General features: G+C 40.0%; 68 protein-coding genes, 3 tRNA genes and 1 pseudogene (1 of these 72 only partly in view). 48 read left to right on the top strand and 24 right to left on the bottom strand.

Going from position 1 to position 85,397, the window contains the following annotated elements:
* Positions 1-236 precede the first annotated feature (236 nt).
* Both AAC147_RS06605 and AAC147_RS06600 read right to left on the bottom strand, forming a co-directional pair.
* Positions 237-312: transfer RNA gene (locus tag AAC147_RS06605), tRNA-Thr, on the bottom strand.
* A 6-nt stretch (positions 313-318) separates the two neighbouring features.
* Positions 319-406: transfer RNA gene (locus tag AAC147_RS06600), tRNA-Ser, on the bottom strand.
* 212 nt (positions 407-618) lie between these two features.
* On the opposite strand from AAC147_RS06600, the gene rcsD reads away from it, so the two are divergent.
* Both rcsD and rcsB read left to right on the top strand, forming a co-directional pair.
* A complete protein-coding gene (gene rcsD, locus AAC147_RS06595; RefSeq protein ID WP_047679730.1) occupies positions 619-3,318 on the top strand; it encodes a phosphotransferase RcsD in 2,700 nt (899 codons plus the stop codon).
* Positions 3,319-3,326: 8 nt separating this feature from the next.
* Entirely contained in the window at positions 3,327-3,977 is a 651-nt protein-coding gene (gene rcsB / locus AAC147_RS06590) for a response regulator transcription factor RcsB (protein WP_047679728.1), read from the top strand.
* Positions 3,978-4,066: 89 nt separating this feature from the next.
* Here rcsB and rcsC read toward each other — a convergent pair whose 3' ends face one another.
* The gene (rcsC, locus tag AAC147_RS06585; protein ID WP_072032490.1) at positions 4,067-6,955 is read right to left on the bottom strand and encodes a two-component system sensor histidine kinase RcsC; all 2,889 of its coding nucleotides are present in this window, start codon (positions 6,953-6,955) and stop codon (positions 4,067-4,069) included.
* Positions 6,956-7,195: 240 nt separating this feature from the next.
* On the bottom strand, positions 7,196-9,835 hold the full coding sequence (gyrA, locus tag AAC147_RS06580) for a DNA topoisomerase (ATP-hydrolyzing) subunit A (protein ID WP_047679726.1): 2,640 nt from the start codon (positions 9,833-9,835) through the stop codon (positions 7,196-7,198).
* A 179-nt stretch (positions 9,836-10,014) separates the two neighbouring features.
* Between gyrA and ubiG the strand changes: the two genes are divergently transcribed.
* The 7 genes from ubiG to AAC147_RS06545 all read left to right on the top strand — a co-directional run bounded on the left by ubiG (position 10,015) and on the right by AAC147_RS06545 (position 18,424).
* A complete protein-coding gene (gene ubiG, locus AAC147_RS06575; RefSeq protein WP_047679725.1) occupies positions 10,015-10,749 on the top strand; it encodes a bifunctional 2-polyprenyl-6-hydroxyphenol methylase/3-demethylubiquinol 3-O-methyltransferase UbiG in 735 nt (244 codons plus the stop codon).
* A 359-nt stretch (positions 10,750-11,108) separates the two neighbouring features.
* Positions 11,109-13,400, top strand: a complete 2,292-nt coding sequence (gene nrdA / locus AAC147_RS06570; protein WP_047679723.1) for a class 1a ribonucleoside-diphosphate reductase subunit alpha — start codon at positions 11,109-11,111, stop codon at positions 13,398-13,400.
* A gap of 12 nt (positions 13,401-13,412) precedes the next feature.
* Positions 13,413-14,543 carry a class Ia ribonucleoside-diphosphate reductase subunit beta gene (nrdB, locus tag AAC147_RS06565; RefSeq protein WP_047679721.1) on the top strand — a complete coding sequence of 377 codons (1,131 nt, stop codon included), beginning with the start codon at positions 13,413-13,415 and terminating at the stop codon, positions 14,541-14,543.
* Position 14,544: 1 nt separating this feature from the next.
* Positions 14,545-14,811, top strand: coding sequence for a class I ribonucleotide reductase maintenance protein YfaE (yfaE, locus tag AAC147_RS06560; protein ID WP_047679719.1), 267 nt, complete (start codon positions 14,545-14,547; stop codon positions 14,809-14,811).
* A 472-nt stretch (positions 14,812-15,283) separates the two neighbouring features.
* On the top strand, positions 15,284-16,057 hold the full coding sequence (locus AAC147_RS06555; protein ID WP_047679717.1) for an N-acetylmuramoyl-L-alanine amidase: 774 nt from the start codon (positions 15,284-15,286) through the stop codon (positions 16,055-16,057).
* An 810-nt stretch (positions 16,058-16,867) separates the two neighbouring features.
* The gene (locus AAC147_RS06550) at positions 16,868-17,320 is read left to right on the top strand and encodes a hypothetical protein (protein ID WP_047679715.1); all 453 of its coding nucleotides are present in this window, start codon (positions 16,868-16,870) and stop codon (positions 17,318-17,320) included.
* Between the two features lie 669 nt (positions 17,321-17,989).
* Positions 17,990-18,424 (top strand): lysozyme, encoded by a 435-nt coding sequence (locus AAC147_RS06545; protein WP_047679714.1) that lies wholly within the window; start codon positions 17,990-17,992, stop codon positions 18,422-18,424.
* 162 nt (positions 18,425-18,586) lie between these two features.
* On the opposite strand, the gene AAC147_RS06540 is transcribed toward AAC147_RS06545, so the two are convergent.
* From AAC147_RS06540 to AAC147_RS06515, 6 genes are all read right to left on the bottom strand, one after another.
* On the bottom strand, positions 18,587-19,180 hold the full coding sequence (locus tag AAC147_RS06540) for a lytic polysaccharide monooxygenase (protein ID WP_047679712.1): 594 nt from the start codon (positions 19,178-19,180) through the stop codon (positions 18,587-18,589).
* 566 nt (positions 19,181-19,746) lie between these two features.
* Complete coding sequence (locus AAC147_RS06535; protein ID WP_052189403.1) at positions 19,747-20,496, bottom strand: glycosyltransferase family 25 protein; 750 nt, start codon at positions 20,494-20,496, stop codon at positions 19,747-19,749.
* Positions 20,497-20,547: 51 nt separating this feature from the next.
* Positions 20,548-21,630 carry a glycosyltransferase gene (locus AAC147_RS06530; protein WP_047679710.1) on the bottom strand — a complete coding sequence of 361 codons (1,083 nt, stop codon included), beginning with the start codon at positions 21,628-21,630 and terminating at the stop codon, positions 20,548-20,550.
* Positions 21,631-21,924: 294 nt separating this feature from the next.
* Positions 21,925-22,001: transfer RNA gene (locus AAC147_RS06525), tRNA-Pro, on the bottom strand.
* 75 nt (positions 22,002-22,076) lie between these two features.
* Positions 22,077-23,819, bottom strand: a complete 1,743-nt coding sequence (gene yejM / locus AAC147_RS06520) for an LPS biosynthesis-modulating metalloenzyme YejM (protein ID WP_047679708.1) — start codon at positions 23,817-23,819, stop codon at positions 22,077-22,079.
* Between the two features lie 31 nt (positions 23,820-23,850).
* Positions 23,851-24,078 (bottom strand): YejL family protein, encoded by a 228-nt coding sequence (locus AAC147_RS06515; protein WP_047679706.1) that lies wholly within the window; start codon positions 24,076-24,078, stop codon positions 23,851-23,853.
* A 278-nt stretch (positions 24,079-24,356) separates the two neighbouring features.
* Between AAC147_RS06515 and yejK the strand changes: the two genes are divergently transcribed.
* A complete protein-coding gene (yejK, locus tag AAC147_RS06510; protein ID WP_047679704.1) occupies positions 24,357-25,364 on the top strand; it encodes a nucleoid-associated protein YejK in 1,008 nt (335 codons plus the stop codon).
* A 112-nt stretch (positions 25,365-25,476) separates the two neighbouring features.
* Here yejK and rplY read toward each other — a convergent pair whose 3' ends face one another.
* Both rplY and AAC147_RS06500 read right to left on the bottom strand, forming a co-directional pair.
* Positions 25,477-25,758 carry a 50S ribosomal protein L25 gene (rplY, locus tag AAC147_RS06505; protein ID WP_047679702.1) on the bottom strand — a complete coding sequence of 94 codons (282 nt, stop codon included), beginning with the start codon at positions 25,756-25,758 and terminating at the stop codon, positions 25,477-25,479.
* Positions 25,759-25,922: 164 nt separating this feature from the next.
* Entirely contained in the window at positions 25,923-27,680 is a 1,758-nt protein-coding gene (locus AAC147_RS06500) for a DEAD/DEAH box helicase (protein ID WP_047679700.1), read from the bottom strand.
* 266 nt (positions 27,681-27,946) lie between these two features.
* On the opposite strand from AAC147_RS06500, the pseudogene rsuA reads away from it, so the two are divergent.
* From rsuA to AAC147_RS06485, 3 genes and pseudogenes are all read left to right on the top strand, one after another.
* Positions 27,947-28,653 (top strand): annotated as a pseudogene (gene rsuA / locus AAC147_RS06495) (16S rRNA pseudouridine(516) synthase RsuA).
* Positions 28,654-28,696: 43 nt separating this feature from the next.
* Positions 28,697-29,884, top strand: coding sequence for a Bcr/CflA family multidrug efflux MFS transporter (locus tag AAC147_RS06490; RefSeq protein WP_047679698.1), 1,188 nt, complete (start codon positions 28,697-28,699; stop codon positions 29,882-29,884).
* A gap of 672 nt (positions 29,885-30,556) precedes the next feature.
* Positions 30,557-30,901, top strand: a complete 345-nt coding sequence (locus tag AAC147_RS06485) for a YejG family protein (RefSeq protein ID WP_047679696.1) — start codon at positions 30,557-30,559, stop codon at positions 30,899-30,901.
* Between the two features lie 91 nt (positions 30,902-30,992).
* On the opposite strand, the gene mepS is transcribed toward AAC147_RS06485, so the two are convergent.
* Complete coding sequence (mepS, locus tag AAC147_RS06480; RefSeq protein ID WP_047679694.1) at positions 30,993-31,580, bottom strand: bifunctional murein DD-endopeptidase/murein LD-carboxypeptidase; 588 nt, start codon at positions 31,578-31,580, stop codon at positions 30,993-30,995.
* Positions 31,581-31,922: 342 nt separating this feature from the next.
* Complete coding sequence (locus tag AAC147_RS06475; protein WP_047679692.1) at positions 31,923-32,627, bottom strand: phosphatase PAP2 family protein; 705 nt, start codon at positions 32,625-32,627, stop codon at positions 31,923-31,925.
* A gap of 989 nt (positions 32,628-33,616) precedes the next feature.
* On the opposite strand from AAC147_RS06475, the gene AAC147_RS06470 reads away from it, so the two are divergent.
* Positions 33,617-33,934, top strand: a complete 318-nt coding sequence (locus tag AAC147_RS06470) for a type 1 fimbrial protein (protein ID WP_047679690.1) — start codon at positions 33,617-33,619, stop codon at positions 33,932-33,934.
* Between the two features lie 78 nt (positions 33,935-34,012).
* Here the strand turns inward: AAC147_RS06470 and yeiP are convergent, their stop codons facing one another.
* Positions 34,013-34,585 (bottom strand): elongation factor P-like protein YeiP, encoded by a 573-nt coding sequence (gene yeiP / locus AAC147_RS06465; RefSeq protein ID WP_047679688.1) that lies wholly within the window; start codon positions 34,583-34,585, stop codon positions 34,013-34,015.
* Positions 34,586-34,719: 134 nt separating this feature from the next.
* Positions 34,720-35,964, bottom strand: coding sequence for a tryptophan permease (mtr, locus tag AAC147_RS06460; RefSeq protein WP_047679686.1), 1,245 nt, complete (start codon positions 35,962-35,964; stop codon positions 34,720-34,722).
* 425 nt (positions 35,965-36,389) lie between these two features.
* On the opposite strand from mtr, the gene fruK reads away from it, so the two are divergent.
* Complete coding sequence (fruK, locus tag AAC147_RS06455) at positions 36,390-37,343, top strand: 1-phosphofructokinase (protein WP_047679684.1); 954 nt, start codon at positions 36,390-36,392, stop codon at positions 37,341-37,343.
* On the opposite strand, the gene nfo is transcribed toward fruK, so the two are convergent.
* Both nfo and AAC147_RS06445 read right to left on the bottom strand, forming a co-directional pair.
* Entirely contained in the window at positions 37,329-38,171 is an 843-nt protein-coding gene (gene nfo / locus AAC147_RS06450) for a deoxyribonuclease IV (protein WP_047679682.1), read from the bottom strand. The genes fruK and nfo overlap by 15 nt on opposite strands.
* Before the next feature lie 125 nt (positions 38,172-38,296).
* Positions 38,297-39,379 carry a YeiH family protein gene (locus AAC147_RS06445; protein ID WP_047679680.1) on the bottom strand — a complete coding sequence of 361 codons (1,083 nt, stop codon included), beginning with the start codon at positions 39,377-39,379 and terminating at the stop codon, positions 38,297-38,299.
* Between the two features lie 191 nt (positions 39,380-39,570).
* Between AAC147_RS06445 and yieE the strand changes: the two genes are divergently transcribed.
* The 8 genes from yieE (at position 39,571) to dld (ending at position 51,398) form a co-directional block, all read left to right on the top strand.
* A complete protein-coding gene (yieE, locus tag AAC147_RS06440; protein ID WP_047679678.1) occupies positions 39,571-40,434 on the top strand; it encodes a DNA-binding transcriptional regulator YeiE in 864 nt (287 codons plus the stop codon).
* A gap of 158 nt (positions 40,435-40,592) precedes the next feature.
* Positions 40,593-42,080: an amino acid permease gene (locus tag AAC147_RS06435; RefSeq protein ID WP_047679676.1), complete on the top strand. Its 1,488-nt coding sequence runs from the start codon at positions 40,593-40,595 to the stop codon at positions 42,078-42,080.
* A gap of 228 nt (positions 42,081-42,308) precedes the next feature.
* Positions 42,309-43,442 (top strand): ABC transporter substrate-binding protein, encoded by a 1,134-nt coding sequence (locus tag AAC147_RS06430; protein WP_047679674.1) that lies wholly within the window; start codon positions 42,309-42,311, stop codon positions 43,440-43,442.
* A gap of 19 nt (positions 43,443-43,461) precedes the next feature.
* A complete protein-coding gene (locus tag AAC147_RS06425) occupies positions 43,462-44,544 on the top strand; it encodes a FecCD family ABC transporter permease (protein ID WP_047679672.1) in 1,083 nt (360 codons plus the stop codon).
* A complete protein-coding gene (locus AAC147_RS06420) occupies positions 44,541-45,329 on the top strand; it encodes an ABC transporter ATP-binding protein (protein ID WP_047679670.1) in 789 nt (262 codons plus the stop codon). Before AAC147_RS06425 ends, AAC147_RS06420 begins: the two co-directional genes overlap by 4 nt.
* Positions 45,330-45,475: 146 nt before the next feature.
* The gene (locus tag AAC147_RS06415; RefSeq protein WP_047679668.1) at positions 45,476-47,458 is read left to right on the top strand and encodes a ligand-gated channel protein; all 1,983 of its coding nucleotides are present in this window, start codon (positions 45,476-45,478) and stop codon (positions 47,456-47,458) included.
* A gap of 659 nt (positions 47,459-48,117) precedes the next feature.
* Positions 48,118-49,500: an APC family permease gene (locus AAC147_RS06405; RefSeq protein ID WP_047679666.1), complete on the top strand. Its 1,383-nt coding sequence runs from the start codon at positions 48,118-48,120 to the stop codon at positions 49,498-49,500.
* A gap of 182 nt (positions 49,501-49,682) precedes the next feature.
* Positions 49,683-51,398, top strand: a complete 1,716-nt coding sequence (dld, locus tag AAC147_RS06400) for a D-lactate dehydrogenase (RefSeq protein WP_047679664.1) — start codon at positions 49,683-49,685, stop codon at positions 51,396-51,398.
* A 117-nt stretch (positions 51,399-51,515) separates the two neighbouring features.
* On the opposite strand, the gene sbcB is transcribed toward dld, so the two are convergent.
* Complete coding sequence (gene sbcB, locus AAC147_RS06395; RefSeq protein ID WP_047679662.1) at positions 51,516-52,943, bottom strand: exodeoxyribonuclease I; 1,428 nt, start codon at positions 52,941-52,943, stop codon at positions 51,516-51,518.
* A 260-nt stretch (positions 52,944-53,203) separates the two neighbouring features.
* Here sbcB and tmaR point away from each other — a divergent pair, with 260 nt between their 5' ends.
* The gene (gene tmaR, locus AAC147_RS06390; protein ID WP_047679660.1) at positions 53,204-53,524 is read left to right on the top strand and encodes a PTS system regulator TmaR; all 321 of its coding nucleotides are present in this window, start codon (positions 53,204-53,206) and stop codon (positions 53,522-53,524) included.
* Positions 53,525-53,558: 34 nt separating this feature from the next.
* On the opposite strand, the gene AAC147_RS06385 is transcribed toward tmaR, so the two are convergent.
* Both AAC147_RS06385 and rne read right to left on the bottom strand, forming a co-directional pair.
* Positions 53,559-54,203 (bottom strand): SDR family oxidoreductase, encoded by a 645-nt coding sequence (locus AAC147_RS06385; RefSeq protein WP_047679658.1) that lies wholly within the window; start codon positions 54,201-54,203, stop codon positions 53,559-53,561.
* A gap of 148 nt (positions 54,204-54,351) precedes the next feature.
* On the bottom strand, positions 54,352-57,585 hold the full coding sequence (gene rne, locus AAC147_RS06380) for a ribonuclease E (protein WP_047679656.1): 3,234 nt from the start codon (positions 57,583-57,585) through the stop codon (positions 54,352-54,354).
* Positions 57,586-58,156: 571 nt separating this feature from the next.
* On the opposite strand from rne, the gene rluC reads away from it, so the two are divergent.
* Positions 58,157-59,107, top strand: coding sequence for a 23S rRNA pseudouridine(955/2504/2580) synthase RluC (gene rluC / locus AAC147_RS06375; protein WP_047679654.1), 951 nt, complete (start codon positions 58,157-58,159; stop codon positions 59,105-59,107).
* A gap of 19 nt (positions 59,108-59,126) precedes the next feature.
* Here rluC and AAC147_RS06370 read toward each other — a convergent pair whose 3' ends face one another.
* Positions 59,127-59,720, bottom strand: coding sequence for a Maf family protein (locus AAC147_RS06370; RefSeq protein WP_047679652.1), 594 nt, complete (start codon positions 59,718-59,720; stop codon positions 59,127-59,129).
* A gap of 144 nt (positions 59,721-59,864) precedes the next feature.
* Between AAC147_RS06370 and yceD the strand changes: the two genes are divergently transcribed.
* The 19 genes from yceD to umoD all read left to right on the top strand — a co-directional run bounded on the left by yceD (position 59,865) and on the right by umoD (position 76,186).
* Positions 59,865-60,389, top strand: coding sequence for a 23S rRNA accumulation protein YceD (gene yceD, locus AAC147_RS06365; protein WP_047679650.1), 525 nt, complete (start codon positions 59,865-59,867; stop codon positions 60,387-60,389).
* 12 nt (positions 60,390-60,401) lie between these two features.
* On the top strand, positions 60,402-60,572 hold the full coding sequence (rpmF, locus tag AAC147_RS06360; RefSeq protein WP_038260337.1) for a 50S ribosomal protein L32: 171 nt from the start codon (positions 60,402-60,404) through the stop codon (positions 60,570-60,572).
* Between the two features lie 29 nt (positions 60,573-60,601).
* The gene (gene plsX, locus AAC147_RS06355; protein ID WP_072032488.1) at positions 60,602-61,639 is read left to right on the top strand and encodes a phosphate acyltransferase PlsX; all 1,038 of its coding nucleotides are present in this window, start codon (positions 60,602-60,604) and stop codon (positions 61,637-61,639) included.
* 6 nt (positions 61,640-61,645) lie between these two features.
* Positions 61,646-62,599: a beta-ketoacyl-ACP synthase III gene (locus AAC147_RS06350; RefSeq protein ID WP_047679646.1), complete on the top strand. Its 954-nt coding sequence runs from the start codon at positions 61,646-61,648 to the stop codon at positions 62,597-62,599.
* An 18-nt stretch (positions 62,600-62,617) separates the two neighbouring features.
* Positions 62,618-63,547 (top strand): ACP S-malonyltransferase, encoded by a 930-nt coding sequence (fabD, locus tag AAC147_RS06345; RefSeq protein WP_047679644.1) that lies wholly within the window; start codon positions 62,618-62,620, stop codon positions 63,545-63,547.
* 11 nt (positions 63,548-63,558) lie between these two features.
* Positions 63,559-64,293 carry a 3-oxoacyl-ACP reductase FabG gene (gene fabG / locus AAC147_RS06340; protein ID WP_047679642.1) on the top strand — a complete coding sequence of 245 codons (735 nt, stop codon included), beginning with the start codon at positions 63,559-63,561 and terminating at the stop codon, positions 64,291-64,293.
* A gap of 150 nt (positions 64,294-64,443) precedes the next feature.
* Positions 64,444-64,680, top strand: a complete 237-nt coding sequence (gene acpP / locus AAC147_RS06335) for an acyl carrier protein (RefSeq protein WP_012989255.1) — start codon at positions 64,444-64,446, stop codon at positions 64,678-64,680.
* A gap of 74 nt (positions 64,681-64,754) precedes the next feature.
* On the top strand, positions 64,755-65,996 hold the full coding sequence (gene fabF / locus AAC147_RS06330) for a beta-ketoacyl-ACP synthase II (RefSeq protein WP_047679638.1): 1,242 nt from the start codon (positions 64,755-64,757) through the stop codon (positions 65,994-65,996).
* A gap of 176 nt (positions 65,997-66,172) precedes the next feature.
* Positions 66,173-66,997 carry an aminodeoxychorismate lyase gene (gene pabC, locus AAC147_RS06325; RefSeq protein ID WP_047679636.1) on the top strand — a complete coding sequence of 275 codons (825 nt, stop codon included), beginning with the start codon at positions 66,173-66,175 and terminating at the stop codon, positions 66,995-66,997.
* Between the two features lie 72 nt (positions 66,998-67,069).
* Entirely contained in the window at positions 67,070-68,095 is a 1,026-nt protein-coding gene (gene mltG, locus AAC147_RS06320) for an endolytic transglycosylase MltG (RefSeq protein WP_047679634.1), read from the top strand.
* Positions 68,092-68,733, top strand: coding sequence for a dTMP kinase (gene tmk, locus AAC147_RS06315; RefSeq protein ID WP_047679632.1), 642 nt, complete (start codon positions 68,092-68,094; stop codon positions 68,731-68,733). Before mltG ends, tmk begins: the two co-directional genes overlap by 4 nt.
* On the top strand, positions 68,730-69,719 hold the full coding sequence (holB, locus tag AAC147_RS06310; protein ID WP_047679630.1) for a DNA polymerase III subunit delta': 990 nt from the start codon (positions 68,730-68,732) through the stop codon (positions 69,717-69,719). Before tmk ends, holB begins: the two co-directional genes overlap by 4 nt.
* Positions 69,720-69,741: 22 nt before the next feature.
* Complete coding sequence (locus AAC147_RS06305; RefSeq protein WP_047679628.1) at positions 69,742-70,518, top strand: metal-dependent hydrolase; 777 nt, start codon at positions 69,742-69,744, stop codon at positions 70,516-70,518.
* Positions 70,519-70,549: 31 nt separating this feature from the next.
* On the top strand, positions 70,550-70,900 hold the full coding sequence (gene hinT / locus AAC147_RS06300; RefSeq protein ID WP_047679626.1) for a purine nucleoside phosphoramidase: 351 nt from the start codon (positions 70,550-70,552) through the stop codon (positions 70,898-70,900).
* 118 nt (positions 70,901-71,018) lie between these two features.
* Positions 71,019-71,588: a penicillin-binding protein activator LpoB gene (gene lpoB, locus AAC147_RS06295; protein ID WP_047679624.1), complete on the top strand. Its 570-nt coding sequence runs from the start codon at positions 71,019-71,021 to the stop codon at positions 71,586-71,588.
* A complete protein-coding gene (locus AAC147_RS06290) occupies positions 71,575-72,438 on the top strand; it encodes a phosphotransferase (protein WP_047679622.1) in 864 nt (287 codons plus the stop codon). The genes lpoB and AAC147_RS06290 overlap by 14 nt, the downstream gene beginning before the upstream one ends.
* An 81-nt stretch (positions 72,439-72,519) precedes the next feature.
* Positions 72,520-73,539: a beta-N-acetylhexosaminidase gene (nagZ, locus tag AAC147_RS06285; protein WP_047679620.1), complete on the top strand. Its 1,020-nt coding sequence runs from the start codon at positions 72,520-72,522 to the stop codon at positions 73,537-73,539.
* Between the two features lie 408 nt (positions 73,540-73,947).
* On the top strand, positions 73,948-75,252 hold the full coding sequence (locus AAC147_RS06280) for an NAD(P)/FAD-dependent oxidoreductase (RefSeq protein ID WP_047679618.1): 1,305 nt from the start codon (positions 73,948-73,950) through the stop codon (positions 75,250-75,252).
* A gap of 466 nt (positions 75,253-75,718) precedes the next feature.
* A complete protein-coding gene (gene umoD, locus AAC147_RS06275; RefSeq protein WP_047679616.1) occupies positions 75,719-76,186 on the top strand; it encodes a UmoD family flagellar biogenesis regulator in 468 nt (155 codons plus the stop codon).
* Between the two features lie 115 nt (positions 76,187-76,301).
* Here umoD and mfd read toward each other — a convergent pair whose 3' ends face one another.
* Positions 76,302-79,742, bottom strand: a complete 3,441-nt coding sequence (mfd, locus tag AAC147_RS06270) for a transcription-repair coupling factor (RefSeq protein ID WP_047679614.1) — start codon at positions 79,740-79,742, stop codon at positions 76,302-76,304.
* Between the two features lie 445 nt (positions 79,743-80,187).
* Between mfd and lolC the strand changes: the two genes are divergently transcribed.
* From lolC to cobB, 4 genes are all read left to right on the top strand, one after another.
* Positions 80,188-81,390 carry a lipoprotein-releasing ABC transporter permease subunit LolC gene (lolC, locus tag AAC147_RS06265; RefSeq protein ID WP_047679612.1) on the top strand — a complete coding sequence of 401 codons (1,203 nt, stop codon included), beginning with the start codon at positions 80,188-80,190 and terminating at the stop codon, positions 81,388-81,390.
* On the top strand, positions 81,383-82,084 hold the full coding sequence (lolD, locus tag AAC147_RS06260) for a lipoprotein-releasing ABC transporter ATP-binding protein LolD (RefSeq protein ID WP_047679610.1): 702 nt from the start codon (positions 81,383-81,385) through the stop codon (positions 82,082-82,084). Before lolC ends, lolD begins: the two co-directional genes overlap by 8 nt.
* Positions 82,084-83,331, top strand: coding sequence for a lipoprotein-releasing ABC transporter permease subunit LolE (gene lolE, locus AAC147_RS06255; protein WP_047679608.1), 1,248 nt, complete (start codon positions 82,084-82,086; stop codon positions 83,329-83,331). Before lolD ends, lolE begins: the two co-directional genes overlap by 1 nt.
* A gap of 186 nt (positions 83,332-83,517) precedes the next feature.
* Positions 83,518-84,336: a Sir2 family NAD+-dependent deacetylase gene (gene cobB, locus AAC147_RS06250; RefSeq protein WP_047679606.1), complete on the top strand. Its 819-nt coding sequence runs from the start codon at positions 83,518-83,520 to the stop codon at positions 84,334-84,336.
* 148 nt (positions 84,337-84,484) lie between these two features.
* Here cobB and AAC147_RS06245 read toward each other — a convergent pair whose 3' ends face one another.
* A protein-coding gene (locus tag AAC147_RS06245) for a ribosomal protein uL16 3-hydroxylase (RefSeq protein WP_047679604.1) crosses the window boundary here: on the bottom strand, positions 84,485-85,397 show its 3' portion. 209 nt of this gene lie beyond the right edge of the window; 913 of the gene's 1,122 nt are visible here — the last part of the coding sequence; its start codon lies beyond the right edge, outside the window; it ends in the stop codon at positions 84,485-84,487.

Raw genomic sequence — 85,397 nt, 5'->3', positions numbered from 1 at the left:
GACATTGGAAGCGTGTTTTGCAAGGCTTAATTTTTAAGATCCTGTATATGACTGCTTTATATATCTGCTCGATAGCTCATCCCTGTTGCTAAAATAATTAGCACTGAGATACCCGTGTTTTTAGCCTTATGTTTGTATTTTGTCAGCGTCCGACTGAAAAATTGAACCTGATCAAGAAGTTAGAAAAAACAAAAAAGAAAAAACCCGTTATCCTGAGATAACGGGTTATTCTTGTATGGTGCCGGCTACCGGAGTCGAACTGGTGACCTACTGATTACAAGTCAGTTGCTCTACCAACTGAGCTAAGCCGGCGAAATTTGGCGGAAGGATAGAGATTCGAACTCTAGGATGGTTTCCCATCGGCGGTTTTCAAGACCGCTGCCTTCGACCGCTCGGCCATCCTTCCATGGCGCGAGATTATGCCTATATCTCTGGAATGTGTCTAGCCCTTAAAAAGAAAAAATTATGATTTTTTTACTGCTTGCTCAATCTTCGAACGCTAATGGCCTTTTTATCCTCTAACCTGCTAGTATTATCACAGTTCAATAAATTAGTTAACTTCGAGTTGATTCAAAATTAACCACAAATATATCCACATTAAAGGCAGCCATCCAAAGAATGTATAAACAAGCATCTATTAAGCCATCTGTCGTTCCCCGTTTTTACGCGCTGTTTATTATTTTGCTTTTTACTTCTCTATTTTTATTCGGGTATAACTATTTTGATAGTTGGCTGACGGAGAAAAAATATGCTATCAGTAGTGTAACGGCCAAGATGCGATTGCAGATCGAAGATTATCGTTATCATGCTGGTCGTATCTTCGAACAGTCTAATATTCAGCCATCCTCCTCACAGGAGGTTGCATCACCGTTAGAGTTGCGTCCCAATGTTTATTGGCTGGAAAGTCATAACAAAAATATCGATGCAATTGTTTTTGGTCGTTACAACGATTCTAGTGTTCAACTGGCTCAGAGGTTATCTAACTATCTTGAAATTCTCTGGGGATCACGTAATGAATATGAATCCATGTATTATCTCAATGGAAAGGATAACAACTTACTATTGGTAACTACACATCCTATTTTAAAACCGGAAATCAGGTTTAAAGAAAGTTATCTGACTCTAACTTCTGACATTAAACGTTCTGAAATGTTGGCACAATCAATAACATTGGATGAAAAGGAAAGTATTTCCCCCATTCACGTATTACGTGGTGAGAATGTTTATTACTATACTTATAAAGCTGTGTTCAATTCACCAGGGCAATTAACTACAGTTATTGCCTTTGATTTACCTATTAATAATCTTTTGTCGGTTGATATGTTACCAGCAAATTTTCGGTTGTATTCGAATAACGAATATGAGGTTGAGAAGACAGATAAAGTTGATGTTTCGTTAATCGGTTTTTGGCTGGAGTTTTCTCAACCACTTAATATTATGCAGTATAAATTGGTATATCAGGTTCCTCTAAAAGCACTTATTGTGGATTTCTTGATCAGAAATATTTGGTTATTACTCTCGATATTGGTTTTCTTACTATTTTCATTCAGTGGATTACTTTATATTCGTCGTCGATATATCACTCCTAATGCATCAATGGATCAAGAGCTAAAAATAAAAGACTCTCTGGGGAATGATATTATTTCTAATATTCCTATTGGATTATTGGTTTACGATTTTATATCAAATCGGTTGATCAGTAGTAATAAGATTGCAGAGAAACTGATGCCTTATCTTGATTTGGGCAAAGTTAAAATCATGGCAGAACAACATAATGGTGTCATTCAGACATCCATTGAAGATGCGGTTTACGAAGTAAAAATGTATAGCAGTAATTTATTGCCAGAGACTTATTTATTCTTATTGCAGGATAGAGATCAAGAAGTTATGGTGAGTAAGCGGTTACAACTTGCTCAACGAGAATATGATAAAAATGTATACGCCAGACGTTCAATGTTGCAGAATATTAATTCTGAAATAAAAAAGCCGATTCAGGAGTTGAATGATATAGCTATCCGATTGAAAAATATATCACAAGATGAAAATAAGTATAGTTTGCTGGATAAGTTACTGCTTAAATCAGAATTCATCACAGAGTGGATTGAAAATATTTCTTTGCTCAGTGAATTAGAATCTGGTGATTGGCAGCCAGCTAATGAAGTATTTTCTTTATCTTCACAATTGGAGAATATATTGAAATTATCGCTACCAACACTAAATTCTAAAGGATTGAGGATTTATTATTATTTTAATATTTCTCATGAGTCAGTATTTTCTGGCGATGGAATAGCATTAAATAAAATAGTTTTATTATTATTAAATTATGCTATCACAACAACCAGTTATGGTAAAATATCCCTTAGTGTCAATAGTTCTGGTAAATACGATAATCATATACAGATTGAGTTAATTGATAGTGGTTCAGGTCTAAGTAATAAAGAACTTGCCAGCTTAAATTATCCCTTCTTGAATAAATTGGCAGAAGATAAATATTATACAAATTCTGGGTTGGTTTTTTATTTATGTAATCAATTGTGCCAAAAAATGGGGGGGAGTTTTGAAATTAAAAGTAAGCAGGGATTGGGGACACATTATATCGTTAGTTTACCTCTTCCTCAATACGGTGAACATGTTGAACCCCCTCAGCTATTGGACGGTATTATAGCACTAATCGATATCAGTAACCCCGAAATTAAAAAAATAATCCATAATTATCTTGATAATTATGGAGCAATATATTTTGACAAGAGTACAGAGAGTGTTAAGGAAGAATACGATATCATTCTTACTGACAGACAGTACAAAGTAGAAAAGCCAACTATATTATTAGTAGGTAATTTGATAGGGTTTAAGAAGATGAGACCTGGTTTGGTTCAGTGTAATTACAATTTTGCTGGTGCTGTTATCAATGCGATATCGTTACTGATTGAAGAAGATTTCAGTTTAGTTGAATCCGAAGAAGTTTACGGGAGTCCGCAACAAGCATGGGATCTTGTTGATAATGTCGATAGTAATATTTGTAATACCCTCAAAAGTTATCAAACACAGTTAGTAGGCAGTAATTATAGGAAATTATTTGTAGAGACAGTACCGATGGATATTACTAAACTGTATACTGATATGGAACAATATGACTTGATATCACTTTCGCAAACGGTACACCGCCTTAAGGGTGCGTTTGCTATGTTAGACTTTAAATTGCTCAAATCATCATGTGAGGCGTTGGAACAACACATAGCAGACAATAATGAAGTAGAAATCAAAAGTAGCATCAGCCGTATTGATTCCTTTGTCACAAAGCTGTTGCAGCCAAGGTAACCAATAATATGAATAACCTTAATGTCATTATTGCTGATGACCATCCCATTGTTTTATTTGGCATCCGCAAGTCACTTGAACAAATTGAGTGGATTAATGTTGTCGGTGAGTTTGAAAATTCGACTACACTGATTAATAGTTTGCCACATATAGAAGCAGATGTTCTCATAACGGATTTGTCAATGCCCGGCGACAAATATGGTGATGGCATCACCTTGATAAAATATATTAAACGCCATTATCCGACACTGGCTATCATCGTTCTTACGATGAATAATAATCCGGCTATTTTAAGTGCAGTACTTGAACTTGATATTGAGGGGATTGTGTTAAAACAGGGAGCACCAACAGATTTACCTAAGGCACTTACTGCACTGCAAAAAGGGAAGAAATTTACTCCTGAAAGTGTTTCTAAATTGTTGGAGAAAGTTAATGCTAACGGTTATGGAGATAAACGTTTATCTCCGAAAGAGAGTGAAGTACTGCGTTTATTTGCTGAAGGCCTTCTCGTTACAGATATTGCTAAGAAACTTAATCGCAGTATAAAAACCATTAGTAGCCAGAAAAAATCAGCGATGATCAAACTGGGAGTTGATAACGATATTGCATTACTTAATTATTTATCTTCAGTCACTATTGATAATGATATGATTAAATAACCAATAGTTATCTTTTCTGAGTGTAAGATCGGTGATTAAGATTACCGATCTTATATTATAAAATAAGCACTATCATCTAATCCAATTGGTTATGCTTTTAGAGGCTTTTTTCCTTGTTGATGAACTACTGTCTGGTATCTTTCAGGTAAATATTCTATTAATGTATCCTTCAGTTTTGTTAGTGATACAGGTTTCAATAGACAATAATCCATACCGACATCCACACAACGTTGTCTTTCTTCTGCCATTGCATTAGCTGTGACACCAATAATTGGTTTATTATACCCTTTATTTCTTAAATATTTTGTGAATTCATATCCATCCATATTTGGCATATTAACATCTGTCAGGATAATATCGGTTGTATTATTTTCCAGATGTTCAATCGCATCTATACCATCGTTGGCCATTTCTGTCTTGAATCCTAGAGAATTTAATTGTTCGACCAATAAATGACGATTGATGGGATGATCATCAACAACTAAAACTTTAATTGAATTTAATCTATCATCTGTTTTGATAGAGTTTTCCGAAACGGGGGATTGGAGTGTATGACTATTATTGGATAACAAATCATCAATGAAATAAACAAAATCACTGATTTGGTAAGTGTTATGTAACCAGTAATTACTTTGAGTCTTTTCTGGTGAGCCAATATGGTTCTCTGATATTTCAATAAAATAACGAACGGCAATATCCAATTCAATAGGTTGATCACTGATTAATAATTCAGTACCGTCGATTTGACTTTCATTAAACGCAGTAATTTGAAAATGTGCTCTTGTCAAAAGATTATACAGATATTCTTCTAAATAATCATTTCGAACAGCCAATATAATTTTCTGTTGAATATGGTTTGGAGAAAATGTGTTAGCATGATATTTTTCCTTATCGTATTTTGCATTATATAGAGGAAGCCGGATAGAAAAAATGCTACCAACGTATTGTTGTGATACAAATTCAATATCACCATCCATCAGATTAATTAGTTTTTCACAAATCGCTAAACCTAGCCCTGTTCCTTGTGATGCATTCTCTTTATTGGCACTGGTCTGAAAAAATGGTTCGAACAATTGCTCTTGTAATTTATGTTCGATTCCTAATCCTGTATCTTTAATACTAATATACAAGTAGCCATATCTTACTGTAACGGATATGACAATACAGCCAATTTCTGTAAATTTAATGGCATTATTAAGTAGATTAGAAATAATTTGTTGCAATCTTACCGGATCGTTATTCATATAGTCAGGAACATCTGGGTTGATGTAACAGTAGAATCCCAGATTTTTTTTCGTTATAAGAGGAAGATAGTTTGAGATTACATGTGATATGACCTCTTTACAGCTAAATTCTTTAACATCAATTTTAAGTTGGTTAGATTCTATTTTAGAAAAATCGAGAATATCGCTAATGATTTTCAACAATAGTGATGAAGAGTTATTCATTGTTGATAATAACCGTGCAGCTTCTGATGCTAATGGATAAGATTGTAATAATTCCAGATTTCCAATGATGCCATATAGTGGTGTTCTCAATTCATGGCTAACGGTTGCCAGAAACATTGATTTCGCTTGGTTGGCTTGCTCTGCGGCTGAAGCCATCTCTTGTAATGATTTCTCCATCTTAGCCCGGGTACTGATATCAACCAGAACACAGATTGCCACTTCCTCATTGCGATAACGCGAATGTACGAAGCTAATTTGTAGATGATTATTATTACTAGTAACAATATCAATATAGCTGCTGGTTTTATCACAAATGATATCAATGATACGTTTTTGATCTTCGAGCGTCAGCATTCGAGTATAGTTATGCGCAAGTTCATTACTCAGTATATTAGCACCATCACTGATCCGTAAAATGCTAATGCCAACAGGAGCAGAGGCAACGATTTTATGATTGAACTGTTCGTGTTCTTCAAGGCGAAGAGCATTATTTTCAGCAGGGGAAAACATTTTACGTTCGAACAGCCAAATGAAAGAAAAGATCAGAATTGCAGAGATAGTATTTAAAATAAGGCTGTTAATGATTTTTAACTTGAAATCATCAAAAATATTTTTTAGAGGTAAGGAATATATAACACTGAATGATGATGGAGCCAAACGCCTCTTTAACACTAAGTGACTATAATCTTCATCATAGCCAAAGTAAGGGATCTGTATATTGTAATCTACGGGATAAGATTTATTATCCTTTTTTAAAGGATAATGTAATACAGGCTTATTATGCTGATTAAGTAATGTTATTGTTGCATCTGTATTAGGTCTTTGTAAAAAGGTTTCCAGCTTGAGCGTTTGTTCGACACCTATCATTGCGACCATTTTTCCATTGCTATAAATAGGGGAAAGAATATAAAAGCTACCGTTGTCTGGGGTTGTACCCACCGCAAGCCAATAGATATTCTGTTCTTTTCCCTGTTGTTGCAGGAATACTAACTGGCGGTAATTTTCATAAACCATCTTTTTTAGCGTATCAGGTTCTGTTATTGCACCACGAATTGGAAAATTCACCATGCACATACTTTGGACGTCTATCAAAAAAATTTGATTTACTCCCTGTGGCATCACAACATTATCTTTCCAGAAAAAAAACAGATCATTTAACGCATGTAAATAATTATAAGGTTCATTACGTAGTAGTTCACAATTTGAGTTCATATTCAGAGGCGTATACAAAAATTGTGAGTTATTATATGGTGGGTTAATAGTCAGAATTTTTTTATTCTCTTCTGATAAATATTTCTCTGCCATATATTGAAGGTCGTGTAAGGTATTAGTAGTTTCCCGCACATAAGAGAACATTATATCGTAATCAGAATTATATTCTTGACGGATGTCTGATTTAGCTTTATTAAAAAGATTTGCCAGATAAAAACTGGTTAATAAGGCACCTAATGCCCATAACATAACACCAAGCACCCGAAAAAGGTAGCGGGATATCTTTAGTGATGTTCGGAATGAAGATAGATATCTCAAGAGGTCGCCTGATAAAAAACGTGATTAATAATAACTGTTAACAGCATATACTAGTGTAGCAGGGAATACAAAGCAGCATTTTGTATCCGGCATTCTTTGAAAAAAATGGTACAAAAAAGCAGGCATTAAAATGCCTGCTTTTTTAATACTTTTGTGGGTCTTTCAGATTTGCAGCTTTATTGGCTGCAATCCGAAATTCATTGAGTATAATTTTATGGATGAATCAGGAAAAGGCGAATATTATTCCTGACCTTCTGATCCATTACTTCCTTCATCGACGGAAGAGGCTGCTGTATTGCCATCCTCTTCATCATCAGGTTCAGCAACACGTTGCAAACCAACGACTTTTTCATCATCTGCCGTGCGGATCAAAGTGACCCCTTGAGTATTACGTCCGACAGTACTGACTTCAGAAACACGAGTACGAACCAGTGTTCCCGCATCAGTAATCATCATGATCTGGTCAGTTGGTTCAACCTGAATTGCCCCAATCACGTTACCGTTACGTTCACTGACTTTGATAGAGATAACGCCTTGAGTTGCACGAGACTTCGTTGGGTACTCTTTTTGGGTAGTACGTTTTCCATAACCATTTTCAGTGACTGTCAGGATTTGACCTTCTCCACGAGGAATGATCAAGGAAACAACTTTATCTCCTTCCGCCAGTTTGATACCACGGACTCCGGTTGCAGTACGCCCCATGGCGCGAACGCCTTTCACCCGAACCGTACCATCTTCCAGTGTCTCTTCCTCTTCTTCAAGGAAGCGGACAACTTTACCCTGTGCAGAGAATAGCATAACTTCGTTGCTGCCATCAGTGAGGTCAACGCCGATCAGCTCATCTCCCTCATTCAGATTAACTGCAATGATACCGGCACTACGCGGACGACTGAACTCACTGAGTTTAGTCTTCTTGACAACTCCACTTGCTGTCGCCATGAATATGTTCAATCCTTCTTCATATTCACGGACAGGCAGAATGGCCGTAATACGTTCGTCTTGTTCTAATGGCAGCAGGTTAACTATAGGTCGGCCACGGGCACTACGGCTGGCTTCTGGCAGTTGATAAACTTTCAGCCAATACATCTTGCCTTTATTAGAGAAGCAAAGAATAGTATCGTGGGTATTGGCGACCAACAGACGTTCAATGAAATCCTCTTCTTTGATACGCGCTGCTGATTTACCTTTACCGCCACGGCGTTGTGCTTCGTAATCAGACAATGGCTGGTATTTCACGTAACCCTGATGGGATAGTGTTACCACAACATCTTCCTGATTGATCAGGTCTTCAATATTGATATCTGCAGAATTCTCAGTCAATTCAGTACGACGTTTATCTTTGTACTGTTCTTTGATCGCAAGTAACTCTTCCCGAATGACTTCCAGCAAACGTTCCGGGCTTTCCAGAATGAACAACAGTTCAGCAATGACTTTCAACAGTTCACGATATTCGTCGAGCAGTTTTTCATGCTCCAGACCTGTTAATTTCTGTAAACGCAGATCCAAAATGGCCTGTGCCTGCTGTTCGGTCAGGTAATACTTACCGTTATGAATACCAAATTCTGGCTCCAGCCATTCAGGACGTGCAGCATTATCGCCAGCCTGTGCCAGCATTGCTGCAACATTGCCTAATTCCCATGCTTGAGAAATGAGGCTTGCTTTAGCTTCAGCAGGCGTTGGAGCTTGGCGGATCAGTTCGATCACAGGATCGATATTTGCCAGTGCAATAGCCAGTGCCTCAAGGATATGAGCACGGTCACGAGCTTTGCGGAGTTCAAAAATTGTTCTGCGAGTGACAACTTCGCGGCGGTGGCTGACAAATGCAGAAAGAATATCTTTCAGGTTAAGTAGCTTAGGTTGTCCTTGATGTAGAGCAACCATATTGATACCGAATGAAACCTGCAATTGGGTGAGTGAATACAAGTTATTCAGGACAACCTCACCGACAGCATCGCGTTTTACTTCGATAACGATACGCATACCATCTTTATCGGATTCGTCGCGTAATGCACTGATCCCTTCAATACGCTTTTCCTTCACCAGTTCAGCGATTTTTTCGATCAGGCGTGCTTTATTTACTTGATAAGGGATTTCACTGACGATAATGGTTTCACGGCCATTTTTATCATCAGTCTCTATTTCGGCACGGGCACGGATATAAATTTTACCGCGACCGGTACGGTAGGCTTCCTGAATACCGCGACGCCCATTAATAATGGCCGCTGTTGGGAAATCAGGCCCTGGGATATATTCCATTAGGCCTTCAATACTGATGTTTTCATCATCAATATAGGCCAGACAGCCATCAATCACCTCAGATATATTATGAGGTGGGATGTTAGTCGCCATGCCGACCGCTATCCCTGATGAACCGTTCACAAGTAAGTTAGGAATACGGGTTGGCATTACATCGGGAATTTGCTCTGTACCATCGTAGTTAGGCACAAAATCAACAGTTTCTTTTTCTAAATCCGCCAGCAATTCATGGGCTACTTTTGCCATGCGTACTTCGGTATAACGCATCGCAGCCGCAGAATCGCCATCAACTGACCCGAAGTTCCCCTGGCCGTCAACCAGCATGTAACGCATGGAGAATGGCTGTGCCAGACGTACAATCGTGTCATAAACAGCGGTGTCGCCATGTGGATGGTATTTACCAATCACATCCCCAACAACGCGGGCAGATTTTTTATAGGGTTTATTCCAATCATTTCCCAATACATTCATCGCAAAAAGTACACGGCGATGTACTGGCTTCAGTCCATCTCGAACATCTGGCAGTGCACGTCCAACAATAACGGACATCGCATAATCCAGATATGAGCTTTTCAGCTCTTCTTCGATATTGACCGGGGTGATTTCTCTGGCAATGTCGCTCATGGAGCCACTGTCCCTCATACTCCGAATTCAAAGGCTTAGAATTATACCACAAATTGACAGTTTTATAAAAACCAGATGCGGGTATTTCAGGATTAAGATGTGTATAATAGTTTCTTATCACACATCCCCATAATACTGTTACATTTTCTGTGAACCAGCCCCTAGGAGCGATATTGCTGATGAACGCTAAAACCCCCGATTCACTCATTCAATCACACGCTAATGTGGATCAACAGGAAATCGAAAAATTTGAAGCTGTTGCTTCCCGATGGTGGGATCTTGATGGTGAATTTAAACCATTGCACCGCATTAATCCATTGCGTTTGAACTATATCCTGCAACGGGCTGAGGGTCTTTTCGATAAGAAAGTATTAGATGTTGGATGCGGTGGTGGGATCCTATCAGAAAGTATGGCTTATGAAGGAGCGGATGTGACCGGTCTGGATATGGGTTTTGAACCACTACAAGTTGCCCGGCTGCATGCATTGGAATCTGGTATATCAGTTAAATATGTGCAGGAAACGGTAGAAAGCCATGCTGAGCAACATCCACATTCCTATGATGTAGTAACCTGTATGGAAATGCTTGAACATGTACCAGATCCAGAATCTGTCGTTCGTGCGTGTGCCAAATTAGTTAAACCTGGTGGTCATGTCTTTTTTTCAACCATTAACCGCAATCGAAAAGCATGGTTAATTGCTGTCATCGGTGCAGAATATATTTTAAATATGGTGCCAAAAGGGACACACGATGCGAAAAAATTTATTCGCCCTTCAGAGTTAATTAGCTGGCTGGATAAAACCTCGCTGAAAGATCAACATATTATCGGTTTACATTACAATCCGTTAACAGATAAATTCCGGCTTGGACACAATGTGGATGTGAACTACATGCTTCATACCCGATCAGCCTAACAGAATCAATTAAGGGATTAATAAAGCAACAAATAGATCTTATTTTTAAGATTTTATTTTTGGGTTTTTGCCGATAGGTTTGCGAAAGTAACATCAAGTAACTACGCAGGTTATCGGCTTTTCGGCAAAATTAATCCTCAAGTTATCCACAAAACTTCCTGATCTTGTACACTTGATAAAACGCGAAATTAACATTATCTTGTTATTACAGTTTTATTTACCCCCTATATATTGTGTTTCTGGACGTTTCACTGCTACTAGCTCCCAACGGATTTTCAGTCATCTTGAGGGCATCGTGCTATCAACGATCAGGAAAGGCAATTATAGGTGAAATACGAAAAGAGAAGGTGTATTTCCTCATGAACCAGAGTCTGCTAGTAACCAAGCGTGATGGACATAAAGAACAAATTGATCTTGATAAAATTCACCGGGTTGTCACCTGGGCTGCTGAAGGTCTGAAAAATGTCTCAGTGTCACAAGTAGAACTGCGTTCCCAGATTCAATTTTATGATGGCATTAAGACATCTGATATCCATGAAACCATGATCAAAGCCGCGGCAGACCTGATTTCAAGTGATGCTCCGGATTATCAGTATCTGGCCGCTCGTTTAGCCATCTTTAACCTGCGCAAAAAGGCTTACGGTCAGTTTGAGCCGCCTGCGTTATATGACCATGTTGTACGTATGGTTGAGTTAGGTAAATATGACAAACATTTGCTCGCAGACTATTCCAAAGAAGAATTCGAGCAAATGAACAGTTTTATTGACCATCTGCGTGATATGGATTTTTCCTATGCAGCGGTTAAACAGCTTGAAGGAAAATATCTGGTACAAAACCGTGTCACTGGCGAAATTTATGAAAGCGCTCAGTTCCTATACATTTTAGTTGCGGCATGCCTGTTTTCCACTTATCCGAAAGAAACGCGCCTGGGTTATATTCGCCGTTTCTATGATGCGGTTTCTACTTTTAAAATTTCGTTGCCAACGCCAATCATGGCAGGAGTCCGTACACCAACCCGTCAATTTAGTTCCTGTGTTCTGATTGAATGTGGCGATAGCCTTGATTCTATCAATGCAACATCCAGTGCGATTGTCAAATATGTTTCTCAACGTGCGGGCATTGGTGTGAATGCTGGTCGTATTCGCGCAATGGGTAGTCCAATCCGTGGTGGTGAAGCTTTCCATACTGGCTGTATTCCATTTTATAAGCATTTCCAGACAGCAGTGAAATCCTGTTCTCAGGGGGGGGTACGTGGTGGTGCTGCGACGTTGTTCTATCCACTATGGCATCTGGAAGTAGAAAGCTTGTTGGTACTGAAAAACAACCGTGGTGTTGAAGGTAACCGTGTTCGCCATATGGATTATGGTGTGCAGATCAACAAACTCATGTATGAGCGTTTGATCAAAGGGCAGGAAATTTCTCTGTTTAGTCCGTCTGATGTGCCTGGCTTGTATGACGCTTTCTTTGCTGATCAGGATGAATTTGAGCGTCTGTATACTCTGTATGAAAATGACAGTGATATTCGTAAACAGCGTGTTAAAGCAGTAGATCTGTTCTCTTTGATGATGCAGGAACGTGCTTCAACTGGACGTATTTATATCCAAAACGTTGACCATTGTAATACACATAGCCCGTTTGATCCGGCTATTGCACCTGTTCGTCAATCTAACCTATGTTTGGAAATTGCACTGCCAACCAAGCCGTTGAACGATATTAACGATGAAAATGGCGAAATTGCGTTGTGTACGTTGTCTGCTTTCAACCTTGGTGCTATTAAAAATCTGGATGAGTTGGAAGGATTGGCAGATTTGGCTGTCCGTGCACTGGATTCTCTGCTGGATTATCAGGACTATCCGCTTGTTGCTGCCAAGCAGGGTTCAATGGGTCGTCGTACACTAGGCATTGGCGTAATTAATTTTGCTTACTATCTGGCGAAGAACGGTGTTCGTTATTCTGACGGTAGTGCCAATAACCTGACTCACAAAACATTTGAAGCCATTCAGTACTATTTGCTGAAAGCTTCTAATACGCTGGCTAAAGAGCAGGGAGCATGTCCGTGGTTTGGTGAAACTACTTATTCGCAGGGCATCCTGCCGATTGATACGTATAAAAAATCACTGGATGCGTTAACCAGCGAACCGTTGCATATGAATTGGGAAGCACTACGTAGCGATATTCTGCAATATGGTCTGCGTAACTCAACTTTATCAGCACTGATGCCTTCAGAAACATCCTCGCAGATTTCCAATGCGACTAATGGTATTGAACCACCGCGAGGCTACGTCAGTGTTAAAGCATCAAAAGACGGTATCTTGCGTCAGGTTGTACCGGAATATGATCGCCTGAAAAGGTCTTACGAATTACTGTGGCAAATGCCTAGCGTTGATGGCTATCTGCAATTGGTGGGGATCATGCAGAAATTTATCGATCAATCAATTTCTGCTAATACTAACTATGATCCGGCGCGTTTCCCTAATGGCAAAGTTCCGATGAACCAATTGCTGAAAGATTTACTGCTCGCCTACAAATATGGTGTGAAGACACTGTATTACCACAACACCCGTGATGGTGCGGAAGATGTTCAGGATGATTTGGAAGAAGTTGTTGAATCTGCTGATTCCGATTGTGAAGGCGGCGCGTGTAAAATTTGATTTGAGGAAACTATGTCCTATACCACTTTTTCACAAGTAAAAAATGATCAATTACAGGAGCCGATGTTTTTCGGCCAGTCTGTGAACGTAGCGCGTTATGATCAGCAAAAGTATCCTATTTTTGAAAAGCTGATCGAAAAACAGCTCTCGTTTTTCTGGCGTCCAGAAGAAGTTGATGTATCCCGTGACCGCATTGATTTCAATGGGTTGCCAGATCACGAAAAGCATATTTTTATCAGTAACCTGAAATACCAGACATTACTGGATTCTATCCAGGGGCGTAGCCCGAATGTAGCGTTTCTACCATTGATTTCGATTCCTGAATTAGAAACGTGGGTTGAAACATGGTCGTTTTCAGAGACAATCCATTCGCGCTCTTATACGCATATTATCCGTAATATTGTTAATGATCCTGCGGTTATATTTGACGATATTGTGGCAAATGAGCAGATCTTGAAGCGAGCGAAAGACATTTCGAAGTATTACGACGATCTGATTGAAATGACCAGCTACTATCATCAGTTAGGTGAAGGTATGCATAGCGTCGCTGGTCAAGAAATAACAGTTAGTCTGCGTGCGCTGAAAAAACAGCTTTATTTATGTTTGATGAGTGTTAACGCATTGGAAGCAATTCGTTTCTATGTCAGCTTTGCGTGTTCATTTGCTTTTGCTGAACGTGAATTGATGGAAGGAAATGCGAAGATAATTAAACTAATCGCCCGTGATGAAGCCTTGCATTTGACAGGTACTCAGCACATGTTGAACTTGCTGCGTTCTGGTCAAGATGATCCTGAAATGGCAGAAATTGCCCAAGAGTGTGAACAGCAATGTTATGACCTGTTTGTGCAGGCGGCAGAGCAGGAGAAAGAATGGGCGGATTATCTTTTCAAAGATGGCTCCATGATTGGTCTGAACAAAGATATTTTGTGCCAGTATGTTGAATATATTACCAATATTCGCATGCAGGCAGTGGGCTTGAAGTTGCCATTTGAAACACGTTCGAATCCAATTCCTTGGATAAATTCGTGGTTGGTTTCTGATAACGTTCAGGTGGCTCCACAGGAAGTTGAAGTCAGCTCTTACTTGGTCGGTCAGATTGATTCGGAAGTCAATACTGAGGATCTCAGCGGTTTCGAACTCTGATATGGCTGATTACAAAGTTACCCTGCCGTCCGGGCAGGGATTATCTCTCTATTATTCTTCCAGTTTGCACAGTAACTTGTTGGAAGCTTTAGAACAAGGCAACATTCAGACTGAGTATCAATGCCGTGAGGGGTATTGTGGTTCCTGCCGGGTAAGGTTAGTGAAAGGGAAGGTAGGGTATCCTTGTAAGCCGTTGGCATTTGTTAATGTTGGTGAAATTTTACCTTGCAGTTGCTACCCCCTTTCTGATATCGAAATTGAGCTGTAATTCATCGTTGGATGACAATTATTATCTAACCAGGATTATTAATCCTTTCTGCTTTGCAATATCAAGCCTGTTTTTAATTGTGAACATATCAGAATCATAAGTTGATATGTTCACTTATTTATTCTTTTATCTTTCTGATCTAATAAGAAAAAAATTGTGTGGTTACATACACAGAACATCAATTTTTTCATAATGTTAATTTAATTTGCTTCTTTATTGATTCTTCCTATCTGATCTGGTATCAAGTATATAATTATCTATATACCTTTGGGTTCATTCCTTTGCTGTTGTATTACCTCTTGAATCCCCTGTTGTATATATCAGAAAAGTGATTTTAGATATTTCAGTGAATATTGACTGAATATAAGTATGTTATAGATTTCAAATAACTATTTATAGAATTTCTGGAAAATAAAAGATAAATATAATTTAATCTATAGGATAAGCTAAGAAAAATGTAAGGAGCATAACCATGTATAAAATTGATTATAATTCGTACCGTTCAATTAAAAGTTTTAACCGACGTCCTCGATTTTTAGTGATACATTATACTGCCTTAAATTTCAAGAAATCTATTGAGGCATTAACAGGAGAATCAGTTAGTGTGCATTATTTAGTACCTAACCCAGATGATCAAACTTATAAGGAAGCTGGGTTCAAGGGAGTACGTATATTTAATTTGGTTGATGAAATTGAAAGAGCCTGGCATGCGGGAATCAGTAGCTGGTCAGGCCGAAACAATTTGAATGATACAGCAATTGGTATTGAAATTGTTAATGAAGCCAGTGATGATTGCGGCGTCATGACTTTCCCTCCGTATCATCCAGATCAGGTTAATGCAATTAAAGAGCTTGCAATTAATATACTGCAACGATATCCAGATATTACTCCAACTCACGTTATCGGGCATTCTGATATTGCTGTGGGTAGGAAAAGTGATCCAGGCCCTGCTTTTCCCTGGAAAGAATTGTATGAAGCTGGGGTTGGTGCATGGTATGACGAAGAGACTAAACAAAAATATATTGAAGAGTTTAAGCAATCTTTTCCTGAGAAAGATAAGATTTTAAAGAAATTCAGCCAGTATGGTTATGATATTTCTGGAGCAAATGAAAATAATGGATATCAAGGCTTGGTTAAAGCATTTCAAATGCACTTCCGTCAATCAAAGTATGATGGGAACCCAGATATAGAAACTATTGCAATTATATATGCTCTAGTTGAGAAATATTTCAATAAGGAATGGTAATACATATTATTATTCCAGGGGGATAAGACTATATCTAACTAGCTAAAATATAAATAATAACTATAATTAACACCCTGATAATTACCTCTTGTTAAACACATTCTTGATGAATTTTAAGATGCAGCTAATGGTAAAGGAATGGCTCTGAAGGAATATAGATAATTATATGACCGAGGAAGAGCGGTAAAGAATAGTGACACCAGTAAAGCGACAATCTGGAAGGTGGAGAGGATAAGTGTTTTGCAGTATATTATCAGGGGTTCTTTTTTGTTGACATTTATTAATTTAAATAGGTTGTATTTTTTCTATGAAATTAAATTAAGTGGTGACATTCAAGATGATAAATTTTTCATTTAGATTATAGAGTCTCGGTAAGTTTAATATTTTTATTAAAAAACGTGATGACTTGTAAAATAAGATTTATCTCAGGTGGAATTTTCTACTTGAATCACATATATTGCTGTATTTTATTGTGTAAAAGTAATGGTTGGAATATTTTAGAAGAGATAATCAATTGTATTATTGAAATTTTTGGTTGATTTTTTTAGTTTAATGACTGATTTCAATAGAAGGGAGATAATTTCACTATCTTTTTTCTTAGATAGTTTGTTTAAAGTAAAAATTATTTGTTTTAGTCTATTAAATTTTTCTGGTGATTTGGTTTCTACCTTGCTCTTTGATGAATGTTCATCTAGTCTAAATGTTTTCCTTTAGGTAACTTATATTTGATTAATAGTATAAGTTTTTTTATCTGTTTTTTTACTATTCATTGCAAAGGCTGTTTGGTTCAAAGATTGTCAGGAGCTTAAAATGGGGAGACTGTTGGCTGTCATTGTTGTGGTGATGGGGGTAATAGCGATGATATGTAATATTGCGGAAGCAAAATCACCTCATGATGGTGAGTACTTGTGTAAGGTAAATAAAGAATTAAATGATGCCACTGTCAAAAATGATGGGTTATACTTTTTTCCAACTAATCAGGATACTGTTAGAGTTTCCTATAAGAATGCAAGCTTTATTATTCATGAAATAAAACCAGAAATCTTTGTTAGCCCTACATTAATGCCTATAACCCAATTTGGAATATTAAATAAAAAAGAACTTTTAGAGATAGGTGAGAATACCTTAATATATGGTGGAAAAGGTCATGGATTAGGGTATTTTAGGCCAGGTAAAAATGAGTTTTTTATTTCAAAAATAAACATTCCTGGTATAAAGGGTGCTTATATTTTATCTTTAGAATATTGTGTCAAACAGTCATGAGAAATATTAAGAGGATTGTTTATACTGTAATGCTTCTTTAAAATATATTATCAAATCTATCAAGTTAATTATTTTTATTCTATATCAGTTGTACTGACTTGAGCAGGCTGAACAGTTATATTTCTTGAAGGAATATACTCATTTGTTGCTGTATGGTTCAGGATATTTAGGAATTACCAAATAACGAAAGCTCTGCGCAAGTTGGCTAATATCCGGACGAGGTTAAAATAAAAAAGCCAGTTATTGTGTTTGAACTGGCTTGCCTTCTCTGTGCTAACACAGCCTTTTACATAAAGCGTTTTGTTGACAGACGAATGACAACGCAATGTATATTGGAGAAGAAAGATTTTACAGATTTCATGATGATTTTCCTTGAGAATTATAAATTGTGATTTACTTCACGAAAATCTAGATTCTGTGAGGCATTTTATGCTCAAAATGAAAAGAGTCAAGGTATTTATTGAATTATTTTTTTAAAATTTTAAAAAAATTTGAAAATTAACTTATTTTATTGAAAAAAAGAGATTTTTATTAATTAGGGAAGAGGTATTCAGTCTATCTTACTGTTTTTTATTGTCCGTATTGTGATATGGACGTAGGAACTTTTTTTGCTGTCTATACTTTATCCATAGGGTGTGATGATAAGCTATACTATTGGAGAGATAGCTTATGGAGATAAGTGAAAATGGCATCAATAAGATAAAAAGTTATGAAGGTTTGAGATTAAAAGCATATCCTGATCCTGCTACTGGGGGTGAGCCTTGGACAATTGGGTATGGGCACACAGGAGGAGTAGAGCCAGGGCAAGTGATCACAAAACAACAAGCAGAGGCATTGTTGAGTGAAGATTTAAACCCTATTTATGATGTATTAGAACAATATGTTAAAGTGCCTTTAACACAAGGGCAATTTGATGCTTTATGTTCGCTTATTTTTAACGTGGGAATTGGAAACTTTATTCATTCGACATTATTGAAAAAATTGAATCAAGGTGATTATCAAGAAGCTGCACAGGAATTTCTGAAATGGGATAAAGCTAACGGGAATAAACTACCAGCTTTACTTGCTCGTAGAAAATCTGAACAAGAAATGTTTTTATCGTAAGTTTATTACCAACAATACCAGATATGATAAATAATGATGTGGACTTATCAGTAATAACATTTTATTAACCAACATAATTTATCGATGAATTAACCTGATACTCACTTCAGTCACTAGCATGTGCTGGCAAAATACCAGCACATAATTACTATATTACCAATATTATTTTATATCAGTATCAATAACTTGATAGAAAGCATTAGCTGTATCATCAATTGTCCAGATGCCAAGAATAACATGGTATCCTGAGCGTTTTGGTACTTCACACGTTATATTAACTTCTTTTGACGGGCGTTTTCCATTATCCTCTTGTGAGCAGAAAGGAGTGAGATCAAATTGTGCACGAGTAAGAGGCTTATTAGGATCCCAATTAGGTTTAGTAATAAAGAACTGCCATGAAGTTGTGCTATGCTGCGCAGTTAAATGCCATTTAAATACATTTTCGCCTTTGTTGATAGGGACATGATGCCAACGATTTTCACTTTGTTCATTGAGTTGTTTAAACTGCCCAACCCCTGCACTGGCAATTTGACCATCAGGTGGCCCGGCTTCAGGAAAACCTTTTGGACCTTCAACAGACTGTGGTTCATACATGACAGGCCCACAATTTTTATTGATACCTTTTTTACATAGAAGAGCCCTACTTGGAGGGCTCTCTATATATCCATGGCGACTTTGGGTTTCAGCATTAGCAGATAATGGGATTGTACATAAGGCCGTCAATCCCACTAAAAATAATGACTTTTTAATGTTCATGATTGAATTTCCTGTTTTTCCGTACTTGACTGTAAAATAAGTAAATTTACTAATATTTATTATATTAAGTAGATTTAATGAATTTAATTAACCTGACATAATGACATACAAATGTTTATAGTAAAATTATTAAGTTATAAATACTTAAATTATGATAGAAGTATAACAGAAAGAGACTCTAAGTAACTTTATAAGAATCATATGGGAAATGTTTTGATTTATCTATAATATATTTTAATGCGGATAGGTAGAATTCCTTTCTGAAACAAGGAGGGGGAAATAGCGAAATAAGAAGAAAATGAGAGTACGTGGGGAAATAAGTAATGATTTGATTAAAAATAATAAAATCGAAATAGCAAAACACACAATATAAAAAACTCTAGTATTTTCCAGAAATCAATTAAATATGAATTAAGTTGTAATAATAGTGTTGATTTTAGTGCTGATGGCAGGAAATACTTATTGCCAAAATTCGTCATGGTTAATGGGAAAGATCTGGATGAACGATTAATACATATGGAAGATATGAATATAATAGAAAGCCGGATTAGGCCTTCTATTTGTATTTAGATGATTTTTTCTATTTTGTAGAATAATTTTTTAAAAATCAAATCCCTTAACCTATTAATTCGATAATTAGGTTCTTTTTTCTTTAATAAGTGACGATAATTTTCTCTGAGCTTTTTTTGTTTAATTCTTTCTTTGTGTAAAGTTGAAGAAACACTGTTGGTATCTCCATTAAACACCATGGAAGGTAATAAACAGTACACGTTAACAATTCTTTGCATTCTAAAAACTCCCCACATATCACACTCCCATTTTAGTGGAGACATTCTTCTGATTAATTGTTTAGCTGATTTATTGTTTATTATATAACCATAAGCCCCAGATGCTTCATAAATAGAATAAATATCATATTTTCTTGATTTTAATTTAATATTCTTTATATAACTTTCTGGTGGTGATAGCAAAAAGACATTTGGTTTTCTCACACAGTCAATCAACTTTATTTCGTTTAATGCATTTATTAGATCTTGAGATAATATTGCATCATCTTCTAGTATTAGTGCATGTTGGATATTCTCATCTACTATTTTCTTATAAATAAGCAAATGACTTAGTGAGCAACCTATTTCTCCTTTGGTTAATTTGCATCCAGGATAATCATATACTATTTCAGAAAGATAAGTATCTGACAAGCCAGAACCGTATACCGCGTCTATAAACTCGATATTTAAATTCAGTCTGTCAGCCTGTTGTTGCATGGCTAATCTACGTTCTGATTCACTCTTTAGATTAATAACGAAAATCTTCATAGCTTATTATCACCATTGATAATATTATTGGTTACATGCATGATACTTTTTTTATACCTTATTTAATGCAGAGATAACTCTGTCATGATATTTATCATCATAAAATTCAGTTATGGATTCTTTTATGGTTGAATAATCAGGAAGTTGCTTTCCATTTACAATTGCCTGCAATTTATTAGATAAAGCATCTATATTATTTAAAGGATATAATTCTCCATTTATACCATCTTTAATTATATCAGATGGCCCTGTTTGACAATCAGAGCTAATCACATATATTCCATAGGATATTGCTTCGCATAGAACCATTCCAAAACCTTCATAAGATGAAGTTAGCAATAAACAGGTTACATTTTTAATATTTTCTATTATATATTTCCAGGGGGTTTGTTGCCATCCATGCCATTTAATTTTATCCTCAATTTTAAGATTATGTGCTAGCTCTTTTAGTTTGTCAATTTCTTGGGTATCTCCTGAACCAACAATATTTAATAACCAATTTCCTTTTATTCCAGAAAGTGAAAAAAATAATTCTTTTAAATTCTTTTGCCCATCGAAATTAATTCTGCCTAAATATAAAAAAGAATATTCATTTTCTGAACGACTGATTGTTTCATATTTTGGCGTGATAGGATTATAAATAGTATACACTGTATTGGGCTTGGCTCCCATATCGTAAAGCTGTTTGGAAATTCCTGAGCTTATGGATAAGTGTTTATCTGCTAATAATGTATATTCTATTTTATAGAGCCCATGCAATGTGAAATGGTGCCAAGAAAAAATTTTCGTATTTTTAAAACAAAATCTTCTGGCCCATAGTGATATGTAACATGTTAAAGAATCGTAAGAAATGATATGTTCCGGTTTATATTCTAATATTAACTTTGAAAATTCATATGCAAAATGTATTCTTCTTAATTTTGTGTTTCTAATATTCGATTTAATTCGAATGAATTTTTTCTCACCAAGCCATTGATCGTCAGGATTTTTAAAATTATCCTCAAAAAATACGAATAATATATCATAACCATCTTTAGATGATGACATTATTCTATGAAAACTATTAAAAACAGTTTCCATTTCACCGAACCCGCCTACATTATATCCGGCAATAAAAATTTTTTTCGGATTCATTTTCATCTCAACAAGTTAAACATGTACTATTGTAGGGAGTATACATTATTGCGTTTGTAGGTATCTATTCATATTCTGTCCAAACAGTCAAATTTGATGCTCCTACTCCATCAACAGAGTAGCTTGGTGTGCTTATCGCCTTCATCTTTCATTAACGGAGTCGGAGGTCACCTTATCTCTGATATTCTGTTATGGTATGAAAATTGGTTAGTAAAGGTGAATAATTAGATATTTTTTAATAAATTCCATCCATAAAAAAACCAACCGTAATAGGTTGGTTTTTCTAGGGAAATTTGGTCGGCATGATAGGATTTGAACCTACGACCCCCGACACCCCATGACGGTGCGCTACCAGGCTGCGCTACATGCCGATGACTTTGCTTATATTACCTTTTTTTATCCGCAAAGCAAGCCCCTTGTTTAGTGAGTGCTTGATTTTTAAACAATTAATTTGCTAAAAATCGTTTAATTTCAGTTAGTATTTGTAACAACTGAGTCAGATTGGGTTTGGTATCTTGGATCTCATTGCCATTTAGGTCGTACAGATGGTATTCGCCATTCTTGGAAAGGTAGATTGTGTTTTGAGATGTTGTCACAATTAATGAACCATTTTCACCAGTGATCAGCCAAGGAGTATCTCTTTGAGCTCTGAAAAGATCTTCTCCTTGCGAATAATCATCGGGGATATTACTGACATGCAGTAAACGTTGCATTAATGTTGTCATGATATCCTGATGGCTAGTCAGTTTGTTAATAGTTTGTGCTGGTGTGCCTGGCCAGTGGATAATCAGTGGAACGTGCATCTGTTGACGATTAAACTTATCGCCTGTAAACCATTTTGGTGGAGAGTTTGTAATGGTGCTGCCATGTTTAGCAGTAATAACAATGATGGTATTGTTTAAGGCACCTTTATGTATCAAGGTGTCCAGAACATTATTGATTTCAACATCCAGTGTTTTCTTGTCAACTTTATCTGATGAAGGTGGAATACCATTCAAGTTTAAGAATGAAAACCATGGTGTTGTGTTATTACGTAAATTTAGCCACTGTTGCCATTGTTCTAAAGTTAAGCTGTCATTGGGTTTGTCAACGTTGGGGAGTGAATAGTCAGTTAAAATAGCTTGGCGGTAAAGTGGGGTTTTGAATCCATCTGATGAGTATAAACCAAACTGATACCCTTGATGAGTCAAGGCATCTATAAGTGCCGAAGATTTTCTGCTGTAAAGAATACCATCCAGATAGCCAGATGATATGCCGTAGAATAATCCGAATAACGCAGTATCGTTCTGCATACCAGTGCTGAAATGCTGGGTAAACTGGATGTTATTTTTTGTGAATCGCTCAAGGAATGGCATCTCATTAGTGGTAATGTCATCATTATCCAAACCATCTACAACCAATAACAATAAATTATAACCGCGTCCGCTATCACGGTAAGATAACGTATTCAATGGATATTCAACTGTCAGAGCAGAAGGATTGCCTTGCTGGCTTATACGACGCTGGTACTCTTGCTTATCCAGCAGACCATGCTTTTCAAGAAACTTACGTGCTGTCATTGGGTATGAAAGTGGTAAGTTCGAACGTTGCATGGTAATAGGCCGATAGAAATTGGCATCTGCCCAGATATACATTATATGGGAAGCAACAAAAGCTGTGATAAATACAGCGGCTAATGGTTTGCCGAACTTTTGTCGACTCAGGCTACGTAATTTTTGCCAACTCCACGTACCGTATAGCATCTGTACCAAAAAAATAACTGGTATGCAGATGAACATCAGTTGCCATTCTCTTGCCCGTTCACCTTGTTCTGGGTTGGTTACCAGATCCCAAACCAGTGGTGTCAGGTGTAGGTGAAAACGCACATAGATGGAGGAATCAAGTATCAACAGTGTTAACCCTGCCGTTGCCACGGTGGCAGAAAGGAATCGTAGCAACCTCTGTGACATAACAATAAATGTCAGCGGGAATAACACCAATAAATAAATGGTGAAAACAATGAAGCTGAAATGACCGAGCCAACTGACCAGCGCATAGATGCGACCAAACAGTGAACCCGGCCAATCCGATGCAAATAAATAGCGACTGCCCAGCACAAGACTGAACATAATATTGAACAGAGCGAACCAGTGTCCCCAACTGATCATCTGAGAAACTTTTTCGCGGTAATGCTGGCGGCTAGTCACCATATTTTCTTACGTTAATGTCTTAATGGAAAAATTAATGCGCTTTATCTTCACTGATTGAAGATTGTAACGCGTGTGCAAACGAGTTTGCGATATGTCTGCGTTGAGCAGGAGCAATACTCGTGTTGATTAAATTTGTGACCATATTGCCTAAAACCATTAATGAAAGATCGGTAGGAATATGGTTTTTCTCGAAAACATTTACTAGTTCAGCTAGTAAATGTTCAACTTTTTCATCGCTGTAGCGAGAAGATTGTGGCATGACTCAAATATCCTGAATATACAAAGCCTCATATATTACCGTATAGAGGGGGTATTTTCTGCTTTTTTATGACAATTTAATTTCTTTATTGTGCAAATTATTGTCATGCTTTGTAGCTGTTGCATCATTTTAGTCTTTGAAATGAGTAACGTTAATAATTAAATTGTGAACGCTTTTCCATCATTGGGATTTTTGGTTGCAGCAGAGAGGTAACAGTGTTTGAATACGCCGCTAACTGCAAAGGCCAGAAGGTCAAAGCTGTAAAAGGAGTATAAATAATGAGTCTGGAAATTACCCAGATCGCGTTACATCAGTTGATTAAACGTGATGAACAAACACTGGAAGTGATTTTGCGGGATTCTCTGCTGGATACCAATGCGGTAGTGGAAGAGATGATGGCAGAATTGCATCGTGTGTATAGCGCTAAAAGCAAAGCTTATGGTGTGTTCAATGATGACAGTGAACTTGCAGAGTCACTCTGTCATCAACGTAAGGGGAATGAAGATTTTTTAGGTTTTAGCCGAGCTGCAACCGTTCGTCTGAAAGATGAACTGGCAAAATACCCGTTTGCAGAAGGTGGTACTGTGTTGTTTTGTCAGTACCGATATTTGGCTGTGGAGTATTTGTTAATTGCGGTTCTTAACAGTTGTAGTAGTACTTCTGTCAATGAAGAATTAGATGTAAATACAACGCAGTATCTTGATATTCCTCATGCTGATATTGTTGCCAGAATTGACTTAACTGAGTGGGAAACTAACCCTGGCTCCTGTCGCTATTTAACTTTCCTGAAAGGGCGGGTAGGGCGTAAGGTTTCTGACTTTTTCATGGATTTTCTGGCTGCCAGTGAAGGAATGAATACTAAGGTACAGAATAAAGGGTTATTGCAGGCAGTAGATGATTATTGCGAATCTGCTCAGCTAGATAAAAATGAGCGGCAAGCTTATCGCCAACAGGTTTATAGCTATTGTAATGAGCAACTACAGGCGGGCGAAGAGATTAAATTGCAGGAACTGTCTCAAGAATTACCACCATTAGGTGAGCATAACTTCCAGCAATTTTCACAAGATAAGGGATACGAGTTGGAAGAAAGTTTCCCGGCAGATCGCAGTACATTGCGTCAGTTGACTAAGTTTGCTGGCAGCGGTGGTGGATTGACAATTAATTTTGATGCTATGTTACTCGGAGAAAGGATTTTTTGGGATCCGGTAACGGATACATTAACGATTAAGGGTACACCTCCAAATCTGCGTGATCAGCTCCAACGCCGTGGCAGTGGTAATCACTAATCTATTCCGACTCTGAGTTTGAAACCTTCATAAACGAAATGATAAAGATAAATAACGCCGCAAATGCGGCGTTATTTACTCGGCGTCCCGATAAAAGCTCGATTGTGGCTAATTAAGCACGCAGGAAATCAATGTGCGTCAGTTTAGGCTTAAACGGATGACGCTGTACTGCCTGCACTTTAACTTTAGTTTCTTTACCATCAACAACCAGAGTCAGAACCTCGTAGAATTCTGGCTTGCTTTCGTGGTTGATAACTGCATCGTGATCCAGTTCGATAGAAACTGGCTCTTGGTTACCACCATAAATGATTGCTGGAAACTTGTTAGCTCTACGCAGGCGGCGGCTCGCACCCTTACCCTGCTCTTTACGTACTTCTGCATTAATAGTTAACATTATTTTTTCTCTATAAAAGAAGAAAATAAATCCTGCTACAGGCGACCCAGCAGCAGGTTCGATACTTGGCTTAACATTATGGGTTACGCTAAGCGGGCGGCATTTTAACGAAAAACCTATGTAACGGCAAATAGAAAGTATTTTGTTGTGAGTAATTACACCGCTTAATACAGGTCATTAGCCCGTCGGAAGCGGCCTTGATAATCAAAAATTTTTTCCCGGATCCGCCAGAATTGCCCTTTTTTCCGTGCAACAACAAAATCAGGATGTCGTAGTAAAGGAAGTTGATGGGCAATATCTCCAGCTGTTTTCCAATGTAAAGGAATTCCCGGTGCTCGCTGGTGATGGCGCATAAATTGCAGTTCAAATACTTTTTTTTGGCCAGGCGTTGTCAAACGGAATAATTCAGATACGTTTGCGCCATCTTCATCATAATAAGTGATTTTGAGCCATTCGCCTTTATTATCATTACCCGGAGTTAATTGCATTCCACCACAACGTAGTACAAGAGCATCTTTGAGTTTAAGGGCTGCTTTCAGCATATCATCAGGGTCGACCAGCACTTTTTGACAACGATGGCAATGTCGGGCTGCGATATCGTTTTCTGCTCCGCAATGCGGGCATGATTTGAAGCGAAAGCGAAAATCACATTGGTGTCTTTTTCCTGTTTCGTCTTCTTCCCATCCTTGGCAACGGCGTCCAAAGTGTTCAATGATGTCACCCTCTGCGGTGCATTTTCCCCAGAAGGTATTGGCAAACTGACAGATTGGGCAGAATACTTGTACAGGCTGATTTTGTGAACTGGGTTTGTGGCTGCCGACTTCAGGAGTATAAAGGTCGTGAGGGTTGCCCGCATAGTCTAAAATTAGGCACTCTTTCTTATCAGGAAACAGGCGTAATCCACGGCCAACAATCTGCTGATAGAGGCTTACGGACTCTGTTGGACGCAATATCGCAATGAGATCGACGTGAGGTGCATCAAACCCTGTTGTCAGAACAGCAACATTAACCATATAGCGTAGTTGCTGTTTTTTGAAGGCGCTGATCAGAAGATCCCGTTCAGTACTCGGTGTATCAGCGCTAACTAATGCTGCCTGTCCTGTGGGAAGTAACAGGAAAATTTCTTTTGCATGTTCAACTGTGGCAGCAAAAATCATTACACCTTTCCGATCTGCTGCATATTCAATGACCTGTCTGATAATATGTGGCGTAATACGTTTCTGCCGTTTAATTTCTCGACTCAAATCAGCTTCATTGAAAATGCCTTGTTGATTGGTACGTACTTGACTGAAATCATATTGCATTATGGGCATATCTAACCTTTCTGGAGGAACCAGAAAGTGGTGTTTAATCATATAACGTAATGGAAGTTCATAAATACAGTCATGAAAAAAGCAATTTTCGTCACCACGTATCATGCCATGATAGTGATACTGGTAAATCCAGCCAACACCTAAACGGTAAGGCGTCGCGGTTAAACCCAGTATCCTGATCTGGGGATTATTTTTCTGGAGTTGCTGGATAATTTGCTGATATTGACTGTTTTCATTATCACCAATGCGGTGGCATTCATCGATGATTAGCAGTGAGAAGTTGTGGTCAAAACGGTCTAAATTGCGGGTTACAGATTGAATGCTGCCAAAGACAACTTTTCCTTCACTCTTCTTTTGATGCAGCCCGGCAGAAAAGATATCTGCTTTCAGGTTATAAGAACAATATTTACTATGGTTTTGTGCAACCAGTTCTTTAACATGTGCCAGTACTAAAACCCGGCCGTGAGCTAGTTTAGCCAGTTCAGCAATGACAAGGCTTTTGCCTGCACCAGTAGGTAAAACAATAACTGCTGGTTTTTTATATTTGCGGAAATGACGAATGGTCGCATCTACCGCTTCTTGTTGATAAGGGCGTAAAGTAAAAGCCATTGTTATGTTACTGTCACGAAGATCGAGTAAAAGGTTATTGGTAGGGAGGATAACATTTTTCCTTCAACCTGCCGACGATAAAATATTATCAGGATCAGTATGCTATAACAGATAGTTTATGGTTATTATAGTTATTTGATCTACTATTATTCTGCAAATTATCTGCTTAATTTTGTATTCAAATTAGCTTTGAAATTGCCTGTAATATCAAAGGTATTTTCATATTTATTTTCTGTCAGATTATTTTTTGTTAGGTATAACTATTCATGCGATTGGATAAATTTTTATCACAACAATTGGGTATTAGCCGTAATGACGTTGGGCGTGAATTACGTGCTGAGCGAGTTACTGTTGATGACGAAATCATCAAAACAGGGGCATATAAGTTGAAACCTGAGCAGGTAGTTGCCTACGAAGGAACAATATGGAGCAATTGGACGGTCCACGTTATTTTATGTTGAATAAGCCACAAGGGTATGTGTGTTCGACTGATGATCCATCAAATCCAACTATTTTGTATTTTATTGATGAGCCTATTGCCCATAAACTGCATTCGGCAGGGCGATTAGATATTGATACTACGGGCTTGGTGTTATTGACGGATGATGGTCAGTGGTCACATCGTATTACTTCACCCAAACATCATTGTGAAAAAACTTACCTTGTAACACTGGAACACCCAATATCAGAGGATACTGAGGAAAAATTTCTTGCAGGTGTTCAACTGAATGGAGAAAAGACACTGACAAAACCGGCAAAATTAGAGATCATCGAATCTCAGTTCGTTCGTCTGACCATCAGTGAAGGACGGTATCACCAGGTAAAACGGATGTTTGCTGCTGTGGGGAATCATGTTATTGGGCTTCATCGTGAACGTATTGGCGAAATTTATTTGGACCCCAAATTAGCGCCAGGGGAATATCGAGCGTTGACGGAAAACGAAATTAAGAGCATACAAATGCCAGTAGCTTAATTTTTTATCTATTCATAGTTCATAGTTGTTTTGGGAAAAAAGCGTGCAACAACAACGATTATCCTATTTGGGATTAGTCCTTATTCTTGGGCTGCTCTCTATGTTAATGCCATTGGCAATTGATATGTATTTACCAAGTATGCCAACAATAGCCATTGATTTTGGTGTCAGTGATGGCAAAGTTCAAATGACATTGAACAGTTACATGCTAGGGTTTGCCATTGGTCAAATAGTTTATGGGCCAATGTCTGATAGCTTGGGACGTAAACCCGTTATTCTAGGTGGCGTGATTGTTTTTGCAATATCATCTGCTGCATGTGCTTTGGCACAAAATATAGGTACCTTTATTTCCATGCGGTTTTTGCATGGTTTTGCTGCTGCATCGGCCAGTGTTGTGATTAATGCTTTGATGCGTGATATGTTCACGAAAGATGATTTTTCACGCAGTATGTCGTTTGTGACACTGGTAATGATCATAGCTCCGCTATTAGCTCCCATGTTAGGTGGGATGGTGATGGTATGGTTCAACTGGCATGCTATCTTTTGGTCTATCACAATTGCTGCGGTAATCGCTGCATTTTTATTTGCTGTTCTTATCAGGGAAACACTACCTAAAGAGAAAAGGCTGCGCTTCAATCCAAAGGTCACTTTAGGGCAATTTGTTATGCTGTTCAGGCAGCGCCAAGTGTTGTGTTATATTTTGGCAAGTGGTTTTTCTTTTGCTGGAATGTTTTCTTTTCTTAATGCCGGGGCATTTGTTTATATCAAATTGAATGGTGTTCCTGCACAGCATTTCGGTTATTACTTCGGATTAAACATTATCTTTATGTTCATTATGACAACCATCAATAGTCAGTTTGTTCGCAAATATGGCGCATTGAATATGCTGAATTTTGGCATATTTGTTCAATTTGTCATGGGATTATGGCTGTTATTCAGCACTATGTTTGATTTGGGTTTTATTTCTTTGGTGTTGGGTGTTGCTATTTATATCAGCAGTATTTCTTTGATTACTTCCAATGCGATGGCCGTTGTGTTGGATGATTACCCTCATATGGCAGGAACAGTAGCTTCATTATCTGGAACCATACGTTTCAGTATTGCTGCCTTGGTTGGGGCAATTTTATCTTCTGCTCCTGAAAAAAGTGCCTGGCCAATGGTTGGTTCGATGGCCTTGTGTGTCATATTAGCGATGATATTGATTGTTTATGCACGTAAGGCTAAGACATAAAATAATCAAAGAAGCCATCTGTACTTTCAAGTGGCTTCTTACTCTTTTTCATGTCTATATCGTTGCTGGAGCTTATAGCGATATTAAGTGTACCAATGCCTCAGCTTTCTTTTCTTAGGAAACATTTTCCTCAGAAAACATAATTTCCATCCGTAAAAACCCAGAAGAATCTTCCTATAAATTAAGAACAGTTTGTTTATTGGATAAACAGGAAATATCGAACGATTAGCAGGAAAATATCGATGATTGTTAATTTGATGATATCAGTTGAATCCTCTGTGTTGGTTTTTTGTTAACTTTAAAATGTTAAATATATGAACCCAGAGGGTGAATACTGTGTTGATAATTAACATTTTGTAAAACAAGGATATTGTGAGAACGCTATTGTGTAGCACAATTCATGAAAACATAAATTTGTAAATAAAATTTGAACATAAAGTTGCTGTTTTGCATAAAAATAAGTTGAATTTTTTACCAAAACAGTATAAATATATACAAAGTGCGAGTTTGATCTCATTTTTTTTCAAATTGAAGATGAAAAGAGTGTGATATTGTAATTTTTATTTTAACTTTTTATTTACTTTTTTGTTGGGTGGTTATTCGGTTTTGACGAGTCGATAGCCTACAGCTCGTGGTTAGATGTATTAATGTTGTTTCTGATAGGAATAATACGTGAATAATATCCAACTTTCGGTAGTACACAGACTGCCGCAAAGTTATCGGTGGTCATCTGGCTTTGTTGGTACAAGAGTTGAAATCTTGCCAGAGGAAGAGGCAGATATAGGGAATAGCCTGATGGGGCTGAAATTGTTAAGCCATGAAGGCGAACATGCATGGAGTATTTTGCTTGATATCAATCAGTCTATTTCTGATATGCAGATAGTAAGTGCGGTAATTGAGTGGGAAGGTGAACCATGTTTGTTTTTTGCTCGAGAGGATGAAAGTGCTGTGATATGTCGGCTTAAGACATTAGGTGCTGCAATTGCGGAAAATATTACCGCATTTTACCCACTTTAATAAATAATAACCGGATAAAAAATGCTTCCTAATGGAAGCGTTTTTTATATCCTGCAAGGGAAAAACAGGAAAAGAAAAATCAGGTTCAGGATTATATTGAGGCGTTAATGTTGTCTGATAAAATACGTCTGGCACCGTAATAACGCTTGTTCCAGTAGGTGTCATTTAATCTGGAAACAATGACTCCACTGCTGGTTGATGCATGTACAAATTGGTTATTGCCGATATAAATGCCAACGTGGCGCCTGTAAGCACCTGTTTTGAAGAGAACCAAATCACCCGCTTTTAATTTGGCACGGCTGACTGTTTGGCCTATCTTCTGTTGCTCTGAGGTAGAGCGTGGTAATTCCATACCAAACTGATCATGGAAAGTGCGTTGGACAAAAGCTGAACAATCAATGCCACGTTTTGTACTTCCTCCAAGCCGATAGGCAACGCCTTTCCAATCCGCATATTGGTTAAGGAGCTTGGATTTAATGTCCAGATTTTTAACTAAAGTTTCAAATTCATCCTGAGATGTTTGCAGTAGAAAATGCTTTTGACCATTTACTGCATGAGTTTCAGTTTTTTTGCTACGTATTTGGGAATCTGGAGAACTACATGCGGTCAGTGCCACTGCCGCGATAATTGCGGGGATTAACCGCAATATATATCTCACTATTGGTTGAGATTTGACCATTGTATTAATTTTCCCTTGCAGTCCTTAATGTGACTTATCGCCATCGTTAAAATATTAAACGCCTTAAAGCCTAGTAGAATATGGCGAATTGACAAACTTTCTGTCCCTAAAGTGTGTGAAGCTACACATTTTATTAATATCTTTACAAAACGATTATTTTAATAAAAGGACTCGCGGAAGAGTACAGAAATTATGAGAAAAAAGCGAGAGATAAAAAGAGTTATTTACAAAAAATTAGATTATAAACTAAGAGGTTAGAATGATCTTGGCGATTTTATTCTCGTTCGATAAAAGTTGTGTGGTAATGGGGAGATAGATCATATCTCCCCTATTAATATTGTTTTAACGAGTACGGCCGATATGAGGTAATTTTTTATCTAGCCATGCAGCCATAATGTCACTGAGTGGGGTCAATAACACCCAGCTCATTCCAATTAATGTGAGTGATAATGAACCGACAACAATGTCTGTAAACCAATGAGCACCTGCCATAATACGGGGAAGGGCAAAAGTGATCATAATCAGTAAAGCAATGAAGAACGTTCCGCGAGAAATATAGCGAAGAATAAAGCAACTAAAAATGAGTAGCATCAAACCATGATCCCCCGGAAAACTATCGCCGGAAGCATCTTTGGTATGCAGACTTGTCATTTCATTTACGCGGTTGACGTTTTCAAATGTTAACGTTGGGCTTGGACGGCTGACGGGGATCTGATGGCCGATCTGATTTATAATCACTGCTGTTATTAACATGACCAGACCAAGCATAAAAAGACGGCGTTTTCCTGCATAATCTTGTTTGCGAAATGCGCTGTAGTAAAGCAGCCCCATACATAAGAGTGATATAACATCAAATGCCCTTACATTTACGATAGCGACAAATAACGCAAATTTTGAATTTGGCTGCAATTTTTCATTAAAGTAATGAAAAATTGCAGAATCAATGTGAAACCAAAAGCCGTGGTTCTCAGGTAAATACCATGAGAAAAACAAGGTGATACCGAGCAGATTGAGTATAAGTATAGCGAGTGGATGGCTACGGGTCATGGGTTACCTATCTTACTTAACGCGAAAATGGATTTTGGTAGTCAAATTGGTTGATGGTGCACTATAGCAAAATTTACAGAAAAGGGTAATCGCCCAATGGTAGAGTATGTAATCAGCAGAAATATCTATATCTATCATCCTTCAAGTTGTAATTTTGTTGATCTTTATCGCCATTTTTATGGTTATTATTTGTCCATATAACTATCTATGTATATTCGGGTTTTGCCAGATTGTATCTTGAAATTTATGAATGCATTCATATTAGTTAGTTATCATCAATGTTATTATCATATGAATAATTATGAGCTATCGAAAAAATAGCTAAATCACTAATACAGTACCGATAATATATATTTGGTGCGATTATTGAGCACTGACTACTATTAAATAACTAAAGATTGATTTTTTCATATCCTAATTTGATAGTATATTATGTCGAATTGTGGTCATGATAAATAAAACATATAAAGAAATTGTTTCATTTTCCGTTATATCGTTATATAGATAGCTCGGCGTTAATCCATTGTCTGGTTTTGAAATTGGCATGGGGTTAAAACCGAAAAAAGGTAATGATACCTGTTGTGGAGGTTAACTGCTTATGTTACGAAATATAATCATTTTTCTGTTTATATTTTTATCTTATCCTGCGATGACCCATTACCCTTCGGATTTTAAATCTGGCATCCTTCAATATTATGGTGCTATAGCCGTTCCCTTTTGTCAGCGAACATTTTTTTGCATATCGAATTTAAAGACTATAATGACTAATTTTAAACTTTATTTGTGATTTAACTCAAATAGTGGTTTTTTATAACAGTATATTAAATTAATAAAATTAGCATCAACTTTTGAGCTATAAATTCACCTTTGATATAAATCAATAAAAGGTATTAATGTCGTATTATTTTTACATGAAATATTTATTATGGAGTTTGAAGGAATAAAAGGTAACTGAGTTTTGTTAATGGAAAAACGAAAGTGAGGTGACCATGCAAAATTATCTTAAACTATTAATTAGCTGTTTGTTGTTTTCATGGATTTCTTATGGACATGCACAACCTATCAGTGGACAGATACAATTTTCAGGCTCTATTGTTGATCCGGGATGTCAAGTGGTGGTATCAAATACTCAGGCTAATATTTCCTGCTACCGATTAGGAAAAAATATCACTGTAAAGCAAATTGTTCCAATGTACAAAACAAAAAAAACAGGGGATGTCGTACTTCCCGGAAATATAGGTGTTTCCAGAGTGAAGTGGACTGATAATAAAAAACGTTTGGCGATCATTCATGTTGATTACTTTTAATTTAAATTGGTAATAAGTTGCTCTTTTCTTATTCGATAAAAGAGCAACTTATATATAGAGGATATAAAAACTATAGAATTAATCGCAACGTCCCATATAACGGCGTTCTGCAATATGAATACGGATTTTTTCCCCTGAGCTGAGATACTCAGGAACTTGGATCGTCAGCCCTGTACTCATTCTGGCTGGTTTTGTGCGGGCACTTGCTGATGCGCCTTTAATTCCCGGTGCGGTTTCTTCAATAATCATATCGACAGTTTGTGGTAATTCCAGAGCGAGTAGTTGGCCATCCATTGTCATAACTTGCATTCCTGGCAGACCTTCATCTGGAATGAACAAAAGTTCTTCTTCAATTTGCTCTTTTTTAAAGTGATAAGGGGTGAAGTCCTCATCATCCATGAAAATATATTCGTCACCATCAATATATGAGAAGCTGACACTGCGGCGGGTTAGTGTAATTGTTTCGAGAATATCATCACCTTTGAAACGTTCTTCCACTTTTTGACCAGTGCGAATATCAGTAAAACGCATCTTATACAGTGTGCTGGCACCGCGTGCGCTGGGTGATTGAATATCGATATCTTTGACTAATAATAACTTTCCGTTGTGGCTGATCGCGGTTCCGCGTTTAATTTCATTGGCTTTAGCCATAAATACCTTCCGTAAAAACAGGGTAATAGTGGAATGAATGTTAAGGTGGCGACAAAACTACTCGCAGTCAGTGAATTAGGCAAGAGGTGAATGAAAGCCCCGGTTAAAATACCAGGGCAGAGGGAAACGAAAAGTCAGCGGTAGGCAGGTAACAGATCAAATAAAGAGAAGATATGAACTACTGCATTTATTAAACCAAACAGGATAATAAATGTTATCAGGAAGTTACCACCAGGGGTACGATAGGTGGCTTGTGGATAACGCTGGCGGCTGGCTCGGGCCATAAGTGCTGGTACGATAACGGCCCAAATAGTTGCTGCCAATCCTGCAAAACCAATCGCATACAGGAAACCATTTGGAAAGAATAATGCCAGCACAGTAGGCGGAATAAATGTTACTAAAGCCGTTTTTAAACGCCCCGTTTTGCTATCATCAAATCCGAAAAAGTCAGCCAGGTAATCAAATAAACCGAGAGATACACCTAAAAATGAGCTGGATAATGCCATATATGAAAAGGCATTTAATAGCTGGTTTATTGTTGCATTGTCGGATGTACTATCCATTTGGTTCAGTAAGTCACTAACGTTACCGCCATCAGCAATAATCTGTTTGAATGCTTCACGGGGAATATTTCCCTGAATGGCATACTGCCACAAAATGTAAATAGTCAGTGCAATCAAAGAGCCATAGAGCAAACTGCGTGCAACGGCTTTGACATCTTTATTATAGTATTTCACTAACCCCGGAACGTTGCCATGATAACCAAATGACGTCAGTAAATATGGCAGAGCCATGAAAGCATAAGGTAAGTAACTGGTTTCAGTATTTGCATGATCAAACAAAATAGCAGATTTCACTTCCGTAAACATACCTCCCACTGACATGATAAATGTGATTGTCATGCCACCGATTAAAATAGTGCTTAAGCGATCGACTGCTTTGGTTGATAACCAAACAATAAAGGCAACAATAAATGAGAAAATAAGACCTGTCCCGGTTTGTGACAAGGGAATAATATCTTTTAAGTTACGCAGAATAATTGAGCCACCGGCTGAAATATAGGCGTAAGTCAGAATATATAAAACAAAGGTAATAGATAACCCAGTGAGTGTATTCCAGCCTTTCCCCAGTAATTCTTTTGTAATGGTGTGGAAACTGGCTCCACTGGGGTAATTCATATTGGCTTCCAAAATCATCAGGCTGGAGAAATAGATACAAACCCAAGTGTATATCAGCAAAATTATCGATCCTATAAACCATACCCCAGAGGTGACAATGGGAATGGAGAACATACCAGCACCGACGGCAGTACCGGCAATGATCATGGCTCCGCCTAATATGGAAGGGCGTTTCAAATTTTGCGTTACCTCAATGGTCATATAGACTCCTGATGAATCAGTGTTACCTTTGTACTAGCGCGACGATACATTAATGAATGACATGTGTAAACAGTTATTTATGGGAATGTGCAATGGGAATGTGCAAATAGCGGTTGTTTTATTCTGCATACACTGATAGAGAACCAATTTATCAAATAGATAAATAGAATTTTTTCTCTTGTCACAGTTTAATAGCAGTACGACTGGCTTCGAAATGGGGATCAGGAAGATTATTGAGATTGCAGCAAAATTAATTGGTCACAATAATGATGATACCGACTCCTACAACAACTGACATACGTTATTACTTTGTTAATGATCATTCTAATAGTAATTTTAACTGAAACGATTCAATTTTGATGTTATAAATAGTAGAGGAATTTTAATATGATTTATGATTATTTATTCAGGAGAAACTGGGCAAGATGAGCCGTCGAGTTGCCGCAATAACTTTAAATCCAGCTTATGACTTAGTTGGCCTGTGTCCAGATATTGTTAAGGGAACCGTTAATCGCGTAAAGACAGCAGGGCTACATGCTGCTGGTAAAGGGAATAACGTTGCAAAGGTACTGCGCGATTTGGGTATTGATGTCACAGTTAGTGGTTTTCTGGGAAAGGAAAATCAGGAAGGTTTTCAACATTTTTTCAATGAGAACCAAATGAACAATCGTTTCCATTTAGTTTCTGGCAGAACACGTATCAATGTGAAACTGACAGAAAAACATGGTGATGTAACGGATTTTAATTTTTCAGGTTTCCATGTAACAGAAGAGGAGTGGAATCAATTTATTGATGATTCTCTTTCATGGCTAGGGCAGTTTGATATGGTCGTGGTCAGTGGCAGCTTACCGGAAGGTGTTTCTCCAGAGTCTTTTACGGACTGGATGAAACGATTACAGCAATGTTGCCCTTGTATTATCTTTGACAGCAGTCGGGAAGCATTTGTGGCAGGGCTTAAGGCAACTCCTTGGTTGGTAAAACCCAATCGTCATGAATTAGAAACTTGGGTGGGTAAGCCTTTGCCTGATTTGGATAGCATAATTGATGCGGCTCATACATTGCGTCATAAAGGGATTGCGCATGTTGTTATTTCATTAGGAGAGCAGGGAGCATTGTGGGTTAATGCTTCTGGTGCATGGCTGGCAAAGCCACCATATTGTGAAGTGATCAGTACAGTTGGTGCGGGAGACTCAATGGTTGGTGGGTTGGTTTACGGCTTATTGATGCGTGAATCCAGTGAACATACATTGCGTCTGGCAACCGCCGTCTCTGCACTGACGGTTGGCCAGCCGAATGTAGGGATCAGAAGCCGAACTGAATTGGCATCAATGATGTCAAAGATCAAGCTGACTTCTGTCAGGCAATCAAATTTTCTGTGATTTTAACCAGGCAATTTCTTGATCCCAAATATCTGGATTGATCGTTTCAAGTACCATTGGAATGCCATTGAAACGGTTATCCTTCATGATATAGCTGAAAGGTGTTTTACCAATGTTTCCTTCACCAAGGCTGTGATGGCGGTCAACACGGCTGGAGAATTCGCTTTTGGCATCATTAAGGTGCATGGCTCGCAGGTATTTGAATCCTACAATTTCATCGAATGCTTTAAATGTGGCATCGCAATCTTTCTCGGTACGTAAATCATATCCTGCTGCAAAAGCGTGGCAGGTATCAATGCAAACACCAACCCGGCTTTTATCTTCGATACCCTCAATAATGGCAGCTAACTGTTCGAATTTAAAACCAAGATTGGTTCCTTGTCCGGCAGTATTTTCAATCACAGCCGTTACACCTTGTGTTTTTTCTAACACAATATTGATAGATTCAGCAATACGCGCAAGGCACTTATCAATATCAATTTTATTAAGATGACTACCGGGGTGAAAGTTAAGTAAACCAATACCTAACAGTTCACAACGCCGCATTTCGTCAAGAAATGCAGCGCGGGATTTTTCCAGCCCTTCTGCTTCAGGATGTCCTAGATTAATCAGATAGCTGTCATGAGGAAGAATTTGTCGGCTGCCGTAGCCGTAGTGCTCACAATTAGCTTTAAATTTATCAATCACTTCTGTTGATAAAGGTGGGGCATTCCATTGGCGTTGATTTTTCGTGAACAGTGCAAAAGCGGTTGCTTTTAATTCATGAGCTCGAATTACAGCTTGATCAACACCACCAGCAGCGCTCACATGGGCTCCAACAAATTTCATATCTTTCTCCTGTTTTGTTTCATTAATTATGCATTGTTCTTGTTGTTAATGAAATTCTGTAAAGCATGAACCCAGATAGTAGAGCAGCATCTGAAATATAAAGCCGAACTTTTGGGAAAATAATGTTAACCAAATAAATAATGAATGCTTTTATTAATAATTAGTCCCCCAACCATCAACCAGATAAACAAAAGGAGGGCTAACAAAATAGGTTTGGTACCAGCCTGACGAATTGCGCTGGCATGGGTTGTTAATCCTAAAGCAACCATAGCCATTGTTAGCATGATAGTATCAACGATAATGATATGACTGACAATGGATGCAGGTAATAACTGGAGAGAATTGAAACCTGCTGTAATAATAAAAAATACTGCAAACCATGGAATGGTAATTGACGCTTTTCCATGATCGTTGGCACAGTTTTTAGCTTTTGTGCGACTAATATAACCAGAAAGCAGTAATAAAAAGGGAGCCAACATCATAACGCGGATCATTTTGCTGATAACGGCCGTATTTTCAGCATCATTTCCTTGTGTATGACCAACAGCAACGACTTGGGCAACTTCATGAATGGTAGAGCCGGAAAACATGCCAAATTCTGTTTGAGAAAAAGAGAACCACTGATGTTGGATGTTAATTTGATAAAACCAGGGATAAATAAAGATGGCAAGTGTGCCGAATATCACAACTGTAGAAATGGCAACGCTGACTTTATCGGAAGAGGCTTTAACGACAGGTTCAGTAGCCATAACCGCAGCGGCACCACAAATACTGCTTCCTGCACCAATCAGTATGATTGTTTGGCTATCCATTCTGAAAAAAACGTGCCCAAGCCATAATGCAATAAAAAAAGTAGAGGATAGCATAGCAACATCAATCAAGATGCCTGTTACGCCAACATCGGTGATTTGCTGGAATGTCAATCGAAAACCATAAAGAATAATACCTGCTCTCAACAGATAGTGTTTGGCGAAATGGACCCCTTTGCCACAAGTTGATTCTAATAAAGGGCATAGCGTATTTCCGACAATAATCCCTAGCAGAATTGCGATGGTCAAAACACTGAGTCCCAGCTTGGTAAACCATGGGATATGACTCAGATAAGTGGCAATTGTTGTCAGTATTACAGTTAATACAATTCCGGGAATGAAATATAGTGCAGGGTGGCGGGTAGCTGTGCCAGTTGCATCAATTTTACTTTCAGACATTATTGCCACTCGTATTACTTATGTATTTTGGGAATAAGCATATAGCAAATAATTTAATTATTAAAATTGATTATTTTTATATATTTAACCAGTAAATTAGATTGATTGAAGGTGACTTTTGTTAAGTTGCGTAATAGTGTCTAAAATCAAGATTATCTTATCATTTTATTTTTTGCTTCCCGCGAGGCCATATGCGTATCACTCTGAGACAGCTGGAGATTTTTGCAGAAGTTCTGAAAAGTGGTTCAACGACACAGGCTTCTCAACAATTAGCGTTATCACAATCTGCGGTCAGTGCTTCGTTAACCGATCTTGAAGGGCAGTTGGGTGTGCAGCTTTTTGACAGAGTAGGAAAACGACTGGTTACTAATGAGCATGGTCGTTTGCTCTACCCTAAAGCATTGGCACTGCTTGAACAGGCTGGTGAGGTGGAGCAGCTTTTCAAATTAGACTTGGGAGCACTGCGACTAGCAGCCAGTAGTACGATTGGTAACTATATGTTGCCTGAAATGCTGGCGAAATACCGTCAGGATTATCCTGATACACCATTGGAATTGAATATCAGTAACACTGAAGATGTTATAAAGTCGGTTGTGGAATTCCGGGTCGATTTGGGCTTGATTGAAGGGTTATGTCACAATCCTGAATTAATTAGTCAACCGTGGATGAAAGATGAACTGATTGTTTTCTCCTCACCAGGAAGCCCGCTGGCAAACGCTAATTTGACGGTGGAAGATCTGATTAAGGCACCCTGGATATTAAGAGAGAAAGGCTCAGGAACAAGAGAAGTTCTCGACCATCTTCTGTTCTCGCAGATGCCCCGCTTCAATATTGCAATGGAATTAGGCAATTCGGAAGCGATCAAACATGCCGTTCAGTATGGAATGGGAATTAGTTGTTTGTCGCGTCGGGTTGTCCGGGAGCAATTACAGAATGGCACGTTGATTGAGTTAATAATACCGGGGCTACAACTTTATCGTACGCTTTATCTGATTTATCACCGACAGAAACACATGTCTAACGCGTTACAAAAATTATTGAGCTATTGTCATTAGCATCAATTTAATGCCATATGGAATAACATATAATCGTGTAGCTTATAATTAGCGGCTGATCATGAAGGTATCTTATAACCTTCAATCGCCGCTATTCTGGAGACAAAGATTTGTTACAATCCCGCACTAAAAATTATTCTCGATGATATAGGAATAGAATGTCTCAAGAACAAAGCATGCCACGGGATCAGGCTCCAAAAATCCTGCGCCGTGAATTAAAAGCACGACATATGGCGATGATTGCCATTGGCGGATCAATTGGCACAGGATTGTTTGTTGCTTCTGGAGCGACCATTTCGAAAGCCGGCCCAGGTGGGGCTCTGCTTTCATATGCACTGATCGGCCTGATGGTCTATTTTCTGATGACCAGCTTAGGTGAGTTGGCTGCTTACATGCCTGTATCAGGGTCGTTTTCCACCTATGGTTCTAAGTATGTTGATGAAGGCTTTGGTTTCGCATTAGGGTGGAACTATTGGTACAACTGGGCGGTTACGATAGCAGTTGACCTTGTTGCTGCTCAATTGGTGATGGGATATTGGTTCCCGGATGTACCGGGCTGGATATGGAGTGCTTTATTCCTTAGTTTGATTTTCCTGTTGAACTTTATTTCAGTTAAAGGATTCGGAGAGGCGGAATATTGGTTCTCTCTAATCAAAGTTTCTACAGTTATTGTTTTCATTGTTGTCGGCATTCTGATGATTGTCGGTATCATGAAAGGCGCTGAGGGCGCTGGCTGGCATAACTGGACTATTGGTGATGCACCATTTGCTGGTGGGTTTGCGGCCATGATTGGGGTAGCAATGATTGTTGGTTTTTCATTCCAGGGGACTGAACTTATTGGTATCACAGCAGGGGAATCAAAAGATCCCGCGAAAAACATTCCCCGTGCTGTACGTAAGGTATTCTGGCGTATCTTATTATTCTATGTGTTTGCCATTTTAATTATCAGCTTAATTATTCCTTATACAGATCCGAGTTTGTTACGTAATGGTGTGAAGGACATTAGTGTCAGCCCATTCACACTGGTATTTGAAAATGCGGGGTTGTTATCAGCCGCCGCCGTGATGAACGCAGTAATCTTAACCGCTGTATTATCTGCGGGGAACTCAGGAATGTATGCTTCAACCCGCATGTTGTTCACATTGGCACGAGAAGGTAAGGCGCCTAAGATTTTTGGTTATTTGTCGAAAGGTGGTGTTCCACGTAATGCGCTTTATGTTACAACCGTGGTAGCGGGATTATGTTTTCTCAGCTCAATGTTTGGCAACCAGACGGTATATTTGTGGTTGTTGAATACCTCAGGTATGACGGGTTTTATTGCGTGGCTTGGTATTGCGATTAGTCACTATCGTTTCCGTAAGGGCTATATTGCTCAAGGGCGAGATCTCAATGAACTGCCATATCGTTCCGGTTTTTTTCCTATCGGGCCGATTTTTGCGTTTATCCTGTGTTTGCTGATCACATTGGGCCAGAACTATCAGGCATTCCTGCAAGATACTATAGACTGGTATGGTGTTACGGCAACTTATATCGGCATTCCATTATTCTTAATTATTTGGTTTGGTTATAAGCTGAAAAAGAAAACGCGTTTTGTCAAATACAGCGAGATGGAATTTCCATCATTAAAGAATACAAATTATGAATAAATTGTTAATAGAAAACCAATAGAATGAAGCTTTTTTATTAATATATTATTATTTGTATTTTATAAAAACTGCCTGTTCTGTGATGGAATCGGCAGTTTTTATTTTTTATAGAATAAAAGCAAAATTATAACAATTAAATTTCGGATATGTCGAATAAGTCGCATTGATAATTATTCTTATTTGCTTTATTGTTAACGGCAAAATTATTGCATAAAGAGGCTAACTAAAGTGAAGTTTGGATTTCAAACAATCGTGAAAGGCGTGAGTATCAGTCTATTGGCAAGCTCTGCGATGATGACAAGTTTTGCATCTTGGGCTGAAACAGTCACGGATGTTGCTGGACGTACTGTAGAAGTGCCTGAAAAAGTCAATCGTATCTTGTTGGGTGAAGGTCGTTTATTCCATGCCATCGCCTTATTAGAAGGAGATAAACCTCTGGCCCGTATCGCGGGTTGGCAGGGGGATTTTCGTAAACTTGACCCACAAACTTACTCTGTTTATAAAGCCAAATTCCCTGAAATTGACAATATTCCGCTGATAGGTAACACCAGTGCTGATAGTGTCAGTTCTGAAAAAGTGCTGACATTGAATCCTGATGTGGCTATCTTTGGCTTATCTGGTCATGGTCCAGGCAAAAACAGTGAATTGGTTAAACAATTAGAAAAAGCAGGTGTTCCTGTTGTTTTTGTCGATTTCCGCAACGACCCATTGAAAAATACGCTGCCAAGCATTCGTATGTTAGGCAAAATGCTGCACCGTGAAAAACAAGCGAGTGCTTACGCTGATTTTTATGAAAAGAATCAGAAACTGGTCACTGATATTACTGACCGTATACCCGCGGAGAAAAAACCTTCTGTATTTATTGAGCTGAGAGCAGGCTCTATCGAAGATTGCTGTGGTACGGCAGGCAATGGCAACATGGGGAATTTCATTGATCTGGCTGGTGGTAAAAATATCGCTAAAGAGATTCTGCCAACGCCACTGGGTACAATGAACCTGGAAAAAGTGATTGCTGTTGATCCTTATATTTACATCGCCAGTGGTGCGCAAGATCCAGGTGAGAAAAGTGAAGGTATCCAGATGGGTGCTCAGACTTCCGCAGATATTGCCCGCGCAGGTTTGAAATCTATCACTGAACGCAGAGGTATTAATAACCTGACCGCAGTGAAAGAAGGCCGTACCCACGCTATCTGGCATCATTACTATAATTCGCCTTATAACGTTGTCGTTACACAAGTTTTTGCTAAGTGGTTCTATCCTGAAAAGTTCGCTGATTTAGATCCACAGCAAACACTGAAAGAACTTCATTCTAAATTCTTGGCTATTGAGCCAGCAGGCACATATTGGGTCAGTGAAAAATAAGCAGTAACAGGTAATAAGAATGAGCGTCACTACCGAGCCTATGCCAATGGTGAAACAACAAGATGAGTGTGATATCAAAGCACACTATCGTCATATTCTGTATCGACGTATTGCATGGATGTTGTTGATAGTTTTGATTATCGGCATCTCTTTAGTATTAGATTTGACAATGGGGCCGTCAGGGCTATCTTTGCCTGCTCTTTGGCAGACACTGATTTCGCCGGAGAGTATGGATGCAGGAACCCGGGTAATTGTCTGGGATATTCGATTACCTTATGCCTTAATGGCGGTAGTGGTTGGCTTGTCTCTGGGGCTGGCGGGCGCTGAAATGCAGACCGTTCTGAATAACCCGCTGGCCAGCCCATCTACATTGGGCGTTACCAATGCCGCTTCTTTTGGCGCGGCATTGGCAATCATATTAGGTATTGGTATTCCTGGTATACCTGATCAGTGGCTTATCTCTGTAAATGCTTTTATTTTTGCTCTGTTGGCTGCTTTGATGCTTGATGGGATTACACGTTGGACAAAAGTTGCCACTTCTGGTGTAGTGCTATTTGGTATTGCAATGGTATTTACCTTCGAGGCGCTGGTTGCCATGATGCAGTTTATTGCGACGGAAGATACCTTGCAGGGGCTGGTTTTCTGGACAATGGGTAGTCTTTCAAAGGCAACATGGATCAAACTGGGTACTTTGCTGCTGGTATTCCTGATGCTTATGCCTGTTTCTATGATGAATTCCTGGAAACTGACCGCTTTGCGTCTAGGGGAAGATCGGGCGATTAGTTTTGGTATTAATATCCGTCGTCTCCGTTTGGGCACTTTGTTACGTATTAGTATTCTGACCGCACTGGCGGTGGCGTTTGTTGGGCCGATTGCGTTTATTGGTCTGATTGCTCCCCATATTGCCAGACTGATGTTTGGTGAAGATCACCGCTTCTATTTGCCAGCGAGTGCCCTGATAGGTGCACTGGTACTGTCAATGGCGTCTATCGCGTCCAAGAATTTGATCCCGGGTGTCATCATACCTGTGGGAATTGTGACATCTTTGGTTGGTGTTCCTTTCTTCTTGAGTATCGTGTTACGCCATAGGGGGAGTGTATGAATCAGGGACTGAAAATCAGTCGATTCACGGCGGGCTATCCAAAGCATCCTGTTATTGAAAATCTGGATGTAAATCCACTACCACGTGGGAAAATTACGGTATTACTCGGGCCTAATGGCAGCGGAAAATCAACGTTATTGCGTTCACTGGCGGGTTTAAATAAAGCCAATGGTGCTTTACTGTTGGATGGGCAGGATTTAATGCAGATGGATTTTGCCCAACGTGCCCAGAACGTGGTTTATTTGCCTCAATCATTGCCTGCAGGCGTCCATCTGCATGTGCTGGAATCTGTGATTGTTGCTCAGCGGGCATCAGGTGGTGTGAGTAGTGAGCAGTGCGAACAAGAAGTCATGGAATTGTTACGCCAGCTTGGGATTGAACATTTGGCGTTGAGCTATTTGGATCAATTATCCGGTGGACAAAAACAATTGGTTGGTTTGGCTCAATCCTTGATAAGAAAGCCGACATTATTATTATTAGATGAACCGTTAAGTGCGCTGGATTTAAATTACCAGTATCACGTTATGGATTTAGTCGCACGTGAAACACGTCGCCGTAATATTATTACCGTTGTTGTTGTGCATGATATTAATATTGCACTGCGTCATGGTGACCATATATTAATGTTGAAAAAAGGTGAATTAATTTCTGAAGGCTTACCTGAACAGGTAATAACACCGGACAGTCTGGCTCAAGTATATGGTGTTAAGGGCAGGATAGAACGCTGTTCTCAGGGAATACCTCAAGTATTAATTGATGGCCTCGTAATGGATTTGGCTGGTTAAAATAATAAAAAGCATAAGTTGTTTTATTTAATTGAAGAGTAAATAAAAAGATAACACTGGTAGGGATAAATTCTTATCCCTGCATATTGAGTTTATGTCGATTATCCAAATTAAATAGTTTTATTTTACATCTTGGAGAATCGGGAATGGTCGTTTTTGCAAAGAAGAAACTTGTCTTAGGCGTTATTGCTGCTGTCTCATCCAGCGTTGTTTTGGCTGCTAATGCAGCTAATAATGGCGAAGATAAAATTATTGTTACCACTGCTGCGGGTTTCCAGCAAAAAATTGAAGATGCACCAGCCTCCATTTCGGTGGTTAGTCGTAAGCAGTTGGAAACCAAAGCTTACCGTGACGTGACGGATGCATTGAAAGATGTTCCGGGAGTCGTCGTTACGGGGGGCGGTAGCAGCAGTGATATTAGTATCCGTGGTATGTCATCACAATACACAATGATACTAATTGATGGTAAGCGTGTTGACACTCGCAGCACTCGTCCAAACAGTGATGGTTCAGGTATTGAGCAGGGATGGCTGCCACCGCTGGCATCAATTGAACGTGTTGAAGTTGTACGTGGGCCAATGTCTTCCCTTTATGGCTCCGATGCAATGGGCGGTGTTATCAATATCATTACTCGTAAGGTTCATAAAGAGTGGAATGGCAGTTTACGTGCAGATACTACCCTGACTGAACGTACAAAATCAGGTAATAGCTACCAAACCAGCGCTTATGTTGCAGGACCGTTAATTGATGGTTTATTAGGATTAAAAGTGACTGGCCTGTTTTCTCACCGTAATGAAGATAAATTTATTGATGGATATAGAAAACAAGAAATGCGTAATGGTGCGGCGACTTTTTCTTTAACACCAAATGAGCAAAATAGCTTTGATTTTGAAGCCGGGCGTTATGAGCAAGATCGTGATTCAACAATTGGTAAAACTCGTCCATGTACGAAAAGATCTTGTGAAGATAACACCAGCCGTTATGCGCGTAATAATTACTCGATAACACATAACGGTGTTTATGACTTTGGCACAATGACATCTTATATTCAGCGGGATGAATCGAAGAACCCTGAACGTGAGATGAAATTTGCAGATACTATCTTTAATAATCAAACCACATTTACTTTAGATGATCATACAGTAAGCGTAGGAGGACAATATCGTTATGAAGACCTGCGCGATAATGGCAATAAATCGGCGTCTGAGAACGGTACAAATACAAATAAGCTTACTCGCTGGAGTTGGGCGTTGTTTGCTGAAGATGAATGGCAAATCATCAATGACTTCGCTCTGACGGGAGGTATTCGTCTAGATAAAGATCAACTTTTTGGTGCCCATGTAACCCCTCGCTTATATGGCGTCTGGCGTGCCGATGAGCAATGGACAATTAAAGGTGGTATCACTACAGGATATCGCTCACCTAACTTGCGACATGTTGCGCCTAATTGGTTGCAAGTGACGGGAGGGGGACGTAGCAATGGCGTGATCGAAAGTGATCCAAAACTGAAACCAGAAAAAAGCATTAATGAAGAAATTAGCGTGATCTGGAACAACCAAGAAAATTTTAATGTGGGTATCACAATCTTTAATACAAACTTTAAAGATAAAATCACTGAATTTAACATTTGTAAATCACTTGTATCTTGTAAATCAATTGGCAAGGGTGATTATGATTTTGTTAATGGAAGAATGAACGTTGGTAAAGCGAACATTCGTGGTATAGAGACGACCATAAATTGGGATATCAGAGAAAATCTATCATTGGCAGCAAACTATACTTATTCCTATTCTAAGCAGAAAACGGGCAAGTTTAAGGGCCAACCGTTGAATAAGATGCCAACACATATGGCTAATGCAACCCTAAACTGGCAGACATTGCCAGAAATGGAAACATGGGCTCGTATTAATTTCCGTGGGAAAACAAAGAACTTTCAGTACCGTTCATCAATAGGAAGTGGTACACCTTCCTATTCTTTTGTTGATCTGGGTATGACTTATAGTCTCACGAAAAATCTGAGAGTATTAGGTGGTGTCTATAACGTCTTTGATAAACGTGTGACGGATGAAATCCACGGAGCTACTCTTGACGGTCGCCGTTACAATATCGGCATTAATTATGACTTTTAATTAACATTTCGGTTTATATTAATTAGAGTTATTATTATCGATTAAATGTAATATTAAATCTGCTCTTTATCGTCATTATGACTAAGAGCAGATTTTTTTGATATCATGCTTGTCATATTTAAATAGCAAATAATTTACTTCTGTGCTAAAAGATTATTAATCGCCAATCAAAGGATGTGATAGCATTGCGTTTTTGAACTCTTTCAGTAAGAAGAGATTCCAGCGTACTCTTTTGTATTGTAAAAAATAATGAATTTTTAGTGTGATAGCCCTTGCTATTTCTGGACTTGAAGTGCAAAATGCGTCCACTAAAAATAACTGGTGCGTAATTATGCATCAGTTATTTTTTTTGCATTGAGTTATTTTTTACAACACCAAGAGACCGGACATTCTCCGGATCGATACTGACCATAAGCAGCTACTAATGAAAAGAGCTGCTGTATTGAGGAACGCAAATATGGAGCAATTATTCGCTTTTGCACTTGTGCCAATTGGCGCTCGCTGCTGCAATGACGATTATGGGGCACGGCCCTCTGTCAGTTCGCTATCTTCCAACTCTTCTTTCTTTTCTGTTTATAGACAGATGCGAAGTCTACCCAGTAACTATCGATTAAGTAGTTGTAGTAATACCCAGATCGAAGTTATGGGAGGTTTCGCTCATGTCGCATAATACTACAGCCACTCTCGGTACTGTTCAGGCAAGTGCCAGCAATCGTGTTCAACTGAAAAGAACACTGACTTTATTTCAAGTGGTCATGATGGGGCTTGCCTATATACAGCCAATGACTATCTTTGATACCTTTGGTATCGTTTCCAAATTGACGGATGGGCATGTTGCGACATCTTATGCTATCGCGCTGATTGCAATTTTATTTACAGCTTTGAGTTACGGGAAACTGGTAAAAAGATTCCCGTCAGCAGGTTCTGCCTACACTTACGTACAAAAATCAATGAATCCCCATCTTGGGTTTATGGTAGGTTGGTCATCTTTGCTGGATTATCTGCTGATGCCGATGATCAATATCTTGCTGGCAAAAATTTATCTTCAGGCCATTTTCCCTGGTATTGATCCGTGGGTCTTCGTAGTTAGTCTGGCGGTGTTAATGACCGTTTTCAACCTGAGTGGTATTAATGTTGTTGCTAATCTCAACGGTCTGATTGTCGTTGTTCAGATTGCCGTTATAGTTGCGTTTGTCGGTTTATTAATACACGGCATACATAGCGGTGAAGGTGCAGGAACACTATTTAGTGCCCGGCCATTTACATCAGAAGAGGCGAAATTAATTCCAATGATTACCGGGGCAACGATACTTTGTTTCTCATTTCTTGGTTTTGATGGCATCACTTCTCTGTCTGAAGAAACACCTAATGCAGGTAAAGTGATCCCGAAAGCGATCTTCCTCACTGCATTGATCGGTGGTGTTATCTTTATTGCTGTCTCTTATTTCTTACAGCTCTATTTCCCAGATGTTTCTCGGTTTAAAAACCCGAATGAATCTCAGCCAGAAATTATGCTGTATGTTGCTGGTGCACTGTTCCAGGCCATTATCCTGGTGTTTTCTTGTGTCACTGTAATGGCTTCTGGTATGGCGGCACATGCGGGTGTGGCTCGTTTGCTTTATGTTATGGGGCGCGATGGTGTATTGCCAGAGAAAATATTTGCCTATATTCATCCGAAATGGCGCACGCCTTCAATCAACGTTATCTTGGTTGGGGTAGTTGCCTTATCAAGTGGATTTTTAAATCTGGTGACGGCGACGGCATTGATCAACTTCGGGGCGTTGGTTGCATTTACTTTCGTAAACTTAGCCGTAATTTCGCAATATTACGTTCGTGAACGCCGTAATAATACTCTGAAAGACACTATCAATTTCCTTTTGTTGCCATTATTTGGTGCAGCAACAGTAGGGGTATTGTGGACAAATCTGGAAGCAAGCTCTATGGAGTTGGGTCTAATTTGGGCAGGTATCGGTCTGCTTTATATGTTCTTCCTGACTCGCAGCTTCCGGCAGCCCATGCCACAATTCAGTGAATCTGTATAAAATTCATTGCCATATTGTTTTTTAAGAAACAGCACCTTTGAGTGCTGTTTTTTTTGTCAATAACAAATTAATTTTAATTAAAAAATAACCAATATACGTCATATAATATGATTAAACTTTGTCCTTAATAATGTCATTAAAAGTATTTCCGTTTGATTCTACATTAAGGTAAGAAAATCATTATGAATGATGTTAAGACTCTTCAAAATCAGCAACTCATTGCAATTCTTACTCATATTGTGGGTTCTTCTCATATTCTTACTGAACCTCAAAAAACAGAACGCTATCGCAAAGGCTTTCGTTCCGGGCAAGGAAATGCCCTTGCTGTTGTTTTTCCCGGCTCATTACTGGAGCAGTGGAAAGTTTTCAAGGCATGTGTAGAAGCAGACAAGATTATTTTAATGCAGGCTGCTAATACGGGGTTAACGGAAGGCTCTACGCCCAATGGTAATGATTATGATCGCGATATTATCATTATCAGTACATTGAGAATGGATAAAATACAGGTTCTCAAATCTGTCAATCAGATCATTGCATTCCCTGGTAGCACATTGTGGAATCTGGAAAAAGTATTAAAACCGCTTGGCCGTGAACCGCATTCGGTCATTGGTTCTTCCTGTATTGGTGCATCGGTTATTGGCGGAGTTTGTAACAATTCTGGTGGTTCCTTAGTTCAGCGTGGGCCTGCTTATACCGAAATGGCTTTATATGGACGTGTGAATGAAAAAGGTGAAGCCGAGCTTATCAATCATTTAGGTATAGAATTGGGGAACTCGCCAGAAGAAATCCTGACTTGTTTAGAAGAACAACGTTACCGTATTGAAGATATTCAGCAAAATAAAAGAGTCGCTTCTGATCATGAATATACCCAGCGGGTTCGTGATATTGATGCGGATACCCCATCACGTTTTAATGCTGATGAACGCAGGTTGTTTGAAGCCTCAGGTTGCGCAGGTAAATTGATTGTTTTCGCCGTTCGTTTAGATACCTTCGCGGCAGAACCTTCTACACAAGTATTCTATATCGGTACGAATCAACCGGAAGTTTTGACAGAATTACGCCGACATATCTTATCGAGTTTTCAGCACTTGCCGATTGCTGGTGAGTATATGCATCGGGATATTTTTGATGTCGCTGAAGTTTATGGCAAAGATATCTTCGTTATGATTGATAAACTTGGCACTGATAAAATGCCAAAGTTCTTCAGCTTAAAAGGGCGGATGGATACCATTTTCGGCAAAATTCCTTTTTTGCCAGCACATTTAATAGATCGGGTAATGCAGGGACTAAGCCGTTTGTTACCTTCACATTTACCCGCGCGTCTGAAAGCATATCGGGATCGTTTTGAACATCATTTGTTATTAAAAATGTCTGGTGAAGGTATAAAAGAAGCGAATGAATGGTTAGAGAGTTATTTCAAACAGGCAGAGGGGGAATATTTCGTCTGTACCCCAGAAGAAGGTGCCAAGGCTTTTTTACATCGCTTTGTAGCAGCAGGAGCCGCTATTCGGTATCAGGCAGTGCACAGCAATGAAGTAGAAGATATTTTGCCATTGGATATTGCTCTCAGACGTAATGATCGTGAGTGGTTTGAACATCTGCCGCCAGAAATCAATGATGCACTGGTACATCGTTTATATTATGGTCACTTTATGTGTCATGTATTTCATCAGGATTACATTGTCAAAAAAGGTAAAAATATTAAAGCATTGAAAGAGAAGATGCTGGAAATTTTAGACCGGAGAGGAGCAGAATATCCTGCTGAGCACAATGTAGGTCATTTGTATAAGGCTAAGCCCCCGCTTAAACAGTTTTATCAAAAGAATGATCCGACTAATAGTTTGAATCCAGGGATTGGTAAAACATCTAAGCTGAAAAATTGGGGTAAATTGGGGTAAAAAGTGTGCAGGTCAATGTTTTGATAAATGCTCTGATCATCAGCATAACTAGAGTCATTGTACAAGGATTGAAAAAGACAAAACCTGGGTTCTGTCTTTTTCTGTTTTGACTGAAATTCATTCAGCCAGTTGAACTGCATAGTCGATCAACGCCTTTAATTGACGGCATTTCTCTTCATCAGATTGGTGTTCAATAAAAAGTTGTTCAATAGTTGCAAAATATTGGGTGATATTTTCTTGTGTCAGTATCTCCCGACGATGCTGCAACCAACGCTGTTGTTCATCATAATCCAAAGTTGCCGGATAGTTTCTGGCGCGATAACGGAACAGAAGTGCTTTAATGCGTGTATCTTGAAATGTTAAATCCAACGCAGGCAGATTTTGAGGAGTGGTTTCACGAATAATTTCCATTGCAGTTTTATCAGCGTCACTGAAAAAGCCACTATATAGCTTAGCATCAACATTATCGGATTCTGGAAATTCTTCTGGATGAGAAAACAATTCGACCACTTTTTCCCTGATTTGTGGATTGCTACGTAAGATAGCCAGATTTTGTGCACATTGGTTGCGATCTAATCCAACCCGCTCTGCATCTTGGTGGCGCAAAGTATTTTCAGGCGCAATAATCGGGCATTTATTGATATGCACTAGTTTGATGGGAACAGGTGCTTGATCTGACTGTAATTCATTTCGTCGGGTATACAAGCGTTCACGTAATTCATCTGCACTAAGTTCCAGCAGAGGTGTGATATCACCCGCTAAATCACACATGATAACGGCATTACGGTTTGTTGGATGCCAGGCCAAAGGTGCAATCAGGCTAATATTACTACGTAAAGTGCCAAACATACCTGATACATGTACCAGCGGTTTCATTTGTGGAATATCAATCTGATTGCTGATTTTCTGTTTATTTCTTAACTGGAAAAAATAATCGAACAGCTTAGGTTGTGCCTGTTTAATCAGTTTCGCCATAGCAATAGTGGCGTAAACATCTGACATCGCGTCATGGGCCTGAGTATGTTCTATGCCATTGGCTTTTGTCAGATGTTCCAGTTTAAAGCTAGGTAGACCATCATCATTTTCTGGCCAGATGATCCCTTCTGGGCGCAGGGCATAGCAGGCACGTAACACATCAAGCAAGTCCCAACGAGAATTACCTTTTTGCCAACTATAAGCATAAGGATCGTAGAAATTGCGATAAAAGATATTACGGCTGACTTCATCATCAAAACGGATATTGTTATATCCGAGAATACAGGTATTGGGTTTACTGAATGCAGCATGGATCAAGCGTGCAAACTCCGCTTCATTAACCCCTTTATTCAGCGCTAATTGGGGAGTAATTCCCGTAATCATGATAGCTTCAGGATCAGGGAGATAATCATCAGCAGGGGCACAGTACACCACTAAAGGCTCTTCAATGATATTAAAATCACTGTCAGTACGAACTCCTGCAAACTGCGCAGGACGATCTAAGGCAGGATGTTTACCGAAGGTCTCATAATCATGAACGTAGAAAGTGGGGGTTTTATCGTTACTCAAGGCAATTCTGTATCCATTGGTTGTTGGTTTAACTAATTAGATTTCAATGTATTATTCTTGTCTATCAGTCATGCTCATATAATTTGAGTTGTCTTATCCGCGGTAAGTTAGTTTGTTGTGTGGCTAGATTAAAGATATGGTAACCCATAGGCTCATTACGTCAATAAATTATCGAAACTGGCTTGTCTATGTGTTGCCTGAAATTGTATTGTGTAGTCAGCATAAAAAATTATCGTTCTAATTAAAGAAAGGTGTAAAAAATGGACAACGCGAATAAGCCGACATTCCATAATGTATTAGAGTTTGTGCGTATTTTTCGTCGCAAAAATAAATTACAACGAGAAATCGTAGATAATGAGAAAAAGATCCGCGACAACCAAAAACGTGTACTGTTACTGGATAATCTGAGTGATTACATTAAACCGGGAATGTCAGTTGAAGATATTCAAGGAATTATCGTCCATATGCGTAGCGATTATGAAGAGCGAGTAGACGAATACATTATCAAAAATGCTGAGTTGTCTAAAGAACGCCGCGAATTATCCAAAAAGCTTAAGGCAATGGATGGTGGAGTAAAATAAGCGATTGACCACGCCGAAAGGCGTGGTTACTTTATCAACCCCAGTGAGGTTTTAGTTCAGGATCGACCAAAGCGTAAATCTGGTAATAAGTCTCTTTATCCTCAGCCATATGTGCCAATTGCAAAGCGACATCCTCACGACTCACCATACCGTGAATTTCCCCCTGATAACGTTGGCAATGCCCTGTACCTGCTTGATTAGTCAGACCACCGGGACGAATAATTGTAAAGTCTAATGTACTGGTTTGCAGATAACTTTCTGCCAGTGATTTGAGCCTGACTGATTGACCGAATAATGATTTGGCACGTGGTGATAAGGTGTGCCAACTATCACCACATCCTATGGATGTCACCAAGAGCATGCGAGAAATTTGCGCGTTTTCCAACGCATCTATGATGGAAATATTGCCGTAGTGATCTGAATTACCTCCTCCGATGGTTGAAAAAACAATGGGATTTTCTCCGGCATGTTCAATAGCTTTTTCTATACTTCGGCTGTCACAGGCATCACCTTGTATCACATTCACACCTATTGAACTTAGTTCAATAGCCTGTTGTTCATTACGAATTAATGCCGTAATCGGACGTTTTTGTTTTAGTGCGATATCGGTTAGATAGCGCCCGATACCTTTGCCCGCACCAAAAATCAACCAAGGTTTCGTAGACGAAATTTTATCCATAATAATTCACCATTTTAAATGATAACTATCTGAGTTTATTGGAATCAGAGCTCAAAGGAAATGAAACAGACGGTTTTTCTAGCGCGAATGATAAGAAATGGCTCCTTTTCTGGGAGCCATTTGATTTATAGGCGATTACATTATTCGATTATTCGAATGACTGTGGCTTTGACATTGCTGATGTTGCGACGTTGGTTGCAGAATGCCCACCTGCACCTCCTTTTCCTTTAAATGGATAAGCAGGGCGTTGCCATTCAGTAATAATGACAGGTTGTCCCGCCATATCCGGTGCCGGAGCTTTAGTCATTGGGGAATAAGCGTGATGATTTTTTGCCATGATGATCTGTGGTTCAGCAGCTTTTGTCTCTTTCGCTTTAATTTCCGTTGCCTGAGAGCATATTTCCGTTGCGACAGTTGGCTGTTCTTCATTGTGTTCCTGTTCAGCGATAGAGGTCACGATGATCGGTTCTGCTGCATGATGTGTTTTTTCCTCAGGTTCATGTAATACCGCATTATGTACAGTTTCAACCTGATATACGCTATTAATGCTGATAGTTGCTCCTACAGTTTCCTGTGTTAGAGCTTCAGTGAGTTCAGAGGCAGGCTCTATAGCTGATGCCACAGAATAGATCACTGATTCAGCTTTAACATCTTTGTGATTGCTTGTGGTTTTCTCTGTCTCTGTTGCTTCAGTAACAGAAAATATTGAGACTGGTTCAGCCATTTTTGCAACCGCAGGAATTTGCATGACATCAACGGATTGTTCTGATGCTATTCCTTCAACAGCAGAAATTTCAGTTGAAATCTCTGTTTCAGATATTGTTATTACAGGTGTGACAGGGTAACTAACCCAAACTTTACCTGATGCTAATTCAGGTGAAACTACTGCCATTGCAAGAGGGACAGGTGATTGGGTCAGATTACGTTCATCGCGATAACGACGACGACGTTGCCCGCTGACACGCAAATGGCGTGGTGAACGGCGAGAACGACGTGGCATGATGTTATCTTGCTGCTCATTACCTTGCAGAGAACTTTGTGCAGATGGGGCTTGCACACTTGCATTTTGCGCGATGGATTCGTCTGAGGTAGAAAGCTGAGCCGTTACTTCCATTTCTGTATTGATAACAGTCGGTACAGAAACTTTTTTCTCTTCTTCTACAATTACTGAGGCAGATCCAGACGTGGCTGCTGACAAGGCAGCAATAACAGCTTCTTCTTTCACGCTATCTGTAATACGGATTTTCTGCTCAAGCTGACGACGTTGGCGCCTCGGCATAACAGGTTGACGTTCCTCTATTTCTTCCTCTGGAACTTCAGTTTTGCTTACTTGTTGTGCTTTGATTTCTAACTGCTGTTGGCGTTTTTCTTCCTGACGGCGGCGTTGACGTTCTGCACGCTGTTCACGGCGCTGTTGCTGCTGAGTTTCACGAGCCTCGTTATCTATTACGGTATCATCCTGCACATTATTTTTAGGCTGAGCATTACGTCCTTTACGTTGTTCATCACGCTCACGATTATTACGAGTTTCATTTTCATTGCGCTCTCGACGTTGGTTTTGACGGCGTGAATTACGGCGGTCTGATGAACGGCGATTATCGTTACCGGAAGATTTTTTGCTCTTTTCCCGTGGTTGTTTTTCTTCCTCACCACTGAATGCTTTTTTCAGGGCTTTTAAAAGACGGCTGAACAAACCCGGTTTGTCTGCTTTTTGCTGATTATTTGCTGGTGTTTTTTTCTCTTTTGTTTTTGCCGTTACAGGTGCAGGAGTTTCTGTAGGCAGATCGAAAGTCGAAATAGCAGGTTGTTCAGGACGCTTACGTTCATGCTGTGTATCTTCCTGAACATTTGCCATTTCCGTTTCATGAACCTGTAAAAGCTGATAACTCAGGGCAGAAATTTCTTCACCTTTACGGACACGTAAAACAGAGAAGTGCGGGGTCTGCATTTGATCATTTGGAACGATAACCACGCCGACACCACCCTGACGATGTTCAATCGCACTGACAGCTTTACGTTTCTCATTCAATAAGTAGGAAGCGATTTGAACAGGAACAATGGCATGCACCTGATGAGTATTTTCTTTCAATGCTTCTTCTTCTATTAGACGAAGAATAGACAGGGAAAGTGATTCATTATCGCGAATGGTTCCCGTACCGCTACAGCGTGGACAGACATGATGACTGGACTCACCCAGTGACGGGCTTAAGCGCTGACGTGACATTTCCAGCAGACCAAAACGGGAGATTCGGCCGATCTGAATACGGGCACGATCTTGGCGAACTGCATCACGCAAGCGATTTTCAACCTCGCGCTGATGACGAACGGGTGTCATATCAATAAAATCGATAACGATAAGACCACCGAGGTCTCGTAGGCGTAATTGACGGGCAATCTCATCTGCGGCTTCCAGATTCGTATTAAAAGCGGTTTCTTCAATATCTCCCCCACGGGTTGCACGGGATGAGTTGATATCGATTGCAGTCAACGCTTCAGTGGTATCAATGACGACTGAACCTCCAGAAGGCAGTCTCACTTCACGTTGGAAAGCGGATTCGATCTGAGACTCTATTTGGTAATGGCTGAACAGGGGGACTTCACCACTATACAGTTTGATTTTGCTGGCAAAATCAGGGCGGCCAAGAGCTGTGATATGTTGGCGTGCCAAATCGAGGATTTTAGGGTTATCGATCAGGATTTCCCCAATATCTGGACGCAGATAATCACGAAAAGCTCGTACGATAACGTTACTTTCCTGATGAATCAAAAAGGGTGCTGGATGGTTGTTTGCAGCTTTCTTAATCGCTTCCCAGTGTTTCAGGCGGAAGTTCAGATCTCCTTGTAAGGATTCTGCGGATTTGCCGACACCGGCAGTACGGACGATAAGCCCCATACCTTCAGGTACTTCAAGAGAAGAGAGTGCTTCTTTTAGTTCGATGCGATCATCACCTTCAATACGACGGGAAATACCACCTGCTCTTGGATTATTTGGCATCAGAACCAGATAGCTGCCAGCCAGACTGATAAAGGTTGTTAAGGCTGCACCTTTATTGCCTCGCTCTTCTTTATCGACCTGAACGATAACTTCCTGGCCTTCTTTCAGTATATCCTTAATGTTGGGGCGACCGTGGGCATGGTAATTACTTGGAAAATATTCACGAGCAATTTCTTTTATAGGAAGGAAGCCGTGTCGCTCTGCACCATAATCAACAAAAGCGGCCTCAAGGCTAGGTTCAATCCGTGTAATTTTACCTTTGTAGATATTTGCCTTTTTTTGCTCGTGTCCAGGACTTTCAATATCCAGATCATAAAGACGTTGCCCATCAACAAGGGCGACACGCAACTCTTCCTGTTGGGTTGCGTTGATTAACATTCTTTTCATTCTAACTTACTCATTATTTTTTACATTAGTATAGAGCTGCGAGTAAAAAGAGAAGCACTACTGGTAACCGATGACCTCGTGTCTTTTACAAAACCGCCAGCCTCACGGCTATCGTTTGTATAGAGGTGCCTGATTGTCGGCGAGCCTGAATTTCATTTCTTTCATTGGAAGAAACGCAGCGCTCTTTATTGGGGGGGATACTGTAATAAATTAGTACAGGTTCTACCCAGTCCAGTAAGTTGCAACCCACAGCCCATAAATTGTTTGATTAAACATTACGTCTTACGCCATTGCTGCGTTTTTGTTCAAACAAACAGATAACAAACAATTTCAATCTGCCATTCATAGTTTAGTAAACTGTGGCCGGAAAGCATTATTCCATTGCTGTTGGGGTGATAGCAAGGTGACTTTATCGCTTTAAGAGTTTTTTATCATGAAATGGTGATAAGTTGTTAATCTTTAGTCTTTATTCTAAGACAATTTAATAATAAAGAATAAAAATATGGATGTTATTTATACATAATTTAAAAATGATTGGCACTCTGTTTACTGGATAATTAAAATTGCGTCTATGAAAACAAATAATCAAATTGTACAGTTTGTCACTATTGATGACGATGAAGCAGGCCAGAGAATTGATAATTTTTTGCTGGCTCGCTTAAAAGGTGTACCTAAGAGTATGGTCTATCGGATCTTGCGCAAAGGTGAAGTTAGAGTCAACAAAGGAAGAGTTAAGCCTGAATATAAATTGACAGCCAATGATATTGTCAGAATTCCGCCTGTCAGAGTAGCAGAAAAACAGGATGTTCCTGTTTCTGCAAAGCTGGATAAAGTAGCTGCTTTGGCAGAATGTATTCTTTATGAAGATGATTATATTTTAGTTATCAATAAACCATCAGGAACAGCCGTACATGGTGGGAGCGGGCTGAGCTTTGGTGTGATTGAAGGATTGCGTGCATTACGGCCTGAAGCGCGTTTTCTTGAACTGGTACATCGCCTAGATCGTGATACATCCGGGGTTTTACTGATCGCAAAAAAACGTTCAGCTTTACGTTCATTACATGAACAATTACGTTTAAAACAAATGCAGAAAGATTATTTGGCATTGGTGCGTGGCCAATGGCAATCCCATTGTAAAGTAGTGCAGGCACCTTTATTAAAAAATATTCTGCAAAGCGGTGAGAGGGTCGTTAAGGTTAGCAGTGAAGGTAAACCATCGGAGACGCGTTTCAAGGTTGAAGAGCGGTATGCATTTACCACACTGGTACGAGCCAGCCCTGTAACAGGACGTACTCACCAGATCCGTGTGCACACCTTATATGCGGGGCATCCAATTGCATTTGATGATCGCTACGGTGACAAAACATTTGATGAACAGCTTGCAGAAACAGGAATTAAACGACTATTTCTGCATGCCAGTTCATTAAAATTTACCCATCCATCAACAGGAGAAACTTTGTGCTTTGAAGCGCCAATGGATACTGGGTTACGCCAATGTTTAAAAAAATTGCGTCAAATGTAATTAAATGGTTGTAAGTTGGTTATGAATGTTGTGCCGTCAGAGGGTTTACCCCCTGACGGATAAGCATGTCTGTCAGGGTAATTAATGGCAGGCCAATTAATGTATTGGGATCTTTACCGTCAAGTTTTTCAAATAATGTAATTCCCAAACCTTCACTTTTAAAACTACCTGCACAATTGAAAGGTTGTTCTTTTTTTAGATAGTTGATGATTTCGGCTTCATTCAGTGTTCTGAAGTGGACATGAAATAGTTCACAGCGCGTATCGGTATTTCCTGTTTTGCTATTGAATAATGTAATGCCAGTATAAAAAGTAACGCGTTGCCCACTGGCTTTTTTTAGTTGTGAGAGAGCATTCTCAAAATTATGGGGTTTTCCTGTAATGTTACCGTTTAAAACACATACCTGATCGGAACCTATAATAAGGTGACTGGAATAATGTTTTTGTAATGCGATAGCCTTTGCTCGTGAAAGGCGCATGACTAATTGCTCTGGCGTTTCATTCTCCTGCAAATTTTCATTAACATGTGGTGCTGCACAGGTAAAAGGTAAACCTATTTTTTCTAACAATAAGCGGCGATATATCGAAGTTGACGATAAAACAATCGGAAGCATCATTTTTCCATAAAATACGTAGAGAAATATTTGCAGGCATTTTAAACTATACGCCGCTTATTAAGCGAATATTTGGCGGAAAGGTGCAGATGTGTGGCCTTTTTCTTTGACTATGTCCCATTACAAAGATAATATGCGCGCCTTATGCAGAAGGTAAAATTACCCCTGACCATTGACGTACTTCGTGCAGCCCAGAAAAGATTAGACTACACAGGTAGTTATTCTGCTGAACAAGTGTCTCGTCTCGTAGAGTCTGTGGTCAGTGTGGATAGTGATGTAGATAGCTCATTATCATTTCAGATTGATAATCAGCGTCTGGCGGTTGTAAAAGGGCATTCAGATGTGGATGTTACGCTTGCCTGTCAGCGCTGTGGCAGTAATTTCAGTCATCATGTTCACACAACGTATTGTTTTAGCCCGGTCGTCAATGATGAGCAGGCTGAGGCATTACCGGAAGAGTATGAGCCAATTGACATTAATGAATTTGGTGAAATAGATTTACTGGCTATGATTGAAGATGAAATAATTCTCTCTCTACCAGTAGTTCCGGTACATGATTCTGAACACTGTGAAGTGTCCGACGCGGACATGGTGTTTGGTGTTCTGCCTCCTGAAGTAGAAAAACCAAACCCATTTGCCGTATTAGCCAGTTTAAAGAAAAGTACTTAAGGAGTAAGGTCAATGGCCGTACAACAGAATAAACCAACTCGTTCTAAACGTGGTATGCGTCGTTCTCATGACGCACTGACTACAGCACAAGTTTCTGTAGACAAAACTTCTGGTGAAACTCACCTGCGTCACCATGTGACTGCTGATGGTTACTACCGTGGCCGCAAGGTAATCAACAAGTAATTTCAGCTAATTATTAGCAAGTTGATATCTTGGCTAATCTAACCCTAGCGTTAGATGCTATGGGCGGGGACTTTGGTCCTCGCATCATAGTGCCTGCTGCATTGCAGGCACTGGCATCTAATCCGCGATTAAAACTACTGTTGGTCGGTGATCCCGAAACCATTTCTCCTTTGCTTGCAAATAAAAATGCTGAGCTGCTCGGCCGTTTGCAAATTATTCCTGCGGAACATGTAGTTGCCAACGATGTAAAGCCTTCTCAGGCAATTCGTTCCAGTCACGGTACTTCAATGCGTATTGCACTAAATTTAGTGAAATCAGGTGAAGCGCAAGCATGTGTCAGTGCGGGGAATACCGGAGTATTAATGGGGCTGGCTAAATTGATGTTGAAGTCGATCGAGGGGATTGAACGGCCTGCCTTAGTGACAGTTATACCTAATCTGAAACAGCAAAAAACAGTTGTATTAGATTTGGGCGCTAATATTAATTGTAATAGTCGTATGTTAGTGCAATTTGCCATTATGGGCGCTGTGATGGCAGAAGATGTTGCAGGTGCAAATAATCCACGTGTGGCATTGCTGAATATCGGGGAAGAGGAATCCAAAGGGCTAGATAATATCCGCGAAGCCGCCATGATATTACGGAATAGTAATTTAATTAATTACATAGGTTATGTGGAAGGTAATGAGTTATTAACGGGGAAAACAGATGTCCTCGTGTGTGACGGCTTCGCAGGTAATGTTACGCTGAAGACAATGGAAGGCGCAATCAGAGTGGTTCTGTCTCTGGTTAAATCACCAGATGGGCAGAAGAAAAAATCGTCATGGTTGGTGAAAATATTCAGGAAGTTTTTGCTCAAGCAAATAGCAAAACGCTTTGGTCATCTAAACCCTGATCAGTATAACGGCGCAACACTATTAGGATTGCGTGGTATTGTCATAAAAAGTCATGGTGCCGCGAATGAATACGCATTCAAAGCTGCTATCGAGCAAGCCGTTAAGGCTGTAGAGAAGCGGGTTCCGGAAAGGATCGCAGCCCGGCTAGATGCAGTATTACCCAAGAGTGAATAAGCATAAATGTATACAAAGATCTTAGGCACGGGCAGTTATTTGCCTTCTCAGGTGCGTACTAACGCAGATTTAGAAAAAATGGTGGATACAACTGATGAGTGGATCGTGACTCGTACAGGTATCCGTGAACGCCGTATAGCTGCTGAAGGTGAAACAGTTGCTACTATGGGATTCAGAGCGGCTGAAAAAGCCATTGAAATGGCGGGTATCGATAAAACGCAAATCGATTTGATTGTTGTTGCAACAACAACGGGAAGCCATGCTTTTCCTAGTAGTGCTTGTCAGATCCAGAAGTTGTTAGGTATTAATAATATTCCGGCTTTTGATGTTGCGGCTGCTTGTGCCGGGTTTGCATATGCATTAAGTGTTGTTGATCAATTTATTAAAACTGGTGCCGCTAAATGTGCACTGGTTATTGGATCTGATATTGTCTCCAAAATTGTGGATCCTAAAGATCGCAGTACAGTTATCCTCTTCGGTGACGCGGCAGGTGCGATGGTTGTCGGTGCTTCGGAAGAGCCGGGTGTTCTGTCAACTCACCTGCATGCAGATGGTCATTATGGCGAATTACTCTCAGTCCCTCATCAAGATCGCCAAAAATTGAGTTCACCCGCATACGTCACAATGGTTGGCAATGAAGTATTTAAGGTTGCCGTGCGAGAATTAGCGAATATCGTTGATGAGACTTTGAAAGCTAACGATTTAGCTCATTCGCAGCTTGACTGGCTGGTTCCTCATCAGGCGAATTTACGTATTATTTCTGCAACAGCTAAAAAATTGAATATGGCTATGGATAAAGTTGTTGTGACACTCGATCGTCATGGCAATACCTCTGCGGCATCTGTTCCGACTGCGTTTGATGAAGCGGTACGTGATGGAAGAATTCAACGTGGCCAACTTGTTTTACTTGAAGCATTTGGCGGTGGCTTTACCTGGGGCTCAGCGCTAGTACGTTTTTAACTTAACAGGAAGATAAACATGTCTGATTTTGCAATGGTATTCCCTGGCCAGGGTTCTCAATCCCTTGGCATGTTAGCTGATTTAGCGACAGAATTTCCGCTTGTCGAACAAACTTTCGCAGAGGCTTCTGAGGTTCTCGGATACGATTTATGGGAATTAGTTCAGCAGGGGCCAGCAGAAGAACTGAATAAAACGTGGAAAACACAGCCTGCGTTGCTGGCGGCTTCCGTTGCCATTTGGCGGATATGGCAGGAGCAGAGTGGTCAAGCTCCTTCCATGCTGGCTGGTCATAGCCTTGGTGAATATTCTGCGCTGGTTTGTGCTGGTGTAATCGAATTCCAACAAGCTATCAAGTTGGTCGAATTCCGCGGGAAACTGATGCAGGAGGCAGTACCTGAAGGGCAAGGTGCTATGTATGCCATTATTGGCCTGGATAATGAATCCATTGCAAAAGCGTGCGAAGAATCAGCACAGGGACAAATTGTTTCACCTGTTAACTTTAACTCACCTGGACAAGTTGTCATTGCTGGCGAAAAAGAAGCAGTAGAGCGTGCAGGGGCTGCATGTAAAGCTGCCGGGGCTAAACGAGCTTTGCCTTTGGCCGTCAGTGTTCCTTCCCATTGTGCGCTGATGAAATCTGCGGCAGACCAGTTAGCAACTGCATTGCAATCTGTTGTGTTTAACCAACCGCAGTTCCCTGTTGTCAATAATGTGGATGTGAGGGTAGAAGAATCTGCTGATGCGATTCAGGATGCGCTGGTTCGTCAGTTGTATAATCCTGTACGCTGGACAGAATCTGTTGAATACTTTGCAACGCAAGGTATTGATAAAATTTTAGAAATAGGGCCAGGTAAGGTATTAACTGGTTTAACAAAACGAATTGTTGATACTTTAAGTGCTGTAGCAGTAAATGATGTATCATCACTTACAATTGCTCTGAATAAATGACTGAGGAAAACATGGGCTTTGATGGAAAAATTGCACTAGTTACTGGTGCCAGCCGTGGCATAGGTCGAGCGATTGCAGAATTATTGGCAGAACGTGGCGCACGTGTGATTGGTACTGCGACCAGTGAAAAAGGCGCCGAGGCAATCAGTGCCTATCTTGGTGATAAAGGCAAAGGTTTTGTACTGAATGTCACAGATTCAACATCCATTGAACAAGCGCTATCGAATATTCGTGCTGAATTTGGTGAAATAGACATTCTAGTGAATAATGCGGGCATCACACGTGATAACTTGTTGATGCGTATGAAAGATGATGAGTGGCAAGATATTGTTAACACTAATCTTTCTTCGATTTTTCGTCTGTCAAAAGCAGTAATGCGTTCTATGATGAAAAAACGTTATGGGCGTATTATTTCCATTGGATCTGTTGTTGGAACAATGGGAAATGCAGGGCAGGCGAATTACGCGGCAGCGAAAGCAGGGGTCATTGGTTTTAGCAAATCACTAGCCCGTGAGGTCGCTTCTCGTGGCATTACCGTCAATGTTATTGCACCTGGTTTTATCGAAACGGATATGACCAGAGCGTTGACAGACGATCAACGAGCAGGCATTTTATCTCAAGTTCCTGCTAATCGTCTCGGTGATGCAAAGGAAATTGCCAGTGCTGTAGCGTTTCTTGCTTCTGATGAGGCCGCTTACATTACGGGTGAAACATTACATGTCAATGGTGGCATGTACATGATTTAAAAATGAGCGAACCTACTGTTTTTGATGTATTTTTTATACAAAAAAGACAGTTTGTGGTTCGACCAGCCGGGATTTGGTTGCATCTTTTCCTGTATTTTATAAACTACGAAAACCATCGCAAAAGCGAGTTTTGATAGGAAATTTAATAGTATGAGCACTATCGACGAACGCGTTAAGAAAATCATCGTTGAACAACTGGGTGTTAAAGAGGAAGAAGTTGTAAACACAGCTTCATTTGTTGATGACTTGGGCGCTGATTCTCTTGACACAGTTGAACTGGTAATGGCTCTGGAAGAAGAGTTCGATATTGAGATCCCAGACGAAGAAGCTGAAAAAATCACTACAGTTCAGGCTGCTATTGACTACGTTGAAAACGCAGGTAAATAAGCACATATACCTAGGCGGTCGTTCGACCGCCTATGTTTTTTGTCTTACATTTTTTCCCTCCCTGGAGGATAACCGTGTCTAAGCGTCGAGTAGTCGTGACCGGACTAGGCATGGTATCTCCTGTCGGCAATACAGTAGAGTCTTCTTGGAACGCTGTTTGTACCGGACAGAGTGGTATCGGCCTTATCGAACATTTTGACACCGCTAACCATGCAACTAAGTTTGCTGGTGTGGTGAAGAATTTTAATCATGAAGATTTCAATATTTCGCGCAAAGATGCACGAAAGATGGATTTGTTCATTCAGTATGGTATTGCTGCTGGCATTCAAGCCATGGAAGATGCAGGAATCGAAGTAACAGAAGCCAATGCTAGCCGCTTTGGTGCTGCTATTGGTTCTGGTATTGGTGGCTTGGGCCTGATTGAAGAGAACCACAGTACATTGCTTTCGGCCGGGCCTCGTAAGGTCAGCCCATTCTTTGTACCTTCAACCATTATTAATATGGTAGCAGGCCATTTGAGCATTTTATATGGTCTTCGTGGTCCTAGTATTTCTATTGCAACTGCCTGTACTTCTGGTGTGCACAACATTGGCCATGCGGCGCGTATTATTGCATATAATGACGCCGATATCATGTTGGCAGGTGGTGCTGAGAAAGCAAGTACAGAATTTGGTGTTGCAGGGTTTGGCGCTGCCCGTGCACTATCGACCCGTAATGACGATCCTCAAGGTGCGAGCCGCCCTTGGGATAAAGATCGTGATGGATTTGTTTTGGGTGATGGTGCTGGCGTTATTGTTCTTGAAGAATATGAACACGCTAAAAAACGAGGCGCGAAAATTTATGCTGAAGTCGTTGGCTTCGGTATGAGTAGTGATGCGTATCACATGACATCGCCACCGGAAGATGGAGCAGGTGCAGCACTTGCTATGGTAAATGCTTTGAGAGATGCAGGCATTTCTCCGGATCAGGTAGGCTATATTAATGCTCATGGTACTTCAACACCAGCAGGTGATCTTGCTGAAGCTCTGGCAGTGGAGTCTGTTTTTGGTAAAGGTACTAAAGTATTAGTGAGTTCAACTAAATCTATGACAGGCCACTTACTGGGAGCGGCTGGAGCGGTGGAATCTATTTTCACCATTCTTTCCCTGCGCGATCAGATTGTTCCTCCAACCATTAACCTGGTTAATCAGGATGAAAATTGCCGCTTGGATTTTGTTCCTGGTCAGGCACGCAACATTGAAGGAATGGAATATGCGTTGTGTAACTCTTTCGGCTTCGGTGGAACTAACGGTTCACTGATATTCCGTAAGATGTAACACAGTCAATTTCCGAGAAAAAGCCTCAACTCTTATGTTGGGGTTTTTTTTATGTTTTATTTCTCTATGCTTTTCAGATGTACATTTTTGCACTGCCACGACTCATATACTATTATAACGCCCCTTATAAGCTGAGGTTTTCACGCCTTTTTATTTAAGAATCAGAAAATAAGATGATGTATTGGATTAACGGCAAATTGCACGATCAACTTTCTGTTAATGATCGTTCGGTACAATTTGGTGATGGCTGCTTTACCACAATAAGAGTTGAGCAAGGTCAAGCGGCTTTGTTGCCTTTGCATATGAAACGGTTGCAAAAAGGCGTTGAAAAACTGTTTATGCCTGTAGTGGATTGGATACAATTGGAAAGCCATATTAAACAAGTTGTTGCGGGGTGTGAATCAGGTGTTTTGAAAGTGATCCTTTCCAGAGGGAATGGTGGCCGTGGGTACAGCGTTGATGGTATTGGTGAGCCAAATCAAATCCTTTCGTTAAATGCATATCCAGAACAATATCGTATTCTGCGTGAAAAAGGTGTTTCGTTGGGCCTTAGCCCTGTTGCTATGGGGATTAATCCTCATTTAGCAGGCATCAAGCACCTGAACCGATTGGAGCAGGTTTTGATAAAACGGTTTATCGAACAAGCAAAAATTGATGAAGCGTTGGTACTCGATAGCGATGGTTTATTGGTTGAATGTTGTACCGCTAATATTTTTTGGCGAAGAGGTAAAAACGTTTATACACCGGATTTAAGCCAATGCGGTGTAGAAGGAGTAATGAGACAGCAGATTATCCAGATATTGGAAGAGAGTGATTATAACTTATCATGTGTCATGCGTTATCCTGAAGCATTGGCACATGCCGATGAGGTGATTATTTGTAATTCGCTGATGCCAGTGATGGCTGTCAATCAGATCCTGGCTCATAAAAATCAACCTGCGTGGAAATATCAATCCAGAGAATTATATGAATATTTATTACCTGAATGTTTAAGACTGTAGTTGTCATTCGCAGGTATTAAACAGCGGTTAATCCGTCTCTATCATTGAAAAACAGATAAAAGTGGTAATCGAATGAAACTTAAAAAAAGCATTCTTATTTTACCTGGATTGATTATTGTTGTTGCAGCAATAGTACTTTTTCTTTTTGCAAAGAAAATAGAAAATTTTTCTGCTCAGAAGGTTAATCTGACGCAAGATCTTATACTTACAGTACCTGCTGGAATAGGTTATGCCGGGCTGGAGACACTATTAATTCAGCATAAACTCATTGAAGATAATCAGTTATTGCAGTGGTTATTCCGTTTAGAACCAGAATTGGCCAAATTTAAGGCAGGTACTTATCGTCTACAAAAAAATATGACGTTAAAAGAAATACTGCAATTGTTCTCCAGTGGTAAAGAGGTTCAATTTTCTATCCGCTTTATTGAAGGTAGTCGTCTCTCTGACTGGTCAAAGATATTGCAGAATGCGCCATACTTGAAGCATGTGGCAGAAGGAAAGACACCACAAGAGCTGACAAAGTTGTTGGAGATGAAAACAGGTGAATCACTGGAAGGATGGTTATACCCTGATACTTACCTCTATACCGCAGGTACACGTGATATAGAATTACTCAGGCGTGCTCACCAAAAAATGGTCATATTAGTAGAACAAGAATGGGAAAATCGTGCAGAGAATTTACCGTATAAGAGTGCTTATGAGATGTTAATTATGGCATCTATTATCGAAAAAGAGACTGCGGTAGATTCTGAACGTGCTAAGGTTGCGTCAGTATTTGTTAATCGTCTGCGGTTAAAGATGCGATTACAGACAGATCCGACAGTCATATATGGATTGGGAGATAAGTATACCGGAACCATTTTTCGTAGCAGCCTGACCACGTTTACGCCATACAATACTTATATGATTGAGGGATTGCCACCGACGCCTATTGCCATGCCAGGTCTTGCATCTATCAAAGCAGCAGCACATCCGGCCGTGACTGATTATCTATATTTCGTTGCAGATGGTAATGGGGGGCATACATTTACTACAAATTTAGTAGCACATAATAGAGCGGTAAATCTTTATCGCCAGAGATTAAAGCAGGATAAATGAACAGCAAATTTATTGTTATTGAAGGGCTTGAAGGCGCAGGAAAAACTACGGCAATCCAAACTGTGGCTGATACACTAAAACAGCATGGTATTTCTGATCTTGTTTTTACCCGTGAACCGGGTGGAACTCCCTTAGCGGAAAAATTACGTCAATTGATCAAAGAAGGAATTGGAGGAGAAATATTGACGGATAAAGCAGAAGTATTAATGCTTTACGCTGCCAGAGTGCAGTTAGTGGAAAATGTGATCAAGCCTGCTCTGGCGAAAGGCAGTTGGATTGTTGGAGACCGCCATGATCTGTCTTCTCAGGCATATCAGGGAGGGGGACGTGGTATTAACCAGAGCTTATTGTCTTCATTGCGTGAAGCCGCGCTCGGTGATTTTTACCCTGATTTGACCATTTATCTTGATTTGCCGCCAGAGGTTGGTTTACAGCGTGCTCGTGAGCGTGGTGAATTGGATCGTATTGAAAAAGAATCGCTGGATTTTTTCTATCGTACCCGCACAAGGTATCTTGAACTTATAGAACAAGATAAGACCATCAAAAAAGTAGATGCAACACAGCCATTAGAAAAAGTACAGGACGATATTCGTCAGATTTTGTTTCATTGTCTGAAACAATGGGAAATGCAGGAATGAATTGGTATCCGTGGCTTAACCATGCGTATCGCCAGTTGATTGAATCTCATCAACAAGGTCGTGGGCATCATGCCCTTTTGCTTCATGCTCATGAAGGAACCGGAGCGGAAGCATTACTTTACGGATTAAGCCGCTGGCTGATGTGTCAGGATAAACAAGGAGCAAAAAGTTGTGGTCAGTGTCACGGTTGTCATTTGATGCTGGCAGAAACCCATTCTGACTGGCATGTTCTTGCTCCCGAAAAAGGGAAAAATGTCATTGGTGTAGATGCAGTACGCCAGCTTAGTGAGAAACTTTACGAGTATTCTCAACAGGGTGGCGCTAAAATTGTGTGGTTACTATCAACAGAAGCGCTAACTGATGCAGCTTCTAACGCTTTGTTGAAAACGTTAGAAGAACCGCCCCGAAATACCTATTTCTTATTGAGATGCCAACATCCGGCGAGTTTGCTGGCAACATTGCGAAGCCGCTGTTTTTATTATTTTCTGCCTGCTCCCGAAAATCAAATAGGGTTGTACTGGCTGCAAAATCAACTTCCGGCAATATCATCGCAGGATATTCAGACGGCATTAAAGTTATCACAGGGAGCGCCATTGGCTGCAAAACAGTTACTCCAAACTGAAAAATGGCAACAGAGAACTGCATTTTGTCAGGCCATAACACAGGCCTTATATGGCGATGATACTTTATCACTTTTACCATTATTGAATCGTGATGATGCACAGCAACCGTTATATTGGCTGATCAGCCTGCTGTCTGATGCGGTGAAATGGCGGCAAGAGGCACAAAATTACTGTATCAATCAAGATCAGCAGGTATTAATCCACCATTTGGCTGCCAGTCAAAGTGTGGAAAAATTATTAAATATGGTTGATGATTGGACACGTTGTCGTCATCAATTAATATCCGTAGCGGGCATCAATCGGGAATTGTTACTGACTGAACAATTACTCAATTGGGAAAGTCAGCTTTGCTCCACTCGCTAACACATTCAGGTACGGGCATATTATGTTTTTAGTGGATTCACATTGTCATCTCGACTGTTTAGATTATGAAACACTGCACAAAAGTGTAGATGATGTAGTGGCTAAAGCTGCAGAAAGGGATGTGAAGTATATGCTGGCGGTAGCGACTACGTTGCCCGGTTTCCAGCAAATGAAAAATATGATTGGTAAACGTGAAAATATCGCGTATTCCTGCGGTATTCATCCATTGAATCTGGATGAGGGTTACGATTTTGATGAGCTTGCACGATTAGCGACGGATAATGATGTAATCGCACTGGGGGAAACAGGACTGGATTATTATTATCAGAAAGAAAATGCGGAATTACAGAGAACTTCATTTCGCCAGCATATCTGTATCGGTCGTGAATTAAATAAGCCTGTGATTGTTCATACCCGTGAGGCAAGAGATGATACTCTGACGGTTTTGCGAGAAGAAAACGTACAGGATTGTGGTGGGGTGCTGCATTGTTTTACAGAAGATAAAGAGACAGCAAGGGATTTACTGGATCTCGGTTTTTATATTTCTTTCTCAGGTATTGTTACATTTCGTAATGCAGAACAAATTCGTGAAGCTGCAAGGTTTGTCCCTCTCGACCGTATTTTGGTAGAAACTGATTCACCTTATCTGGCTCCGGTTCCTTATCGTGGCAAGCAGAACCAGCCTGCTTATGTCCGTGATGTTGCTGAGTATATGGCAGTACTGAAAGGAGTTAGCGTTGAGAAGTTGGCAGAAGTAACGACAAGAAACTTTTGTGACTTGTTCCATATTAATATTTAAGAAAATTAAATGATAAGAAAGGAGAAGTGAAATGGCAGAAGAAACTATTTTCAGCAAAATTATTCGTCGTGAAATTCCATCTGATATCGTATATCAGGATGATTTGGTGACGGCATTCCGGGATATTTCACCTCAAGCTCCGACTCATATTCTGATTGTCCCTAATGTCCTTATTCCAACAGTTAATGAAGTTACTCCAGAGCATGAACCAGCATTGGGGCGTTTGTTCACTGTTGCAGCGAAAATCGCCAGACAAGAAGGAATTGCAGAAGATGGCTATCGCCTTATCATGAACTGTAACCGCCATTCTGGACAGGAAGTATTTCATATCCATATGCATTTGGTAGGTGGGCATCCATTAGGCCCATTATTGGCAGGGTAATATTATTCGTCACTATTTTTGCTAATAAGTTTTCGTTAATGGATTTACGTTAATAGAACGGTGTATAACAGATTCGTATGATAGTTGTGCTTAACAGTGTTGTAACTGGAGTAGATTAATGAAAAGAGTTCTCTTAGTTATATTATCAGCAATATTGCTGGCGAGTTGTTCATTAATACCACCACAGCCGCCTGCTCCTGTTACTCCTGCTGAACCAGAGCAAAAAACGGAACCTTCGGCAAAGCCTCTGGAGAAAGTTCCTCAACCTCCAAAGATTCAATCGATTAACTGGAATAGCATCATTCAGCCATTAGTTGAACAATTGGTCAATGCTCAGGGCGTGGAGGCAGGAAAAATATTGCTTGTTGATACAGTTAAAAACAACACAAATGGCTCATTGAGAACACTTCAGGCTACTGATGCGATTACAGATGTGGTCAGTAAAAAACAGGTTTTTCAAATAGTACCGAAAAAACAGGTGTATTACGCTCGGCAGGCATTAGGATTGTCATCAGAAGATAGTCTGGCATTACGCAGTAAATCTATCGGCTTGGCGCGTTATTTGAATGCTGATTATGTGCTCTATTCTGTCGCGTCTGGTAACAATGAACAGCGTAAGATAGAGATGCAGCTTATGCTAGTCAAAACAGGCGAGATACTTTGGTCAGGTAGTGGTGATATTGACTAATAATACAGCCTTACTTGAGGTATTGCGTCAGAAATGGCCTGATATTCCTGCCAAAAATTGGGAAATCAGGCCATTAACAGGATTGACCCAGGGAAGCCACTATATTACCGATGGCGTGCATCAGATGGTGGGACGCAGGCAAACGTGGCATGGTGGAACTCTGGGGGTGAATCGTCAACGGGAAAATCGGATCTTACACAAGCTCTCTTTTGTTGGTATTGCACCTAAAGTCATCGCCATGCATGGCGATTGGCTGTTATTAGAGTGGCTGAGCGGAACAAAAGTTACGGCTGAAACATTTGGTTTACCGTCATTTCAACAGTCGTTGGCGCAAATAGTTGCTAACCTCCATCACCATTCACCATTGGGTTATTCTCTCCAGCTTAAACAACAAATCACATACCAGTGGCAGCAGATTGATAATCGAAGGCTTTTACCAGATTGGTTGCGGCTACATAAATTATTTATGACAGCAAAAATGCCTACTCCTTTGAAAATAGCACCCGCTCACATGGATATTCATCCCGATAACCTGCTGATGACTTCAGAAGGTCTAAAATTGATTGATTGGGAATATGCAACGGATGTCGATATTGGTTTCTCATTGGCAACCTTATTTAAAGGTAATCAATGGAGTGAAATACAGCAGAAGACTTTTTTGAATTATTATTGTACCTACGCATCAGGCTACATTGATATCGTCTTATTAGAGCAAAAAATTAAGCAGTGGGAGCCGTGGGTGAGATATATGATGTTGATGTGGTATGAAGTCCGCTGGCAGCGGACAAAAGAGCCACAATTTTCAGCATTGGCTCATCCCTTGCGCCTGAGTTTTAATCTGGCGTTTTAGTCCGCAGGATGGTGATTAATAAGATGATATCTAATAGATAACCAGTACAAATAACTAATACAAATAGAAGTGAGGAATGTTATGGGTCCAGTAATGTTAGATGTTGTTGGTTATGAGCTGGATAGTGAAGAACGTGAAATTCTGCAACATCCATTAGTGGGCGGTTTGATCTTGTTTACCCGCAATTTTCACGATACTCAGCAGTTACGTGATTTAGTTCGTCAGATCCGCGAAGCCTCCCGCCATCGTTTAGTTATCGCTGTTGATCAGGAAGGGGGGCGTGTACAGCGTTTTCATGCAGGTTTTACTCGCTTACCTGCCGCACAGTCTTTTGCCTGCTTGAATGATGAACTGATGGGGGGATATTTGGCAGAAGAGTCCGGTTGGCTGATGGCATCAGAAATGATCTCAATGGATATTGATATCAGTTTTGCTCCTGTATTGGACTTGGGACATAAGTGCACTGCGATTGGTGAACGTTCATTTCATGAAGAGCCTGAACCGGCGATGATAATGGCTGAACGATTTATCAGAGGGATGCATTCGGCAGGAATGAAATCAACGGGTAAACATTTTCCCGGACACGGAGCAGTAGCCGCAGATTCTCATAAAGAAACGCCATTGGATGATCGTTCAATGGATGCGATTAGCTGTCACGATATGTTGATCTTCCGTGATTTCATTCAACGAAATTTGCTTGATGCAATTATGCCGGCTCATGTGATCTACTCTAAGATTGATCATCGTCCGGCAAGTGCTTCTCCTTACTGGTTGAACAACGTTTTGCGCCAGCAACTAGGATTTAATGGCGTTATTTTTTCTGATGATCTGTCAATGGAAGGTGCCGCAGTCATGGGAGGGTATGCTGAACGTGCAAAAGCCTCAGTGGAAGCGGGATGCGACATGATTTTGGTGTGCAATAACCGTCAGGGGGCAACGGATGTCTTGGATAACTTACCAATGATTAACTCGAATAAAGTAACACGGTTATATCATCAGGGAGGTCAATTCAGTCTGGAAGAGTTGAAAAAATCAGAACGTTGGCAGCAGGCAAACAAGCAATTGAATAAATTATGTGAACAGTGGCTAAGCTGCGGCTGATGATTGAATTTGTCTGATTGGTTGCTATCAAATCTAGGTAGGATTACTGTCTGGTGATCCTATCTCTTTTGTTGCTTTATATCTATTTCTCCTTGAAATTGGTTCTAAAATATCATTTTGTCAGAAAACCTCATAAATCACATAATGTTAACATTGTAAATTACAAATTTTCATAAATCAGACTTAAGTCTGATTAATTAAAACTAAGTACACAAATTTTGTGATTGGCGTCTAATTAATCAAAAGAATTTGATAGGGGCTATTTTTGGTATGACCTACTGACTAGCCATGATATTCTGGAGATATTTTCAGTGCGAAATTTATTATGCCTGATGTTATTTAAGAACGTTATCCAAAAATTGTTTTAGCGCTTTACATAACATTAGTTGTATTTTCAGTGGGGTAGTTATGACAACGCCAAAGACAAGAATTGTCATTATTGGTGGGGGGGCTGGTGGTTTAGAGCTGGCAACACGTTTGGGACATAAATTAGGACGTAAGCAAAAAGCCGAAATTACTTTGGTAGATCGCAACAACAGCCACTTATGGAAGCCATTATTGCATGAAGTTGCAACAGGCTCTCTTGATGATGGTGTTGACGCATTAAGTTATCTGGCCCATGCCAGTAACCATTACTTTAACTTCCAGTTAGGCACATTTACAAATATCGATCGTGAAGGAAAGAAAGTCACACTGGCTGAGATCCGCAATGAAAGTGATGATTTACTCGTACCAGAGCGTGAGTTGGCTTACGACATTCTTGTCATGGCATTGGGTAGCCAATCGAATGATTTCGGTACGGCAGGTGTAAGAGAAAACTGTATTTTCCTTGATAACCCACAACAAGCACATCGTTTCCACAATGAGATGTTAAACCTGTTTCTGAAATATTCTGCAAATCAATGTGCGGAAGAGAAAGTTAACATTGCGATTGTTGGCGGTGGTGCAACAGGTGTTGAGCTTTCAGCAGAGCTGTATAACGCCGTTAAGCAGTTGAACAGTTATGGTTTCGAAAGTCTGAATTCAGACGCATTGAATGTGACTTTGGTTGAGGCTGGTGAACGAATTCTGCCGGCATTGCCGCCACGTATTTCCAGTGCTGCACATCAGGAATTAACCAAACTTGGTGTTAAAGTCTTAACCAAAACTATGGTAACCAGTGCAGATGAACATGGATTGAACACCAAAGATGGTGAACAGATCAAGGCTTCTTTAATGGTTTGGGCTGCGGGAATTAAGGCGCCTGATTTTATGAAAGAGATTGGGGGACTGGAAACAAACCGCATAAATCAGTTGGTAGTAAAACCTACTTTGCAGTCAACATTGGATGACAATATTTTTGCTATCGGCGATTGTGCATCATGCCCGAAAAAAGAGGGAGGTTTTGTTCCTCCACGTGCTCAGTCTGCTCACCAAATGGCAAGTCGTTGTTATAACAACATCTTGGCTCTATTGAATGAGAAATCACTGAAGGAGTATGTGTATAAAGATCACGGTTCACTGGTATCTTTATCTAAATTCAGTACAGTTGGTAGTTTGATGGGTAACTTGATGCGTGGCTCCATGATGGTAGAAGGGCGTATTGCACGTATTGTTTATATCTCTTTATACCGCATGCATCAGGTTGCATTACATGGATATATTAAAACAGGCCTAATGATGTTGGTTGGTGGAATTAACCGTGTTATTCGTCCACGTTTGAAATTGCATTAATTGGGTTAAAGTGGTTCATCTGGATTTAAGATATCCAAAATATTTCAGATGAACCATTAAACATTATTTTGTCTTGATTATTTATTATATTTTTTGTTATACCTTTCATAATTATTTCTCTATTGTTTTTTAAACCTGTTTAATCCTTGTAATAAGGCTAGTTTTAATTAGGTAACTATGGCATAACAATGTATGTCAATATGTAAAAATTGAAAAAATTTAGTAAAAATATTCAGTCTAATGATGTATAAAGAATAGAGGATATAAATTGAATGAAAAAACTCTATTCAACAGATTTTAAATCTTAATAAAAATCAAAAGACTGAAATATTGATAGCATTTATTTTAGTGGCCTCATAGGATTTTTCTTAATAATGAATTGAACGCATTTTTGGTTTCTACAAATAGTTAATGAATATGTTTAAATTCAGGAGAATATAAAATTATTAATATAACAAGGTGCTATGTGAGTAAACTAAAGACAAGGCAGTGTGGGATTTACTCTCTGATTGTTATGATTGCCGTTGGTATCGCTGCAATATTTTATTTTAAAAACCCACAGCCTAAAATTGCGCAAGTGATCTCTTCAGAGCCTATAAAAACAATGGCTTATGTTCATCAATATTATTGTAATGGGGGTATGTTACCATTTCTAATCGGATTGGGAAATATTGAGAATAACCATTTTTCTGTATATAAGAATAGTATGTTCACTCTTATTGAAATGTTAAATATAAAAAGAGAATATCATGCATTGAACTATTCTCAATTAAAAAATTGTGTCATGGTTTATGTCAAGGAAAAACGTATTATTGGGTATGACGTTATTTATATGATCGGTGATAAACCTGGTAAGGTGAGAGTGACACATAAACCAAAACAAACCATTCCTTTGGATGAAAAGGGGAGATTAATTCTCACTCCGTATTTGTAGAAACAGGCTGTTTCAAAAAAGAGCTGCTCCCCCAGTCACATAGTGGCCTATGCTCCTGGGGATTGGTTTCCTGGCCGCCGCGACACAACTCGAAATTTATTAGGTATAGTCGCTGTTATATCTGATGTTGTTCAAATGTTTCCAATAATGTTTGGATGAACGATAAACGTGTGGCCCTTTCGGTTAAATCAGTCATGAATTTTAATTTAGAAGGCCCGTCCAGTCGGTAAATATTGGGCTGAGTTTGCAATAAGTCGATGAGGTAATTGAGATCCACTTTGTTGTTTTGGCTAAATTCAATAAAGCCACCTTTCTCATGGGCTTCTATGCGTCTAATTCCCAACTTTTGGGCCGTCAGGCGGATAGAAGCAGATTGCAATAACTGTCTGCCCGGATCAGGTAAAATACCGAATCGGTCAATTAATTCAACCTTCAATTCTGCCAGCTCATCGTCATTTTGAGCACTCGCAATACGTTTATAGAAAGAAAGGCGCATATTCACATCAGGAATATAATCATCGGGCAAAAGTACTGGCATGCGTAGTTCTACTTCGGTCTGGTTAGTGGTGAGATCCTCAAGTGATGGCTCTCGCCCATCTTTGAGTGCATCAACCGCACTTTCCAGTAACTCCATATAGAGAGTGAAACCGATACTTGCCATTTGACCACTTTGATCTTCGCCCAGAAGTTCACCGGCTCCCCTGATTTCCAGATCATGAGTTGCCAACGCAAATCCTGCCCCTAGATCTTCAAGGGAGGCAATTGCTTCCAGCCGTTTCTGGGCGTCTGTGGTCATCGCCTTTGGATGAGGAGTCAGTAAATAAGCATAAGCCTGATGGTGAGAGCGGCCAACACGTCCCCGCAATTGATGCAATTGAGCCAGACCAAAATGGTCTGCGCGTTCAATAATAATGGTATTGGCTGTAGGAATATCAATACCTGTTTCAATAATCGTAGTACATATCAGCACATTAAAACGCTGATGATGAAAATCTGCCATGACCCGCTCCAGATCACGTTCGCGCATTTGCCCATGGCCGACAACGATTCTGGCTTCAGGCACTAATTCTTCCAATCGATTTTTTGCTTTCTCAATATTCTCAACATCGTTATAAAGATAATAAACCTGACCACCACGTAAAATTTCACGCAGGATAGATTCTCGAACCACTAAACTATCATATTCACGCACAAAGGTTTTCACTGCCAGACGACGCGCGGGGGGTGTGGCAATAATTGATAAATCTCGCATACCACTCATTGCCATATTGAGTGTTCGGGGAATGGGGGTTGCTGTCATGGTCAGAACATCAACATTTGCACGGATAGCCTTAATACGCTCTTTGTGACGAACACCAAAGCGGTGTTCTTCATCAACAACCAACAATCCCAGATCTTTCCAACGGAGATCATTCTGTAACAGTTTATGAGTGCCGATGATAATATCGACTTTACCCTCTTCCGCCATATTTATAACTTGTTGCTGTTCTTTAGCACTACGGAATCGGGACATAACTTCAATATGTACAGGCCAATTCGCAAAACGATCGCGGAAATTATCATAATGCTGTTGAGCCAGTAGAGTAGTCGGAACTAAGATGGCGACCTGTTTATTATTATTGATAGCGGTAAAAGCAGCGCGCATTGCCACTTCTGTCTTACCGAAACCAACATCACCACATACCAGCCTGTCCATGGCGATGGGCTGACACATATCACTCAATACGGCATTGATGGTTTGTTCTTGATCCGGTGTTGTATCGAACGGGAAACTCTGGCAGAACAGTTGATACTGCTCCCGATCGTGCTTAAACGCAAAACCAGGCTTAATGGCACGCCGCGCATATACATCCAGTAACTCAGCCGCGACATCACGGACTTTTTCTGCTGCTTTCTGGCGTGCTTTATTCCAGGCATCACCACCAAGTTTGTGCAGAGGTGCATTTTCCTCTGCTCCTCCAGCGTAACGACTGATTAAGTGTAGGGAAGAGACGGGGACATACAATTTGTCCTCCCCGGAGTAGGTCAGGATGAGGTATTCAGCCTTAATTCCGCCTGCTTCCAGTGTCGTTAGCCCTTGATAGCGTCCAACCCCATGTTCAAGGTGTACAACGGGTTGACCATGACGCAATTCTGCAAGATTACGGATCAAGGTATCAGTATTGATTGTGCGACGGTTATCTTGACGGCGATGACTTACTCGCTCACCAAGCATGTCGCTTTCACAGATCAGGGCTAGTTTTTTCTCCTCATCAACGAAGCCTTGTTCTGCTGCACCGATCATTAAAAAACAGCCTGGCTCCTTAGCATCCGCCAACTGTTGTATTTTTATTGGATGAATTTTGATCCGCGATAGTAATTCGTTTACAGACTCCCGACGTCCTTCACTTTCCACTGAAAAAATGATCTTACCGTTAAATTGTTCTATAAAACGGCGCACTTTATCCAAAGGGGCTTTTTGATGCGCAGCAACGGATACATCGGGTAAAGGCTGGTAAGCGAGATTAATACTCCCGGCCTTTTGTGGCAGTTCTTCGTTTCTGATTTGGAGGCGGGGCCAATTTTTCAATTCAGCGAATAGCTTATCGACAGGAAGCCAAATTCGTTCAGGTGGCAATAATGGCCGCATTGGGTCAACTTTACGGCTCTCAAAACGTTGTCCTGTGTCCTGCCAAAAACGTTCGGCTGTTGCCATTAGGTCTTGTGTAATAAGCAGGGTGTTTTCTGGCAGATAATCAAAGAGTGTGGATAAAGGCTGCTCAAAAAATAATGGCTGCCAGTATTCAATACCTGCCGGTAGCGTTTTTTTACTGACTTGCTGATAAATATGTTCAGCATCACGGCGAACTTCAAACTGCTCACGCCATTGGCTGCGAAATAATTCGATAGCTTCTTTATCTGTTGGGAATTCATGGGCAGGCAGTAAATTGATTTTTTCCACTTCCATGAGTGTACGTTGGCTGTCCACGTCAAAAGTGCGCAGACTATCGATTTCATCATCAAAAAAATCGATACGGTAAGGGTGTTCACTCCCCATAGGGAAGAGATCAAACAGGGCGCCACGTGTGGCAAATTCACCATGCTCAAGCACTTGATCCACACTGCGATAACCGGCTTGTTCCAGATCAGCACGTAATTTGTCACGGGAAAGTCGTTGCCCTTTATTCATGATCAAAGCATGCCCTCTGAGGTATTCATGCGGGCAAACCCGCTGCATCAATGTATTCACAGGTAAGATAAGAACACCTTTCATCATGAAAGGTAATTGATACAGGGTAGATAAACGGTTTGAAATGATTTCCTGGTGGGGTGAAAAACTATCGTAAGGCAATGTTTCCCAATCTGACAGTATGTTTATTTGGGCATGGGTGAATTGTGGAATTTCATCACGTAACCGTAAGGCATTCTGCATATCTTTTGTTACTAGCAGAACAGGCCCTGAGTGACGTTCAATGATTTCAGCGCATTCGATGGCGCAAGCAGTGCCGATCAGGTGGCCTAATTGGCGGATATCACCGCGACGTTCAGGAAGTTGGTAACGATATTTTGCGGACATAAGCGTTTAATGTGTTCTCTAAGATTCAGTCCATTCCCAACACATTTTTAACCCAGTAGCCTTTACAATAAATATGCTGGCAGGTTGAGAGGCAAGGTTGAGAGAAAGTAAAAAACACAGAACCGAAGTATGAATGGCTCCATGAAGGTACAACTCCTCTTTATTATCCCTGAACACTTTGCTTTGGCAACAGGGGAATAACAGATTTAATGTTTGTATTGAGGCGATATATTAATTCACTGAATGTGGGAATTGGAAGAGGGATAAGCAAATCTCAGTTAAACGATGATAATATGTAATCAATAAACTATATGGATTGAGTTTTGTACAGGATATGTATGCAAAAATACAATGTAAAAGTGAATACGCAAAATACAGAGATAAGATATGACCTTTTCTAATAATCTATTGTTTTTAAATAACTCCCTTTGATATGGCGGATTCTATGTTTCAATCTGTCTCATTATTTATCGGATTGCGCTATATGCGCGGACGCGCGGTCGATAAGTTTGGCCGCTTTGTTTCTTGGTTATCAGCCATTGGCATCACATTGGGAGTGGCTGCATTAATTACTGTGTTATCGGTGATGAACGGTTTTGAGCGTTCATTGGAAGCCAGTATTTTGGGTTTTATGCCTCAGGCAATCATTACTTCAGAAAAAGGTTCAATTAATCCTGTTGAATACCCTGATAGCCAACTTTCAGGATTAAAAGGTGTTACCCGCATCGAGCCGCTCGTTCAGGGGGATGTTGTGCTGCAAAGTGCCCGTAATGTGGGCGTCGGAGTGATGTTGGGCATTACGCCAGGTGAATATACCCCATTAGCAAAATATACGGTCGATGTTGACCCTGGCCAATTACAGCCGGGTCGTTATTCCGTGATCTTGGGGGAAAAATTGGCGGCAAGATTGGGAGTAAAACGGGGTGATCAAATTCGTGTTATTGTGCCGAGTGCCAGCCAACTAACCCCTATGGGGAGGATACCCAGTCAGCGTTTATTTACGGTAGCTGGAACATTCTTTGCTAACAGTGAAGTTGATGACACAGAAATGTTGGTTAATCAGCAAGATGCAGCACGTCTTTTACGTTATCCCGTTAATAATATTACAGGCTGGCGTTTGTTCCTCAATGAGCCATTAAAAGTGGATGAATTGAGCCAGCAACCACTGCCAAAAGATTTAATCTGGAAAGATTGGCGTGAACGCAAAGGAGAGTTTTTTCAGGCTGTGCGAATGGAAAAAAACATGATGGGATTATTGCTTAGCCTGATCATTGCAGTCGCTGCTTTCAATATTATTACTTCCCTCTCTTTATTGGTGATGGAAAAACAAGGAGAGATTGCTATCTTGCAGACACAAGGGCTGACCCGTCGTCAGATAATGACTATTTTTATGATCCAGGGAGCAGGAGCGGGCATCATTGGTGCTTTATTGGGAACGGGACTGGGAATACTGCTTTCCAGTCAGTTAAATAATTTAATGCCCGTTATCGGCCTGCTGACTGAAGGTATGCAGTTACCTGTCGCCATTGAACCTGTTCAAGTGGTAATAATCGCCATTATTGCCATGTTTATCTCGTTGCTATCAACTTTATACCCTTCCTGGCGCGCGGCTGCCATTCAACCTGCTGAGGCTTTACGTTATGAGTAACCAACCTTTATTGTTATGTCATCATTTGTGCAAAAAATATCAGGAAGGGCAGGTTTCTACAGAGGTATTAAAAAACGTCACTTTCTCTATGCAACAGGGAGAAATGATGGCAATTGTCGGGAGCTCTGGTTCTGGCAAAAGTACTCTGTTGCACTTACTTGGTGGATTGGATTCACCGACTGCTGGTGAAGTTCTTTTCAAGGGAAAGTCTCTTAATAAGATGTCTGCTTCCGGACGAGCGCAATTACGGAACAGTGAAATTGGTTTTATTTACCAGTTTCATCATTTGCTACCTGATTTCAATGCACTAGAAAATGTCGCTATGCCATTACTTATCGGAGGTAAAAAGCGTCAGGCTCAACAAAAGGCGCTGGAGATGCTGGCGTCAGTTGGATTGGAAAATCGGGCACACCATCGACCTTCTGAATTATCAGGAGGAGAACGTCAAAGAGTCGCCATTGCCCGTGCATTAGTCAATGAACCCTCATTAGTGCTGGCAGATGAACCGACAGGCAACCTTGATCAACGTAATGCTGACAGTATCTTTGAGCTTTTGAAAGAACTGAATCAGCGGCAAGGTACGGCATTTTTGGTAGTAACTCATGATCTGAAATTGGCTGACCGATTGGCTCGTCAGGTAGAAATGCGCGACGGATATTTACAGGATGAATTAACCCTAATGGGGGGAATGTAATGGCAAATCTGCCTCTTGCATTGTTCACTGCATTACGTTTCAGCCGGGGTCGTCGGTATGCGGGAATGGTTTCTCTCATTTCAATTATTTCGACAATGGGAATTATGCTCGGTGTTGCGGTGTTGATTATCGGATTGAGTGCCATGAATGGTTTTGAGCGTGAATTGAAAAACCGGGTACTTTCTGTTGTACCACATGGGCAAATTTTTGCAGTGGAACAACCTTTTCCGCATTGGGAACGAGCACTTGAACAAGTAAAAAGAACTCCGGGTATTGTAGGAGCATCACCTTATATCGAATTTACCGGTTTGATGGAGCGAGGTGATAAACTCCATGCTGTTCAAGTACGTGGAGTAGAACCTTCCACTGAGTCTGATGTCAGTACTTTGCCTCAGTTTGTTGGCAACGGAGCCTGGCAAACATTTCAGGCGGGAAAACATCAGGTGATTTTAGGACAAGGAGTGGCAAGTTCACTCAATGTGAAGAAAGGTGATTGGCTAACAGTCATGATACCTAATAGCGATCCGAGTCTGAAATTATTACAACCTAAACGGCTCCGTTTACAGGTTGCTGGAATTTTTCAGTTGAGTGGTTTATTGGATCATCGTTTAGCTTTGGTCCCATTATCTGATGCGCAACAATATCTGGATTATGGTGATGGTATTACCGGCATTGCCATCAAAGCTGACAATGTTTTTGCCGCAGAACAGAGAGTCTTGGATGCAGGTAAAGCAACAGGAAGATATGTTTATATCAGTACGTGGATTAAAGATTATGGTTACATGTATAACGATATTCAGATGATACGTGGCATCATGTATCTGGCTATGATTCTGGTCATTGGGGTGGCTTGTTTTAATATCGTTTCAACGCTTATTATGGCAGTCAAAGATAAAAGCAGTGATATCGCTATTCTGCGTACATTGGGTGCCAAAGATGGACATATCAGGGCGATATTTTTATGGTATGGATTACTGACTGGCATGGTTGGTAGTATCATTGGCGTTATTGTTGGAATTTTCACATCGCTTAATTTGACGGCTATCATTAAATGGATGGAAAGGTTGTTCGGGCATCAATTCCTTTCCGGGGATATCTATTTTATTGATTTTCTGCCGTCAGAGTTACATGCTATGGATATTTTCTATGTGCTGTCAACAGCTCTTATCTTGAGCTTGTTGGCCAGTTGGTATCCTGCTCGTCGGGCCAGTAAACTTGATCCAGCGCGGATTTTGAGTGGTCAATAATATTCCATAGTATTAACTATTACCTAAGCGCGTTATCTTACGGAGTTAACTGAGCAGAAAAGACGGCTTGAACATGTCCGGGATAGAACAGCGGTAAAATTAACAGATGCTGAGGGAATGTTCCTAAAGAGACTGATTTTAAAAGTCACTGGTCTTCAAAAAGGAGTAGTTTAAGGAGATGGTCATATGCGTGTTATTCATCGGCTCAGTAAATTCTGTAAGATTAGGCGACTGCGGCGTCAGCGATTTCATAGGCAAATTTTTTACAGGGATATCCGCTTGGCAAATAAAATAAAAAATCCCCATGTGGTAGTACTGACCGGAGCGGGTATTTCCGCTGAGTCAGGGATCAGAACTTTTCGCTCTTCTGATGGCTTATGGGAAGAGCATCGTGTTGAAGATATTGCTACACCTGAAGGGTTTAAACGTGATCCTGAATTAGTTCAGGAATTTTACAATGCACGTCGAGAGCAGCTACAACAGCCGGAAATCCAGCCCAATGCTGCACATTATGCTTTGGCAAAACTTGAACAAGAACTGGGTGATAACTTCCTGTTAGTGACACAAAATATTGATAACCTGCATGAACGGGCGGGAAGCCAGCATATTATTCATATGCATGGTGAACTCCTGAAAGTCCGTTGCTGTCAATCAGGACAGGTCATTGAGTGGACATCGAAACTGTCTATGGAAGATCGCTGTCATTGCTGTCAATTTCCCTCGTTACTGCGTCCCCATGTTGTGTGGTTTGGGGAAATGCCATTAGGGATGGAGCAAATTTATTCTGCTTTGGCTAAGGCAGATATTTTTATTGCTATTGGTACTTCTGGTCACGTTTATCCCGCGGCAGGTTTTGTGCATGAAGCGAAGTTATCCGGTGCGCATACTGTTGAGCTGAATTTAGAGCCTAGTCAGGTTGAAAGTATGTTTGATGAAAAACATTATGGTAATGCCAGCCAGATAGTCACTCAATATATTCAATCACTACTCCAGCAGATGGATTGATCTTTTCTCAGGTACACATCTTTAGCTATATTCATCAGCCATGTCCCCCAGCCACATTGTTAGCGATGTGACTGGGGCACTCATTGGTACTGCTTTTTCACTGATACTGCTTTAATAAAACTTAAAATTTAATTTAGTCATTGATCAGTCAATCATCAAAGTACCAATAACCACTGTTAACTAAGGCGGTAAGCAAGCTGATAAAGCATACATCATCAATGGCATCGCCCAGAATATCAGCATTGACACTATCATATTGGCAAAGTGCATCAGCCGCTTGCAAATGAAGTGTATCCATCTGTTCGCCATTAATGAAACATTTATCACCAACACGCAAAGCACGTAATCCGCTCAGACGAGTCAGGTTTTCACCCTGTTTGAGTAATTCATAGATTTCGTCACTTTCATAGGGTGGTTCTGGTGGAGCAATATCCAGTTCATGACGTGACTGGGAGATAAACTCCCCAAACCAGTTCTGGAATGTTTCAGGTTGATCCAGTAAGTCCTGCATCATGGCACGCAAGGTGGTCAGTTCATTTTCCTGAATTAGCGCGGGGTTATCACGGAATGTCAGTTCAGGATCACTATAACGGTGGCTTCCTAACTCATTCACCAGAATATAGTCGGCAAAACCACTAAATAATTCACGGGCATTCGGGGCGCGGAAGCCTACAGAATAATTTAGTGAATCTTCAATAGCATAACCTTCGTGTGGATAACCAGGCGGAATATAAAGGATATCGCCTGGCTGCATTTCTTCATCAATAATGGCTTCGAAAGGTTCAACTTGTAATAAATCGGGATGAGGACAATGCTGTTTCATCGGGATCTTGTCGCCAACACGCCAGCGTCTGCGACCTTGTCCTTGGATGATAAATACATCATATTGATCAAGATGAGGGCCGACACCACCGCCCGGAACGGAGAAAGAAACCATCAAGTCATCCATCCGCCAATCAGAAAGTACACGGAATGGTTTCATCAGTGCGGAGGAGGGGTGATGCCAATGATTAACGGCTTGTACGAGTAGTGACCAGTTTTTATCGCTCAGATGGTCATAG

This window comes from Xenorhabdus sp. NBAII XenSa04, from assembly GCF_963866145.1.
Lineage (GTDB): Bacteria > Pseudomonadota > Gammaproteobacteria > Enterobacterales > Enterobacteriaceae > Xenorhabdus > Xenorhabdus indica.
This window is presented reverse-complemented; position numbering and strand designations above follow the sequence as displayed.

What these genes read in the sequence shown, in the direction of transcription:
- AAC147_RS06530 (WP_047679710.1), bottom strand. Translation starts at nt 21,630, where the DNA reads ATGAATCCGAAAAAAATTTTTATTGCCGGATATAATGTAGGCGGGTTC.
- gyrA (WP_047679726.1), bottom strand. Translation starts at nt 9,835, where the DNA reads ATGAGCGACATTGCCAGAGAAATCACCCCGGTCAATATCGAAGAAGAG.
- ubiG (WP_047679725.1), top strand. Translation starts at nt 10,015, where the DNA reads ATGAACGCTAAAACCCCCGATTCACTCATTCAATCACACGCTAATGTG.
- rne (WP_047679656.1), bottom strand. Translation starts at nt 57,585, where the DNA reads ATGAAAAGAATGTTAATCAACGCAACCCAACAGGAAGAGTTGCGTGTC.
- holB (WP_047679630.1), top strand. Translation starts at nt 68,730, where the DNA reads ATGAATTGGTATCCGTGGCTTAACCATGCGTATCGCCAGTTGATTGAA.
- AAC147_RS06475 (WP_047679692.1), bottom strand. Translation starts at nt 32,627, where the DNA reads ATGACCCGTAGCCATCCACTCGCTATACTTATACTCAATCTGCTCGGT.
- nrdA (WP_047679723.1), top strand. Translation starts at nt 11,109, where the DNA reads ATGAACCAGAGTCTGCTAGTAACCAAGCGTGATGGACATAAAGAACAA.
- AAC147_RS06515 (WP_047679706.1), bottom strand. Translation starts at nt 24,078, where the DNA reads ATGCCACAATCTTCTCGCTACAGCGATGAAAAAGTTGAACATTTACTA.
- AAC147_RS06435 (WP_047679676.1), top strand. Translation starts at nt 40,593, where the DNA reads ATGTCTCAAGAACAAAGCATGCCACGGGATCAGGCTCCAAAAATCCTG.
- fruK (WP_047679684.1), top strand. Translation starts at nt 36,390, where the DNA reads ATGAGCCGTCGAGTTGCCGCAATAACTTTAAATCCAGCTTATGACTTA.
- nfo (WP_047679682.1), bottom strand. Translation starts at nt 38,171, where the DNA reads ATGAAATTTGTTGGAGCCCATGTGAGCGCTGCTGGTGGTGTTGATCAA.
- AAC147_RS06425 (WP_047679672.1), top strand. Translation starts at nt 43,462, where the DNA reads ATGAGCGTCACTACCGAGCCTATGCCAATGGTGAAACAACAAGATGAG.
- rcsD (WP_047679730.1), top strand. Translation starts at nt 619, where the DNA reads ATGTATAAACAAGCATCTATTAAGCCATCTGTCGTTCCCCGTTTTTAC.
- yejM (WP_047679708.1), bottom strand. Translation starts at nt 23,819, where the DNA reads ATGGTGACTAGCCGCCAGCATTACCGCGAAAAAGTTTCTCAGATGATC.
- yceD (WP_047679650.1), top strand. Translation starts at nt 59,865, where the DNA reads ATGCAGAAGGTAAAATTACCCCTGACCATTGACGTACTTCGTGCAGCC.
- yeiP (WP_047679688.1), bottom strand. Translation starts at nt 34,585, where the DNA reads ATGGCTAAAGCCAATGAAATTAAACGCGGAACCGCGATCAGCCACAAC.
- fabD (WP_047679644.1), top strand. Translation starts at nt 62,618, where the DNA reads ATGTCTGATTTTGCAATGGTATTCCCTGGCCAGGGTTCTCAATCCCTT.
- AAC147_RS06370 (WP_047679652.1), bottom strand. Translation starts at nt 59,720, where the DNA reads ATGCTTCCGATTGTTTTATCGTCAACTTCGATATATCGCCGCTTATTG.
- AAC147_RS06470 (WP_047679690.1), top strand. Translation starts at nt 33,617, where the DNA reads ATGCAAAATTATCTTAAACTATTAATTAGCTGTTTGTTGTTTTCATGG.
- mfd (WP_047679614.1), bottom strand. Translation starts at nt 79,742, where the DNA reads ATGTCCGCAAAATATCGTTACCAACTTCCTGAACGTCGCGGTGATATC.
- pabC (WP_047679636.1), top strand. Translation starts at nt 66,173, where the DNA reads ATGTATTGGATTAACGGCAAATTGCACGATCAACTTTCTGTTAATGAT.
- nrdB (WP_047679721.1), top strand. Translation starts at nt 13,413, where the DNA reads ATGTCCTATACCACTTTTTCACAAGTAAAAAATGATCAATTACAGGAG.
- lpoB (WP_047679624.1), top strand. Translation starts at nt 71,019, where the DNA reads ATGAAAAGAGTTCTCTTAGTTATATTATCAGCAATATTGCTGGCGAGT.
- yejK (WP_047679704.1), top strand. Translation starts at nt 24,357, where the DNA reads ATGAGTCTGGAAATTACCCAGATCGCGTTACATCAGTTGATTAAACGT.
- yieE (WP_047679678.1), top strand. Translation starts at nt 39,571, where the DNA reads ATGCGTATCACTCTGAGACAGCTGGAGATTTTTGCAGAAGTTCTGAAA.
- AAC147_RS06305 (WP_047679628.1), top strand. Translation starts at nt 69,742, where the DNA reads ATGTTTTTAGTGGATTCACATTGTCATCTCGACTGTTTAGATTATGAA.
- lolC (WP_047679612.1), top strand. Translation starts at nt 80,188, where the DNA reads ATGTTTCAATCTGTCTCATTATTTATCGGATTGCGCTATATGCGCGGA.
- AAC147_RS06385 (WP_047679658.1), bottom strand. Translation starts at nt 54,203, where the DNA reads ATGGATAAAATTTCGTCTACGAAACCTTGGTTGATTTTTGGTGCGGGC.
- AAC147_RS06280 (WP_047679618.1), top strand. Translation starts at nt 73,948, where the DNA reads ATGACAACGCCAAAGACAAGAATTGTCATTATTGGTGGGGGGGCTGGT.
- AAC147_RS06415 (WP_047679668.1), top strand. Translation starts at nt 45,476, where the DNA reads ATGGTCGTTTTTGCAAAGAAGAAACTTGTCTTAGGCGTTATTGCTGCT.
- AAC147_RS06500 (WP_047679700.1), bottom strand. Translation starts at nt 27,680, where the DNA reads ATGGCTTTTACTTTACGCCCTTATCAACAAGAAGCGGTAGATGCGACC.
- rpmF (WP_038260337.1), top strand. Translation starts at nt 60,402, where the DNA reads ATGGCCGTACAACAGAATAAACCAACTCGTTCTAAACGTGGTATGCGT.
- acpP (WP_012989255.1), top strand. Translation starts at nt 64,444, where the DNA reads ATGAGCACTATCGACGAACGCGTTAAGAAAATCATCGTTGAACAACTG.
- tmaR (WP_047679660.1), top strand. Translation starts at nt 53,204, where the DNA reads ATGGACAACGCGAATAAGCCGACATTCCATAATGTATTAGAGTTTGTG.
- lolD (WP_047679610.1), top strand. Translation starts at nt 81,383, where the DNA reads ATGAGTAACCAACCTTTATTGTTATGTCATCATTTGTGCAAAAAATAT.
- AAC147_RS06540 (WP_047679712.1), bottom strand. Translation starts at nt 19,180, where the DNA reads ATGAACATTAAAAAGTCATTATTTTTAGTGGGATTGACGGCCTTATGT.
- AAC147_RS06405 (WP_047679666.1), top strand. Translation starts at nt 48,118, where the DNA reads ATGTCGCATAATACTACAGCCACTCTCGGTACTGTTCAGGCAAGTGCC.
- AAC147_RS06555 (WP_047679717.1), top strand. Translation starts at nt 15,284, where the DNA reads ATGTATAAAATTGATTATAATTCGTACCGTTCAATTAAAAGTTTTAAC.
- AAC147_RS06445 (WP_047679680.1), bottom strand. Translation starts at nt 39,379, where the DNA reads ATGTCTGAAAGTAAAATTGATGCAACTGGCACAGCTACCCGCCACCCT.
- AAC147_RS06420 (WP_047679670.1), top strand. Translation starts at nt 44,541, where the DNA reads ATGAATCAGGGACTGAAAATCAGTCGATTCACGGCGGGCTATCCAAAG.
- rcsB (WP_047679728.1), top strand. Translation starts at nt 3,327, where the DNA reads ATGAATAACCTTAATGTCATTATTGCTGATGACCATCCCATTGTTTTA.
- hinT (WP_047679626.1), top strand. Translation starts at nt 70,550, where the DNA reads ATGGCAGAAGAAACTATTTTCAGCAAAATTATTCGTCGTGAAATTCCA.
- rluC (WP_047679654.1), top strand. Translation starts at nt 58,157, where the DNA reads ATGAAAACAAATAATCAAATTGTACAGTTTGTCACTATTGATGACGAT.
- dld (WP_047679664.1), top strand. Translation starts at nt 49,683, where the DNA reads ATGAATGATGTTAAGACTCTTCAAAATCAGCAACTCATTGCAATTCTT.
- AAC147_RS06350 (WP_047679646.1), top strand. Translation starts at nt 61,646, where the DNA reads ATGTATACAAAGATCTTAGGCACGGGCAGTTATTTGCCTTCTCAGGTG.
- nagZ (WP_047679620.1), top strand. Translation starts at nt 72,520, where the DNA reads ATGGGTCCAGTAATGTTAGATGTTGTTGGTTATGAGCTGGATAGTGAA.
- mtr (WP_047679686.1), bottom strand. Translation starts at nt 35,964, where the DNA reads ATGACCATTGAGGTAACGCAAAATTTGAAACGCCCTTCCATATTAGGC.
- AAC147_RS06550 (WP_047679715.1), top strand. Translation starts at nt 16,868, where the DNA reads ATGGGGAGACTGTTGGCTGTCATTGTTGTGGTGATGGGGGTAATAGCG.
- cobB (WP_047679606.1), top strand. Translation starts at nt 83,518, where the DNA reads ATGCGTGTTATTCATCGGCTCAGTAAATTCTGTAAGATTAGGCGACTG.
- mltG (WP_047679634.1), top strand. Translation starts at nt 67,070, where the DNA reads ATGAAACTTAAAAAAAGCATTCTTATTTTACCTGGATTGATTATTGTT.
- AAC147_RS06545 (WP_047679714.1), top strand. Translation starts at nt 17,990, where the DNA reads ATGGAGATAAGTGAAAATGGCATCAATAAGATAAAAAGTTATGAAGGT.
- lolE (WP_047679608.1), top strand. Translation starts at nt 82,084, where the DNA reads ATGGCAAATCTGCCTCTTGCATTGTTCACTGCATTACGTTTCAGCCGG.
- rplY (WP_047679702.1), bottom strand. Translation starts at nt 25,758, where the DNA reads ATGTTAACTATTAATGCAGAAGTACGTAAAGAGCAGGGTAAGGGTGCG.
- fabG (WP_047679642.1), top strand. Translation starts at nt 63,559, where the DNA reads ATGGGCTTTGATGGAAAAATTGCACTAGTTACTGGTGCCAGCCGTGGC.
- yfaE (WP_047679719.1), top strand. Translation starts at nt 14,545, where the DNA reads ATGGCTGATTACAAAGTTACCCTGCCGTCCGGGCAGGGATTATCTCTC.
- AAC147_RS06535 (WP_052189403.1), bottom strand. Translation starts at nt 20,496, where the DNA reads ATGAAGATTTTCGTTATTAATCTAAAGAGTGAATCAGAACGTAGATTA.
- tmk (WP_047679632.1), top strand. Translation starts at nt 68,092, where the DNA reads ATGAACAGCAAATTTATTGTTATTGAAGGGCTTGAAGGCGCAGGAAAA.
- mepS (WP_047679694.1), bottom strand. Translation starts at nt 31,580, where the DNA reads ATGGTCAAATCTCAACCAATAGTGAGATATATATTGCGGTTAATCCCC.